The following is a 115,343-nucleotide window of genomic DNA, read 5'->3' on the forward strand; positions in this document are numbered from 1 at the left end:
CAAGCACGAAAAGTGCATCAGCTTTTACCCAGCCTCCTTGTAATGCCTGCACAAAAGCACGCTCACCTAAACAATGGCTATAGGGAGGATCGGCAAAAACTACATCAAATGGAAGCATTGTGCCAATATTGCCAAGTTTGGTAGCATCACGACGCAAGATGCGCCCAATTGACTGTAATTCAAGAGCTTCAAGATTTTTTTGTATCAGTCCACGCCCTTCAACAGAGTTCTCAACAAAAACAGCCGCTTTTGCCCCACGCGATAGAGCCTCTATACCCAAAGCACCAGTGCCAGCAAAAAGATCAAGAATGCGTTTGTTGGTCCAAAATTGTTGTTCTCGGCTTGCAAGAATATTGAAAAGGCTTTCACGCGTACGATCACTCGTTGGACGAATGGAATGCCCCGCAGGTGCAAACAAAACACGCCCAGCAAACTTACCGCCGACGACCCGCACGAGGTCCTCCAAATCGTTTCGCTGTTTTTTCATGACCGCTATGTGTTCTAGATTTCTTCACAGCTCCATCAAATGATTTAGCTCTTTGCCTATTCTCCAAAAGACGTTCATCATGGCTGACTTTCATAACCTTTCCTTCTTTCTTTAAAAAGCCATCCTTCTTGCTAGGAAAACGCGTCTTACCATAAGAAGTTTTGCCCTGTTTTTGATCAAAACCAACGTCCTTCTTTTTCCATAACTTTTCTTCTAACTGTTTTGCATTATCTCTATAGAAAGATCTCTTACCAGACACATCACTTTTATGAGCATGAGGAGTATCCTCACTGTGAAAAGATTTTCTACGTGCACTCTGAGGACGAGCACCAGGAGCCATCCAAACATTAGAACGGCGAGAACGAGGCAAAAAACGCTCTGTTTTTCCCTCCTCGCTCTTCTCTTTGCCCATAAATTTTTTATCTAGCTTTGTGGTCAATCGTGTTCGACCCCGTTCAGCAGAACCATCTCCCTGTCTGCGCCGTACATCTCCACCACTTGAAGAAATCCAACTATCACTTGCAACAGAAAGATCTTTATGACTTCGTTTTTCCGCAAAAACTGCGGCATTTGAAAAAGGCTTGAGAATAGGAGCATCAAAATCTGCATTGGCTTGCATAATTAAACGCTCCCCCAATTGATCCCGTAGCATCCGACCTTTTATCTCACGAACTGCTCCTTCTTCTAAGTCAGAGAGTTGAAATGGACCATAAGATACACGAATTAAACGATTAACCGATAATCCTAACGCGCCTAAAACATTCTTTATTTCACGATTTTTTCCTTCACGCAAAGCTACAGAAATCCAAATATTTGATCCTTGTTCACGTTCAAGCGACGCTTCAATTGAACCATAAAAAATACCATCAATCGCAATGCCATTTTTAAGATTATCAAGCGCACTCTGTTTCACTCTTCCATGAGCACGAACGCGATACTTTCGTACCCACCCCGTTAAAGGAAGCTCTAATACACGTGCTAAACCACCGTCATTGGTTAGCAACAAAAGCCCTTCTGTATTAATATCAAGTCTACCTACAGAAAGAACACGAGGCATTTCTTTCGGCAAATTGCTAAATACTGTCGGCCTCTCTTCAGGATCACGGTGTGTCGTGACAAGCCCTGCCGGCTTGTGGTAAAGCCATAACCGCGTTCTTTCCATAGGAGGTAAAGGCTTGCCATCAACTTTAATAACATCAGAGCGCGTAACATTCAAAGCAGGCGTCGTCACAACTGTACCATTGACAACAATACGACCTGCAAGAATCATCATTTCTGCATCACGACGCGATGCAACACCAGCACGTGCTAATCTCTTAGCAATCCGCTCACTCTCACTGTTTTCATTCATTTGCTTTTCACACCAATCTCTTCTAATACGTTCAGCAAATTATCCACACGCACCATACTGCTTATCCTGAAAAAGGGGAGTAACATAATCGTTTATCACTTTCTATCCTTTAGCTGCATAATCTACCCATTTACTTGCAAGTTGGTTTTAAACAGTTTTAAAAGCAATCATATCCCCTTCGTTAAAAAGGTAAGAGCTCACTTACTTCACAACACGCCTCTCTATGAATATGAAGATACCTTTTGGCTCTCTACACTTGAAATGGAAAGAACAGTATGAGTTTGACACCCATGGAAATAGCCCTGTTAGAAGCACAATGGGCAGCAAAAAAAGATGAAGTTCCTGTAGGTGCTGTCATCACCCGCGGCAAAGTCATTATTGCACGCTCTGGAAACTCCATAAAAGCCGCATGTGATCCTACAGGACACGCAGAAATCCGCGTTATCCGTATGGCTTGCGAAGCATTCAAAAGCGAAAGACTTCCTGATTGTGACCTTTATGTAACGCTTGAACCTTGTGCGATGTGTGCTGCAGCCATTTCATTTGCACGCATAAGACGTCTCTATTATGCAACCAGTGATCCAAAAGGAGGTGCTATTGAACATGGAGCACGTCTTTATCAGCAACCAACTTGCCATCACAGTCCTGAGGTCTATTCTGGTTTCAAAGAAAAAGAAGCCGCGCAATTGCTTAAAGGTTTTTTTGCTCAAAAGCGGCGTCAAAAATGATTCCTTTTCTTAATCTATAACACTGATCTTTAACAAAATGAGTTCTCTTTTAAAAGGTTACCGGATCTTGTTATCGGATCGCATTTTCTAAGCGCTTTTTCTTTCACGCCCTTTTAAAGCTTCATTTTTTACCCTTTTGACCAATAGGCGCAAGCTTTGCCGGTTGACGATAACTTAAAGGAGGCTCAGTGAGATATCGACGATACTGTGCACTTCCAATTTGTGCTCTTTTACGACGCAAATACTCATGTCGTTGCTTGGCATTCAGCTGTGAAACACTGTTTGAATCATCAATATCACCATTCATTGAGGATACTTTTGGGGGAAGAACAGAAACTCTCTTACCACCAATATGTTGATTCAATGTTGCTTTTCCATTGAAAGAGCTCTCTTGTGCTACATCTTGCTGCGGTAGCGGTAAAATTCCAAGCGCACTAGAGTTTGGTATAACGAGCTTTGGACGAAGTTTCATAACAAGCTGGCTCTTGTTGTTTGTTGGTGTTAACGAGGTAATATTTGCAACATCTTCAAAAAATTGTAAAGAAGCTGCCTTACCTGTACCATAGGTGGGAGCAGAGCATCCCGTTAAGATAAGGTACACACCCAAAATGCTTATTGAAAATATTTTTACTTCACGTTTTTTCACTGCTTATCCATTTTTTAAGTATATGGTTGATAGATATTTTGCCCGATTTATTGGAGATCAATCCCACACACAAACTCACCCCCCAAAGATAAAACAACGGGCTCTTTCACTACCATAAAATGTCATCGGCATCAATCATAGAATTCAAACGGCAGTATCGCTGTTTTTCAGCTTGCATTTTTTCCCTTTAATCGAAAGTTTTTTAAATCTTTCCAAGCAGCTGTAATTCCCGTAAAGCAGCAGCATCACGAGCAGAGACATCAGGATAAGCTGGATCACTTCCAACATCTTGTGTATATCTCCATGACCGCGCACATTTTGTACCCAAAGCCTTCCCTGGATATACACCAACGCCTTCAACATCACTGAGAATAAAAGCATCCGAAGGTGGAACATCCGGAGTAATTGTTAGAGCACTGGTGATACAAATTTCCGCCATATCCAAATTTTCTAACGCCTCCCTTAAAATAGGATTAGAAATAAAAACAACAGGCGCTGCTTCTAAAGATGATCCAATACGCTTATTAGCGCGTTCAAGCTCTAAAGCACCCGTCACAACTTTACGAACCTGACGGACCTTTTTCCAACGTTCAGCCAAAGATTCGTCATGCCACTCCCCTGGTACAGGGCGAAACTGCTCCAAATGCACAGATTGACTTTCTGGGTAACGTTCTAACCACGCTTCTTCCATGGTAAAAGGCAACATGGGAGCGAGCCATATGACCATTCTCTCAAAAATTTCACGAATAACTTGTAAAGAAGCCTTACGTTTTTTTGATGAAGGCGCATCACAATAAAGAGAATCTTTGCGAATATCAAAATAAAATGCTGATAATTCAGTAATGGAAAAATCTAATAATGCCCGCATAATCTTTTTAAAATCAAAATCATCATAAGCTTGATTAATCAACTGATCGAGTTCAAAAAGTCGATGCAAGATCAATTTTTCCAGATCTGGCAATGCGCAATAAGATATTTTTTCTCCTTCATCATGTGCTAAAGTTCCAAGCATCCAACGAATTGCATTCCGTAATTTACGATAGGAGTCGACATTTGTCTGCAGAATTTGTTTGCCCAAGCGCTGATCTTCCCAATAATCGGTTGTCATAACCCAAAGGCGAAAAATATCGGCGCCAAATTTTTTAATAACTTCTTGCGGAACAACTGTATTTCCCAAAGATTTAGACATTTTCTTGCCATTTTCATCCAAAGTAAAACCGTGTGTGACCACCGTTTTATAAGGGGAACAAGCCCGGGTACCACAACTTTCCAAAAGAGAAGACTGGAACCATCCGCGATGCTGATCAGACCCTTCAAAATAAACATCAGCAGGCCATTTTAAATCATCTTGATCCTCTAATACAAAACTATGGCTCGCTCCAGAATCAAACCAAACATCAAGAATATCAAGGACCTGAACCCAATCCTCATGCGTACGTTCACCTAAAAAACGTTCACGTGCTCCTTCAGCAAACCATGCATCCGCCCCTTCTACTTCAAAAGCCCGCAAAATACGCTCATTCACACGCTCATCTTTAAGAATAGCGCCATCCTCATTAGCAAAAATACAAATCGGAACCCCCCAAGCACGCTGGCGAGAAAGGACCCAATCAGGGCGATCTGCTATCATAGAAGCTAAACGATTTTGGCCAGAAGAAGGCACAAAACGCGTCATCGAAACAGCTTTTAAAGCCCGACTGCGTAACGTTGAACCATCTCCAAGATCTTTATCCATTGCGACAAACCATTGGGGTGTATTACGGAAAATAACTGGTTTCTTCGAACGCCAACTATGAGGGTAAGAATGTTTTAAACGACCCCGTGCAAACAACCGGTCCGCTTGTATTAAAGCGTTAATAACCTCTTTATTGGCATTACCCATTTTTCCATTATCATCAATAACACGTACAGCACCCCCCTCACGATCCGGTCCAAAACCAGGAGCATCCTTCGTATAAAAGCCAGCATCATCAACAGGAAACGGTATAGATGAATCAATACCAGCCTGCTCCAATAGTGGCTTATAAATATTCCAAATTTCAAAATCCTCACTTCCATGGCTGGGCGCTGTATGAACGAACCCCGTACCAGCACTTTCTGTTACATGTGAACCATCAAGCATTGCAATTTTATTATTGTAACCTCCAGCTAATCCTTTGAGTGGATGAGAAAGAACAAGAGTTTTCAGCTCTTCAGCAGAAATAACACGCGAGCGCTTCAAAACAAGTTTTGCCTTTTCTGCACAACTCATAACCAGAGCATCAGCAAAGAGAAGTTTTTCTCCAACTTGAGGACCAAAATCATTTTCCGCACTCTTGACTTCGTAAACACTGTAAGAAATCTGAGAAGAATAACTCACCGCACGATTGGCTGGAATTGTCCAAGGAGTGGTTGTCCAAATCACAACATAAGCATCATATAAATCCTTAGAATCCGATTGAAGAATAGGAAACTTCACCCAGATAGCATCTGATTCATGATCATGATATTCAATCTCTGCCTCAGCCAAAGCCGTACGCTCCACAACAGACCACATGACAGGCTTTGAGCCACGATAAATCTGATCTGATAGAGCAAATTTCATCAATTCACTGGCGATGCGTGCCTCTGCACGAAAAGCCATGGTCGTGTAAGGACGGTTAAAATCCCCAACAACACCAAGGCGTTTAAATTCTTCACTTTGAACAGTTACCCAACGTTGTGCAAATTCACGACATTCTTGACGAAATTCGTTAAGAGGGACATCGTCCTTATTTTTCCCTTGCGCACGATATTTTTCTTCAATCTTCCATTCAATCGGAAGCCCATGGCAATCCCAACCCGGTACATAATTTGCATTAAAACCACGCATCTGAAATGAACGGACAACCACATCCTTTAAAACTTTGTTTAAAGCATGCCCTATATGGATATGGCCATTTGCATAAGGTGGCCCATCATGAAGAGTATAAAGCGGGCGATCTTTTGCTTGTTGGCGCAATTGGTTATAAAGTCCCTTCTTTTCCCATCGGGCCATCAGTTCAAGTTCTTTTTGTGGCAAACCCGCACGCATCGGAAAATTTGTTTGTGGGAGATAAAGAGTTTTCGAATAATCTACCGTTTCATTTTTCACCGTCATCGTGAAATATTCCTGTCTACTTTTACGATCTCACTTTTGCATAACTTCCCTGAACCCTGCAACTCTGGTTTTTTATCTATGAGGAAAGCCGAGCTAATCATTCGTATTAGGCAGCGATCAAGAAGATATATCATCACATTTTACGGGCTTTATCATGAAACTATCAAGAAAGGAAACCCCAAAATGATCCTCTTAAAAAAACAAAGGCTCTACCACTGGCAGAGCCTCTTAAAAATTTGATTTTACAACAAATTAGAACTTGTAAGCGACACCAACACGGAAATCATTGGTTTTATAGTTAATTTCAAGTTTTTCCTTTGCAAATTTCTTTTTACCAAAGTCGGAATAACGGTATTCGGCACGAAGCAAAACATTATCGGTCATTGCAAAGTCAACACCACCACCAAGAGTATAACCAATCATTGTCTTTTTTTCATCTGTTAAGGTCTTAGAAGGACCAACTCTCTCACCGTCTTTTTTAAACGATATTGATACAGTATCTTCAAGCTGCGTATAAGCAATACCACCAGCAACATAAGGCATAAAGCGATTAACAGCAAAACCGATACGCACCCGTGTTGCACCAGCCCAATTCTGCTTTAAAGTATGACTTAAAGTTTCAATACCACCCTCTTGATCGAGACCAAGATTAGAGATCTCCTTCTTCACTTGCTCTATACCATATAAATCACTAGCGCTGTTCTCCGCAGTTTTTTGAGCACCGTGTCCAGCCATATTCTGTGCACCATGAGGACTAGAAGCGTGCGGATTAATAGCAGTACCATGTGGATTAACGCCCATATTATGCGGATTAGCTGTATTTCCAGAACCATGATGTGCACTATGCCCACCATATCCACCAGAGTGACTGTGTCCATGAGAACTTGCACTAGCCGCTGACCTTGCTGGTGCGGCGGCGGCTTTTGCTGGTGTTGATGCTGCTGGTGTTGATGCTGCTGGTGTTGATGCTGCTGGTGTTGATGCTGCTGGTGTTGATGCTGTTGTCGTTGTTGCTGCTGGCTTTGTTGCTGCTGGCTTTGGTGTTGATTCTGTTGCTTTTACTTCTACTTCTGCTGCTCTGCGAGATCTTGATACTAAATTGTCTACTGCAGCATTATCAGAGGCACCTATGGTAATTGTCTTTGTGTGCTTCTGACCAGATAAAGTTAAATCTGTATCGATACTAAAAATGAAGTCATCGCCAAGATCAATATTAGCACCTGCGTAAACACCACCTTCAAAACCAGAAAGTTTAGGTGATAGATCTTTACCCAATGGTACAGTTTTATCCTTACCAACAATACTCATATCAGCTTTACTCGAAAAACCACCAGCTTGGACACCGGCATAAAAACCCGTCCACGTAAAATTAGGAGCTTTAATAACTGGCGAAGAAGCTGATACTGATTGACGGGGAATTCCCACATCAGCTGCTTGGGCTGTAGAGGCTGAAATCAAAGCAAAAATAGATACTGTTATTAAACGTTTCGTATTCATAAAATATCTCCAAATATCCAAAACGTTTTATATATAGAGAGACAACTTTAAAATATCTGTAGTAAAAATGTCACAGTCACAAAAAAATAGAGGATTTGTTAAAAACAGAGCTTATTATAGTTTTACATTTAATCATGATTTATAAGTAGAACCAATGTGCAAAGTCGTATTATCAATCGCTGCAAAATCAACTCCTCCATTAAGGAATATAGCTAACCATCCTCTTTCTCTTATGAGATAAGGTAATATTGACAACTGCTGTAGATTTATTTGCTAAATTATTTCTATTGAAATCAAATAGATACCTTACAGCTACGTATAGGTAATATCATCAGCTAATATAAGGCTTCATACAATCAGCAGCTATAAATCCAATAAGTAGTTCATGTAACGTTAGATTATTCTCTTTAAAAAATCTATCATAAAAGTAACAGAGTTATAAAAATAAAGTTTCCGTCAAAAATGGAACCTCTTTATAATTTAGATATGTGTTAACTGACACTCAATGAGAATTTGTAAGCGACACCGATATGGAAATTATTGGTTTTGTAAATAACTTCTTTACCATCCTTATCGAATTTCTTTTTACCAAAACCTGAGTAATGATATTCCGCACGGAATAGAATATTATCCGTCATCGCAAAATCAATACCACCGATATAACCAACGAATATCTTTATTTTATCAAACATATTACCAGAGATTGTTTTACCTGATTTATTTTCACTGATTTTTTTGTTCCTGAAATCCAATCAATGCACTGCATCTGTGAATAGGCAACACCACCAGTAACATAAGGCATAATGCGATTAACGACTGCAAAACGGATACGTACGCGCGATTAGCACCGGATCATTTTTCTTATTAAAGTAAAACCATACATTCTCGTATCATCCGCTACAAATTTTTCTGTCTCATCTCGTTTAACGCCGGCATCTTTAAGATCTTTATTAAGTTCTAAAACATCATCAGCATCAAGAATCTTTGAAACAAAGCTTTTTTGTCTTCACTGTTAGCTCAAACAGAATCAATTTCAATGCCTAGAATCAGACAGTTTCCAAGACCTATATTAGAACCTGCATAAATACCTTTCATGAAACCTGAAAGCTTAGGTACCACATTTTTGTTGAAAAGTCTCTTTTTTGTGTCCGAATCCGTTATCTGAACTTTACTTAAAAACTACCAATCTGACCCTACGTAGAAACCTGTCCAAGAAAAGGTCGGAGCAATAATAACTGACGCACCTTTATCAAGAACGACAACATCAGAAGGCCTATGCTTCAGAAGCTGAAATCAAAGTGATGACAGAGGTTGTTATAAAGGCTTTATATTCATAAATTTTGCTCTTTTTTTCTGTGCGTAATTTTACATGCCAATACAAAAAAATGTAGTAAAAATAATACAATGATAAAAAATTAAAAATAGAGCTTGTCAAGCATTCCGTTTGGCATAAGAGCTTGTAAATTAGATTTATATAAATCCATTGATATCAATATTAAATTATTATTTGTTATTTATGATTTTTATCCAAATTAATATTTAATAATATCTTGCAATAATAAAATAATATTTAATTATGTGACAATATAACAACAAAAAAACAGAAGCCCCGCATTTAACGGAGCTTCTTAATAATTTTATTTTATACGAATAATTTCGTTTTTAAGAAATTAGAATTTGTAAGCAACACCAACACGGAAGTCATTGGTTTTGTAGTTAAATTCTACTCCATCCTTAACGAATTGCTTTTTACCGAAATCGGAGTAACGATATTCCGCACGCAACAGAACATTATCGGTCATAGCAAAATCAACACCACCGCCAACGGTAAAACCAACGAACGTCTTTGTTTTATCAGTTTCCTTTTTATCTGATCCCGAAACAGTAACAATACCTTGCATTTGTGCATAAGCAATACCACCAGCAATATAAGGCATAATACGATCAGCAGCAGCAAAACCAATACGTACTCGCGTAGCACCAGACCATTTTTCTTTCAAAGTAAAACTGTGCTTAGGCGCACCATCCCCTACTGCTATTGTAGCAATGCTGAAAGACTTCTGGCTTCCAGTATCTGTGCCTTGGGCTTGGCTTCCAGTATCTGTGCCTTGGGCTTGGCTTCCAGCATCTGTGCCTTGGGTTTGGCCTCCAGAACCTCCACCTTGGGTTTGGCCTCCAGAACCTCCACCTTGGTTCCCGCTTTCATTCAAGACACTGATCACTTTTGTTTCTCCCCGATCAGCCCAAACTGCATCGGTTTCAACACCTAGAATTAGACCACTTCCAAGATCTATGTTGGAACCTGCATAAATACCCCCCATAAAACCAGAAGGCTGAGGTGTCTCATCTTTGCTGAAAAGTTTATTTTTTGTCTCAGGATCAGTTATCTTAACTTTACTCGAAAAATTTCCGACTTGACCACCAATATAGAAACCTGTCCAAGAAAAAGTAGGGGCAACAATAGCCGCTGGCGCTACTTCATGAGGAACAACAACATCAGCAGCCTGTGCCGCAGAAGCTGAAATCAAAGCGATAACAGAAGTCGTCATTAAAGATTTTATATTCATAACATTTTGCTCCTAATTCATTTATAGGGCAATGTTAAACACTTACACAAAGAAAATCTGTAGTAAAAATAACACAGTTATACAAAATAGAGGCTCCCTTCGTAACGGAGCCTCTTAGCAATTTCGTTTCATACGAAAACTTGTAAGTTATACACATATATAATATATTGATATTAAAGATAAATTACTGTCTAATTCTCACGAATTTCTCTTAAAAAAAATCAACGCGCAATGCTTTTTCTCCTGCGGAATAACATGTGTATTGTGATAATAAAACAACAAAAAGGCTAAAGATGCTATACTAAAAAACCTCTTAGTAATTTAACTTATGATATATTAAAATTTATAAGCAACACCAACGCGGAAATCATTGGTTTTGTAAGAAGTTTCATATTTATCGTTTGAGAATTTCTTTTTACCAAAATCGGAGTAACGATATTCTGCCCGAACGATGACATTATTGGTCATTGCCAAATCAACGCCAGCACCAAGGGTGTAACCAACAAATGCCTTTGTTTCATCAGAGAGGTTACCAGAAACTATCACTTTGCCTGTCTCTTTTTTTGTTATTGATACCGATGCAATATCTTGAAGCTGTGTATAAGCAATACCACCAGCAACATAAGGCATGATACGTTCAGCTGCAAAACCAATCCGTACACGTGTAGCACCAGCCCATTTTTCTTTAAAAGTGAAACTGCTTGCACGTTTGTCACCAGCTTGGAGGTCATTTTCACCAACGGTAATTCCTGCTTCTTTTAGAATCTTCTTAATATATGGTATATGCCCTTCAGCAATATCGTATACTTTCCCAGTTTTGGTATCATTTTTATCAGTCCAAATGATATCTGTATCAACACCTAAAATCAGCCCATTGCCAAGGTCAATATTAGAACCCGCATAAAGCCCGCCCATAAAACCGGATAGCTTAGGCAAAAAGTCATCACTCACTGGAACAGTTTTTCCTTTACTAAGGATATCCATCTTCGTTTTACTAGAAAAACCACCAATCTGACCACCAATGTAAAAACCTGTCCAAGAAAAAGTTGGAGCAACAATAACTGGTGCAACGGGTGTAGGGCTAGGGGGAATAACAACATCTGCCGCTTGGGCCACTGAAACAAAAGTAAAAGCAGAAGCTGTTATCAACCATTTCATATTCATAATTTTTTCTCCATAGCTGAATATTTGAACACCCAATTTCATATAGAGCTACAACTATAGATATCTGTAGTAAAAATGATACACTTATAAAAAAACAATCCTCGTACTCCTCTCTCAAAGTCGTTTCATTGTAATAAGTGAGGATCTTGTAAACTATAGCAAAGCAGAAATGATTATCCTCCTGTCAAATTTTATGCTGTTCTTCGTGTTTCACAAAATTTGAACGCCTCAACAAAAATGCTCTCGCGCATTTCAAAATATTTCCATCATCTCACACCCCCCCCTCTTAAAGGCTACATTTCTAAGCCCAAACAACACCACAAACGATATAAAACACCATGCAAACTCTCTATAAACTCCTCGATCCCGATTTTTAGCAAACGCCCATCCCAAATGGATCTCTGTAGGAATCTGTCATCTTTGAAGTAAAAATTTATTGTTTATTTTGCTGATTAGACTTTTTCTAAAGAAACTTTTTCAGAGCGAGTAGGCAATTTACGCAATCTTGTATAAAGCTTGCTCTCTGTCTCTCTCTTTAGATAAGCTTTTAACTATTTATCCGTAAGCATCTCCCTTCTGAAATCGGAAAAAGGAGATATAAACTGCCAACTCTTTAGAAAAAAGTTCACTAAAGCACTTGCACCTAACTTCTTTTAAAGAACCAGCAATTTCGCAAAAAACACCCACCGCTGACTTATGAAAAAAGAAGTTATTCAAATTTCTGTGATCAATATAATGAAATTGGAAATCAAGATTAAAAACTCATTTAAAATAGGATCTTATATATTTTCAAATTATCACTCTGCCAAACTTCACAGTTATAATTCTCAAAGAGTGGGTGGATACAAATTCGCATCTCCATCACTGTTTCATTTGTAAGGTGCAAGTTACTGAGATCAAGCCACCCACACCTTACATGAGCGATAGCTTCAACTCCTGCAACACCTAGACAAAAGCCAAAAGCGCAAATAAGCAAATGTACAAAACTAACTCTCAGCTTGCAAAAACATCCCGATTCTCTAAACATCAACACTGAACACGAGTAAAATCACACCTCCTGATACTCTTGCTTTGCTTACTAAAAACTCATCCCGCTTCTCGAAGACAGACTTGGCCTTCCTCCTCCTCGCCCTCTCCCACCTCTTGAACCTCTTCTTTGATTCGAAGAGGCTACAGTTACCAACTCAACCGCTTTCTCTTGGTTATTATCAAGACAAGCAAATTCCGCTTGCGAAATTCCACCCAAAGATTTGTTCCTATGTGCATCAGCAAGAAAACTTTTAGAAGAAGAAACTCCGTCTAACAACTTTTGAGTAACCACAAGACCTACCGTAGCTGCTTGAGCTACAGAAATTGAAAAAAAAGTAGCAGAAGCTGTAATAAAATATCTCAAATTCATCATTCTATCTCCATTATAATATCCATAATGTATTTTAATTAGTGCCCCTACTTCAAATTTCCATAGAAAAAATGATATGCTTATAAATAAAAATATATATTCATTAAAAAACAGAGACTTATAGCAGTTTAATTTTAAAATAAATGGAATTTTTTTAAGTTATTTTAACGCAGAAATCACTTTTTTAACCAATAAAAACACACTGCATCATCAATTATAAAATACTAAATAGATATTTATTAAAACATTTTGAACAAAAATATTTTTCCCCCGTATGCCTTTCAATACGATTTTAAAAGCATTCCTAGGAGAAAAGCCTATGTAACATTATTATTGACATTTTCTGCACGCTCTAAAACTGCCTATTTCTTTTTTTTAAAACAAAAATCATGACAAACACAATAAAAGCGCCTTTATGAAGAGGCGCTTTTATTGTGTAATAATGAAAGAGTACTCACTCCATAAGAATAGGTTCATAAGCGCAATCATCAAAACAGATAAGAAAACCGAAAAAGCAAACGTACATTTCTCCATAGCAATTTGCTTTTTAGATCACTCTATTTCGAGTTTGAAAACAAGTTTTTAAATTCAGCTATGCGCAAAAATATCAACCTCCGACCATCCTAAAAGATCGAGATTCGCTCTCATGGGCAAAAATTGAAAACATGCCTTTGCAATATTTTCGCGCTCTTCACGCTTTAAGCGTTCTTCAAATATATCCTTTAAACGGTGCAAATATAAAACATCTGATGCAGCATATTCAACTTGTGCACGTGATAAAGTTTCTGCTGCCCAATCCGAAGACTGTTGCTGTTTAGAAATATTCACATTCAATAGTTCACCACAAATTTCCTTTAACCCATGACGATCCGTATAAGTACGCGTGAGTTTTGAAGCAATCTTTGTACAGAAAACGACATCTGGCATAACACCAAATGTATGCGCTAAAATAGCAAGATCAAAACGCCCAAAGTGGAATATTTTAGTAATCGCCCTATCTGAAAGCAATTTCACCAAATTGGGAGCACTCTTCTGTCCTTTAGCAATCTGTATAATATCAGCAGTACCATCCCCAGAAGAAAGCTGAACAACACACAAACGATCACGGTACGGTTGTAATCCCAAAGTTTCAGTATCCACTGCAACAGCATCAATTTTATAATTGTCTAAATTTGGTAAATCACCTTGATGAACACGGATTTCCGTCATCTATCCTCCTTTTTTGCTAAAGTGGCAAGAATACGTGCCCAAGACCGCTGCCCCTTATGAAACGATTTTAAATTATATTTTTCATTAGGTGAATGAATGCGATCATCAGCTAGTGCAAAACCAACCAAAACAGTTTCCATACCAAGAACTGACTGAAAATCTGCAACAATTGGAATCGAGCCACCCATGGCTGTCAATACAGTAGGAATTTCCCACTCTTGTGATAAAGCATCCTTTGCCGCCTTGATAAAAGATGAATCATGGAAAAGCTGAAGTGCTGGAGAAGAACCGTGATTCTTAAATTCAACCTTACAATCAGCAGGAATCGCACTGCACACATAATCACGCAACGCTTGGCGTATTTTCTCTGGATCTTGCTTATGGACTAGACGACACGATACTTTTGCACTCGCTTGAGAAGCAATAACCGTTTTCATCCCTTTCCCTTCATAGCCCCCACTAATACCATTAATTTCCATGGTAGGACGTGCCCAGACAAGCTCTAAAATGCTCCGCCCTTTTTCACCAGCTGGAACGGAAAGACCTATAGGACCAAGAAAATTTTCAGCAGTACAATTAAGCGCATTCCATGATTGTAAAATATCTGAAGGTGTTTCCTCTACTCCATCATAAAAACCAGAAAGCGTCACCTTATTATTTTCGTCATGAAGTCCTGCCAAAACTTTAGTTAAAATACGAATGGGATTGGCAGCTACTCCCCCAAAATAACCAGAATGCAAATCACGATTTGCTGCTGTGATAATAATCTCTTCCGCCATAATTCCCCGAAGAGAAAGAGCTATAGAGGGCGTATCAGCATCCCACATAGATGTATCACAAACCAATGCGCAATCAGCCTTAAGTTCATCCTTATTTGCTTTTAAAAAAGGAACAAGAGAAGGAGACGCACATTCTTCCTCACCTTCACATAAAATAGTCACTTTAACAGGAAGTTGCCCTGTCTCTTTCTTAAATGCACGGCACGCTTCAATAAATGTCATCAACTGACCTTTGTCATCTGAAGCGCCACGTGCACAAATGACTTTCTCTCCCTCTCTCTCTTTTAAAGAAGGTGTAAATGGATCATCTTCCCATAAACTCAACGGATCAACAGGTTGAACGTCATAATGTCCGTAAAATAACACATGTAAACAATCATCTGAAGGTCCTGGATGATGCCCAACAACCATTGGATGACCAGGTGTATCGCGCCGTGAAGCCTCAAAGCCAATGCTTTTTAAATCCTCCACTAACCAATCAGCAGCTTTACGACACTCATCCTTATAAGCAGAGTCTGTAGAAATCGATTGAAAACGTAAAAGAGAAAAAAGGCGTTCAAGGCTTTTCTCTATATTCTCATCAAGATGTGTTAGCACTTTATTCAGCATAAAAAAAACCTCTCAAGCCTTGTATAATTATAAATATAAATTTATAACTCTAAGCTTCTTATAAGATTTTGCAAGACATCTTATTCATTTTTGACACTGTGAGCAGTAAAAACTTGAACGTCCAGATTGCAAAATACGTATAATAGGGTTTCCACATTGCAAACATTGCTTACCTTCTCGTCCATAAACTGAAAAAGAATGTTGAAAATAACCAAGTGAACCATCTGTACGCATATAATCACGTAAAGTAGAACCACCAGAAGAAATCGCCTCAATAATTACATTCCGTATATTCTGTGCTAAGGAATCTGCTAATTCGCGTGCATATTTAGTCTTCAGTGCTAACGTAAATGCACCACGCTGTGGAGACAAACGACTACGCCAGAGCGCTTCGCAAACATAAATATTCCCAAGACCAGCAACAATAGACTGATCAAGCAAAACTCCTTTAAGAGATATTTTCTTATTAACAAAAGCGTCCTGTAAATAACTCCCAGAAAACGCATTACTTATAGGCTCAAGTCCTAGCTTCTTTAAAAGTGGATGCTCATAAAGACTTCTGGTATCTACTAAAAGCATAAACCCAAAACGACGAGTATCATTATAGGTAAGATAATAAACTTTACCATCCTTTGCTTGAACATTCATAACAACGTGATCATGTTTAACAAATTTACCCATAGTAGAAGATTTTTCTCTTAAAAAATCATCTTCTATGCGCCATGATCCCGACATTCCTAAATGGCTTAAAATCGTTTCATTCTGCGAAAGATGAAATAATAAATATTTCGCGCGCCGACCAAGTTCCATGATCGTTCTGCCCATAAGCCGCTCAGAAAACGCCTCTGGGAAAGGAAAACGCAAATCTCTTCGATTAAGCGTAACAGAGAGTATTTTCGCACCAGTCACAACAGGCTCAAGCCCACGACGAACCGTCTCTACTTCAGGAAGTTCAGGCATATATCTTCTTAAAATAATTACGCGTTTTCCAAAAATCCTATTGAAAAAATACTACTATTAAACCCATTCACCCCTACGAAATACAGGAATTCTCTTCTCCTCTTGCGTAATGCCATCTATGTCGATTTCACCTGATCCAATCATCCAGTCAATATGAATCACACTTTTATTACCACCACGCGCTGCTATTTCCTCTGGCGTCAATGATGCTCCATTTAAAAAGCATTTGGAATAACATTGCCCCAAAGCAATATGACATGCAGCATTTTCATCAAATAATGTATTATAAAAAAGCAGATCGCTCTTTGAAATCGGTGAAGAGTGCGGAACAAGAGCAACTTCACCCAATCGACTAGCCCCCTCATCACTTTGCAAAACCTGTTGCAAAACCTCCTGCCCCTTTGAAGCCCGTGCCTCAACAATACGCCCTGCTTCAAAACGGACCTCAATATTATTGATCAGTGTTCCTTGATAAGAAAGTGGTTTTGTCGAACGAACAAAACCTTCAACCTTATGGGCATGAGGAGTGGTAAAAACTTCTTCTGTTGGAATATTCGGATTACAGACAACACCATTTTGAGCAACTGATGCACCACCCTGCCATTCATGATCATCGGCCAAACCAACTATTAAATCAGTCCCTGGACCTTTAAAATGTAAAGCAGAAAAACGTTGTTCATTAAGCCAAGATGACCTTTGCTTCAAAGTTGCATTATGGGTACCCCATGCGTGAACTGGATCTTCTCCTGTAACACGTGAAGCAGCAAAAATTGCATCAGCTAATTTCTTAATCGCTTCATTGATGGGCAACTCAGGAAAAATTGCTGCAGCCCATCCTGCTGTTGGATAAGCAACTATCGACCAATTCATAGCAAAATTCGATATTTCTTTAAGAGCAGGTTGATAAGCCATTGAAGTCGCTTTACTCAAACGCGCAACCTTATTAAAATCCTGATTAGAAAGGAGTGAAGGATCATCACCAACAATAGCTAAACGTGCAGCCCCATTTTTAAAAGCTTGCGCCATTCCCTCATAAAGCCAAGAAGGCGCACAATCAAAACTAGCATTCTGCGCATTTTCAAAACGCGTAAGCGATAACATATCATCACTAAAAAGTGGTGTAATCACACCAGCACCAGCCTTATAAGCATGATATGCAATACGCCGAACAAGAGGTAACGCGGAAACTGGCGCAGTCAAAACAAGATCTTGCCCCTCTTGTAGATTCAACCCAACTTTTACCGTAATTTCGGCAAGACGATTAAGCTTTTCAGACGAAATTGTTTCATGAATATCAAAGTACATTACCAATATCCTTCCTTTGATTGTGAAAAAACTACCGGCTTCTGTACCGTTCTTCTAACATTGCAACAACCGCATTTAACTGATCTGATGAGAGCAGATTATAAGCCACAGCGGGTTTGTTTTCCTCTTTCTTAACTGTATAATAAGGTGCATAAGTGGGAATAGGAACCTTATCAAGCTGTACCACAACAAACGGCGTAGTCTGTGTTTTGTCCGCCTTTGCTAGCTCTATAGAAGAAGATGCATTTTGTCTTTCCTCTACTTTTATTTCCTTACTTGCTAAGTTTGTATTCTTGCTTGCTAAGCTTGTATTTATGAAACTTGGCACATTGCCAGAACGTTCTTGGGCAAAAGCGTAAGCGACATCATAGGGACGATCATTATGAGGAACCTGAAGAGATCCATCACGTGAGCGCTTTTCATAAAAGGCATTCCCTCCTGCAACGCGAACATAGTACATATTCTTATAAGGAAAAGATAAACCAGCGGTATGAAAAAACTTAGCGTTTTTGACTTTCTTATCCCGTTCACCGCGTAAAACAGCATCAGCTGCCTCTCTAACACGTGCAACAGATGCCGGCTCTGTCATAGGACGCGTTAAAACACCGGGAGCAAACTGTTTGTACTGACCAACAACACCACAAATCGTTTTTGGATAAGCACTTGAATTAACACGATTCATAACAACCGTGCCAACGGCAATCATTCCTTCACGGCTAGTACGATTTGATTCGAAATACATTGCACGCATAAGGCATTGGCGCTCGGTCAATGGATACATGACTGTTTTTGCTTTCCTCTTATCATCAACTTTTCCAGTACTCAAATGATCTGAAGCACATCCCACAATAACAAATGGTGCTAGAAAACAACTAACAAAAACAGTCCAAATTTTTTTTTCATTTTATACAACACATCCCCATATCTTCAAAATTTGAATGAGTTTTAAATGTATCTTCAAAGAAAGTATACGGCTAATTGTTACCACTTAGTAAAATTTTAATACAAGAAGTAATTAAAAGGCATTTATGCAAAATAAAAAATAAAAAAACCTTAATTTACAAATTGAAAACTTTGTTATTAATCGACAAATGTAGCAACGTCATATCAATCCTTACACCATTAATTGCAATAAAATAATATGCCTGCCAAAAACTCTCCAAAAATTTTACATCAGAGAAAGATTGGAGCCCCCAAACCGTCTCCATCAATACCTTAAGTAACCAACACAAATAATTTCCACTCCCTTCGAGTACAAATTTAAAGACACGGACCAGAAAAAAGCATCCTCCAGTTAAAACATAAAAACGTTACCACCCTATATCCAACTCCATTAAATTAAGAATTAAAAATCCGTACCATGACCTTTAAAAAAACCTTCTTGCTTGCCCATAATGCGTATATCACATCCCTACCCTGCTCTTCTCAAAAATACCTAATGTTTCTTAAAAAATCATTTTATGCATCATTATTAAAGATCCATTTGCATAGTTTCTTAAACAGTATTTTAATAGCACCAATTGATATACTCTCTCTAAAAATACCAAGAGACACACAATGAAATTTCTCATGAAAATTTTGCCTCCACCATATAGGGCAATCAAAAAGACACAATATCATAAGCTGTGTTGAACGGCGTAAAAAAACAACAATAACTAAAAAATTTGTGAAAGTATTCAGGGGACTTTTTTAATAGGCAATTGAATAAGATCTTTTAGAAAATAGCCCAACTTTAGGAATATTCCCACTCTCAAAAACTAAAGGCTGATTTCCTATTTCAACAAAAAAAGAGGCTGATAAATATTTCAACCTTGTTCATATGACACTCATAAAGACATCTGGATTGATCTCCTGTTTTACAGGCTTGCGCCTTGGTGATGCTATTCGCATTAGCTGAAAAAATGTCAAAGATAACATTATTCATCTCAAAACAGAGAAAAGTAAATTCCAAACAGATGTTTTTCTTCCTATTTTAGCGGAATTAGCAGAAACTCTTAAAACTGGTCCTATCGGAGATGAAACGTTCATTTGCGCCAGAGAAGGCAGAAAAAGAGCAAAAGCAAGCTTTTGACGCATTTCATAGTAATAGTACCTCTAGCAAAGCAAGCATTAAAAAATCAGCGCATAGATTAAGAAAATTGGCAGCAACACGTGCTGCAAATTCAGGAACAAAGATAATACAAATTAAAACGCTTTTTGGCTAGACAGATGATCATATGGCATCTCTTTACACGAAGAATGCAGATCGTAAAAAACTTGCATTGGAATCGATAAAAAAGCTTCAAAAAAATGAAGGATGGAAGCAACAGCTTCAAAACTCAAAACACTTTGAAGATAAGAGAATAGCACTATACAACCTTATTAAGATGAGCAACAATCTTAAAAGACTTACCCAGCAATAAAAAAGCTCTAAAAAATTAAAGACAAAGAAAAAAATACATAACGGAATCAAAAAACAATTACCTCTAAGATAATTTATTGACTTCATTTTTATTTATTTCATGATTAATTGTTCTGTGAGAAGAAATTTTAATTTATTTCCTTCTCATCTACACCAACTTTATAAGTAAGATCATCACGAGGACGATCAAAAGACATGTGGGAACCTGTTATGATATAGTGCAGTGTTTCAGCAATATTGGTGACATGGTCTCCAATTCTTTCAATATTTTTTATACAAAAAAGCAAATGCGTACAAACCGTAATATTGCGCGCATCTTCCATCATATAAGTTAAAAGTTCACGAAAAAGAGAAGTATACAAAGCATCAATTTTACCATCACGCTCGCGGACGGCATCAACATGATCCAATAAACGACTCGTGTAAGCATTCAATACTTCCTTTAACTGATTGAGCGCCAAAGTTGTAATTGTTTCAAGCCCACAGTAAAAGGCTTTAGGTTGACGTATTTCTGAAAGTGCAACTGTCCGCTTAGCAATGTTTTTCGCCATATCCCCAATCCGTTCAAGATCAGAAGACATGCGAATAGCACCAACAATTTCACGCAGATCAACAGCCATCGGTTGGCGTTTGCAAATAATCGTAATCGCTTTTTCATCAATGTCGCGTTCTGCTTCATCTAAAAACAAATCATCGGCAATAACTGTAGCAGCAAGCTGAAGATCATTACACACTATCGACGCAACAGAACGTTCAATCATTTTTTCCGCGTGACCACCCATTTGTGTAATCTTGGCTTCCAAATATTTGAGTTCTGCATCATAAGCACGAACAGTATGTTTCATAGACATATCCTATACTCCTCAATTCACCTATCCAAAACGCCCCGTAATATAATCTTGTGTACGTTGCTCTTTTGGTGAGGTGAACATCATTTCAGTTGCCCCAACTTCTACCAAATGCCCTAAATGAAACATGGCTGTATATTGAGAAACACGCGCTGCCTGTTGCATTGAATGTGTCACAATGACAATTGTATAATCCTTTCGTAACGCATCGATAAGTTCTTCAATACGGGCCGTTGCAATTGGATCAAGAGCCGAACAAGGCTCATCCATCAAAATAACTTCAGGACTAACCGCAATAGCACGTGCAATACACAAGCGCTGTTGCTGCCCTCCCGACAAACCGGTTGCTGCCTCATGAAGACGATCTTTTACTTCTTCAAATAAACCTGCCTGCCTTAAACTTTTTTCAACCACATCATGTAATTCAGCACGAGATTTGACTAAACCGTGAATGCGCGGACCATAGGCAACATTCTCAAAAATAGATTTTGGAAAAGGGCTCGGCTTTTGAAAAACCATACCAACACGGGCTCGCAATTCTACAACATCAATGCGCGAGTCATAAATATTTTCTCCATCTAAAGTAATAAGTCCCGTTATTTTAGCGCCTTCAATCGTATCATTCATACGATTAAAACAACGTAAAAAAGTTGACTTTCCGCAACCTGAAGGACCTATCAAAGCCGTGACCTGATGTTCAGGAATATCAAGAGTAATACCATGAAGAGCTTCTTTGCTTCCATAAAAAACCTTCACATCTTGACCACGCATTTTAATCTTCATTACAAAATTCACCTTATTTTAAAATACACACATTATCGAATTTCCTACTTTATAAAAGTTACTGGCGGCGTTCAAATCGTCGACGTAACAAAACCGCAGAAATATTCATAACAGAAAGAAACATCATTAATACGATAATAGCACCCGACGTTTTTTCAACAAAAGCGCGTTCTGCTTCCCCTGCCCACATAAAAATTTGCACAGGCAAAGCTGTTGCAGGATCCATAGGTGTAGATGGAATATTTACAACAAAAGCAACCATTCCTATCAAAAGCAAAGGCGCAGTTTCACCTAGCGCTTGCGCTACACCAATAATCGTACCAGTCAAAATACCAGGAGCCGCTAAAGGAAGAACATGATGAAAAACTACTTGTGTTTTCGATGCACCCAATCCTAAGGCTGCTGCACGAATAGAAAAAGGAATAGCACGCAAAGCAGAGCGTGTTGCAATAATAATTGTTGGGAGCGTCATAAGAGTTAATACAAGGCCACCAACAAAAGAGGCTGAACGTGGTAATCCAAAAAAATTCACAAAAACTGCAAGTCCTAAAAGACCAAAAACAATCGAAGGAACAGCGGCAAGATTATTGATATTAACCTCTATAAAATCTGTAAATTTATTTTTACGTGCATATTCTTCCAAATAAAGAGCCGTTGCTATCCCTATTGGAAGTGAAAGCACTAAAACGATAACTATCATATAAAGAGAGCCGATGATCGCAACACCTAATCCTGCAGTCTCAGGACGACTTGAAGCACCAAATGTAAAAAAACCAAAATTAAATGTTTTATAAAGCGTACCATCATGTGCTAAACGTCTCATCCATTCTACTTGGCGATTAGAAATTTTGCGTTTTTTTTCTGCTACATGCAAATCAATCTGTCCTTTATAAGCAGAATCAATATCCGCTGCTGCCAACACTTTGATTTTTTGCGTTGTACCAATCAGTTGTGGATTCTTTGTCACCATTTCCCGCAATTGAACACGTACACTATTTGAAAACATACGGTTAATATCCCGCAATGATGCATGATCATTTTGATCTATATCAAGCTTTCTTGCCAAAGCATTGCGTACAAGAAGAGGATAATTAGCTGTTATAAGTACCTGTGGATTTGCCAAACGCTGACCACTTGGATCAATGACCTTCTCATCCAAATAAATCGATAATGTCATTTCACTTTGAAAAAAAGCTGTATATCCCTGACTAATAACAGACCATAAAAGTGCAAATAAAAAAAACAGACCAATAAAAATGGCAATCAAACCATACGCACGGAAACGACGCTCTGCCCAATATCGGCGTTTGAGGCCAATATTGCGACGAGACAAAGAAAAATCTTCATTCATTCATATTGTTCCCGATATTTACGTACGATATAAAGAGCAAGAATATTCATCAAAAGAGTCATAATAAAGAGTGTCATTCCCAAAGCAAAAGCAACAAGCGTTTGGGGGGAATTAAACTCAAAATCACCCGTCAATTGATTCACAATCTTAACCGTCATCGTAGTCATTGCTTCGAAGGGATTAAGTGTTAAGTTAGCCGCAACACCCGCCGCTAAAACTACAATCATCGTCTCTCCAATTGCGCGTGATGCTGTCAACAAAATTGCTCCCATAATCCCCGGAAGCGCTGCAGGTATAACAACTTTTTTAATCGTTTCAGATTGCGTTGCACCTAAACCATAAGATCCCTCCCGTAAAATACGCGGAACAGCCGTAATAACATCATCCGATAAAGAGGAAACAAAAGGTATCAACATAATTCCCATCACAACTCCAGCGGTCAAAACACTTTGTGCCATAATAAAACCAACACCACCAGAAAGAGAAACAGAGAGATCCCGTAAGAATGGTCCGACAACCTTCAAAGCAAAAAAACCATAAACAATGGTTGGAATACCCGCAAGAACTTCTAACAGTGGCTTTACTATTGATCGTAATCGAGCCGAAGCATATTCAGCCATATAAAGAGCTGAAAATAATCCTATTGGCACAGCAAAAAGCATTGCTACAAATGCAATATAAAGTGTGCCCGCAAGCAACGGTATTAAACCAAATTGCCCCACTTCACTCTCCGAACCACTCGCTGAAAAACGTGGATCCCAAACCGTTCCCAAAAAGAAGTTTGAAAAGGGTACAGACTGAAAGAAACTCACCGTTTGAAAGAACATAGAAAGTGCAATAGCAGCTGTCGTCAAAACCGCAACGATAGATGCGCAAACCAATCCAATAACAATCAAACACTCAACTTTATTGCGCGCACGCTGATGTGGAGAAATTTGCATAATTCCACAGATAAAACCACAAGATGCAATGACAAAAAGGACACAATGACCAATAAACTTTAACTTTTCAGAAGAATTAACCAATGACTGTGCTATCCTTAACACAGCATCTGATGCTTTATGAGGAAAAACAAATCCTTTTGCTAATAACCATGCTCGCACTTCTTCATACGAGGCGCTGATAAGATCGCCTTCAAAGTGATGAAGTCTTTTGACCAGATTTCGAATAGTCTCCACAATAAGATCATGATTAACAAGACTTGTTACATGTTTACTGTATGCCTCAACCTCTCGAAAGGTGCTATACTCTAAATAAATTGCGCTGCCACCATCCCAAAAAATTAAAAAAACAAGAGCTGGAAGAACAGTTATCAAAAAGGTCCACCAGCTGTAATAACAGGCACGAGAATGCATCTTGACTTGTGTGTATTCAAGAGTGCGGGCTCGCATATAAGAAATACAAAAGCCAACACACCCAAGAATGAATAACAAAAAAATAATGAAGGAAATGCGCATATTGTCTTTCAAGTGTTATAAAAAAGTCGCACAAAAAACTCCTACACCAGTAAATACAGAAAATTATTTCAAATTCATCACTCTACCAGCAGAAAAAGCAGAACGCTGCGCTTGGCGCTCTTTTTCAGAAGCAACAACCAAGCCATATTCAGCTAGTGGACCATTGGGACCAATCATTTGATCAGAAAGAAAAAAGTCTACATATTCCCGCAAACCTGGAACAATACCTAAATGCGCTTTCTTAACATAGAAGAAAAGTGGACGAGAAACTGGATATTGGCCATTAGAGATTGTTTCAACAGTCGGCGTAAAACCACTCATATCTGCAACCTTTAGTCTATCAGCATTATTCTGATAAAAAGACAAACCAAAAACACCAACCCCTGTTTTATTAGAAGTGAGACGCGCAAATGTTTCAGAATAATCACCATCAATATCAATGGCTTTACCATCCTTGCGCACTGCAACACAAGCAGCGTGTATTGCCTTATCATCCATCCCCAAAGACTTCATCGCGTCCACTGCACCACTCTCCTTACAGCCGGCAGCTAACAGTTTTTCTTCAAAAACTTCACGCGTTCCATGCTTTTCTCCAGGAATATAAGCTGCTATCGTCCAATCAGGAAGAGTACTATTAACTGTACTCCATTTTGAAACGTCATTGGGCTCCAATTTTCCGTCTTTTATAATCCGAGCAGCAAGCGCCCTATAAACATCCACTGGCTGTAATTTCCAATCAGGACCATTTATATCTGTTGCAAAAACAATGCCATCATATCCAATGCGTATCTCTTCAACATCTTTTACACCAGCATCGAAACAAGACTGTAATTCACTGGGCTTCATTGCACGCGAAGCATTCACGATATCAATTGCATTCCCCCCAATGCCACGGCAAAATTCTTTAATACCAGCCCCTGTTCCACCCGATTCAATAACAGGAACCTTAAATTGTGGATAAATTTCTCCAAATGCTTCAGCAACAATTTTTTGATACGGTAAAACGGTAGACGAACCAGTCATCTGAATTTGTTCGCGTGCATTTCCAACATTCACTGAAAACAAAACCGCAAAAACCACTCCCACTCCAACGGATAATAATCTGATCATCCATAAACTCCCTCGCATGTGTATCAAGACCTCTTGTTCGTACTCTATGGTCATCTGAATTCTAATGCACATTAGCAGCATAACAAACATAAAAAAACAATATTCATAATTTTTCTGATAAAATCATCTTTTAGCTTTTGTCGCAAAAAAATTTAATTTGAACGCTTTAACTCAATGACATCCCAAAAAAGATGCGCAATATCCGTGCCACCAAAACGCTTAATTTCACGAATTCCAGTAGGAGATGTTACATTGATTTCTGTTATATAATCTCCAATGACATCAATCCCTACAAGAAGAAGACCACGTTCCTTTAAATCTGAACCAATGCGTTCACAAATTTCATAATCACGTTTTGTTAAATCAATATTTTCTGCACGCCCTCCAACATGCATATTAGAGCGCATATCTGTTTGTGCAGCAATTCGATTAATTGCTCCAACAGGCACACCATCAAGTAAAATAATCCGTTTATCCCCTTTTCGCACATCATCCAAATAGCGCTGAACAATAAAAGGTTCACGATAAATTTTTGCAAAAATTTCCAGCAGCGATGCTAAATTACGATCATCCTGTTTCAAATGAAAAACACCTGCCCCCCCATTGCCGTAAAGTGGTTTGACAATAATGTCCCCAAAGGTAGCCCTAAAAGCCGTTATTTCTTCAATGTCTTTCGTAATTAATGTTTCCGGCATTAAATCAGGAAATTCGGTGACAAAAATCTTTTCTGGACTATTACGCACCCATGCCGGATCATTCACAACTAATGTTTTGGGATGAACACGTTCTAATAAATGAGTCGTGGTGATATAATTGAGATCAAAGGGAGGATCTTGGCGTAAAAGAATTACATCCATATCCATCAACTTCGTGCGGATAGGCTGCCCCAATTGGTAATGATTCCCCTCTTTATCATGTACTGTCAATGCTTCTAGTTTTACAATCACACAACCATCGCGCATAGATAAACGATCTGGTGTATAATGAAAGAGAGTGTGTCCACGTTCCTGTGCTGCTAAAGCAAGGGCAAATGTTGTATCTCCTTGAATTTTAAGTGTTGAAATATGATCCATTTGAATGGCAACCTTCATGAATAAAACCTCCCTATAACTGAAAGCGGACTAGTCTATGCGCCATAAACTTAGTAAACCATAAAAGAACTATGACAAGAGAAAGCCTATGATACAAGAAGCTAATACAAAATTAAGCAGTGAAGAAATCGAACGCTATGCACGCCACATCATTTTGCCTGAAATTGGTGGTGTGGGACAACAAAAGCTCAAAGCTGCACGTGTTCTGGTTATTGGTGCTGGCGGTCTTGGTGCTCCTGTTCTTACATATTTGGCTGCCGCTGGGGTTGGCACCCTTGGAATTGTTGATGACGACATCGTTTCGCTTTCCAATTTACAACGTCAAGTGATTCATAACACAAACACACTTAACCAATGTAAAACCGACAGTGCTAAAGCCACTCTAAACGCAATAAATCCTCATGTTACGGTTGAAAAACATACCCTACGCTTAGAGAAAAGTAATGTGGATACACTGCTCAACGCCTACCACATCATTGTTGATGGGAGTGATAATTTTGCCACACGCTATCTTCTTGCTGATCATGCAGCCCAATGTGCTAAACCATTAATAAGCGGTGCTGTAAGGCGTTTTGAGGGCTCATTGACGGTGCTTATGCCTTATAAAGACAATAATCCTCATTATCGTGATTTATTCCCAAATCCACCAGCTCCCAGCACTTTCCCAACATGTTCTGAAACTGGGATTATCGGCATTTTACCCGGAGTTATCGGAACACTCCAAGCAATGGAAGCCATTAAACTTATCACAAACATCGGTGAACCCTTAGTGGGAAAAATTCTCCTCTATAATGGATTGTCAGCGCAATTTAAGGTCATTACTTATAAACGATCAGATTCCAGTGCGAATGCAGCAGCCATCAAGCTTTGTGTGTAAGAATTTTGGGGACAAGAAAAAATACGATCAGCAGAGCCATGTTCAACCATTTCTCCATTGCGCATAACAATTACTTCATGTGCAAGCGCTTTGACAACTTTTAAATCATGACTAATAAAAAGATAACCCAAATGATATTTTTTTTGCAAATGACGTAAAAGATTAATAATCTGTGCCTGTACACTTACATCAAGAGAAGACGTTGGTTCATCAAGCACAATAAAGCGAGGTTTGAGGATGATTGCACGTGCAAGAGCAATCCGCTGTCTTTGTCCACCGGAAAACTCATGAGGATAACGATGACGCGTAGAGGGTTCGAGATCAACCTCATGTAACGCTTCAATCACACGATCATTGCGTTCAGAATAAGAAAGCTGTGGTTCATGAACTGATAACCCTTCAGCAACAATTTCATTCACAGACATACGCGGAGAAAGTGAACCAAAAGGATCTTGAAAAACAATCTGAATATGACGGCGCAAAGGACGCATTTTCTTAAAAGTAAAATTGCTAATGTCCATATCATCAAAAATAATCTGTCCCTTGGAAGATAACATCCGTATCAGTGCAAGTCCTAATGTTGTTTTTCCTGAACCCGATTCCCCCACAACACCAAGTGTTTGACCAACATGAATCGTAACATCTACATCCTGCACGGCTTTTACATACCCCTTTGTGCGCCGCAAGAGACCCTTTTTAATCGGAAACCAGACACGAACTTTCTTACCTTGCATTAAAATGGGCGCATTTTTGTTCGCTTGAAGAGGATGTCCTTTAGGTTCTGCTGCTAACAATTGCTTTGTATAGGACTTTTGAGGATTTGCGAACAATTGATCGGTTGGACCACTTTCAACAATTTTTCCTTTTCTCATCACATAAACGCGATCCGCAATACGACGTACAACAGCTAAATTATGAGTAATAAAAAGCATCGACATATTGTTTTGCTTTTTAAGTTGTATCAAAAGATTAAGAATGCGCGCTTGAACAGTAACATCAAGTGCCGTTGTTGGCTCATCAGCAATCAATAACCGTGGACTATTAGCAAGCGCCATTGCAATCATCACACGTTGCCGTTGTCCACCTGATAATTCATGAGGAAAGGACTCTAAACGTTTCTGTGGTTCATGAATTCCTACTTTTGTTAGCAAATCAATAATATGCGCACGCAGTGATTGATTTGTCACATCTGCATGCATTCTAAGAACTTCACCGATTTGGCGTTCTACATTATGTAAAGGATTAAGAGCGGTCATTGGCTCCTGAAAAATCATAGCAATATCTTTACCACGAATTTTTCGTAAATCTTCTTCTTTCTGCTTTAATAAATTCTCATTATTAAAGAGAATTTCTCCCGATTGATAAAGCGTTTTCAAAAAAGGTAATAATTGCAAAATAGACAGTGCTGTTACCGACTTTCCAGAACCAGATTCTCCCACCAGAGCAACTGTCTCCCCTTCTTTAATTTCAAAAGCAACTTGTTCAAGAATATATCTTTGTTCTTGCCCTTGGTACAAAGCAACAGAAAGATCACGAACTGAAAGCAAATTTGTCATTGTAATGTCTTTCGTGGATCAAAAGCGTCGCGCGCTGCTTCACCAATAAACGCCAACAACGACAACATAACAGCAATAACAACAAACCCTGTAATACCAATCCAAGGAGCGTTCAAATTAGTGGTAGCTTGACGCATCAATTCACCTAAAGACGCATAACCAGGAGGAAGACCAAATCCCAAATAATCAAGTGATGTAAGTAATGAAACACCTGATGTTAATAAAAAAGGCATATAGGTCAAAGCTGCAACCATCGCATTAGGTAATAAGTGCCGCATCATAATGGTGCTATTAGGCACCCCTAAAGCACGTGCGGCATCAACATAGGTAAAATTACGCGCACGCAAAAATTCTGCTCGCACGACACCAACCAATGTCACCCATTGAAAAAGCAGCATAACCCCCAATAACACCCAAAAGCCCTGCGCCAAGACTGCAGCCATGATAATAACTAGATAAAGTGAAGGTACTGAAGACCATATTTCAATCAAGCGCTGAAAGATTAAATCAACCCAACCACCAAAATATCCCTGAATAGCCCCTGCTGTTACACCAATGATAGTGGAAACAACCGTTAAAAGAATACTAAAAACTATCGATACTCTAAAACCGTATAAAACGCGGGCGAAAATATCACGTGTCAGATCATCTGTTCCAAGCCAATTCCACCGACTTATCGTACATTCTGGATCAGCGCTTCCCTGCGCATAATTGATACAACGTTCCTCTTTACTTTGAAGCCAAAAAGGGGGAGCCAATGCTACCGTTCTATTCCCCACAACTGTTTTGTAAGAATAATGCACCAGTGGCCACAGTGCCCAACCATGCTGAGCAATTTCATTTTGAATAAAAGGATCGCGAAAATCTGCTACAGCTAAATCTCCACCAAATTTTTCATCAGGATACTCAAAAAAAACAGGAAAAAGCAGTTCCCCTTTATAAGAAGCAATAATGGGACGATCATTGGCAATGAACTCTGCCGAAAAAGAACAAAAACATAAAAATAAAAAGAGCCATAAAGACCACCAACCGCGGCGATTTTGTTTAAAATTGCGCCAACGACGTACATTCAGTGGAGAAAAAAAAGGCTCTTTCTGCAACTTAAAACTTTGCGGACATTCACCTTTTGTCTCTTGCATCACAAATCCTTTTTATCAAAATTAATACGCGGATCAATGAACATATAAACGATATCAGAAATGAGACTCACAGTCAGACCAATGAGCGAAAAAATATAAAGAGAAGCGAATACAACAGAATAATCACGATTGACAATAGACGTATAACTTAAAAGTCCCATACCATTCAATGAATAGAGCATTTCAATCAACAAAGACCCGCTAAAAAATGATGCCATAAAAGTTGCAGGAAAACTAGCAATCACAATTAAAATTGCATTACGAAAAACATGTCCATAAAGAACTGAGCGTTCGCTCAAACCTTTAGCGCGTGCTGTAACAACATATTGTTGACGAATTTCTTCCAAAAAGCAATTTTTTGTTAGCAAGGTCGTTGTTGCAAACGAAGAAATGATCATTGCTGTTAATGGTAGAACCAAATGATAAAGGTAATCTAATATTTTACCACCAAAGGATAATTGGTCAAAATTATCAGATGTTAAATGGCCTAATGGGAACCAATTAAAAAAAGACCCTCCAGCGAAAAAAACCATTAAAAAAATACCAAAGAGAAAATTCGGAATAGCATAGCCAATAATGATAAGTGCACTTGTCCATACATCAAAAGGTGCACCCTCTTTTAGAGCTTTCTGAATACCTAATGGTATAGAAATAGAGTATGAAATCAACAATTGCCAAAACCCAAGCGAAAGAGAAACAGGTAAAGCACTCTTAATCAGTTCAATAACTGAACGTCCTTGTGTATAAGAATCGCCAAACTCAAAACGTAGATAACGACCAAGCATTGTTAAATAACGTTCCAAAGGCGGTTTATCAAATCCAAATTGCTTTTCAAGTTTAGCAATAAATTCTGGATCTAATCCTTGTGCACCACGATATTTAAAAATTCCAGAAGAAGACGATTCAACCTCTGCACCGTCCAAAACAACCTCAGAAGAAAGACCAAGATCACTCCCCCCACCCACTCGCCCTATAGCATCACCGCCTGTTCCTTGTAACTGAGCAATAATATTTTCAATAGGTCCTCCTGGCGTAAATTGAATAATAACAAAGGTTACTGTTAAAATACCAATCAGTGTCGGTATAAGCAGAAAAAGACGCCGGAGAATATAGACTACCATTTTTTATTTTCACTTTCCGATATAGCCAACCTAGTCAATTTAAAATAATGATATACTTTTTTTTGATAAATCTATGAAACTCAAATTACAAACAAAAAAACCATTGCGCCTCTTCAAAAAATAGGCGCGTCTAGCGTGGTTCAGCCTGGTTCGTCTTCTTTCTTATCCATCGGCAAGGGAACAGGATTATCGGATAAACCCCGTAAATAAAGCAAAAGATCGGCACGATCTTGGTCATTTTTGATACCACGAAAAGACATAATTGTTCCTGGAAATGCTTCACGTGGTGATTGCAAGTAACGATCTAAAGTTACAAAATCCCATCTCTTATCAGAATTTGCACGCAATACACGTGAATAAGCAAAATCTGTTTTAGCTGCTAAAGGACGGTCAACTATCCCCCAAAGTGCTGGACCAACACGACTAGCATCATGACGCCCCGCGGTATGACAGAGAACACATTGCCGAAAAATCTTACGCCCATTCTCAAGATTGCCTTGTTGAAGACGATCGTTTAGTGATAAAGAAGTATCAGGCGTCTTTTGCTTTTCTTTGAGCTTGTCATTTTTTATAACTTTAGAAGGCTGAACCAATGTAGAATTATCATAAATCATGTCGCTTAGTGTGGAAATTCCCACCAAGATAACCAGTAAGAATAAGCAAGAAAAAACAAAATAGGCAATTGTTGAGCGATTCATAAGAATTCAGATATCTCTATTATCATTCCCGCTTTCAGTTTAAGCTTTTTCCATATAATACATAATAATAAATAGCATTATAAATACATCATACACGGCATTTGGAACTTTTCAATGGCTCTTAAACCAATTATTCTCATTCCTGCCCGTATAGGTTCAACCCGTCTTCCTCAAAAAGCTCTGGCAGAAATCGTTGGAAAACCAATGATTGTTCATGTTGTGGAACAAGCAAAAAAAGCTGCGTTAGGACGTACTATTGTTGCAACAGATCATAATGATATTGCCAAAGCCGTTACAGCTTATGGACATGAATGTATCATGACATGCAGTGATCATAAATCTGGATCTGATCGCATTTATGAAGCTTTAAGCCATATTGATCCTGAACGACGCTACAATGCCATTTTCAATGTACAAGGTGACCTGCCAACAATAACACCCCATGCAATCATCAGTGCTTTACGCCCTCTAGAAAATAGCTTAACTGATATTGCAACTTTGGGTGCACAAATCATTGAAGAAGATGAAAAAACAGATCCGAATGTCGTCAAAATTATTGGCACACCGCTTTCTCACAATCGCTTTCGTGCTCTTTATTTTACCCGCGCGACAGCCCCTTATGGGGATGGTCCTCTTTACCATCATATTGGAATATATGCCTATCGACGCGAAGCGCTTGAGAAATTTGTAGCGCTGAAATCCTCTCCACTCGAGCAACGTGAAAAACTTGAACAATTACGCGCATTAGAGCATAATATGCGTATTGATGTAGAGATCATTGATACAATTCCCTTAGGGGTCGATACGCAACGTGATCTTGAGAGGGTACGCAAGATTTTAGCATGAAGACACTAAAAAAAACCAATAAGATCTCGTTTCAAGGAGAATATGGCGCTAATTCCCATATTGCTTGTTCTAATATGTTTCCTAATATGGAAGCCATACCCTCAACAACTTTTGAAGACGCGCTTAACTTTGTGGAAAATGGACAAGCTGATCTTGCTATGATTCCTATTGAAAATACTCTTGCTGGTCGCGTTGCCGATATTCATCACCTTTTACCACACTCATCTCTCTATATTATTGATGAATATTTTTTGCCTATTCATTTTCAACTCATGGTGTTACCCGGCGTTACACATAAAGAAATTGAAACAGTTCACAGCCATGCGCACGCTCTTGCACAATGCCGTAAAATCATCCGTAATAATGGTTGGAAACCTATTACTTCTGCTGATACAGCTGGAGCTGCAAAATTTGTTAAAAAAAACGGAAATCGTTCACAAGCCGCCTTAGCACCTCTGATCGCAGCAGAACTTTATGGACTTGATATTCTTGAAAGAAATGTTGAAGATAGCCCTCATAATATTACCCGTTTTGTTATCCTCTCACGTTCCCGACGGCATGTGCCCAAACCCCAAAACGGCGAAAAAATTATCACGAGCCTTCTTTTTCGAGTCCGCAATGTCCCAGCTGCACTTTATAAAGCTATGGGAGGATTTGCTACAAACGGGATCAATATGACAAAATTAGAAAGCTACCAAATTGGTGGCAATTTCAATGCAACACAATTTTTTGTCGACATCGAAGGACACCCTAAAGATCCCATGATGCAACTAGCACTAGATGAACTGTCTTTCTTTTCTGCTGAATTGCGCATTATTGGCGTTTATCCTGCTAAAAGTGATTGGAGATCACACATATAAAAGTCAATTAAATTGCACAATTTCTCACGGACATTGAAGGACATCCTGAAGATCTCTCATGATACAATATTCCTTGGAAGAAAAGTCTTTCTTTTCTGCTAAACCCCTTTTCATTATGAATACTGAAGAAGAAAATAAGCGGCAGCATCCCTTATCAAAATGTTCAAAGTGTCCCTATAACATTCTTGCAAAAAATGGACATCAATCCAGCCAAAACGAAACCAATACTAAAGAAACAACCTATGCACCAAAAACAAACAGTTTCTATGACCATTCATATCCCTCATAAGAGATAATTCCCTGAAAACACAAACGATACTTCTAGGATAGTTTATCGCAAAATGGAATAATTGTAAGAGTTTTTTTTAAGCTAAAAGAGTAGTTTAGCTTTGCATTTCTGAGTTAAATTCAATCTTTCATATTTATAAAAACTGATTTATAATGAATGAGTATTTTAGGATAAGAGGGGAAAATATAATGAAAAAAATTTTTACTCAAGGATTAATCGCTGCAAATATTCTTGCGTACTCCACTGTTGTATTTGCTGGATTTAGTGAAAAAAAATGGAATTTTGCTCTAAATGAAAGTGTTACTATTGAAGCAAGTGATACAGTACGTCAAGGCGTTGAATATGCTTGCAAGGCCTTCAAACCAAAAAAAGTGTCATTTACTTTATCGTATTCTACTCCTTCTGACTTAGATAAATTAAAAATCGTAGCTGACGATGAAAAGAAAATAACGCATGATAAAGAAAATAAGGTATTTACACTTAACGGTGTAAAATCTCTTGATTTAAGCTTCCCTTCGTCAGGACATTATACTTTTAAAAATATTACGAAGAAAAAAGTTATTGGAATAAATTGTGATACAGGAGATTATGATTAATAATCTTTCTAAGAGCTCTTAAGTTCGAAGAGGTCTATCCCATTACTTGGTAGACCTTTTTTGCGATCAGGCGTAGTGAATTTTCAAAACTTAAGATTCTATAAGTTCGAATTTTTAATCTTTGTCCCAAAAAATCAAAGTATTTATTAAAGTAAAATATTAAAAGTTTTTTTGAACAAATTGGATTTTCTCGTATTTTCGTTACAAAAGCCAATTCTCTTTATAAAAACACTCTCTCCAACTTTGGAGTTGGCTCTTTTCATAATTTTTACAGACTTCCCACCCTCTATCAATCATACACACAAACAGAAAAATAACAAAAAGCTCCATTTAAAATCTTTAAGTTTGTTCCATATCTGACCAAAGTAGAATGTAAAACCAGCTATATCCTACATTCTAAGAGTAAAATGAATACAGCAGTAGTCACGAGCAATCTTAGCTTCCTTTTTAGTCATGCAAAAACTCACAATCAAACTGCGTTTCAGACTACATTTATGTAAGCTTAATCAAAGTAAGATTACTCTTTTTTCTCTCACTGTTAAAGAATGCATTCATTATTTAAAGCGATGAAATACTGATACGAATTCAATAGCGCTATTAAAAAACAATCTTTTTTGCCCTATTTTTTAACTTCAATTCATTGAAGGTTCTTCTTATACTTTTATACTCTCTTTTGCTGTTTCAAATTTTCCGTAATTCGCTTAGAAAATCTATAAAATACGCCTTCTGTCACTCAACCCCTCATCTTAGCCAACAAGAATTTTCTCTATTCAAAACCATTGTATCAAAAAAAGTGCATGCTCTCTTTATACGCAATCACTGTGGAATAGCTGTTTGCATAAATCTTGATCAATAATCGCAAGCATATTTGTAATGTGTAATATACAAATTAATCTCAAAGGAAAAATTTTTAATCGTTCTCTCGATATTCTTCATTTCCTAGCTTGATTTTTCACTTTAAATCGACAATATAAATGTGGGAGGTTGGTGGTGGACGTACTGCTCGCCAACCGGGTCAGGTCTGGAAAGAAGCAGCCCTAACGAGTTCTGGTACGGGTCATCGTACCGACCTCCTATTTTAACTCGGTGAGTTATGTTTTTGTTGTTTTTCAGTTTCTCTTTTCAATTTTCAGAGTCACTTTTGTGTATAATTAAAGAGATTGTGGTTGTCTTTAAGCCTATTTTTTCACTCCTTAAAAAATAAATTGATTGAGGAAAAATCCTTTTATATTAGAGTAAAGTACTAGTTTACCTTGCGTGTTATTGATAAGTGTCCCACAAACGCTTTAAAGTTGGAATCATTGATGAAAAATATGTCAGTAGAAACAACCTATCGCGTTCTTGCTCGTAAATATCGACCTCAAAATTTCTCCGACCTCATTGGTCAAGAAGCGATGGTGCGCACTCTCACAAATGCTTTTGAAACAGGACGCATTGCACAAGCATGGATGCTCACTGGAATTCGCGGAGTGGGAAAAACCACAACAGCACGTATTTTAGCACGTGCACTCAATTATAAAACCAAAGATATTGACCAGCCAACAACTGTATTGAATACACTTGGTGAACATTGCACGCAAATCATTGAAGGACGCCATATTGATGTCATCGAGATGGATGCTGCTTCCCATACGGGTATTGATGATATTCGTGAAATTATTGAACAAATACGTTACCGTCCTGTTTCTGCACGCTATAAGGTTTATATTATTGATGAAGTGCACATGCTTTCAACACAGGCATTTAACGGCTTATTGAAAACGCTTGAAGAACCACCACCGCATGTAAAATTTATTTTTGCAACAACAGAGATTCGTAAAGTTCCTATTACGATCCTTTCACGTTGCCAGCGTTTTGACTTACGGCGTATTGAATCGACAGCTTTGAGTGCGCATTTGCGCCAAATTGCTCATCATGAAAATGTGGAAGTGGAAGAGCAAGCACTCTCCATGATTGCACGCGCTGCAGAAGGCTCCGCACGGGATGCACTCTCTATTTTTGATCAAGCAATTGCTCATAGCAATGGAAAAATCAGTGCTGTTGCAGTACGCACCATGTTAGGCTTAGCTGATCAAGCTCGTATTATTGATCTCTTTGAATTCATCATGAAAGGCAACATTGTCAATGCACTCCATGAATTACGTAGCCAATATGATGCCGGTGCTGATCCCCTTACCATATTGACAGAATTAGCCGATTTCAACCATCTGGTCACACGTTTACGTTTCACACCAGAGATAGTGGAAGATCTCTCGCTTACTGAAGATGAGCGTTTGAGAAGCTTAGATTTTTCAAAAAAACTCTCTATTCCTGTTTTATCCCGAAACTGGCAAATGTTACTGAAAGGTTTACAGGAAGTGAATCAAACCGCGCGCCCACTTCAAGCTGCTGAAATGTTATTGATTCGCCTTACTCATGTTACAGATCTGCCAACCCTTGATGAAGCTTTAAAAAAAATCACACAAGAAAAAACACCTCTCACAATCGTTTCCAATTCTCCTCATCAAGAGTCCACAAGTGCGAATAAGACAACGAAAATAGAAGCTGCAAACGCCTATCCTCCTTCACAAGTTGCAAACACATCATCACACCAGCCAGATTGCAAAACATCCCTGGCAAACCAATTAGACTGTTCATTACAATCAGAAAATTCCCTCAAAGTTCAAAGCCTCGAAAGCTCTCACTCCTCTGAAGTCACAGAAACTCTTGAAACTTCTCAATCTTTTGCACCTCTTCAAAATAGTGCAAATTTACCGCATTCCTCCACGCACACAACAGAGCAAATCACTGAACCAAAAACTATAGTGATTAATTCTTTGCACGATATTGTTAAATTAGCTGAACAGTATAATGAGATCCCTTTTAAACTTCTTGTGACAGAATTTGTGCACCCTGTTTCTTTTGAACCAGGACATATCACTTTAAGAATTGCTGAAAATGCTCCCCATTCTCTTGGGCGTGATATAAAAAAAATGCTGTCTCAGTGGACGGAAAAACGATGGACTATAACCTTTGTTAATGAAGGAGGAGGACCAACCCTACAAGAAGAAAGTATAGCTGTTCAAAGGACGCTTTTTTCCAATGCAGAAGCAGATCCTGATATTGCAAAAATCCTCTCTCATTTTCCAGAAGCAAAAATTGTCGATATTCGCCTCAATAAACAAGAAAACGATCTTGATTTACTCTCTAATAGCTTTAAAAATGCCGATACCTTTAAAGATGAAAATGATATCAATGATGAATAAGGATACCTCTTCCTATGCGTGATATGATGAATATGATGAAAAAAGCCAAAGAAATGCAGGAAAAAATGCAGAAAATTCAAGCGGAAATGGCTGATCTGCAAGTGACGGGAACTGCTGGTGGTGGACTTGTTAGCATCACCCTAAACGGTAAAAATACCATAACAGCAATCAACATTGATTCTTCATTACTCAAACCTGAAGAAATTGAAATCCTTGAAGATCTGATTATGGCTGCTTATAATGAAGCGAGAGCAAAGATTGAAATTGCTATGGAAGAAAAAACTAAAAGCATGACAGCAGGTCTGCCACTTCCACCCGGTTTCAAACTCCCGTTCTCGTGAGCCAAATTTTACTGAATCCTTTGGAACCAGAGTATGTCTAAACATATTGCAGGACCTGAGATTGAGCGTCTCATTCAGCTTTTAGCGCGGATACCAGGTCTTGGTCCGCGTTCAGCACGTCGTGCTGCACTTCATCTTATCAAAAAAAGGGAAACATTGCTGGAACCTTTAGGAACAGCAATACAAGCAGCTGTACAAAAGGTCTGTATTTGTTCTATTTGTGGAAATGTCGATACAATTGATCCTTGTTCGATTTGTACAGATCCACGCCGTGATGATGCAACAATTATTGTTGTTGAAGATATTGCTGATCTGTGGGCTTTGGAGCGCGCAAAAACTTTAGCAGCACGTTATCATGTCTTAGGTGGAAGACTCTCTCCTTTAGATGGAATAGGTCCTGACGAACTTAACATCGCTCCTTTAATACAGCGCGTTGTAGAAAACCAAATTACAGAAATTATTCTCGCTGTCAACGCAACTGTCGAAGGACAAACAACAGCGCATTATATCACTGATCAGCTTTCCAATTTTTCAGTTAAAGTTACCCGACTTGCTCATGGTGTGCCTGTAGGAGGCGAACTTGATTATCTTGATGATGGAACTTTAGCAGCAGCCTTACAAGCAAGAACAAATCTTTAATTTTTTTCTCTTACCTTATCTTTTTTCATTTATTATTATTTCTTTATTTATGGGGGAAAACATTAAAATGATAAAAAAAAATCTTGCACTTTTAAACGACTTTGCTCCTGGTGTCTTAGCATGTTTACTCATATCAGCGTTAGCTTATGGTTTAGAAGTCATAGAAAAACAGCTTTTCACGCAAGCATGGCTTGAAAGCCTTGTTTTGGCAATTCTCTTAGGATCCATTATCGGTAGTTGTTTTCCTTTGCCAAAATATTTTCAAAAAGGTATAATTTTTTGTGCAAAAACGCTTCTTGAAATTGCTATTGTTCTTCTGGGCGCAAGCATTAGCGTTAATGCAGTTCTTTCAGCCGGTTGGAATTTACTTGCGAGTATCATATTTGTCATATTTGTCACACTTATCCTCAGCTTTACCATCGGCAAACTTTTCGGACTTTCTTCGCATTTAGCAATGCTCGTCGCTTGCGGAAATGCCATTTGTGGCAATTCCGCAATTGTCGCTGTTGCACCTGTCATTAAAGCAAAACATGAAGAGGTGGCGGCATCCATTGCTTTTACTGCTCTTTTAGGGGTTCTTATTATTTTACTTCTCCCTTTTTTACATCCATTTCTGAATTTATCATTTAGCCAATATGGTGTACTTTCCGGCATGGTTGTTTATGCTGTACCACAGGTTTTAGCAGCAACAGCATCTGTCTCTTTTGTGAGTGTTCAAATTGCAACAGTTGTTAAACTGGTGCGCGTTCTCATGTTAGGTCCTCTTATTTTTGCTCTGTCAATCCTCTATCATCGATCAACACAAACACGATTGCGCCTACACACTCTCGTCCCATGGTTCATCATTGGTTTTATTTTTATGATGCTTATCCGCTCAAGTGGTCTTATCCCTGAAAGGACTCTCATCCCCATTAGATTTATCGCTCAATTATTCACTGTCATTTCAATGGCAGCATTAGGTTTGAACGTTGATATCCGATCCTTAAAAAAAGCAGGATGGCGTGTCATTCTCGCTTCAACCTGCTCCATACTTATCCTCGGTGCTTGCAGTCTTCTCATGATACAATTGAATGATTTAAACCATATAACTTTTTGAAACATGTGTTTTTAAATATTTTTGCTTTTTTCAATTCAGCTTGAAGCAGCTCTTTTATCAAAACAGGTTAAAATTGCAAAACTCTCTTTATCATTTTTACAAATTATATAAAAAATCAAATCACTTTAAACTTAGGTGCAAAAGTAGAAAGCTGTAAAACTGCTTATTCAAACGGCTTTTCAGCAGACAATTGCTTGCAATTAAACAGTGTAATACAAAAATACAGCATTCATTATAAAAACAATGCCGCTTTTTTATTTGATTGGCTCTCACAAAAGTATGTTTTTACAAAAGGCTTACGAAATATGCTCTTGACTTAGGAAATAAACAAAGGGGATTTCATAGTTTCTTTCTTTCACATTGCTTTTACTCACTCTGTATTGTAACAGGGTAGAATGAGGAAAAATCAACACTCACCACATCTTATAAGACAAGATATTGCTGCTTATTTTCCCTAGCAACCTTCTTTAAATATTGCAAAACGCACCCAAAAATAAAAAAGATGAAAAAACACTGTAGGGGTCTTTTGTTTATCATATTATTTAACTAAAATATTTCTATGCTTATCCTTGCTCTAGACACTGCTTCAATTTATTGCGCTGTTGCGCTCACTCGTCAGAAATCTGTCATTGCTCACATCAGCGAGCGTATGAATAAAGGACATGCCGAAAAACTTATTGGATACATCGCACAAGTCACCAATCAAGCGAATACGACTCTTGATCAAGTTGATCGCATTGCTGTCAATATTGGTCCTGGATCATTTACCGGTGTGCGTGTAGGTGTTTCAACAGCACGTGCTTTGTCATTAGCGCTCGAAATACCAGCTGTTGGGGTAAGTGCACTTGAAGCATTAGCCGTGCAAGCAAGCAATAAAAATTCTGGATTAGCAATCACCGTTGTTATTGAAGCTGGTAGAGACATGTTCTACCATCAAAACTTCAGTGAAGATCTCATCCCTTTGGGAGCACCAGGATTAAAAACAATTGAAAATATCATTGAAGATTTACCGCAACAAACGAGATTAATTGGTCCAGCAGCTGATATTATTGCTCTGCATATTAAAAACAAAAAAGTAAACAAAGACATCGTATTCGATCAAAACTTATGCAAAGCAGCTGATCTTGTAAGCTATGCTTACCTTGCTGAAAGTAAAAAACCTCAAGACCGCCCTTGTCCACTCTATTTACGGAGTGCTGACGCAAAACAACAAACTGGTTTTGCTTTACCACGAAAAAAATAATGTCTAAATTTTTATTGAAAAAAAAGCGTTTTTGGATTGCTCCACTACAAGCTAATGATAGTGCTCATCTTCATCAAATTCATCAGCATTGTTTTGTTCCTGCTTGGGAAAAACAGACTTTTGATCATTTCTTAACAGATCAATCTATCTTCGGGTACAAAACCTCTCTTATCGGAAAACCTGATGAAATTTTAGGCTTTTGCCTTTGCCGTCTCATTCTTGATGAAGCCGAAATCATCACAATTGCTGTTCACCCTGATTTTCGTCGACAAGGAATTGGCACCTTGCTTATTGATAGCACGCTTCGCCATCTCCACAACGAGCGCGCTCTAAAACTCTTCTTAGAGGTAGAAGAAACCAATCTTTCTGCTTTGAACCTTTATCAAGGTTTCGAATTTCAAAAAATTGCTAAACGCTTTGCCTATTACCCATCAAAAAATAGCCGCACAGATGCAATCGTTATGCAAAAAACTCTTAAGCAAATAGATTGAGATTTGCATAAAAAACATTTAGAAATGCGTTATGAATAAAGAAAATCCTAAAAATATCCCTCCTGTTGCTCCTAAAAGGGTTTTTATTAAAACCTATGGATGTCAAATGAATGTTTATGACAGCCAACGGATGACTGATAGTCTTAGTTCACAGGGTTATGTCGCGACACAAACACCAGATGACGCTGACCTTATTCTTGTTAATACCTGTCATATCCGTGAAAAAGCAGCAGAAAAGCTCTATTCAGATCTTGGTCGCTTGCGTGTCATGCGTCAAGAACGTACACCTGACAACCCCTTGATGGTTGGTGTGACTGGGTGTGTTGCACAAGCAGAGGGAAGTGAAATTTTGCGCCGTGCACCAACAGTGGATCTTGTCATTGGACCGCAAATGTATCACCGTTTGCCGGATTTATTAGAACAAACCAAACAGGGCAAAAAAATTGTCGCAACAGACTATGCTGTTGAAGATAAATTTGCTCATTTACCACCTCATAATAAACGTGCTGTAAGAAAACGCGGCGTTAGTGCATTTTTAACAGTACAGGAAGGCTGTGATAAATTTTGTACTTTCTGTGTTGTTCCCTACACACGCGGTGCCGAAATATCACGATCTGTGGAGCAAATTACCGAGGAAGCCCGCCAACTTATTGAAGCTGGTGTTAAAGAAATTACGCTACTGGGACAAAATGTGAATGGTTGGCATGGACAAAATGCACATGGTAAAACTTGGCGGCTTGGTGATCTCCTTTATCATCTTGCAAAACTGGATGGTTTAAAGCGTTTGCGGTATACAACTAGCCACCCACGAGATATGGATGACAGTCTGATTGCCGCACACCGAGACCTTGACATATTGATGCCTTACCTGCATCTGCCTGTACAATCGGGTTCAGATCGCATTTTAAAAGCGATGAACCGTCAGCACAAAAGTATTCATTATCTCCAGCTTATCGAAAAAATTCGCAACGCACGACCTGATATTGCTTTTTCAGGCGATTTTATTGTAGGATTTCCAGGAGAAACAGATAAAGACTTTGAAGAAACTATTAAACTTATTAAACAAGTGAAATACAGTTCAGCTTACTCTTTTAAATATTCACCTCGACCTGGAACAGTTGGTGCAACAATGAAAAATCATGTTGAGGAAACTGTAAAAGATGCCAGGCTTCAACATTTACAAGTCCTTCTCCTAGAGCAGCAAAATGCATTTTTGCGTTCTAAAATTGGTCAAAAAACAGATGTTCTTATCGAAAAAGCTGGTCGTCACTCGGGACAAATGGTAGGGCGTTCACCTTGGCTTTTACCTGTTGTCGTCGATACACAAGCCTCTACAGGCAGCGTAATCCAAATTCATATTAAAAATACAAGTTCAAATAGTTTTGTTGGTGAAATGGCAAATGTATAAGCAGATCTCTCATGCCTTGTTTACAATGGATTTTTATAAAGCTCTTTTATTTTTGAAAATGATGATTACATCTAAAGTTTGCACTCTATGAAAAAGAGACTGTCTTTTATACAGTTTATCTAAAAAGTGTGCAATATTTGCTAAATATGGGAGAATAGGTTGAAAGGTTCAACCCAAAAAGTAAAACGCATTAAAGAGAAAATAAGGACTTGTTCTGAAAATACCGTTATCTCGGAAAAAGAAAGCACATCAAATAGTGATCATGTTGTGCTCATTTTTGAAAATAATAAATATGCGAAAGCAGTATTCGGTAAATTCGATGAAAATCTGACTTATATCGAGCAAAAACTTGGAATTAGTTTTCATCCACGTGGCAATGAAGTTTTAATCCATGGAAAAACAACGGCCTCAAAGCAGGCACAATCTGTATTACAGCAGCTTTATGAACGCGTTAAAACACATCAAGAACTTACTTTAGCGGATATAGAAGGAGCGATTGCCATGGCAAATTTGCCACATAACCAGCAGGAATCGCTAACAAAAACACAAGCAACAGCAAAACGTATACCCGCACGGTTAAGTACCCATAAAAAAACAATCCATGCCAGAACTCCAACACAAGATGCTTATATCCATGCAATGGAATCCACTGAACTTGTTTTTGGAATAGGACCAGCAGGAACAGGCAAAACATATCTCGCTGTTGCTCATGCTGCAATGCTTTTAGAGCGTGGCATCATTGAACGTATTGTTCTCTCACGTCCGGCCGTTGAAGCTGGAGAACATCTCGGCTTTCTTCCTGGTGACCTCAAAGAAAAAGTCGATCCGTATTTACGTCCGCTTTATGACGCCCTTTATGATATGATGCCCGTTGAAAAAGTAGAACGCATTCTCGCGTCTGGTGTCATAGAAATTGCTCCTCTTGCCTTTATGCGTGGGCGCACACTTGCTCATGCCGCTATCATTCTAGATGAAGCGCAAAATACCACACCCATGCAAATGAAAATGTTTCTCACCCGTCTTGGAGAAGGTGCACGTATGATCGTTACCGGTGATGTGAGCCAAATTGATTTGCCAACAGGACAAAAATCCGGTTTAATCGAAGCAATTCGTATTCTTTCAAATGTAGAAAATATTACAATTATTCGTTTTGATGAAAAAGATGTTGTACGCCATCCCCTTGTTGCCGCTATCGTTCGTGCTTATGATCGGGATTCTCGAGCACAAAACAAAAAAATGCCTCTCTCATACTCCTCAGCAAAGAAGTGAATTTAATTTGTTATGATTACAATTGATATCATTGTTGAGAGCGCCGAGTGGAATGACGAGAAAATGCTTTATAACATCACAGAAAAAGCATTAAAAACGACAATGCATCATCTTTCATTGGAAAATGTTGTAAGCGAGATCAGCTTGCTTTTTACGGATGACAAACATATGGCACAAATCAATGCACAATGGCGTGGCAAAAATAAACCCACCAATGTGTTATCCTTTCCTGCTTTTCCACTTAAAGCCGGAGATTCTCCTGGACCCATGCTTGGTGATATCATTATTGCACGAGAAACTGTCGTTCTTGAAGCAGAGAAAGAAAAAAAATCATTTCAGGACCACTTAACGCATATGATTGTCCATGGTATTCTTCATCTGCTTGGCTATAATCATGAAACAAATGAAGAAGCCCATCACATGGAAGAACTCGAAAGAAAAATTCTTCAAAAGCTTTCCATTAAGGATCCCTATGCTGAATTATCCTAATAAAAATGATAAAAATTAATTTTTAAAGTCAATATCACCATCATACAATTTAAAGTACCCTATGCCTCTCTTATAGAAAAAAGTTTAAAAGATCTCAAAACCATGGCAAACAAAGTGAATGCACAAAATAACAATCAAACCTCTTCTCCTATTGAAGAACATCCCCCTCAACAAGCGAATCATACAGAAAAATACTCTCTGATGAATCATTTGTTTTCGTTCTTACGTGGCCGCAATTCTACATCACTGCGCAATGATCTTACTGTTGCACTCACTGCTGACAATGAAAAGGATACAACACTCTTCTCACCTGAAGAACGTACTATGCTGCATAATATTTTATGCTTGCGTGAAGCACGCGTTGATGATGTTATGATTCCACGCTCTGAAATCGAGGCATTGGACATAAATACCTCTCTTGGAGAAGCCCTCAAATGTTTTGCAAAAATTGGACATTCTCGCATACCTGTTTATGCTGAAACCTTAGATGATCCACGGGGAATGATTCATATCCGCGATATTCTTAATTACATAACGCACTTTATTAGCAAATCAGCTCAAACAGAACAAACATCCGATTCACTGCAATTAAACCATACGGATTTGCATACCCCTATCGGCGAACTCAATCTTATTCGAACAGTTCTCTTCGTTCCTAGCTCTATGCTTGCAAGCACATTACTCACACGGATGCAAACCACAAGGACACAAATGGCTTTGGTCATTGATGAACATGGTGGGACAGATGGTTTAGTTTCTATGGAAGATATTGTCGAATTGGTCGTTGGTGATATCGAAGATGAACATGATCATGTTGAAAATGCTATCGTGCGTGAACACAATAATAAATGGCTTGTTGACGCGAGAACCGAACTAGAAGATGTAGAAAAAGCTCTTGGTCCTGATTTCATCGTAGGAGAATATGGTGACGAAGTCGATACCATTGGTGGTTTGATTGTCTCTATTCTTGACCGCATTCCCGCAAAAGGTGAAGTTGTCGAGGCAGTTCCAGGTTATCGATTCCGTATTCTGGAAGCTGATAAACGCCGAATTAAACGCTTGCGTATTTTTCGTATTCCGGAGAATGAAAATTTTAAACAAAATGTCATCTCCGAAAAGTAGCTTCGTGTTTTTAAACAGTGTCAAGGTGTTTTTATTTTCCCTTACGAGTTGGAAACAAAAAGGGGTATTGTTTTTATGTGGTGCATTGACATCTTTTGCACTTCCACCCTTTTATTTAACACCTCTCTGTTTTTTAACTTTTCCCATCTTCATTGTTTTACTTGATAAAATCAGCACTCTTCAAAATAATAAAAAACGCCTTCTCACCTATGCTTTAAGCTGTGGAACTTTTGGTTTTGGTTATTTTATTTGTGGATTTTGGTGGCTATGCAATGCTTTGTTGACAGATCCCATTGCTTTTGGATGGGCTGTACCATTTGCTATTTTCTGCCCTCCTCTCTACCTTTCTCTTTATTGGTTTTTCGCTGGTTTTATTGTCGGTTTCTTATGGACAAAAGGAATAGCACGCTTTTTTGTTTTGGCTTTTGCACTCGGACTAGCAGAATGGTTGCGTTCTATCTTGTTTACAGGCTTTCCGTGGAATGCCCTTGGTTACACAGCTATGCCAACCCCTATGCTTATGCAATCCGATGCAATCTTCGGACTTTATGGAATGAATATTCTTGCCGTTTTTGCCTACAGTTTACCTGCTGTTTTATTAACAGATGAAAAAAAGAAAACCGCCCTTTCTGTTTGCTTAGCGTTGATATTAACCCACTGTGGTTTTGGATTTTACCGTTTCAGTACCGCCCCGAACATAACTGATTATCAAAAAAGTAGTTATTGGGTACGCATTGTACAGCCCTCTATAGAACAAAACATAAAATTGAGCAATATTGAGCGAGACGCCATCTTTGCAGCTCACATGAATCTAAGCACCACATCCCCCTTGAAACAGACTCCTGAACCCAACTTTATTATCTGGCCCGAAGCATCCATTCCTTACATTCTTTATGAAAACTCTCCTCTTACAATGCGTATTGCCTCTTTTCTCAAGCCTAAACAATGGGCTATTATTGGTGCTATACGTGCTCGTAACGATCCTCTCACTGCAAAAACACAATATTTTAATACAATTGCCGTCATTAATTCTACAGGAAATATTTTAAACACTTCTGATAAACTTCATCTGGTTCCTTTTGGCGAATATCTGCCCTATCAGAATTTATTCAAAAAAATAGGATTGCATGCCCTTGCTGATACTATTGGTGGATATAGTGCTGCAGATGTACGCAAAACTGTTACGATGCCGAATGGATTTTCTTACCTTCCGCTGATTTGTTATGAAGCAATATTTCCTAATGAAATGGATTTTAAAGGCTCTCCTCCTCAAGCAATCATTAATGTTACAAATGATGCATGGTTTGGCGTAACACCAGGACCATACCAACATCTTCAACAAGCGCAGCTTCGTGCAGTTGAACTGGGAATCCCTCTTATACGAGCAGCCAATAATGGAATATCAGCTGTCATTGATTCTTATGGACGAATCGTTGTAGCTCTCCAACAAAATGCCGTTGGCATTATTGATTCACCTATTCCATCACCGATTACCCCCATAGGAAGCAATGAATACAGAATATTCTCTACTTTCATCTTATTTATTCTTATGCTATTGTGCAGGCTCGGTTTTGGTTCTACAAAACAGCTTGAATGATCGAATGCCCATGTTGCGGTACTGTGTCATGTGTACCATGAAAGTTGGGAAAAACTATTACATATTGTTCTATTGTATGATAAATCAACCTCACATAAATCTGGTGTTGATTTGGAAGTAAAGTGCTGGAAATTTAAAGAGTTGCATTATGACTGAGACTAGAAAAAAACCCGATCCTATAGATGTCTATGTCGGAACCCGTATTCGTTTACGTCGTAATATTTTAGGACTCACCCAAGAAAAATTGGGTGAAAAACTGGGCATCACTTTCCAACAAATCCAGAAATATGAAAAAGGGACCAATCGTATTGGTGCAAGCCGTCTTCAAGCGATTGCGGAAATTATGGATGTGCCTGTTTCTTACTTTTTTGATAAAGGCGTTACTACACAACAGGTAGAAGGTTTTGCTGAAAGCGATAACAATTTTATGGACTTTTGTTCTAGCAGTGAAGGCATCCAACTCATGCGTGCTTTCACGAATATATCCGATGCTAAAGTACGTCGGAAAATCATTGATTTAGCAAAAGCACTTTCTGAAGAAGAAGATCTTACAAATAAGCTATAAAATAAAAATCATATCCCTCTCACTTACCTTATTAATCAGCATTGACGATTTGTCATGGGATTGGCAAATAAGGATAACTTTAATATAGAGTGTTGATTTTCTTTTTAAGGAGTTCCTATGCCGCATCAAGATTATCTTTTTACAAGTGAATCAGTATCGGAGGGACATCCTGACAAAATTTGTGATCGTATTTCCGATGAAATCGTTGATATGATCTATAAAGAAGCGCAAAAAACTAATACGGATCCATGGCTAGTACGTGTCGCTTGCGAAACTCTCGTCAGTGTCAACCGTGTTGTTATTGCTGGTGAGGTACGTGTTCCTGATACACTCTTAAAAAGAGATAAAAATAAAAAGTTTATTTATGATGAAAATGGTTTACCATGCATTAATCCTGCGCGGTTTCGTGCGATAGCACGTCGTGCTATTCGCGCAATTGGTTATGAACAAGTAGGCTTCCACTGGAAAACCGTTAAAATTGATGTTCTTTTGCGCCCACAATCCACTGACATTGCACGGGGAGTTGATAATGCTACGGATCGGAATGGCGAAGAAGGAGCAGGCGATCAAGGCATCATGTTCGGATATGCTTGCCGTGAAACACCAGATCTCATGCCCGCACCCATTTATTATGCCCATAAAATTCTCAAACTTCTTGCCGAAGCGCGCCATAAAGGAGAAGGAGAAACTGGAAAATTAGGGCCAGATGCCAAAAGTCAAATTACAATACGGTATAAGAATGGAAAGCCTATAGAAGTGACGTCCATTGTTCTTTCTACACAGCATTTAGATGAAAGTTGGGATTCCCATAAAGTTCGCACAGTGGTTGAGCCTTATATTCGTAAAGCTTTGCATGATATTGCTATTTCTGATCAGTGCAGTTGGTATATTAACCCAACAGGAAAGTTTGTTATCGGTGGCCCCCAAAGTGATGCTGGACTGACAGGGCGTAAGATTATCGTTGATACTTATGGAGGTGCTGCTCCCCATGGTGGAGGAGCTTTTTCAGGTAAAGATACAACAAAAGTTGATCGTTCTGCAGCTTATGCTGCTCGCTATCTGGCTAAAAATATTGTTGCAGCTGATTTAGCAGAACGGTGCACTATTCAACTCTCCTATGCAATTGGCGTTTCACAACCCTTATCTATTTATCTTAATCTCCATGGAACAGGAAAAGTCGATGAAAATATTATCGAAGCAGCAATCCGGAAAATAATGGATCTTTCACCGACAGGCATCCGGAAACATTTAGATCTCAACAAACCAATTTATACAAAAACAGCTACTTATGGTCATTTTGGACGCAAACCAAAGCGTGATGGTTCATTTTCATGGGAAAAAACCGATCTGATTAAAACACTTCAAACAATGATTAAAATACCATGATTGATCATCATATACGTACAGGTAAAGCCTTTTTTGGTCGCCGAAAAGGAAAACGGCTACGAGAGAGTCAGCTTGTGCGTATAAAAGAGCTTTTCCCGACTCTTAATATTAGTTTAAATAATTCTGCACCTCTAAACTTAACATCCTTATTTTCTAGAGAAGTAGAAGAGGTTCGGCTTGAAATTGGCTTTGGTGGAGGCGAACATTTGCTCCATGAAATGAAACATTTTCCACAAACCGGTTTTATTGGTATCGAGCCCTTCATCAATGGCATGGCAAAAATGTTGATGTCTCTTGAACAACATCAACAGCATCAAAATCAACTTCGCCTTTATAATGATGATGCCACATGCCTTCTTGATTGGCTTCCAAATGCATCACTTGATGGAATAGACCTCTTCTATCCTGATCCATGGCCTAAAAAAAAGCATTGGAAACGACGCTTTATCAACATGAAAAACCTCAATCGTTTTGCTCGCATTCTTAAAACAGGTAAGAAATTTCGCTTTGCCAGCGATATAGACAGTTATGTAAACTGGACCCTCTACCATTGTTTACAACATCATAGTTTTGAATGGGAAGCAGACAGTTCTCAGGATTGGAAAACACCTTATCCGCTATGGTCTGGTACTCGTTATGAAACAAAAGCTTTACGGGAAGGACGAACACCTACCTATCTTACCTTTATCAAGAAATAAATGATAAAACACTTTTTTATAAACAACTTGAAAAGTTTTTAATTTAAGAGTATCAATAAATAAATTCTTGGTCTTATGATGAAGAGTGGGCCGGTTGGACCCGCTTTTTTTTATGTCATAAAATCAATGGAGCTTGATTTGGATAAAGTGTATGAGCAAAACCGAAGAAATAAGCAATCTTGATGAACCGCGTTTGTTTGAGGAAAATGGCGTTGAAGCGCATGTCGCTGCTCTTATCATACCATTGCTTAAGCCTTTAGGTTTTCGTTTGGTTCGTGTAAAGCTTCTTGGGCTCAATGGTTTAACGCTTCAGATTATGGTAGAACGCGCTGATGGCTCCATGACCGTAGAGGATTGTGAGACTGTTAGTCGAACTGTCTCACCCCTTCTTGATGTAGAAAATGTTATTGAACGCAAATATCATTTAGAAATTTCATCTCCTGGAATTGATCGTCCACTGGTAAGAAAATCTGATTTCTTTTATTGGCAAGGTTATATTGCGAAAATTGAAACCAAAATAACACTTGATGGGCGTCGAAAATTTCGTGGAACACTTACAAATATTACGCAAGATGGATTTACTTTAAACACCGATAAAGTTGCTTATGGAGAATCCTTATCCATTTCTATTGCTTTTGATGACATCATCGATGCACATTTGGTGCTTACAGATGAACTTATTCGCGATGCATTGAAAAAAAACAAAGATTTAAGCCAACAATTCATTTCGGAAAATAATCAGAACATCTTAAAACAGGAAAGAAATTACAAGAATTAATATCACTGGGATCAATGCCCATCGTGTAGTACAAAGAAGGAGAAAATCGATGGCTACAAGCGCTAACAGGCTTGAGATTCTGCAAATCGCAGATGCTGTTGCACGTGAAAAGTCGATTGACCGTGAAATTGTCATTTCTGCGATGGCCGATGCTATTCAGAAAGCGGCGCGTTCTCGTTATGGTCAAGAAACCAATATCCGTGCTGAGATCAATTCAAAAACAGGTGAGATTAAATTACAGCGTCTCCTTAAAATTGTTGATGTCATCGAAGACTATACGAATGAAATTACTTTATCTGATGCTCTCAAACGTCAAGCCGATGCTAAAGTTGGTGATTTTTTTGCCGATCTTTTGCCCCCCATGGATTTTGGACGTATTGCCGCACAATCTGCTAAACAAGTTATTGTACAAAAAGTACGCGATGCAGAGCGTGAACAACAATACGAAGAATTCAAAAATAAAATTGGTGAAATTATTTCCGGAACAGTAAAACGTGTCGAATATGGCAATGTTATCGTTGACCTGGGACGCGGTGAAGCTATTGTGCGCCGTGATGAGTTAATTCCGCGTGAATCCTTCCGCTATGGAGATCGTATTCGTGCTTTTGTTCATGATGTCCATCGCGAACCACGCGGTCCACAAATTTTCCTTTCACGTACACACCCACAATTTATGGTAAAACTTTTTACCATGGAAGTGCCAGAAATTTATGATGGTATTATAGAAATTAAATCCGTTGCTCGCGATCCAGGTTCACGTGCTAAAATTGCGGTTGTCTCACGCGATGGTTCAATTGATCCGGTTGGAGCATGTGTTGGAATGCGAGGAAGTCGTGTACAGGCTGTTGTGGCAGAATTACAAGGCGAAAAAATTGATATTATTCCTTGGTCACCTGATGCTGCAACATTTATCGTCAATGCACTGCAACCCGCTGAAGTTTCTAAAGTCGTCCTTGATGAAGAAGCAGAACGTATTGAAGTTATTGTCCCTGATGAGCAGCTCAGCCTTGCCATTGGTCGGCGTGGACAAAATGTTCGTTTAGCCTCACAACTGACAGGATGGAATATTGATATCTTAACGGAGCAAGAAGAATCTGAAAACCGTCAAAAAGAATTTACCGAACGCAGCAAGTTGTTTATGCAATGTTTAGATGTTGACGAAATGATCGGACAGGTTATGGCATCAGAAGGCTTTTCTTCCATTGAGGAAATCGCTTATATTGCTCTTGAAGAAATCGCTTCTATTGATGGTTTTGATCAGGAAACTGCTGTTGAAATCCAAAGTCGTGCACGGGAGTATCTAGAGCGTAAAGAAAAAGAACTTGATGAAAAGCGTAAAGAGCTCGGTGTCTGTGATGAATTGCGAATGCTTCCTGGAATGACAAGTGCTATGCTGGTTGCTATTGGTAAAGATGGTGTCAAAACTATGGAAGATTTCGCAGGCTATGCAGTCGACGATTTGGCTGGCTGGAGAGAACGTAAAGAAGGTCAAATACAGAATTTTTCTGGTATCCTGACCCCATTTGATATTACACGGGCTGATGCCGAAGCTATGGTTTTAGCTGCACGTGTGCAAGCAGGCTGGATAAGCCAAGCTGACCTTATTACAGAAAATCCTGCAGAAAATGAAAATTTTGCAGAAAACGAAAAATAGATAATTTAAATGTGGATACACTTTAAATGAATGAACGAACCTGTATTGTGACAAGAGAAAATGCTTCAGCAAAAGCGCTAATCCGTTTTGTTATTGGTCCCAATAATCAAATTGTTCCTGATCTTAAATCAAATTTACCTGGACGTGGTGTCTGGGTCTCTTCCCGTCGCTCTGCCATTGAAGAAGCAATTAAACAAAAAGCTTTTAACAAAAGTTTTAAAACAGATGTTGAGGTCGCTTCAAATCTTGCAGATATTGTGGATATGCTTTTACTCAAAGCTGCCCTTGGAAGTCTTTCTATAGCGCGAAAAGCAGGCGCCGTTGTTATGGGAGCAACCAAAGTTGATACAGCTATTCGCTCTGGTAAAGTTATTTTCGTCCTTCATGCCAAAGAAGCTACAGAAAATGGGAAACTGAAAATTTTACAAGCCATCCACACAATACAGCAAAAAACAAATCAGAACATACAAACTATCTCTTTATTTACAAGTGATGAAATGCGTGTGGCTTTTGGAGCTCATCCTGTAATGCATGCCGCCTTATTGAACATGAAGGTTGCAGAAGGATTTCTTAAAACGATACACAAACTGATCGCTTATCGTGATGACAAAAACAGCAAGCCTGGTGAGATGACGGCAAAAGTCGTGAAGGAAGTACAATGAGTGAAAAGAATAACGACAAAATGACAGTCAAGAAGACACTGACCTTAAAGAGGTCTGTCTTGGAAACAAGCACGGTCAAACAAAATTTTAGCCATGGCCGTACAAAGGCTGTCGTCGTCGAAACCAAGCGGCGTAAAATTGCCCGAACTGATGAAAAAGCTGAAACAACACAACCAATTACGAAACCACATGTGGCAACCCAACGTTCTAAACCACAATTCGAAGATGCTAAACCGAGTGAACCTGTAACCAAAAGTAATCTCTCATCAGCTGAAATAGAAGCAAGACTTCGCGCGTTAGAGGAAGCACATATTCAAGAAAGAATAATACGTGAAAAGGCTGAAGAAGAAGCAAAACGTGCCAAAGAGCGTGAAGAAAGTTTGCAGCAAGCTATTCAAGAACCAGAAATAGATGAAATACCTCAAGAGGAAGAACCTACGATACAAACACAAGCTCCATCTCTTCCCACTCCTCAACCCCAAATAGAACCGATAGATATCCCTGTCGTGCCTAAAAATACAGCTGTGATTGAAAAACGCAAAGCAGATGAAACCAAAGAAGATGATAGACATAGCCGACGTACTAACCTTGCTAAGTCAGAAGTGCGTGCACCCAAAGTTGTAAAAGGGGCTGATGAAAGACGTCGTGGAAAACTTACCCTTAATAGTGCATTGGATGAAGAAGGAAGTGCACGTGGGCGCTCCATGGCTGCAATGCGCCGCAGACAAGAAAAATTTAAACGTGCCCAAAATCAAGAACCAAAAGAAAAAATTTCTCGTGAGGTTGTTCTTCCTGAAACCATTACCATTCAAGAACTCGCACAACGTATGACTGAACGCTCCGTTGATGTGATTAAGTTTCTGATGAAACAAGGACAAATGATGAAACCTGGTGATGTGATTGATGCAGATGTTGCCGAGCTCATCGCCGTTGAATTCGGCCACACTGTTAAACGTGTTTTAGAATCTGACGTGGAAGAAGGTATCTTTAATATCACTGATAATCCTCAAAAAATGCAGCCACGTCCACCTGTTGTAACAATTATGGGCCATGTTGATCACGGAAAAACTTCTCTTCTTGATGCTATCCGAAAAGCGAATGTTGTTTCAGGTGAAGCAGGGGGAATTACACAGCATATTGGTGCTTACCAAGTGGAGCAAAACGAGCAAAAAATTACCTTTATTGATACACCTGGACATGCCGCTTTCACAGCTATGCGTGCTCGTGGAGCTCGTGTTACGGATATTGCCGTTCTGGTTGTTGCTGCTGATGATAGTGTCATGCCGCAAACAATTGAATCAATCAATCATGCGAAAGCTGCTGGTGTCCCCATTATTGTTGCTATTAACAAAATTGATAAACCAGCTGCGAATGCACAAAAAGTGCGTACAGAGCTTTTGCAACACGAAGTGTTTGTTGAAACAATGGGCGGAGAGACTTTGGAGGTCGAAGTTTCCGCTAAAACTGGCCAAAATCTTGATAAACTTCTCGAAGCTATTCTTCTTCAAGCTGAAATTCTTGATTTGAAAGCTGATCCTCAACGGACCGCTGAGGGCGTTGTCATTGAAGCCAAACTGGATCGAGGACGTGGATCTGTTGCAACAGTGCTTGTTCAAAAAGGAACATTGCATCCTTCTGATATTATTGTTGCTGGCAATGAATGGGGGCGTGTACGTGCTTTGATTGACGACCATGGTCGTCATGTCAAAGAAGCCGTTCCCTCTACACCCATCGAAATTTTAGGTATGCAAGGAACCCCACAAGCTGGAGACCGTTTTGCTGTTGTTACTCATGAAGCAAAAGCACGCGAAATTGCTGAATACCGTCAACGATTAGCGCGTGATAAAGCTGTTGCCCGCCAAACTGGTTCTCGGGGTTCTCTTGAACAGATGATGAGTAAATTACAAACCACGGGCGTTAAAGAATTTCCCCTTATTATTAAAGGGGATGTGCAAGGGTCAATTGAAGCAATTGCTTCAGCATTAGAAAAACTAGGAAATGAAGAAGTGCGTGCACGCATTATGCATTCTGGTGCTGGAGGGATCACGGAAAGTGATATTTCTCTTGCTGAAGCTTCTCATTCGGCTGTGATTGGTTTTAATGTTCGAGCTAATAAACAAGCACGTGACTTCGCTAAAACACAGGGAATCGAAATTCGTTATTATAACATCATCTACGATCTTGTTGATGATATCAAAGCTGCTATGTCAGGATTACTGTCACCAGAACAGCGTGAGACTTTCCTTGGAAATGCTGAAATTCTGGAAGTCTTTAATATTACAAAAATCGGTAAAGTTGCTGGATGCCTTGTCACTGAAGGTAAAATAGAACGGGGAGCGGGTGTTCGCCTTATCCGCGATAATATTGTTATTCACGAAGGAAAACTTAAAACTCTCAAACGCTTTAAGGATGAAGTCAATGAAGTACAAAGTGGTCAAGAATGTGGAATAGCATTCGAAAACTATGAAGACATACGCGCTGGAGACATCATTGAAACCTTCCGCATCGAACATATTAATCGCACATTATAAAATAATCCAATGGCTTTACTCTTTGTAAAATGAGAAAAGTTATCCGGTTTACATGGAGTGCCTCTATTCTTTCTTATGCTTTAGTGAGTCAAAGAAAGAGGAATTTTAACGAGGTAAAACTTCGATGAAAAATGCAGAGCCATCACAACGGCAACTCAGAGTAGGAGAACAAGTGCGCCATGCGGTAGCTCACGTACTGCAACAAGGTATTTTACTTGATGATCTCTTGAAAAATATGGTGATTTCTGTCGTTGAAGTGCGCATGTCGCCAGATTTGAAAATTGCTATCTGCTTTGTTTCTCCACTCAGTACTGTTCATAACGCTTCTCGTGATGATGTTGTGAATGCCCTTAATAAACATAGCCGTTTTATCCGTGGAGAAATAAGTCGTTCGTTGCGACAAATGAGATACATGCCTGAACTGCGTTTTCGACTTGATAACAGTTTTGATAATTTTTCAAAAATAAATGCTCTGCTGCGCTCTCCTGAAGTCGCACGGGATCTTCACCATAGTGATGAATTTGAGGACTAAAAACATGGTACGGCAACGCAAAAAAAAAGGTCGTTCTGTTTCTGGATGGGTCATATTTGATAAACCAAAAGGCATGAAGTCAACGGAAGCTGTCTCAAAAATCAAACAGCTCTTTCATGCTCAAAAAGCAGGACATGCAGGAACACTTGATCCTCTCGCTTCTGGTCTTCTACCAATTGCATTGGGTGAAGCAACAAAAACTGTTCCCTACATCATGCAAGGCACAAAAACTTACCGTTTTCAAATCGCTTGGGGTGAGGAACGCTCAACAGATGATCTAGAAGGTGAAATAACGCACACATCTCTCAAACGTCCAACACGAGAAGAGATACTTGCGCTTCTTCCTCAATATACAGGTGTTATTTTGCAAACACCGCCACAATTTTCGGCAATTAAAATTGCCGGTAATCGGGCCTATGATTTAGCACGTGAAGGTAAAAACGTTGAAATTCCACCACGTCAAGTGGAAATAGAAACTTTCAAATTAATAGAAATGAAAACCAAAGAGCATTCTCTCTTTGAAGTCACTTGTGGAAAAGGAACCTATGTGCGCTCCTTAGCACGCGATATAGGACGTGCTCTCGGTTGTTATGCGCATATTGCTGATTTAAGACGTATTGCAGTCGCACCTTTTTGTGAAGATGATCTCATCACATGGGATGAACTCAAAACGGTCGCACTCGATAAAAATACAACAAATGAAAAGAATGCTCCTTTTGAAAGAAATTTCATAAAACTTGACGAACTCTTAATTGAAACGAGTGCTGCACTGAAATGTCTCTCCCATTATACTCTTAGCCAAGCTCAAGCACAAAAAGTTATGAAAGGCAATTCTGTGCTCCTATGTCATCACGATCTAACTCTTGATGAAGATGAAGTTTGTGTCCTGTACAAAAACCAACTTCTTGCTATAGGCGCTCTTGAAAAAAGCCAATTTAAACCAAAACGTCTTTTCACAATTTAATCCGTTCTTTCTCAAAACCATCTCATTTCTTGATGGAAAGATGTTTTTCATAATTAATGAAAGAGAAAAAAGCTTTTTTATTGGTTCTAAACTTACCTTTTTACGATAATGCATATTAGGACCTAAAATCTATGATATGTTCACAATTCCGCCCCTCGCTTTTAAAATAAAGTACCGTCTTTGACGTTTTAAATCATCTCTTTGATGATGTAGATATTACATGCAATATGCTCTCTTGGTAAAAAGATTTTGTAGAATAAAAATTTCGGTTTTAGCTTAAACAAATTGTAACACTGATAACCTCTCCAACTGTTTGTTCAATAAAAAACTGTCCGTCAACCAAAAGCATAAAGTGCTCATTAAAATTCTAAAACTTTTGCTGTTTTGTTCATTCTAACAAATTTATTTATAAAAATAGTATTATACATACTTAATATTTTTAAAAATGTTCTAGCTCTCTTACCATCAAGGTAACTGATCAGCAGAGGACTTTAAATGCATCTCATTGACATGCGGTATCGTTTGCCGCTCAATCATGCGGTGTACTCTTATACCGTTAGGAGCACGATTTAAGCGACGCAAGAGTTTATTGACCTCTGCATCTGCTTTTATGCGACGGTGATTATGACGCAAATAATCTACCCATGTCGGCATATGATAGGCTTCCGTCCAATATTGGGGCCTTTCAAGATCGCGTAAGAGAACCCATTGGCGCGCACCATCACGTAAACGAATATGGCGACGACGTGTCATCACTTTGAGAAATTCTTCGAGATCATTTTCATGAATTTGATAATCAATCATAATCATGATCGGACCACTCCTTGCTTTTAGATCGAGTAAAAGCTCTGGTTCTCTAAAATGATCAAGCGGATCTAGATCTATCTGAGGAATTTCCTGAATTCTAAACTTTATCCCCGCAAGTGCTCCAAAAATCAAGAAAAGAGAACAAATACTCAAAGCAATTGTTGGAGAATAACCATCAGCTAAAACGCCCCAAATTGCGCTTCCAATAGCCATCCCACCATAAGATGCTGTTTGATAAAGTGCTAAAACACGTGCAACAACCCAACGGGGTGTAGAAAGCTGTACAGATGTATTGAAGAGTGATAACGCCAAAACCCAACATAAGCCTGCAGGAAATAAGGCAATATGGCTTACAATCAGTGAACGGCTCATTGCTAAAAAAAAGCAGGAAAAAGCAAAACCAATAAACGCACTTGCAATAATTGTCTCTAAACGAAAATAATTCCGTACAGATGCGTTAATAATACCAGCTGTCATAGCTCCAAGACCAAAACAACCGAGTAATGTCCCATAAAGAAATGCGCTTCCCCCAAGAATTTTATGCACAACAATTGGCAAAAGTGCCAAAATCGAAATCGCTCCAATCCCAAAAAGGAACGCTCTGACCATAATACTGAGAAGATTAGGTGACATTGCAACATAACGCAAACCATCTGAGACAGCTCCTAAAAGCCTTTCTCGCGGTAATCTGTTGTTTTCATAAATCGGTTTCCAGGAAAATAAAGCACCAATTAAAGGAATGTAACTGATTGCATTGAACAAAAAAGCTGCAGCTGCACCTAACGTGGCAATGATAGCACCCCCAATAGCAGGACCTACACTACGCATCAAATTAAAACCAACGCTGTTTAAACTCACAGCAGCAGGAATATTCTCCCTGCTCACAATGTCCCCTATGGTTGCTTGCCAAGAGGGATTATAAAAGGCAGTTCCACACCCTATCAAAAATGTAAAACATAATAAAAGCCAAGGTGTTAGAAAGCCCATAGAGGATAAAAAAGCTAAAATCATTGATATAATCATCATCATAATCTGTGCATACAACATAATTTGACGACGATTAAAATTATCCGCTAAGGCCCCTGCCATCAAAGAAAATATAACAAGGGGTAATGTTGTAGCACTTTGAACAAGCCCGACCATGGAATGCGAAGAACTAATCAATGCCATTAACCACCCCGCTCCTACAGCCTGTATGAGTCCCCCTAAATTAGAAATGAGAGTGGATGACCACAAATTTCGAAATACCGAATTACGAAAAAGTTCAAATGTTGAAATACTCTGCATCTTTTGCCTCCAAATCGGTATTCTATCGCTTTTTTTTACAATATACACTCTGTTAAGCAGAAATCTTTGTCTCAAAAGATGCATAATTCTTTAAAAATTTTTCATAAAATAATATTAAAAGCAATCTTTCAAACCAAAAGCCTTTATTTAAAAAGGTCTTTAAGTTCTTTTGAAGGACTAGTATTTTGACCTTCTTTCCTATATAAACATCACGATAAATAAGAAGTCTTTGACTCTTCTTGTTTTCTCACAGACCCTTGCTGGACGACATCTCGGCTATGGGTGGCTTTTGTTTGTTTTTTTGAAAGGATAAGACGATGTCGATTACAGCTGAACGTAAAAAAACTATTATCGCGGAATATGCTAATAAAGTCGGTGATACAGGATCACCAGAAGTGCAGGTTGCTGTACTTTCTGAACGTATTGCTAATTTGACTAATCATTTTAAATCTCACAAAAAGGATAATCATTCTCGTCGTGGTCTTTTGAAAATGGTGTCTCAACGCCGTCGCTTACTTGATTACCTTAAAGGAATTGACCAAAACCGTTATCAGACACTTATAAAGAAGTTAGGTTTGCGCCGCTAAAAGAAAAATGGGTGGGTGGATTTTTGTAGAAAAACCACCCATTTTTTAAGCTTGCTGCTTTTTGTTAAAAGCTTTAAAAAATTGATGAATAACTTCATGGGGCAGGATTGCTAGTTGCTTCGCGTTTTAAATTGTGATCTATTCCTCTCTTCTCGCCAAAAGACAGAAGTGTCTTGTTGTCCTGCCCATAGCTTTTAAAATACGCTACTCAAAACCAGAATGTGAACACTGGTCATTAAGGATAAAAAATGTTCAAAACACACAAGATAGAAATTGAATGGGCCGGTCGGCCACTCACCCTTGAGACAGGAAAAATAGCGCGTCAAGCTGATGGTGCAGTCATTGCTACCTACGGTGAAACTATTGTCTTAGCAACCGTTGTATCAGCAAAAAATCCAAAACCAGATCAGGACTTTTTCCCACTCACCGTTAATTATCAAGAAAAATCCTATGCCGTTGGTAGAATCCCCGGTGGTTATTTAAAACGTGAAAGCCGACCAAGTGAAAATGAGACTTTGATTTCACGTTTGATTGATCGTCCAATTCGCCCCCTCTTCGCTGACGGTTATAAAAATGATACGCAAGTCATCGTTTCTGTTATACAGCATGATCTCGAAAATAATCCCGATATTCTCGCAATGATTGCCTCTTCTGCTGCATTAACTCTGTCAGGTGTTCCTTTTATGGGCCCCATTGCTGGAGCGCGTGTTGGCTACTGTAACGGACAATATATTCTCAATCCCCATATCGATGAAATGCCCGAATCAAAGCTTGATCTGGTTGTTGCAGGAACAGAAAGTGCTGTATTAATGGTTGAATCAGAAGCACAGGAATTGCCTGAAGATATCATGTTGGGTGCTGTTATGTTTGGACACAGAAGCTTGCAACCTGTTCTTGATGCCATCATCCAACTTGCTGAAGTTGCCGCAAAAGATCCACGTGATTTTATTCCTGAAGACCTCTCTGATCTCGAAACAGCTATGCTGGAAATGGCAGAACAGGATATAAGAAAAGCTTATACAATTACCGATAAACAGGAACGTTATGCCGCAATTGATATCCTTAAAACAGAAGTTATCAATAAATTTATGCCAGAAACAGAAGAAGATTGTCAATTTAGCGTAGATCAAATTGCAACCGTTTTCAAAAAGTTGCAAGCAAAAATCGTTCGCTCCAATATTCTTGATACGAAAAAGCGTATTGATGGGCGCGACCTTGCAACAGTCCGTCCCATCCAATCAGAAGTTGGTCTTCTACCCCGAACACATGGATCAGCACTCTTTACCCGTGGAGAAACACAAGCCATTGTTATTGCAACACTAGGAACTGGTGAAGATGAACAATATGTTGATTCCCTAACGGGTATGTATAAGGAAACATTTCTTCTCCATTATAATTTTCCACCATTTTCAGTAGGGGAAACAGGGCGTCTTGGTTCTCCTGGTCGCCGCGAAATTGGGCATGGTAAACTGGCGTGGCGTGCCATTCATCCTATGTTGCCAACCAAAGAATCCTTTCCCTATACTATTCGTGCTGTTTCAGAAATCACTGAATCGAATGGATCCTCTTCCATGGCAACTGTTTGCGGAACTTCACTTGCTCTCATGGATGCCGGTGTTCCTCTGGCACGCCCCGTTGCAGGTATTGCCATGGGCTTAATTAAAGAAGGTGAACGCTTTGCTGTGCTCTCTGATATTTTAGGAGATGAAGATCATCTTGGAGATATGGATTTTAAAGTAGCCGGAACAGAAAATGGTATTACCGCCTTGCAAATGGATATCAAAATTGATGGTATTACCGAAGAGATTATGAAAATCGCTCTTGAACAAGCCAAAGGTGGACGAATCCATATTCTTAACGAAATGGCCAGAGCTTTAACCAGCGCACGTGCTGAACTCAGCGAATTTTCTCCACGCATTGAAGTTATGAACATTGCCATTGACAAAATTCGCGATGTGATTGGTTCTGGCGGAAAAGTTATTCGAGAAATCGTTGAACAAACTGGAGCAAAAATCAATATTGAAGATGATGGAACTATTAGAATTGCTTCTACCGATGCTAAAACCATTGAAGCTGCAAAACGCTGGATCCATTCGATTGTTGATGAACCTGAAATCGGTGTTATTTATCAAGGAACAGTTGTAAAAACTGCAGAATTCGGTGCATTTGTAAACTTCTTTGGCTCACGCGATGGGCTCGTGCATATCTCTCAACTGACAACAGAACGAGTCACAAAAACAACAGATGTTGTTAAAGAAGGCGATAAAGTTTGGGTTAAATTGATGGGTTTTGATGAACGTGGTAAAGTTCGTTTATCAATGAAAATTGTCGATCAAAAGACCGGTAAAGAAATTATTGGTGGAGATTCAATAAAAGCAGAACAAGAAAAATGCGCAGAAGAAACAAATAAATCTGAAAACAAGCGCCGTCGTAAGAAAAAAGAAGAGTAAACTTCTCTTTTTTTCATGAAATTAAATGCCATCCCAAATTGGAATGGCATTTTTCTTTAAAAGAGCCGCATGTGTTATTATTTTTACCTTTTGAAAAGTATGCTCTCCCCTCCCCTGATCCAAGCCAATCTTGGTTAAGTTTCGGTTTAACGGAAATCCCCGCTCCAGAATGGACAAAAAACTTAGAAATTATAACACCTTGGCGACCAGATTTTTTAAAATTTGCTCATACTCAATTTCGCTGTTCTCCTCAAATCAATCAAACTTGCACCCATGATGGTGCACTTTTGCAATTAAACAAATATCGTGGTTTTAACCAAAATTGTTTTCTTGATTTATTAGAATGTGTTAAACCTGGCGGATGGATCATTATCGGTGGAAATAAAACGAGTGGTGCTGATTCAATGATGAAATGGGTCAAAAAAATTGTGCCCATTACCAATAAATTGTCCAAAAATCATGGTCTTGTCTTCTGGATACAAGTTCCAGAACAAATAGAGAGAGAGAATATTGCACAGTTGCGTTCACCACCGCTTACTTTTGAAAATAAATTTCAAACTACTCCTGGCATGTTCTCGCACGGTCGTATTGATCTAGGATCTACTGTGCTTGCTTCGCATATGTGCAAAATTATTTCTGGAAAAACTGCTGATTTTGGTGCTGGTTGGGGCTTCCTTTCTCACGCTGCCCTTGAAAAAAGTGAAAAACTCACTGCTCTTGATCTTTATGAAGCGGACTACAACGCTTTGAGGGCAGCCAAACAGCACCTAAAGCACATAAAAACTTCTCTTCCAATCCATTTCTATTGGCATGACCTTGTGCATGAGCCAATCAAAAATCTGTATGATACAATCATTTCAAACCCACCGTTTCACACACAACAAACTACAGATGTTTCATTAGGACAGCATTTTATTATCAATGCTGCAAAATATCTAAAACCCGGTGGTAATTTTCTTCTTGTTGCTAATCGCCACCTGCCTTATGAAACAGTGCTAAAAAGGCTTTTTCGCACAGTAGTGATACATGAAAAAGCCCATGGCTTTAAAGTTATTGAAGCACGCCGGTAGATAAAAACAAGCGTTTACTTTAAAGAATAAAACGGGAAAGATCGACATCCGCGGCAAGATCACCTATAGATTTTTTGACATAAGCAGCATCAACTTTAAATGAGGTTCCGGCTTTATCAGGTGCAGTAAAAGAAATCTCATCCAAAACACGCTCCATCACCGTTTGCAAACGCCGTGCCCCTATGTTTTCAATCCTTGCGTTTAAATCTACAGCAATATCTGCTAAAGCGTCAATCGCATCATCGGTAATTTCTAAATGAACCTCTTCCGTTGCCATTAAAGCGATATATTGCTTAATCAGACTGGCTTCAGGTTCGGTGAGAATACGTCGTAAATCTTCCCTTGTTAAAGGATTTAGCTCCACGCGAATAGGTAAACGACCTTGGAGTTCTGGCAATAAATCAGATGGCTTGGATACATGAAAAGCACCTGATGCAATAAAAAGGATATGATCTGTTTTGATTTGCCCATATTTTGTGGCAATTGTTGTTCCTTCCACCAAAGGCAAAAGATCCCGTTGAACGCCCTCACGCGAAACAGTAGCACTTGCACCACCATCCCTGGTTGCAATTTTATCAATCTCATCGATAAAAACAATTCCGTCATTTTCAGCAACACGAAGCGCTTCTTGAATAATTTGATCCTGATCAAGAAGTTTCTCGGATTCATCATCCATAAGTGGCTTAAAAGCATCTTTTACTGTCGTTTTGCGAATCTTTGTACGACTCCCCATTTTGCCAAAAATCTCTGACAAATTCATAATTCCCATCTGTGCACCAGGCATACCAGGAATATCAAAGGTTGAAGTACTATTACTGTTATTATCAGCGACTTCAATTTCAATCTCTTTGTCATCCAATTCACCGTCGCGTAATTTTTTACGAAAACTCTCACGAGTAGCGGGACTGGCTGTCTTACCAACAAGGGCATCTAAGACACGCTCTTCAGCATTCATGTGAGCCTTTACTTTCACTTCATCGCGTTTTTTTTCACGCACAAGAGAAATGGCAATCTCAACAAGATCGCGAATAATTTGCTCAACATCACGCCCAACGTAACCCACTTCAGTGAATTTCGTTGCCTCTACTTTCACGAAAGGTGCTCCAGCAAGTTTTGCTAATCGACGTGCTATACCCGTTTTACCAACACCTGTTGGTCCTATCATCAAAATATTTTTGGGCATAACTTCATCACGCATCGGACCATCAAGTTGTTGTCGACGCCAGCGATTGCGCAGTGCAATAGCCACAGAACGTTTTGCATCATTTTGGCCAATAATAAAACGATCAAGTTCAGAAACAGTCTCTCGAGGGGAAAATACAACACACATTCAAATAGCTTTCTCTAAAGAAGATAATTCTGCATCCAATGTTTCAATTGTAAAATGATCATTGGTGTAAACACAAATTTTAGCGGCAATATCCATAGCTTTACGAGCAATGGTTGCTGCATCTAAATCCATATCCATGAGAGCGCGAGCAGCCGAAAGCGCAAAATTGCCTCCAGAACCAATTGCCATAATCCCGTCTTCTGGTTCTAAAACATCACCAAGCCCTGTTAAAGCTAACGTTATTTTCTTATCAGCCACGAGCATCATTGCTTCAAGACGACGCAAATAGCGATCTGTTCGCCAGTCTTTTGCAAGTTCTACACAGGCACGCATCAGTTGATCCGGATATTGCTCAAGCTTCGTTTCTAATCTTTCCAGCAATGTGAAAGCATCCGCTGTCGCACCTGCAAAACCAGCAATAACTGCTCCACTCTTCCCAAGACGACGCACTTTGCGTGCATTGCCTTTCATAATTGTCTGCCCAAGAGAGACTTGACCATCACCGGCCATTACGACTTTGCCACCTTTTCGTACAGTAATAATAGTTGTACCATACATTATGTTTGGCTTATGTTCTGCCATAAGGAAACTCCTTAATATTGACTTCTCTTCATTAAATGTAAAATCTCATCACTCTTGTCTTTTAGTTAAGAACATATAAAGCAAAACACAATGATTCAGAAAAACTCAATTTATTGGAATAAAAAAAAGATATCATTGTTGTCAATGCAAATTGTTGCTAAATAAATTTATAGAAATAATCTGCGCCTTTTAGAGGAAAAATCATGAAAAAAATAGCCATAGGGACATTAGGCGGAACAATTGCAATGGCTGCTGACAATTTTGGCAGAATGCAACCAACTTTAACTTCAGATATACTCATCAAAAGTGTTCCTGATTTAGATAGCGTTGCTGATATCCATGCTCAAACATTAATGCAAATACCAAGTGGATCTTTATCTTTCAAAAATCTTTTTGAAATTATAGAATGGGCAACTCAACAAATCAAAGCAGGTGCAGAAGGTATTGTTTTAACTCAAGGTACCGATACAATTGAAGAGACAGCTTTTTTTCTTTCCCTCTATTGGAATAAAGCCGAACCACTTATTGTAACTGGTGCTATGCGTCTGCCTCATGAAGCAGGTGCTGATGGACCAGCTAATATTTTGGCTGCAACACGCGTCGCCGCTCATCCAAAAAGTCGAAATAAAGGTGTTTTAGTTGTCATCAACGATACCATTCATTCCCCTTATTGGGTCCAGAAAAACCATACCGTTAAAATTGAGACATTTCAGTCAGGTCTGTCCGGTATTCTAGGTATTCTTTTGGAAGGAAAACTGGTTTATTTCACTGATCAAAAATTTTTCCCAACAACATTTGATCTTCCCAAAAGCTATAATCACCAAGTTGCACTGCTATACTCTTCTTTATCTTCTGATACACAGTTAATGAAATTTTGCCTCGAAAGTGGGCATTATGCTGGACTTGTCATTGCCGGTTTTGGATCAGGGCACTGTAGTTTTGAAGAAGCAGATATTGTACGGCAATACACACAAAAAATGCCAATCATTATCGCTAGCCGTATCCATACTGGCCCTACAACCCGCAAAACTTATGGCTATAAAGGTTCAGAAGTCGATATGATTGCTTCGGGCGCCCTCATGTCTGGTTATTTATCAGCAGTAAAAGCACGTTTACTTTTATGGGCTTTTTTGGCACAAGGACTCTCCTTGGAACAAATTAATGCACATTGGAATGACTGGACTATAAGTTAAAAACTCTCTCTCATCTTAAATTAAAGAAGAGAGCATGAAAATAAAATTTACTTGAGTACAAAACAACCTCACACTTTATTGTTAATCAATAACTGTAGCAAAAAGATCTCGACTGATACAAATGATTGATACGATCCTCCCAAAAATTGATCAGAAAGATAATTTGGTCAAATCAACTTCTGATCAATATTCACCTTATCGTGTTTTTACTGCACAAGAATGGTCTCAGTTTCGTGCGGATACACCGCTTACTTTGACCTTTGATGAAATTAAACGTTTACGCTCCATTGATGATCCCATTGATCTTGAAGAAGTACAACGCATTTATCTTTCTTTATCACGTCTGCTCTCATGCCATGTTGAAGCCGTACAGGAACTTTTTCATAAGCGTCAACAATTTTTACATCAAGAAGGAACGAAGATCACTCCTTTTATCATCGGAATTGCTGGCTCTGTTGCGGTAGGAAAATCAACCACCGCTCGTATTCTTCAAGAGCTTTTGAAACGTTGGGCTTCTAATCTTAAAGTTGATTTGATTACAACGGATGGTTTTCTTTATTCTAACACTGTTTTAGAGCAAAAAAATCGTATGAATCGTAAAGGTTTTCCAGATTCTTATGATATTAAGAAGTTACTTTGCTTTCTTTCTGCCATAAAAGCCGGTATTGGGAATGTGCGTGCTCCACTTTATTCGCATATGACCTATGATGTTCTAGAAAATCAAACAATTACCATCGATCGTCCCGATATCTTAATTGTTGAAGGGATTAATGTGTTACAAGTCAGTGACCTCCCTAAAGATGGCAAAATTATTCCTTTTGTTTCAGACTTTTTTGATTTTTCAATCTATGTAGATGCTGAAACAGAAGTTATTCGACACTGGTATTTGGAACGTTTTAAACGTTTGCGTAAAACAGCTTTTCAAGATCCTAAGTGCTATTTTCATCGTTATGCACTGATGGATGAAGAAGAATCTCTAAAAATTGCTGAAGATATCTGGCAAACAATCAATTTGAAAAATTTACAAGAAAATATATTGCCAACACGACCACGGTCTAATCTCATTCTACGCAAAGGAAAAAATCATTTGGTTGAATATGTGGCACTTCGACGACTATAAAGGTTTCTCAATATGCATTTATATCCTATTCATTTCACCTCAGAACGTGTTGATAACAGCTGTCCCATATTTTTGGTAAATCAAAAGAATCTGGTTGATTTATCACTTGATGCGTCAACAACAGCATGGATCAAAGTTAATGATTTTACTGGTAAAGCAGGGCAAATACTCTTCATTCCTCACGAAACAGGGCATTTAAAACAAGTTCTTTTTGGACTTGGCAATGGTGATGAACCTTTTATCACAGGGCTTCTCGCTAAAAACCTTCCTGCTGGACGTTGGTATCTAGAAGGGACTGCCTCTGATGAAATCAATAGCTATCTTGGATTGGCATTCGGAAGTTATCAATTTAACCGCTATCGTCAAAACTCTCCCGCAAAATCCTTATCATTTTACGTTAACGATGCTGTTGATCTTGATGAGCTTCAGCGAATTTATGAAACTGTTTTTTTTGTTCGTGATCTTATCAATATTCCAGCCAATGATATGACCCCTGATATCCTTGAGAAAGAAGCACGCAAACTGGGAAAAACCTATGGTGCTCAAGTCCAAAGCATTTGTGGAGATGAACTTTTAACACATAATTTTCCAATGATTCATGCCGTAGGGCGCGCTAGCAATATTGCACCAAGACTCATTGAACTCCACTGGGGACAGGAAAATCACCCTAAAATAACGTTGGTTGGCAAAGGCGTAACCTTCGATACTGGAGGACTTGATATTAAATCAGCCAATAACATGTTACTCATGAAAAAAGACATGGGAGGAGCTGCACATGTTTTGGGATTGGCTAAGCTTATCATGGACGCGAAACTACCCTTTCGTCTGCGTGTTTTAATCCCCGCTGTTGAAAATGCAATTTCTGCGAATGCTTACAGACCAGGCGATATTCTCAAAAGTCGTAAAGGTTTAAATGTTGAAGTTGGAAATACAGATGCAGAAGGGCGGCTTGTCCTTGCTGATGCGCTTGCCTATGGTGATGAAGAAAGTCCACAATTCATGCTTTGCATGGCAACTTTAACAGGAGCAGCGCGTATAGCGTTAGGACCAGAGTTGCCCGCATTTTATTGTAATGATTCAATATGGGCGCAACAAATTGCTCAATCTGCGCATTCTGTCTCCGATCCTCTTTGGCAAATGCCACTCTGGAAACCTTATCAGGAGATGTTATCATCCCCAATCGCTGATCTTAACAATATCACTGGTAATAATTTTGCTGGCTCCATAGTTGCGGCTTTATTTCTGAAATCTTTTGTTGAAAAAACCAAACATTTTGCGCATTTTGATCTTTATGGGTGGACTCCAAAAGAAAAACCAGGCGCTCCTGCTGGCGGTTCGGCGCAAGCTATCCGTGCTCTTTATAACCTCTTTAAAAATTAAGCTTGACGCAAAATGTCCACAAAGATGGACAATTCTAAATCTTTAGAATGATTGCTTATCACTTTGAATTCGCTCTGTGCTTTCTTTGAGAATGAAAAATTCTATAAAAATTAGTTTTCATGAATCTGTTTAAAGGTAAAAAACAAAAGAGAAGGTAAAAAGATGCTCTCTAAAGATCCAAGATTATATGCATTCAGAGATGATCTGGCAGATAAGCGTTTCGAAACAGAGATTATCGCTCAACGTTTTGTTCAAGGTGAAAAAAAACGCGTCAATACAGCTGTCGCGGGACTGTTTAAAGAAAATAACAAAAAAAGCGAAAGACAAACAGAATGCTTATTAGGTGAAGAACTTCTCATCTTTGAACAAGGAGAGACTATGTCGTGGGGGCAATCCTTGAAAGATGGTTATGTTGGTTATATTGATACAACAGTTCTTTGTACATCAACAATAAAACAGACGCATATCGTTTCAGTACCACGTACTTTTCAATATTTACAAGCTGACTTGCGTGGACCAATGGAATACCCTTTATCCATGGGAAGCAAAGTCACTGTTGTGGATGAAACTGAAGTGCGTGGCACAATGTATTCTATCCTTGAAAATGGAAGAGCAATTATTACACGCCATCTTAGTCCTATTGGGTGCGTGTATGAAGACTATGTTACAGTTGCCGAAACTCTTATCCATACACCTTACCTATGGGGAGGTGTCAGCGGTTTTGGAATTGATTGCTCAGGTCTCGTTCAACTTTCCGTGATGATGACAGGCAAAATGGTTTTGCGTGATACTGATATGCAACAAAAGACCATAGGAAGCCCCCTCACAGACGGTGATAAACTACAGCGAGGTGATTTAATTTTTTGGGATGGGCATGTTGCCATTATGAGTGATGATGAAAATATCATCCACGCAAACGGCTACTCTATGGATGTTATGATTGAGCCATTGGAAGAAGCAATAACACGTATCGCTAAAAAACACCAATATCCAGTAGAAAAACGTAGACCAATTCAAGAATTGTAATATGCGCTCTTCTATAAGCATGATGGATAAATACCGCCTGCGATTGGATTCTTCTGTGAAGACATTGTGAATCCTTAAAAATAATAAAGCTGACTACGGCTCGCTGTTGATCTCAAGATGAATAAAAAACTCCTTTCACGAAGTTATTTATTGTCGATAGGATGTATCATTTGATCTTTTTTGCACATTATATTCACCATTCATTCAAAAAATTTTCTCAAGATTTACGCGTTTTTTTAGATCTTATGAAAATGAGTTAACACAATTACTGAAGAGCTTTGATGAAAACACTGCATGGAAAGATGGTTATGTTGGTTATATTGATACAACAGTTCTTTGTACATCAACGATAAAACAAATACATATTGTTTCAGTGCCACGTACTTTTCAATTTATATCAAAATATTGGTTTTAAAAATAAATCACCATTACGTATATTAAATTAAATCTTTGATATGCCATATTTCATTTTCTCAAAAATTTTTACTTTGAATCAGATAAAATTGTCCAATCAATGATTAATAAAAGGGTTATAAATCAACGAGGGAGAAGCATCATTCATTTTAGAAGGATATGAATTATAAAAATATTGCTTGGCTTCATAGCTTTTAAAAAATGGAAATTGCATAGTGTCTTATGTTTTTGTCACATTCTTTCATAAGATCACGCCCTTCACGAAGAACAAAATGCCATTGGATTGTTCATTCACACGCCTGTTTTAAAGAAACATCCGTCAAAGCCCCTAAGCCCCATTTCACTACGGCACCCTTGAATAGTATAATGTAAAATCATTGTATACTACCCTCTTTACGCTTATGAAAGAGCAAGATGGCAGCATCATACTTCTTTTTCCAACACCTCGTGTTGGCTCCAACCCTTGGCACCTGAAGTGATTTATAAGGAGAATTTTTACTTCTTTCTTTAAGTGCTTTTTACCCATAAAACCTCGCTTGTGGTATACAAGGAAAGAGTTTCTTTGATTGAATATGAAAAAGTTTATGATGGAAAAAACTTACAAGTCCGAGATTCTTATTCAAGTTCAAAAATGATGATTTATCCTTAAAAATCAATATTTTTCCTTCATTTTCAAACTCTGTTTTTCAAGTTTATAAGCTCACCACTTTATAAACCTATCTCAATCACTTTATTGATCACTCATAGTAAAATTTTTCTGATCCAGAGTCAGAGTGTTTGAAATAATAAATATGACACTAAAAATCTGATTTAATATATGTAATAATAATTCGTGTTATAAATCGATTTCTTATCAAACAAATGCAGTATGATGATTAAGCTCTTGATCACATCAAAAAGAAAAATCCCCAATGACATTGACAATGACCTCTCTTCGATAAGAGTTCTCTCGAATCTTCCCTATCGTTAGCGTTTTATAAGATAAATACCCCTTTATTTAGAAGAATTATTGCCCTCTCATAAAATCATTCAAAAAGGAAATTTTTCAATACCTTAACCAATGGCTTATCAGCTTCAGGCATAGGATATTTATCAAGATCGCCAATAAAAATCCATTTTAAATTTTGCCCTTCTCTTCCCTTTGCAACACCTTCATAATGGGAGCAACGATACAACGGCATCAAAAGATGAAATGTTTCATAGCTATGACTTGCAAATGTTAAGGGGAGCAAATTATCTGCTTGAACATGAATACCAAGTTCTTCTTCTAATTCACGAATTAATGAAGCTTCTGGAGTTTCGCCTTTCTCAACCTTTCCACCAGGAAACTCCCATAAACCAGCCAGTGATTTTCCTTGGGGACGCTGTGTCAACAAAACATGATTATTTTGATCTAACAATGCGCATGCAACAACAATAAGAAGTGAACTTTTTATAGGCATACCACTCTCCACCCAAGATAATAAAGATAACTGTCTCTTCTCTCATTCCCTCCCTACCCACTAGTTTAAGATGAAAGAGTTAAAATACTTAAGCAGTCTACGAAAAGACATACAGATATCCAATGTCAAATTTATGGTGCACCAATTAACTTCTGTAATCACCATTGATCATAACGTATTCCTTCGTTAAATCGCAAGACCAAACAGTGGCTTTACCACTGCCCAAGCCAATATCAACACGAATTGTAATGTGTTTCCCTTGCATATAAGCGCCTATTTCCTCTTCACAATATTCAGGATCACGTTCGCCATTGATCGCCAAACGATGTTCACCAAACCAAATCGTCAACAAATCACGGTCTACTTCAACACCTGCCTTACCAACTGCCATAACCACTCGTCCCCAATTAGCGTCTTCACCGGCAATAGCCGTTTTTACAAGTGGTGAATTTGCAATTGAAAAAGCAATAGTCTTCGCAGCACTGTCTGTGGTAGCACCCATTACATGAACTTCAATTAAATGACGTGCCCCTTCACCATCACAAACAACTTGTAGCGCAAGCTCATGTAAAAGCGTTCGCAACTGCTTTGAGAATATCTCATAGCGTGGATCAGTTTTACTTGTAAGGCTTGGGAAATTTCCTTTTGCTTTTCCTGTCGCAAACATCATGAGGGTATCTGATGTTGAGGTGTCACTATCCACAGTGATCGAATTGAAAGTTTCCTGAACTGCCTCTGATAACATGGATTGGAGTATATCCGAAGAAATTCCAGCATCACTCACCACAAAAGAGAGCATCGTTGCCATATCTGGTGCAATCATACCAGCACCTTTTGCAATAGCATTCATGGTAATAGTTTCTCCACCACAAAAAAATCTGCGTGTAGCAAGCTTTGGAAATGTATCAGTGGTCATAATAGCTTTTGCAGCCTCCAACCAATTTCCTTCTTTTGCTGTCTTAACCATATTTGGTAAAAGATTTACAATACTCGATGCCTCCATCGGCTCACCAATAACACCTGTAGAAGCTATAAAGATCTCATTTTCTTTAACCTTTAAAGCATTCGCTGCAGCACAGACTACCGCGTCTACTGTTTGCTTTCCTTTACGCCCCGTAAAGGCATTTGCGTTGCCAGAATTAACCACAACACCTCGAGCAACTCCATGAGGAAGTGATACACGACAATGTTCTACAGGAGCAGATGGACATTTTGAGCGCGTAAAAACACCTGCTACACTTGCTGGCTGATCAAATACAATAAAAAGAAGATCGGTACGATCTTTATATTTAATCCCAGCCTTAGCCGTTGCTATCCGCGCACCAGATATGGGTGGAAGCTCCTGTATATTTTGCGGAGATAAAGGAGATATTTCTAAAGGCACACTCTACTTTCCATAAAAATAGATGAAATAACTGCCGGTAAATGACCTAATAACAAACATCTGCTAGGCTTTTTGAACAAAACCAATCTCTCAAATCGCCTAGCTTCAAAGATGCTATTCTGCTGCATCTTCTTCATCAGATGTATTATCGGGAAGCGGCGCCTCATTTTGACTGAGTGATTGCATGAGTTTTGTAACATGAGGATCAGGGTATTTCACATCTACCTTTTTACGCAAATCAGCAATGAGTTTTTGGTAACGCTCTTTTATCAGCTGTGTACGCAACATCTCTTTCACATCATCAAAGACAGGAGGTTGTTTCACACGGCGATCTTCTATCTTGATAATATGCCAACCAAATGGGCTTTCAACAGGCTTTTTTGTGTATTCGCCAACTTTCAAACTAAACGCAGCATCTTCAAAAGGCTTGACCATTTGACCATGACTAAAATAACCAAGATCGCCACCAACAGCTGCTGAACCATCTGTTGAATTCTTTTTTGCAATCGCTTCAAAACTTTCCCCCTTATTTAAACGTTTAATGATAGCTTCCGCTTCTTTTCTTGTTTTGACCAAAATATGACGTGCTTTAATTTCATCCTCTTTGGGTAAAGCAGCCACTTCCTTTTTGTAAAGTGCCTCCAAATCAGCATCTGAAATCTGATCAACAACCGTCTGTTTAAAATAAAGCTGCTGAAGAACGTTGTCACGCATAACTGCCATACGTTTATTGTAAGCTTCGCTCTTATCGAGACCTTCTTCAATTGCCGCTTTCGCAAGTGCTTGCATATCTAGGTAAGCTTTTAAAACTGTTATACGGCGTTGTTCATCAGAAAAACGCGCTAAATTAGGATTTATTTCAAGCGCTAAATCATCCAATTGCCCTGCTGTCACTTCCTTCCCATCAATAACTGCCATAACATGAGAGGGAGCAACCGTTTTTTCAGAAGCTTTCTCCAAAGTCTTTAAATCACTCGGCGCAGACTTCACACCTTCTTGAGCCATCACACCCAAATTCGTGTTTACCAATAAAGTTGATGTCAAAAACAGCGTGATAAAATTAAATTTCATAAATATACTCCTTAAGAATGAACGCATGTTCAAGATCCCAATTTTTTTCATCTATAACATTTTAATCTCTAAACAGAGAGAAATAAACTGATAATTTTGTTAAAAAAAACATAAACTTTTTTCTTTCTCAATCTCTGCTTCCCCACTTCATAATACCCCAAAAACATATAGAAAATATCATATTATACCATAAATTACTCTGTAATATGCCCATTAAACAGCATTACTAAAGTTGACATAGTGCACTTATCTCCTTATCTCTACTCCAATAATCGAAGTGAAAAATTGCGCACTAACAAGTATAGTGGTACTATCTGTGCTTGATTTTATTAAATACTTTACGAGATTTAGAGTATGGGGATAACATATGGAATATCCAATGAGAGTGGTAATAAATAAAAGAGAGGGCCAGGGATGGTCGGTTTAGGTGTCTTAGCACGTAAATTTTTTGGTTCAGCTCATGAACGACGCCTCAAGGCTCTTCGCAAAAAAGCCGAACAAATTAATGCTTTGGAAGAACAATTCCAGAAATTAAACGATACGCAACTCTGCAAAAAAACCGATGAATTTCGTCAACGTCTCGTGGCAGGGGAAACCGTTGATTTGCTCTTACCAGAAGCTTTTGCAACTGTCCGCGAAGCAGCAAAACGTGTTTATAATATGCGCCCTTTTGATGTACAGCTCATTGGTGGAATGGTGCTTCATGATTGCGGCATTGCTGAAATGCGCACCGGTGAAGGAAAAACATTAATGGCAACCCTGCCAATTTATCTCAATGCATTGGAAGGAAAAGGCGTCCATGTCGTGACAGTCAACGATTATCTTGCCAATCGTGATGCTGAAACAATGGGGAAAATCTTCGGTTTTCTAGGACTTACAACAGGTGTGATTTTGCATGATCTTGATAGTGATGCCCGCCGAGCTGCCTATGCATGTGATATCACCTACGCCACAAATAATGAATTGGGCTTTGATTATCTGCGCGATAATATGGCTTTCGATCGTAGTCAAATGGTCCAACGTGGGCATCATTATGCAATCGTCGATGAAGTTGATTCGATCCTCATTGATGAAGCGCGTACTCCCCTTATTATTTCTGGCCCGTTAGAAGATCGAACCGATTTCTATAACCTTATTGATACATTTATTCCTGTCTTAACCCCAGAAGACTACGAAATAGACGAAAAACAAAAAACAACAACCTTTACCGAAGTTGGTACTGAAAAAATCGAGAAAATGCTTGAACAGGCAGGGCATCTTAAAGGTGAGAGTCTCTATGATATAGAAAATGTCGCTATAGTCCATCATATCAATAATGCTCTAAAAGCCCATAAGCTCTTTGTCCGTGACAAGGATTACATCGTCCGCAATGATGAAATTGTTATCATTGACGAATTCACAGGTCGTATGATGCCAGGGCGGCGTTACTCCGAGGGACTTCATCAAGCATTAGAAGCCAAAGAGCACGTTGCTATTCAACCAGAAAATCAGACTCTTGCTTCCATTACTTTTCAAAATTATTTCCGTATGTACAAAAAACTGTCTGGTATGACAGGGACTGCCATAACAGAAGCAGAAGAATTTAGTAATATTTACGGTCTTGAAGTTATCGAAGTTCCTACAAATTTACCAGTACAGCGCCGTGATGAAGATGATGAAATCTATCGAACAGCAGAAGAGAAATATCGTGCTATTGTGCGTGATATTCGTCAAGCCCATGAAAAAGGACAGCCTATTCTTGTTGGAACAACTTCTATTGAAAAATCAGAACAATTGGCAGAACGTTTGCGAAAAGAAGGTATTGCCAACTTTAGAGTTCTCAATGCCCGCTATCATGAGCAAGAAGCCTATATTATTGCACAGGCAGGCGTTCCTGGAGCCTTAACTATCGCAACCAACATGGCTGGTCGCGGCACTGATATACAGCTTGGTGGGAATGTCGAAATGCGCATTCGACAAGAATTACAGGATATGCCGGAAGGACCAGAACGGACTGCAAAAATTGAAGAAATTAAAAAAGATGTCAAGCAACTCAAAGAAAAAGCATTAACTGCTGGTGGTCTTTATGTTATTGCGACTGAACGCCACGAAAGTCGCCGTATTGATAACCAGCTACGTGGACGTTCGGGTCGCCAAGGTGATCCCGGTCGCTCAAAATTCTTTCTTTCTCTTCAAGATGATCTCATGCGAATCTTCGGTTCCAACCGTATGGATGGCATGTTACAAAAGCTTGGATTAAAAGAAGACGAAGCCATTATTCATCCATGGATTAATAAAGCTATCGAAAAAGCGCAAAAAAAAGTTGAAGCGAGAAATTTCGAAATTCGTAAAAATTTATTAAAATATGACGATGTGATGAATGATCAGCGCAAAGTTATTTTTGAGCAGCGCATGGAAGTCATGAACTCAAAAGATTTGACTGAAATGATTCTCGAGATGCGCAATGAAGTGATTGAAGATCTCGTCGAGACCTACATTCCCTCTGGAACATATTGCGAAAAATGGGATGTTAAAGCTCTACAAGAGGAACTTCACCAGCTCTTTAATCTTGAACTGCCAATCGAAACATGGGCAAAAGAAGACGGAATTGCTGAAGAACAAATCTTAGAGCGTATATCAGATGCTGTCACCAAACTTGAAAATGAACGTACTGAACGCTACTCTCCAGAAGTTATCGCTTATTTTCATAAGGCTGTATTACTTGAAACCATTGATACATTATGGCGCGAACACTTAGTACATTTAGATCATCTCCGTTCCGTTGTCGGTTTTCGTGGTTATGCGCAACGTGATCCTCTCAACGAATATAAGACCGAATCATTTGAGCTCTTTCAAGCTATGCTCAGAAATTTACGCAGAATTGTTACTTCTAAACTCATGCGTTTCGAGATCATTCAACAGCCCATCGAACAACTGATATCTGAACAAACGGATGGTGATGACTCTCTCTTGAACACTCAAAGTGAAAAAAATAGTTCTACCTTGTGGGCACAATCACAAGAAAATAAATTCGTTAATCCGAAAGATCGTAATCCTAAAGATTCAACCACATGGGGAAAAGTGGGGCGAAATGAACGTTGTCCTTGTGGTTCAGAAAAAAAATACAAACATTGTCATGGTGCTTTCGTCTGAAAAGTATAATAGCTAATATAACAGTTATTAAGATGCATAAAAAGCGAAATTATGAGCAAGAATTGCAATTGCGCGCTGCAGGTTTAAGAGTTACACGTCAAAGACGTATTATTCTTGATATTTTGATGGACACAAAAGATCATCCTAATGCGTTTGAAATTTTTCAGCGCGCTAACAAAATAGATTCCAGCATTTCGCTCTCAACTGTCTATCGAACCATGAAGATATTAGAAGGAAACGGAACAATTCATCGCCATAGTTTTAGTGGTGGGCCCTCTCGTTTTGAGCAAGCAGGCGGGCAGCACCATGATCATCTCATTGATTTAGAAACAGGGCAAGTTATCGAATTTCATTCTGATGTCATTGAAAAGTTGCAAGAAGAAATTGCTAAGTCCCTTGGCTATGATATTATTCATCACCGCCTTGAACTTTATGGGAAAAAACGTAACTTTTAGAGTGATCGTTGCTCAGCTGTCATCAAAAAGTTGTTTTTGCAAACAGAATTTTGCACAAGTTCTCTTTAAAAGTCTGCAGTTTCCATTGGCAAGAAAGCTTTTCTCCTTTATTACCCTTTTTTATAGGATGCTATAAAATATTCTATCACTCATATTACAATAAAAGTATTATAATAAATGAGGCCAAATATTATCATGGTTTCTTTGCCACAAGATCGTATGAGACAACTTGAAAAGCGCTTTGAAATAATTGAAAGCCAAATGGCTAAAAACCCAAGTGCTGAAACTTATGTAAAATTAGCTTCTGAATATGCTGAATTGCAACCGATTGTTATTTCCATAAGAGCATTAAATACTCTTTACAGAGAGATTACAGATCTAGAAACTATCATCAGTGATAAACTGACAGATATAGAGATGCGTAATCTTGCCCAAGAAGAGCTCCCATTATTATCTCAAAAAATGGAACAACTTGAGCAAGAGCTTCAGATTCTTCTTTTGCCCAAAGACGTTGCTGATGAAAAAAGCGCCATTGTTGAAATTCGAGCCGGGACAGGTGGATCAGAAGCAGCACTTTTCGCCGGTGACCTTTTTCGCATGTATGAACGATATGCTGCTTCTCACAACTGGAAAGTAGAAGTTGTTTCGCTTCATGAAGGAGAGGTTGGTGGATACAAAGAAATTATTGCTACCATTTCAGGAAGGGGTGTCTTTTCTAAACTCAAATTTGAATCAGGTGTTCATCGTGTGCAACGTATTCCTGAAACAGAAACCGGTGGACGCATCCATACATCTGCTGCTACGGTTGCTGTGCTACCAGAAGCTGAAGAAATTGATATTGAAATTCGTCCAGAAGATATTCGTATCGATACAATGCGTGCCTCTGGAGCAGGAGGACAGCATGTCAATACAACGGATTCTGCTGTTCGTATCACACATATTCCAACTGGAATTATGGTTGTACAAGCAGAAAAATCACAACACCAAAATCGCGCACGAGCATTGCAAATTTTACGCGCACGCTTATTTGATATCGAACGACAAAAAGCGGAAAATGAACGCTCAGCATCCCGTAAAAACCAAGTTGGTTCTGGTGATCGTTCAGAACGTATTCGTACCTATAACTTCCCACAAGGACGCGTCACAGATCATCGTATTAATCTCACTCTTTATAAGCTTGATCGCATTTTAGAAGGAGATCTTGATGAACTTATTCATGCACTCATATCTGACCATCAAACAACTCTCCTTATGGAAATGGATCATCATGGATGAACAAGCATTCTCTCAACAATATCATCCGACAAACGCAAGAAAAATTGCGCTCTCAAGGAATTTCTGAAGCCAATCTTGAGGCAAAAATACTGGTCGAATGGATAACACATACCAATACATCTGATAGGATTCTGCAACCAAATCTCTGCCTATCTTTTGAACAAAGGGCACACTTAGAAAAAGCTATTCAACGACGTATTGCGGGTGAACCTGTCTACCGTATTATCGGAAAACGAGAGTTTTATGGTATATCTTTTGCACTCTCTCAAGAAACATTAGAACCACGTTCCGATACAGAAACGCTGGTGGATCTTGTTTTACCATTCCTCAAAAAACAGGGTGAAAAATCAAAAAAAATAACACTGCTTGATATGGGAACAGGAAGTGGTGCTCTTGCCATCACAATTCTCAAGCATATTCCACACTCCTATGCAGTGGCTGTCGATATTTCTGAAAACGCTCTTAAAACAGCTACAAAAAATGCAAAAAGTGCGAAAGTTATCAATCGCTTTACAACTCTTCTGAGCGATTGGTTTGATTCTGTTACAGGTCGATTCGATCTCATTATTTCTAATCCACCCTATATTCCAGAAACAGATATCACAAAGCTTGCAAAGGAAGTACGTCTACATGATCCCTTGCGCGCATTGATTGGTGGAAAAGATGGTCTTGATTTTTATCGAAAGCTTTCTGACAAAGCAGCAAACTACTTAACAGAAAAAGGTTCTGTCGCTGTCGAAATCGGCTACTCTCAAGAAAAAGAAGTCTGCGACTTATTTGAAAAAAAGGACTTCAAATGTTTAGAAATGCGCAAAGACTTAAACGGTATACCCCGCGCCCTTCTCTTTGTATGTAACCGTTAAAATTCCCAATCGTCATCCGTGGTTGCAACTGCCTTGCCAATAACATAGGAAGAGCCAGCCCCTGAAAAAAAATCATGATTCTCATCAGAATTCGGTGATAAAGCGGCTAAAATAGCAGGATTCACACGACAAACCTCAGGTGGGAAAAGAGCTTCAAAACCTAAATTCATTAAAGCCTTGTTTGCATTATAATGAAGAAAAATTTTAACATCCTCCGTCAATCCAAGTGCGTCATAAAGATCTTCCGTATATTTACATTCAATATTATAAAGGTCGAAGAGCAAGTTAAAAGCAAAATCCTTAACTTCCTGCTTTTTGGCGTCATCAAGCTTTGCAAAACCTAATTGAAATTTATAGCCTATATAATAACCATGGACTGCTTCATCACGAATGATAAGCCGAATGAGATCAGCTGTATTGGTCAATTTAGCGCGGCTGGCCCAATACATGGGTAAATAAAAACCAGAATAAAATAAAAAGCTTTCAAGTAAAGTTGAAGCAATTTTCTTCTTGAGTGGATCATTTCCTTCATAACGCTCAAGCACTAATCTGGCTTTTTTTTGCAAATGCGTATTTTCCTCTGACCATCTAAAAGCATCATCGACTTCTACAGTCGAACACAATGTTGAAAAAATAGAAGAATAAGAACGTGCATGAACCGCTTCCATGAACGCAATGTTCGTTAACACTGCCTCCTCATGCTCTGTTATCGCATCAGCCATAAGTGAAATGGCGCCTACAGTATTTTGAATCGTATCCAGAAGTGTTAACCCTGTAAAAACACGAATGGTTAACTTGCGTTCTTCCTCCGTTAAACTCGCCCATGAAGGAATATCATTAGAAAGCGGAACCTTTTCAGGTAACCAAAAATTTCCCGTTAGACGATTCCAAACTTCAAGATCTTTCTCATCATGCAATCTATTCCAATTGACAGCGCAAACAACAGGATTTTTAGTTGTAATCTTTGTCATATGAACCTCTCCTATAGACTACATGAAACGCAGCCATCCACTTCTGTTCCACTTAACGCTACTTGCCGCAACCGTACATAATAAATACTCTTTATCCCCTTTTTCCAGGCATAAATTTGTGCGCGGTTAATATCACGGGTAGTGGCCGTATCAGGAAAAAATAACGTTAACGAAAGACCTTGGTCAACATGCTGTGTAGCAGCGGCATAGGTATCAATGATTTTTTCAGGACCAATCTCATAAGCATCTTGGTAGAAATTCAAATTTGTATTATCCATATAAGGAGCAGGATAATAAACGCGTCCAATTTTTCCTTCTTTACGAATCTCAATCTTTGAAGCAATCGGATGAATAGAAGAGGTTGCATGATTAATATAGGAAATAGACCCCGTGGGCGGCACTGCCTGAAGATTGCGATTATAAAGCCCGTATCCAATAACTGATTCCTTCAGTTCCTGCCAATCTTTTTGGTCCGGTATCATAATGTTATTCCGTGCAAAGATCTCTTGTACAAGCGGAAATTGTGGTTTCCATTCCTGCTCAATATATTTAGCAAAAAAACTGCCATCTGCGTAAGCTGACTTTTCAAACCCTGCAAACACTTTTTGACGTTCGCGCGCGATCAAATTGGAAACACGTATTGCGTGATATGCTACGGTATAAAAATAGATATTTGTGAAATCAATTGCTTCTGGAGATCCATAATAGATCTGTTCACGTGCTAAAAAACCATGCAAATTCATTTGTCCCAAACCAATTGCATGACTTTCAGCATTGCCTTTCGCAATCGAAGGAACACAAGCAATATCACTCATATCAGAAACAGCAGTCAGAGCACGAACAGCAGCTTCCACTGTTCGCCCAAAATCATCACTTTCCATTGCTTTTGCAATATTCATGGAACCAAGATTACAAGAGATATCACTGCCAACTGTGCGATAAGTTAAATCTGTTTCTAGTTCACTCGCCTCACTCACTTGCAAAATCTCTGAACACAAATTGCTCATACTGATACGTCCAGCGATTGGATTGGCTCGGTTGGCAGTATCCTCAAACAAGATATAAGGATAACCTGATTCGAATTGTATTTCTGCTAATGTCTGGAAAAAGACACGTGCACTTATTTTCTTTTTACGAATTTTCGCATTATCAACAAAGGATCGATAATGCTCTGTCAAAGAAATATCGCTAAAGGGTTTGCCCATAACACGCTCAATATCATAAGGTGAGAATAGATACATATCCTCATTATTACGCGCAAGCTCAAAAGTAATATCAGGAATAATCACACCAAGCGAAAGCGTTTTAATTCGAACCTTTTCATCAGCATTCTCACGCTTTGTGTCCAAAAATTTCATAATATCTAAATGATGGGCATGCAAATAAACAGCACCAGCACCCTGCCGTGCACCAAGTTGATTGGCATAAGAGAAAGAATCCTCCAAAAGTTTCATCACCGGTAAAACACCTGAAGACTGATTTTCTATTTGCTTGATCGGTGCCCTTGCTTCCCGCAAATTTGTCAAACAAAGCGCTACTCCTCCACCGCGCTTTGAAAGTTGTAGAGCTGAATTAACTGAACGCCCTATCGATTCCATATTGTCTTCAACCCGCAACAAAAAACACGAGACCAATTCGCCTCGTTGTTTTTTTCCCGCATTCAAAAATGTCGGTGTTGCAGGTTGAAACCGTCCTGTAATAATTTCATCTACAAAACTCTCAGCAAGAGCCTTATTGCCTTGCGCTAAATATAAAGCGACCAAGCAGATACGATCTTCATAACGCTCAAGATAGCGCTTTCCATCAAAAGTCTTCAATGTATAACTGGTATAATACTTAAATGCACCTAAAAAAGTAGGAAAGCGAAACTTAAACGCATAAGCACGCTTAAAAAGCTTTTTGATAAAAGAAAAATCATAAAGCTCAAACAAAGCTTTTTCATAATAACCTTCTTCTATTAAGTAATCTATTTTTTCCTTAAGATTATGAAAAAAAACCGTGTTTTGATTAACATGCTGGAGAAAATACTGTCGCGCAGCAAGCCGATCCATATCAAACTGGATATGACCATTTTCATCATAAAGATTAAGCATTGCATTCAGCGCATGATAATCCGAGATTTGATCCGATTTCTGCGACTGTTCTATACCAACTGTTTCCAAAATCTTTCCAATCCCTTCTTTACATAAAGAACATCTTCATCAGTTCCACGCAGCTCAAAACGATACAAACAAGGCACAAAACATTTTTCAGCAATAATCTTGCTCGCTAAACTATAATAGCGACCGAAATTACGATTCCCACCACCAATGACACCCCGAATCAATTTGCGATTTTCACTCTCATTGAGAAAATGAACAACTGCTTTTGGTACAGCCATTCTCCCTTCACCGTCTGCATAAGTAGGAACAACCAACACATAAGGCTCATCAACTAGCACCGACGGCTTTTTTTTATCAATTTTGAAGAGTCGTTGACCAAGCTGAGAAACAAAATACTCAGTATTACCCGTTGCACTAGAATAATAAACGACAAGTCCCATTAAACACAAAGACCACTAATCATATCTGGTCTAAAACCAGACCAATGATTTTCACCACAAACAACTACAGGAACCTGACGATACCCCAAGGATTGAACAAAACTATATGCTTGTTCATCCCGAGAAATGTCAACGACACGATAATGAATGCCCTTAGCATCAAAAGCGCGGCGTGTAGCGTCACACTGGACGCAAAATGGTTTGCTGTAAATAGTAACCGGCATTTTTTTCAACTTTCAAAATTCCAAAAAATTAAATCCCAAAAAAATTAACTCTATAAAGAGTTAATTTTGACGATTTTATAGATACTCAAGAATAACAAAAAATAGCAATCATACACAAATATGTGCAGCCATATTCTCGTTCAAACAATAGATAATTTTCTGAACGTAACAGAAATCCTCATCAAATAACTTCAAAATTGTAACGAGAATAAATGATCATCTTACAACCCAAATGGTAAAATCGCCCAGTTATAAAATAATTTTCTGCTTGCATTATAATACCCTCCTGCTGCCTAAACCACAAACGACCCCTAAAACGTTTTCAGCAGTCGCTCCTCAACACTTTAATTTTACTCTGTTTATGATAAAATTAACTCACAAACACAAAACGGAATTACCCCTCAAGAGACACTTCAGCAGAAATACTGCCCTTCTCTTGATCAATGAACTTTTCGCTATCACAGTATGGAAATAACTTAGATGCCAAACGAAACACACTGTACCCTCACTTGTGCCTATTTAGAATCACTAATCATTTTTGATACTATATATAGTATACACACACTCTCTTTCGTCAAGGAAAATTCAAATATTATTTTTAATTTTCCACGATCTTACCGCTAAAATAATTTGCTCCCCAAACGCATGTAATAATATAACATTTTGTTGACAAATGTTATATTATTACATATCTCTCATAAATAAATTAAGAAGAATGGTATGAATGATGAGTCTGCGTTTTGATGATGCAACATTAGGCTATGGAAATAGGATAGCAATAAAAAAAATTTCAGCACAGTTAGCAACTGGATCATTGGTAGCCATAATGGGTGATAATGGTGCTGGAAAATCTACACTATTGAAAGCCATTGCAGGATTGATTAAACCTCTCAAAGGGACAATTATAAAACCAAAAAGAAGCCGGATTGCTTATCTTGCCCAGCAATGTAATACAGATCGAACGTTTCCCATTGATGTGAGAGCGCTCGTAAAAACGGGACTGTGGCCTTTTTGTGGATTATGGAAAAACCAACGTCTTTATTCCTGTAAAATTCAGAAAGCACTTGAAATGGTTGGGCTTATAGCTGTTGCTAACCATTCACTTGATACGCTTTCAAGTGGACAATTGCAACGCGCTCTTTTTGCACGTATTATTATACAAGATGCCGATATCATCTTACTTGATGAACCTTTCAATGGTGTAGATCGTAAGACTCAAAAAGACCTTCTCGCGTTGATTGCACATTGGCAAAAACAAGGAAAAACAGTTCTTACAGCACTCCATGACCCCCTCACTGTGCAAGAATACTTCCCCCAAATGATTCACATTAATAAACAAAACGCCTTTTATGGAAAAACGACACAATTTTTCCCTGAAACCATTCACCACGCTATTTCACCTGTTATCTCAAACTCTCTTCGTATCAGCACACTCAAACAGCCTCTCTCCTTCAACGATTCTTGTTCTGTTGGATTATAATACGTGTACGCATTTTTTCTTGCTCCTTTTGTTGATTTCTACTTTATGCAAAATGCCCTTATCGGTTCAATCCTCTTGTCTATCAGCGCCTGTCCTGTTGGTGTATTTTTGATGCTGCGTGGAATGAGTTTAGTAGGAGATGCTGTATCTCACGCTATTCTTCCTGGTGTTGCAATTGCTTTTCTCTTTTGTGGATTCTCACTCATATCTATGACAATTGGCGGCATCCTAGTTGGCATTATCGTTGCTTTAGCAACCGCCTTGATTTCACGAAATAGCTTTCAAAAAGAAGATGCATCAATGACCGTTTTTTATCTTATTGCACTCGCAACAGGTGTCATTATTGTTTCACTGAAAGACTCAAAAATTGATCTGCTTCATCTCTTATTTGGCTCAGTGCTCGCAATTGATACACAAGGCCTACTCCTGATCACCACTATCATGGTAATCACAGCGTGCAGCCTTTGCATTTTTTGGCGCGCACTCTTAGTGGAAAGCTTTGATCCTCTCTTTTTTAAATCACTCTCTCCGCTGAGTAAATATGTTCATGTATCATTGCTCGGACTTGTTGTATTGAATCTGGTAGGCGGTTTCCAATCACTGGGAACATTACTTTCTGTCGGCATTATGATGATCCCAGCTATTACGGCCCGTTTTTGGCTTTCGCGTCTTGGTCCTATCTGCATACTTTCCATCCTTTTGGGAATCATTGCAAGTATATGTGGTCTACTGCTTTCTTTTCATCTCTCACTTCCCTCTGGCCCAGCTATCATCATTGCTGCGGGTTTTCTTTATCTTGTTTCATGCTTCATAAGTCCACGCGGCTTTATTGTGTCACGGTTTCCTCATTTCTTTTATACTTCCCTTCCTACCTTAAGGAAATAATGTGCCTAAACTTATTGAAAAATCTGTTCTGCTTGGAACTCTCTTATTGCTTGTACTTTTTCCGTTTTCTACTTCTGCGCAGAATAAAATTAGAGCTATCGCGAGCTTTTCTATTCTTGCAGATTTAGTAAAAAATGTAGGGGGTGATCATATTTCTATGACCACTTTCGTTGGTCCCAATGCAAATACCCATACTTATGAGCCTACCCCCCGTGATGCCCAAGCACTTAGAAATGCTCATATTATTTTCATCAACGGACTTCATTTAGAAGGTTTCATTGATCGTCTCATCACAGCAAGCGGCACAAAGGCAATGCTTGTTGAAGTGAGTGCTAACATTCCTCCCCTCGAAATAAAAAACCAAGAGCAAAGTGCCAAACACCACCACAGCGATGTCGATCCACATGCTTGGCAAACTATTCCTAATGTTGAAATCTATATCAAAAATATTACAATCGCTTTTTGTAAAATCGATCAACAATCCTGTGCAAGCTACAGAAAAAACGCCGAATCTTACATGCAAAAGCTTAAAGAGAAACAAGAAATACTGAAAACAAAGATTGCCACCATCCCAAAAGATAAGCGTATTATTATCACATCTCATGACGCCTTTGGTTATTTTGCTCAAGAATATGGCTTCACTATCCTTGCACCCCAAGGGGCTTCTACAGAAGCTGAAGCAACCGCAGCTGATGTTGCCAAACTTATCAAACAGATTAAAGCCAATAATGCAGCTGCACTGTTTGTTGAAAATATATCCAATCCCCGTCTCATAAAACAGATTTCAAAAGAAACTGGCTTAAAAATCGGTGGAACATTGTATTCCGATGCATTATCGAACAAAAATGGTCCCGCTGCCACCTATCTCGATATGATGGAACATAATGTTAAAACTATCATTGATGCGATAATAAAGCACTAAGGTACGTCATTACATTATAAAAACAATATATTGATTTATAAAGATAATTCACTGTTTCATCGATTGAATGCGTGCTCGAATAGCCTAAAACTTTCTTATCTTAAATTTTTGCATTCAGAATCAGAAAAAACATTCGCTTGCATTTCACAAGCAACGTTGGCGTATAGATAAAAACAACTTAAGATAAAGAATAAAATACTCCTTATGGACAGTCTCAATGCAAAATCGGAAGCATGTAAATAGAATGATGGTATCAATTTGCCCCTTTATAAGCGTAAAGATGGAGTTTCAATAGATCTTATGTACTCTTCACACTAACCGTGAAATGGGCTTGAAAACAGTGAGAGATGTTTTTTAAAAGCAAGCGCGTGAATAAGCAATACCATGGCATTCTGTTTTGCGTGAGGAAACTCGCACTATCAAGAATGCGATAAGCAAAAATGTAAGAAGTTGGGTAATTTCTATTCCTTTAAAGATATTATTGTGGATGCTTTTGAAAATCGTAAAGCTAAATTAAAATAGGGTGAGAAAGATGAAAATTGTTTTTTATCTTTACAGCTTCATCTTCTTCCCCAATGTGGCTGTTTAAACGTTTGAGAGATTCCCAAACAGAAATAGTCAGACTCTTAATCTGACATAGGAAAACTTAAACTGTATGTAAGGCACTGAAACGCCTTATATATTTGCTTCAAACATGCGGCTGCATTAGAATTGGATGCTGTGTGACACGTAAACTAAAAGCATGGGCTTTGTTTTGTGGGACGTAAACAATTTTTCTCGAGGTTAGCATTTAAAAGTTACAACATAAATATTCTAAAATTAAACAGCACTTTCCTAAAAAAAACGTCAACCAGAATATCACAACTTCTCCGGCTGAATAATCGTTATTGTTTGTAAAGTTGAACTTCCTTTTTTACTCTTCTCATTTGAATCATTTCCATTTTTTACCAGATTGTTAGAATGATCTTTTCAAAACATTAAGAGCTATCACAAAGGGAAAACTGCCTATTTTAAACAAATTCGTTTGACCTTTTTGTGGTTCATGTTTAAATGGGTCAAAATGTTTTTGAAATAAAACTGTCACAAAATGTCCACATGTAATACTATAAAGTTTGGGAAAATCCGTGCTCCATCACTTCAGAAAGGGTGAATCATGAAACGTTTTTATCTTTCTATAGCAGCATTTGCTGTTGCTATCAGCGTGACAACAGCGGGTTTTGCGCAAACAAAAATCAGCTTTTGGCATTCTATGAGTGGCGAGCTAGGAAAACAAACTGAAAGTCTTATTAATGACTTTAATGCCAGTCAATCTGAGTATAAAGTTATTCCTTCATTTCGTGGTGAATATGAAGAAGGTATGATTTCGCTCATTTCGGCATTCCGTGGAAAACAACAGCCGGTTCTCGCTCAAATCTATGAAGTTGGTACGGGAACTATGATGGCTGCAAAAGATGCAATTTATCCCATTTATCAACTGATGAAAGACACCAAACAAGAATTCGATTCTGCAGATTATTTGCCTGCTATCAGTGGTTATTACTCTGATGTTCAAGGACGAATGCTTTCTATGCCTTTTAATGCTTCAACACCAATCCTCTATTATAATAAAGATATCTTTAAAAAAGCAGGACTTGATCCAGAAAAACCACCAAAAACGTGGCAAGATGTGGAAAATTTCTCCAAAAAAATTCTTGAAACTAAAGCAGCAAGCTGTGGTTTTACAATGGCTTATGCATCTCAATGGATTGGCATAGAAAATTTTTCGGCATTACACAATATTCCTTTTGGAACGAAAGAAAATGGCTTTAGCGGACTTGATTCACAGCTTACCCTTAATGGGCCTTTACAAGTGCGTATGTGGACCGACCTTAAAAAATGGTCTGATCAAGGCATTTTTCGCTATGGTGGCCCTGCTGGTGCATTAGATGCAACACCAATGTTTATGACACAAAATTGCGCAATCTTTATGCAATCTTCAGGATCGCGTGCCGGAATTCTTTCTGAAGCGCAATTTAATGTTGGATTTGGTATGCTTCCTTACTATGGTGATGTGGAAGGTGCACCTCAAAATTCAATTATTGGAGGAGCTTCCATTTGGGCTTTGAAAGGCCATACTCCTAAAGAATATGCAGGTGCAGCCGCTTTTCTTAAATTCCTCTCAAAACCCGGTAATCAAGCTAAGTGGCACCAGATAACAGGTTACCTTCCAACGACAAAAGCTGCTTACGAACTTAGTAAAAAACAAGATTATTACAACAAAAACATCGGAGCAGATATTGCTATTAAACAGATTACTCTCAACCCACCAACCGTTAACTCAAAGGGAATCAGATTTGGTAATTTACCGCAAATTCGTTCCATACTCGATCAAGAGCTAGAATCTGTGCTCAGTGGCTCAAAAACACCCAAAGATGGATTAGATGAAACCGTTGAACGTGGAAATAAACTTCTCCGTGAATTCGAAAAAGCCAATCATTAAAGTTTCATTATTGTTGTTACAGATCAAAAACTCAACAAAAAAGTTGAGTTTTTTTAATTCTTTTTTGCCCACTTTTCTAAAGTCTCTCTGTTTAAAGAGCTCTACGAATGCAAGACAAACAAGCATATTTCAAAAATAGTCTCCTCCCTTACTGGTTACTTTTTCCTCAGCTCCTTGTGACTTTTTTGTTTTTCTTTTGGCCTGCTCTCCAAGCGATAAAATCGTCTTTTGAGCGTGAAGATCCTTTTGGCTTTAATACAACTTTTATTGGTTTTGAAAATTATGTGACAATTCTCTCTGATCTTGCTTATCTCAAATCACTTCTCATAACCGCAATCTTTGCCATTTCAGTTACTGCTACTTCAATGACGATAGCTCTTCTTTTGGCTGTCTGTGTTGATCGTGTTATCCGTGCAAAAAAGGCTTATACAACACTTTTACTCTGGCCCTATGCTGTTGCTCCAGTATTAGCAGGCATATTATGGTTGTTTATCTTTCATCCAACCATTGGTGTTGTCCCTTTTCTTCTCGAGAAAATAGGCATTATATGGAATCATCGTATTAATGGTACTCAAGCAATGATTATTATTGTGATTGCAGCAAGTTGGAAACAAATCTCCTATAATTTTCTCTTTTTTCTTGCTGGTCTCCAATCTGTCCCACGCTCTCAAATAGAAGCAGCAGCTATTGATGGTGCTGGACCTTTTAAAAGATTTTGGACCGTGGTTTTCCCGCAAATTTCACCGACAACCTTTTTTCTTCTTATCGTTAACATCCAGTATGTTATGTTTGATACATTTGGCATTATTGATAACATAACCTCTGGAGGTCCTGCGCGTGCAACAAGTACCCTCGTCTACAAAGTGTATGATGATGGTTTTAAAAATCAAATAATTGGTGCATCAGCAGCGCAATCAACGACATTAATGTTAATGGTTATTGTCTTAACGTTTATTCAGTTCCGCTGGATTGAGCGCCGCGTACAATATTAGGAAGAAAATCATGGTTGAAAACCGCCCTGTTTTGAAATTTCTAACCCATACTACCCTTATTGTTGGCATCTTCATTATTTGCTTTCCGGTTTATGTTGCTATCATTGCTTCAACCCATAGCTCAGCAGCATTTAGTTCAGGAACACTTCCTCTTTTACCGGGAGACTATGCCCTAGAAAACTATAAGACAATCTTTGGTGATGGACTTGCGCAGCTTGGTTTACCCAATCTCTGGCCACTCTTAATGAACTCCCTCATTATGGCAGTTGGTATTAGTATTGGAAAAATTATTATTTCACTCTTTTCTGCTTATGCAATTGTCTACATGCGCTTCCCTTTTCGCAAAACTGCGTTTGCTCTTATCTTTGTCACACTGATGCTTCCCGTCGAAGTGCGTATTATCCCAACATATACAGTCGTCGCACAATTAGGCATGATAAACACCTATGGCGGAATGATTATTCCACTCATTGCATCGGCAACTGCTACATTTTTATTTCGTCAGTTTTTTTTAACAGTTCCTGACGAACTCTTAGAAGCTGCTCGTGTTGATGGTGCAGGACCATTTAAATTTTTTAAAGATATTCTTCTTCCCCTTAGTAAAAGCAATATTGCCGCTTTATTTATCATTATGTTCATCTATGGATGGATACAATATCTTTGGCCTCTTATAGTGACAACTGATGAAAATCATCAAACTATTCTTATTATTCTCAAACAACTCATTGTAGAATCACTGCAACATGACCCTCAATGGAATATACTCATGGCAGTTTCAGTTGTGGCCATGGTACCACCTGTTTTAGTCGTTATTTTCATGCAACGGCTTTTTATCAAAGGACTTATTGAAACGGAGAAATGACTGTGGCCATAATCCAGTTATCCAATATAAAAAAACAATATGAAAACGGTATTCTAGTCATTGATGATTTAAACTTAACTGTTGCTGATAAGGAACTGCTTGTTCTTGTTGGTCCTTCAGGATGCGGAAAATCAACTCTATTACGCATCATTGCAGGACTCGAGCAAGTCACTTCAGGCGAACTGTATATTGATAATGAGCGTATCAATGATCGTGAACCTGCTGATCGTGACATCGCTATGGTTTTTCAAAATTACGCGCTTTATCCCCATATGACAGTTCGTGGGAATTTAGAATATGGTCTTAAAAATCGTAAAACACCTAAAGACGAAATCAATAAGCGTATCACACATGCTGCAAAGCTGTTGCAAATAGAGCCATTTCTGGATCGTAAACCCAGACAATTATCAGGAGGACAACGACAGCGTGTCGCAATGGGGCGTGTCATTGTTCGTCAACCACGGGTTTTTCTCTTTGATGAACCTCTTTCAAATCTTGATGCAAAACTGCGTGCGCAAATGTGTATTGAGATTAAAACTCTCCAGCGTTCCTTGGGAACAACCAGCCTCTATGTTACGCATGATCAACTCGAAGCAATGACACTGGCAGATAGAATAATTGTCATGAATAAAGGAGCTATCGAGCAAATTGGAACGCCAATGGAAATTTACGATTATCCAGAAACAACATTTGTTGCTGATTTTATTGGCTCTCCCCCTATGAATTTTCTTGATCGCAACATTCTAGAACAACACTTAGGTCATTCATTGTCTTATAGTGAAGAAACTGATCTTTTAGCATTCAGACCTGAAGTCATCTTGTTAGGCGAATATCCAGATCAAGGACCTGTCTTTCACACACAAATTGAACTTATTAAGCCTGTCGGAACAGGATGCCATGTTTTAACGCGTTGGAATAGCAATATTTTTACCATTGAAATAAAAGAGCGCTTAACACATGACTATGGTCAAAAACTAAGCTTTACTGTTCCTCATCAGAATTTTCACAGCTTCAACAAAAGCACCGGAAAACGCACACGTAAGAATTAAATAAAGTAAAAATTTTGATATTATAAGCACTATCAGGAAATAATCTGCGCTCTCGTTTCCTATCAACCCTATTTTGTTAAGAGGTGGTGTATTATAAAGTGCGTACTTTTATTTTTCTGCACGTAATTGTAAAGCGAGATCAGGTTGATCTGTTGTGATATAATGGACAGGCATATTAAGCCAATGCGACAGTCGAGGTCTTCCGTTAATTGTCCATACCCCCACAGTAAAGCCAGCTTCAAGCGCAGACTCAATAAAGTCTTGTGAAACAAGAGAGCCATCTAGACTCAGATCAGAATAGCCTAATTGTTTCCATTCAGAGAAATGCTGGCACATATCACCTTCAAAACGATCAATACATGGACCACATGTTATTCCTGCTTCAATAAAGGGACGAAGGCTTCTAGGATCAAAACTGATTGCAGAGACCCGTTCTGCTAAATTTCGGTTTTTTATCAACGCAAGTGCTTTTTCAGATAAAAGCCTCTCACGCTCAACTTCACCACATGTTTTTATTTCAAGATGAAGCGCAACGTTGGTTGCTTCCAAAAGTTCAAGCACCTCTTCTAATAACGGTGGAGCTTCAGTACTTCCTTTCACATGAAGTTGTTTGCGTGTTTCATTATCAATATTGTGAATATAGTCTTTTTTTCCAACCAGTTGTTCTAAATAAAAATCGTGAAAGACAACCACTTCACCACTTTTAAGAAGATGAACGTCGCATTCAATCTCATCAACTCCCAACGCAATAGCATTACGAAATGCTGAGAGGGTATTTTCGGGACAAAGGTTAGCTCCCCCACGATGCGCAACAATTTTTTTCTTAAACATGCAAAATTTCACACTTTTCAAAGTTAAACGATACTGGCTCATACACAATGAGATTATGATTTTGAAGAACGAACTCCGGATACACAACAACTTCTTCAGAAAGCTTGTTCGTTTATGTTCACTCTTGCGAAAGTTAAAATCTCAACAAAACTTCCCTGTTAAATGCTTATATTGCATTTCAATCATTCCCATTCAATAGTGCCAGGAGGCTTTGATGTTACATCATAAACAACACGATTAATACCTTTCACTTCGTTAATAATACGTGCTGCTGTTTTGCTTAAAAACTCCATATCATAGGGATAAAAATCAGCGGTCATTCCATCTACAGAGGTTACAGCACGAAGAGCACAAACAAATTCATAAGTGCGCCCATCTCCCATAACGCCCACAGTCTGCACAGGAAGAAGAACAGCAAATGCTTGCCAAATTTCGTTATAAAGACCGGCTTTACGGATTTCATCAAGGTAAATAGCATCCGCTTCACGTAGAATTTCTAATTTTTCACGTGTCACTACACCTGGACACCGAATTGCAAGACCAGGACCTGGAAAAGGATGACGACCTATAAACTGCTCTGGCAATCCTAACTCTCTCCCTAGAGAGCGAACTTCATCTTTAAATAGCTCACGCAATGGCTCTACGAGCTTCAAGTTCATCCGCTCTGGTAATCCCCCTACATTATGATGGCTTTTAATTGTTACCGATTGACCAATAGCTGAGACACTCTCAATGACATCTGGATAAAGTGTGCCCTGCGCTAAAAATTGTGCACCACCTATTTTTTTTGTCTCTTCTTCAAAAACTTCAATGAAAAGGCGACCTATCGTTTTGCGCTTTTTCTCTGGATCTGTTTCACCTTCTAAAGCATTGAGAAACATATTGGCAGCGTTAACATGAATAAGTTCTATATTATAATGATCTCGGAATAATGTAAGAACTTCTTGAGACTCATTTTTGCGCATCAACCCATGGTCTACCAAAATACATATCAGCTGATCTCCTATTGCTTCATGGAGGAGCACTGCAACAACAGAGGAATCCACACCACCTGAAAGACCACAGATAACACGACTTTTCCCTACTTGTTGCCGTATCCTAGCAATTGCCTGCTCACGATAAGAAGCCATTGACCAATGACCTTTAAGACCAGCAATTTTAAGAACAAAATTCTGCAAAAGTTTTGCACCATCTGACGTATGGACAACTTCAGGATGAAACTGCACTGCGTAGAGGCGTCTTTTCTCATCAGCAATAGCAGCATAGGGAGCGCCTTTTGATGTTCCTATGACACGAAATCCCTCTGGTAAAGCCGTCACACGATCACCATGACTCATCCAGACTTGATAACAAGAGCCTTTTTCCCAAACACCCTCAAAAAGTGCACTGTTTTCCTGTACCTCTAAAAAAGCTCTTCCAAATTCGCGTTCCTGCCCTGATGCAACTTTCCCCCCAAGCTGAACACACATGACTTGTTCACCATAACAAATACCAAGAACTGGAACACCCATTGTAAAAATTTCTCTTGGAGCACGCGGTGAACCCTCATCTATAACGGAATAAGGGCTGCCTGATAAAATAACAGCTTTCGGTCTTATCCTTTGTATGCCTTCTAAAGCTAATTGAAAAGGAACAATTTCACAATAAACACCCATTGCTCTTACCCGCCGTGCGATAAGTTGTGTGACTTGTGAACCAAAATCGATAATAAGAACAGTGTCTGGATGTGATATGCTCATAGAAAACCAATCAATAATTGTAAAAGATAGCTCGTGAGATTTATTCTTCAATTTTTCTCTTTTACAAGCCTATTTACTTAAGAAAAAGCTCATTCTCATAAAATTTAAGATAAAAAATGCGAAAAGATATCTCAATGTTTTTTTTGCAACACAGATAAAAAGAAACCGTCTGTTTTTGTTGTTGCCGGCGATAAAGTCAGCCCATAATTAGAAAAAGTTGGTTGTACCGGTGAAGAACCAAAATGTTGCTGCCAAAGTGCCCGCATATCTATTGGATAAAAATTACAATGCTGTTGAAGAAAACGAGCTATTTGTTCCTCATTTTCATCCATAAAAAGAGAGCACGTAATATAGACTAAGCGCCCATTGGGCTTAAGATAGTCTATAGCCTCATGCAAAATAGTTCTCTGTTCCCTTTGGCGCTGTCGCACCTGTTCTAACGTTAAACGCCATTTCGTATCTGGACGCCGCCGCCATGTTCCTGCACCACTACAGGGTGCATCTAGAAGAACTCTATCCATGCGACCGACTAAGGACTGCAATTCTTTTTTCTGCGCTCGCGGCTGTACATTACGAACACCAGCGCGTCGAAGACGATCAAAAATAGGAGCTAAACGGGCTTTATCAGAATCATAAGCATAAATTTGCCCTCGATTCTTCATACTGGCAGCTAAAGCTAATGTTTTTCCACCAGCACCAGCACAATAGTCCAATACTTGCATACTTTCTTTTGCTTCTACAAGGTGAGCAACAATCTGAGACCCCAAATCCTGTATTTCAAAATGCCCCTTTTGAAAAGCTGGTTCAACTTGAACATTGGGATGACGTCCAAATTTTTCAATCGGTGCAATTCTTAAGGCTTGCCGAAACCATGACAGGGATTGAACTTTGTTTTTTGCTAATTCCTGAAAAACCTTTTCTGGCGTTGCCTTCAAACTATTGACGCGTAAATCTAAAGAAGGGCGCGTTGCTAATGCAGCAGCTTCAACAACCCAATTTTTGCCAAATAAAGGACGCAAATGTGCCTGACACCATTGGGGAATATCACCACGAATATAGTCTGGCGCATCAACTAATTGCCGCTCTTGCCATGATTGACGCTGTCTCACCCCTAATAACTGTGGTGCAAATCGATCCCCTTCTAATTCACCGTCAATTTGTTCAAGTGTCATTTTTCCAGTATCTAATAAAGTTGCAAAAACACTATCCCGAATATCATCACTCTCCATACGCCATTGTAAAGAATAACGCCGTCTTAAAACATCATAAACGATTGTACCAATTGCTGCGCGATCACCTGCGCCAGCAAAACGATGACAAATCCCCCAATCTTTTAAAGCTTCCCCTATTGGACGATGCCGAATTTCTATCTCTTTTAAAACATCTATTGCTGCCTGCAAACGCCCACCTAATCGCATTCATGTCTCCGATTGAATTTCTATAAAAATCTAAAAAAATTTAAGAAAAGAACAACATTATCTCTCTTACTGCCATGGAAATCTTTCCAAAACTCCCTCAAACTTGCATTGCATATTGCATGATTCTGATGACACCCTTTGATAGCAGTAAAACTTTTCCTCTCATGTGCTATCCGTTCACATTCCTCTCATCTTAAAATACATATACTCTAGCTTGAGCTCGATACTCCAAAAAAATGTATCCTTAAACCTGCTTCCAATAGAAGTACGCAAAAATCATCATCCCCCTCATTTCTTTATAAATTAAATTTTTAGAACTCTCTATAAAACAGTACATAACATCTAATATCTACTCTCTTGAAAATGCTCTCTTTCTGAAAATGAAGTAAAACACTTTTACCAAAATTAGCACAGTCATTTTATTTCTGATAAAATATTAACTTTTTACAAAATGCTTGGAACCACTATTTGGCATAGCCGTTTTTACTGTACTGGCCTTAAGCCAGAGAATTTAAAAGGAGAAAATAATGAACACTTACAATAATGGGAAAACAACTTCATCTAAAAGCCGTCACAATACAATGCCCTCAAACACTGGAAAGAAATCCATCCAAAGTGATCAGGCTAACACTCGCCAACGCGCGTCAAAATCAGAGCGGAAGACAACAAAAAGTTAATTCCCTTAATTTTACATAACCTACGGAAAGAATTGGAATGTTATCCTCCAATTCCTTCCCTTTATGCTTTTGAGATTATTGTACCAAATCACAAGAGAAAAAAAGATCTTTTCCGTATTGTTTTTCTAAAAGGTCTTTTCTTTGATGCCTTTGAAAAATGACTCTAAGCTTTTACACATTAAACAGGTCTGCGATAATTGGGACTTTCTCGTGTAATCGCAACATCATGTGTATGACTTTCATGGAGTCCAGCATTCGTAATACGAACAAATGTCGCTTTTTCTCGAAACTCCGCTAGATTTTTTGCTCCAACATATCCCATCGAAGCACGCAACCCACCAGCCAGCTGATGCAAAACCGACGCTATCGGCCCTTTATAAGCAACTTGACCCTCAACGCCCTCAGGCACCAATTTAAGCTCATCACAAACTTCATCTTGAAAATAACGATCTGCTGATCCCCTCGCCATAGCGCCAACCGATCCCATACCGCGATAGGCTTTAAAAGACCTTCCTTGATAAAGATAAACTTCACCAGGGCTTTCTTCTGTACCCGCTAAAAGAGAGCCGATCATAGCAGAACAGGCACCGCCCGCCAAAGCTTTAGCAAAATCACCCGAAGCTTTGATCCCACCATCAGCAATGATAGGTATACCTACTTTATCAGCAACCTCTGCAGCACTCATAATGGCTGCAAGTTGCGGAACACCAACCCCTGCAACAATGCGTGTTGTACAAATAGAACCAGGTCCAATACCAACTTTTACAGCATCTGCACCACTATCAATCAAAGCTTGTGTTGCTTGTGGAGTTGCTACATTCCCAGCAATAACAGCGGGAGAAAACGCCATTTTTTTGACACGTTCAACTGTTTCTAATACACGCTGTGAATGTCCGTGCGCTGTATCAATGACCAGCACATCCACTCCTGCATCAATTAATCGTTCAGCCCGTTCAACGCCATCATTGCCGACACTCATTGCAGCGGCAACACGCAAACGCCCTTGCGAATCCTTGGCAGCGTTTGGATTTAATTGTGCTTTTTCAATATCCTTCACTGTTATCAAGCCAACACAGCGATTGTGTTCATCTACAACCAATAATTTTTCAATACGGTGATGGTGTAAAAGGTACTTTGCTTCATTAAGTTGGACATTTTCACGCACTGTGATTAAATTTTCATGCGTCATTAATTCATAAATTTTTTGTTTTAAATCTGATGCAAAACGTACATCTCTATTCGTCAAGATACCAACAAGCCGTCCAGCAGTCTCACCTTTAGTACCATTTTCAACAACCGGAATACCCGAGATACCGTGAGAGCGCATTAAGGCTTTTGCCTCTTCAAGTGTTGCATCTGGACCAATCGTTACCGGATTAACAACCATACCAGATTCAAACTTTTTTACTTGACGGACTTCTTCAGCCTGCTCTGTAGGAGACATATTACGATGGATAACGCCAAGACCACCAGCTTGAGCCATAGCAATTGCCAAACGCGATTCTGTCACAGTATCCATTGCCGCAGAAAGCAACGGCAAATTGAGCTTAATATCGGCTGCAATACGAGTGCTAAGATCTACTTGACTAGGCATGACAAGAGAATGACCCGGCTGTAAAAGCACATCATCAAACGTTAACGCCAGTTCACCTGTCCCCGTTTCAACAATCTTTGCCATAGCCAAATTTCCTTTATATAATAAAAAAACCTTTATATAACAAAAAACCATCAGTAGTTTTAAAATACAACTGCGGCTCTCATAAATTGTGGATTGGCACAGAATTATGCCATGCTAGAAAAAAAATGAAAAGAAAAAGAAAAATAATTTTCCGATTATAGTTTATAAGATTTACAATTGTGATTCAATCGGCAACCAACCTATTATTTTCGCAAATGCACGACGCCAAAAATTGCTCTCTGGCTCATAATCAATGCTACACTGTTTTTCGTTTTCAATAAAATCCCAATAAATGCGATTATTGTCATTAAGACGGAGATGATAACTCATTTCACCCGTCGTTTCTTCAGCAAAAAGCAAATCTAACCTCGTTGTAATCGGGGCACATTCAAAAAGAATACCCATTTCTGTATTCAACGCAGCTGATCTCGGATCAAAGTTTAAAGACCCAATAAAAGCGGTTTTACGGTCAACTAAAAAAGCTTTGGTATGTAAACTAGACTTACTTGATCGAAATAGTCGTAACCCATGCATATTTCCATCTGGTTTTAACTCATAGAGCTTAACACCACTTTTTAATAACGCTTTACGATACGGTACATAACCACCATGCACAAGCGCCACATCAGTAGCTGCTAAGGAATTCGTAAGAATTTTGACATCAACACCTTTTGAAACCAAATTGCTAAAATGCTGCGTACCTAACTTACCAGGAACAAAATAAGGTGATGTAATCTGAACCGTTTTTTGGGCATCTTTAATAACCTTTAAGAGTACTTTCATGAGCCAATTTTCTGCTTTTTTGCGTAATGCCTTTTCCGGAGGATCAGAAAGAACAACAACTTTATCTGCCAAAAACAATCGCTTTCCTGTATGAATAAAACAGTCAAAATTAATATGCTTTTTGACATAATCTAGATAAACTTTTGCAGACTTAGAATGACGAAATTGTCGTAATTTTTCTTTCCAATAGCCAAGGTCACTTGCACTTTTAGGAATAACCAAAGTATGAATTGGTAAAACGACAGCGCTATTCCAAAAATCATCAAAGATATTTTCTACCTTTTTAACCGAAGGACCAATTAACATCAGATCTAAGTCTCGAAAATGTGATTCTTTACCAGCATCAAAATAAGAATCTGCAAGATTGCGTCCCCCTACAAAAGCCACACGGCCATCAACAATAAAAGCCTTATTATGCATTCGGCGTGTTACAGTAATTGCCCGTAATATAATCTCTAAACCACGGCGTAACCCACCCTTACGCGATCGCCCTGGGTTAAACATTCTCACTTCAATATGAGGATGTTTATCTAGCGCCATATAAGCTGGATCACGCGCCTGAGCGTTAATATCATCTAAAAGAAGCCGCACGCGAACACCACGATCAGCTGCCTCCACAATTTCACTTAATAATAAGCGCCCCGTTAAATCATCGTCCCAAATATAATACATGAGATCAAGACTACGCCCAGCCTGTGCTGCTCCTACCGCACGAACACAAAACGCATCCAAGTTGCTGATGATGAGTGAAAGGGCGTCTTTCTCAACTCCCAACCCATCAGTTTCCTCCGCTAATTGATTGATTATACGGTCAAACTTGGTTTCATTTTTCTGAACAGTCAGCGCATAAGAACACTCTCCCCGAGCATTTTCAATAAAACGTCCATAAGTGTAAATTGCTAACATAGACGCAATAAAAAAAAATGTGATAAAACTGATAACAATCTGTAAAAGAGTCAAAGAAAATCAACTTTCCATTTTTAAGCCATCGCACTACTCTAGAGAGAAACCCAAAACAACTAAGATCAGTGATTCTACCTTAATCGTGCCAAAGGTAGAATGTCATTTCTTGATTAAGAGAATATAAACCCAACGCCAATGATTCTAGAATTTTAGCTTCAATGCAAAAAAACGTGAAGGATATCCTTATCATCTTAAAGTCAAACTGAGCTGAAGTCATGAAAATTGAAAACAATTTGATCAAATAAAATCTACACTCATCGCGTTTACAAAATTATCCTCAATCCTAAGCTCTGCAATACATGACATTCCTTTTAAAAGCTTAAACTGCTCTGCTGCTTTCATCAAAAGCTTCTGCATTTCTTCTGAAAACGCATACTCATTATGAATAGAAATTCATCATGGATTTCACTTCCGTTCTTGATTGTTTATTGCTCTCAACCCCTCTATTTTTCGATAAAGGGTAGAACGCCCTATACGAAGACGGCGTGCAATCTCACTCATACGTCCATTATAATGTTTAAATGCTTTTTCAATAATATCGCGTTCCATCTCAGCAAAAGTACGAACATGTCCGTCAACATCCAAAAACCTTACCGATTCTTGCTCTTGATTCTCTTGTATATTACTTTCAATAATATTTGGAACACTCATTAATGAATTTCCCATTAATTGTGGGAAATCTCGAACAGTTAACAATGGCCCATCACTAAGCAAAATCGCACGAAATAAAAAATTTTCAAGTTCGTTCCGATTACCAGGCCAATCATATTGCATAAGCAATGAAAGAGCCGAACCTGCTAAACCATGTACATGCGATCGCCCTGTTTCTGTAATAATGCGATCAACCAAACGTTGTGTAAGATCTGGAAAATCATCCCTTAATTCTCGTAAAGCAGGAACACTTATAGATAATTGGGAAAACTGTTCAAACAAACTTTGCAAAAAAAAGCCTTCTTTAACAAGATCAGAAAGCCGTGACGTTGAAATTGCAATAATCCGAAAAGAAAAAGCTTTTTCCTTCGTCGCCTTTTCTCTTTCCTTCAAGTAATTAGTGAAACGCTTTTGCTGTATAGGCTCGAGTCGATCAACATCACAAAGGCACAGTGTCCCCTTTTCAAGAAAAGAAACCAGTGGTAAAAATTCTTCAAACCACTGGCGATTTTCTTCTTTTGGATTAGCGATAGCTCGACATTGGAAGCGAATAAAATCTCCCTCTGACAACAAACCCTCATGATGAATAATGCGTGCTAATGTTTCGCGCCCCGTTCCACATTCTCCCTCTATCAAAAGATTCTGTAAAGAAAACGCAGCTCTCTTCGATTGCTCTAAAACTATCTGCATTGCACTACTTTTTATGGAGAGGTCAGAAAATCGTAAATGATTTTCATTTTTTCGCCGAATATAATGAACCTCACGCTCCAGTGCAGAAATGAGAGCAAGAGTATCTAACGTGACTCTCAACCTTAGCAAGGTCACTGGATGAATCCAATAATCAATAGCTCCAGCGGTTAAAGCTTTCTGGAGTAATTCCTGATTTTCTTGTTGTGCTATCACAACAATAGGAACAGTAACACCCGCAACTCTGATCATTTTAATCAAATCACCCACACTCAAATCGCTCATGACAACATCAAGGAGTGCAAGCACAATATTTTTACGTCTGTGTAAAAGATCGATCGTACGGAGGCCATTTTCTGCTTCAATAACACGGTAACCAAAACCGCGCAGCATAGCAGAAAGCTCTAAACGCCTCCCATAATCTTCACTCGCAACAAGAATGGGACCAACCATAATTTTAATAATCTCCTTTGAGACTACTAAGCAGCTTAATGTAAGAATCGTTGTAAACCATAAGAAATATTTCACCTCTTGTGTTTCACATGTGAATTTCACCAAGCGGGTAATTAAATACAACATTACGGCATTTTTTTCCATTTTTTTGCTTTTTCATTGATTTTCATCAAATTTTTCATATTGACTCATGGAGTAATTTAACAATCTTATAGAAATAAAAGAGCAGAATAACACAAATAGAGTGAAAAAAATGAAGCATACTTGCCGTATTTTATGTCTTATAATCACCGCTTTGGGATTAGGTTCCTGTGGCTTTTCGCAATATTATGGCCAAAATATGCCAACTGGAATTGATGGAAAATGGCTTGATGAAAACGGCATTATTTCTTCTTTCCACAATGGTGTTTTTGAAACGCGAGCAGCAGATACAGAAGAAAAACTATCAGAAGGTACCTATAATTATATCAGTGCTCAACATATAGAAATTGAAATACGCTCCATTCTTCGTGGAACAATATCTAAAGTTAGTTGTATGATATCGCATAACGCAACACAACTTCTCTGTACATCACAGACAGGAACACAATTTTTTCTTAAGCGAACATTTTAATTAAAATAAACCAAGTCAAAGCTTCTATGAGAAATATGGAAAGCATCCTTATAACAGGGGGGGGAACAAATCTCCCCCTTTAGGGAGATTTCTTTGAAAATACGAAAAATATTCCTCTTTTTCCAAAAATATTTCAATAAAGCTGTTGTATAGAAAAGGTTTTGTTATTTTGGAATCTTGCACAAAACAAAATTTTATCGGATGTGTTTTTTTTACTTAAACAGCACCAATACGTAAAAGATCGTGAAAATGGACAATTCCTAACGGCTTCTTATCTTCAACCACAAAAAAAGCTCCAATATGGTGATCATTAATAAAAGCTGTTGCAGCACCAACCAGTGTATTCGGCTCGACAATCTTAGGATCCTTGGTCATCACCTCATCAACAGTAAATTTTGATAAATTAAAATGCATGTTGCGTGCAAGATCACCATCCGTCACAATTCCAATTAATTCACCTTCTTGATTCACAACGCCAACACAGCCAAAATGTTTTTCAACCAAAACATTCATAGCTTCAGTCATGGTTGTACCTTGCACAACTAAAGGAATACTTTCGCCTCTATGCATAATATCACGCACATATTTAAGACTTGCACCAAGAGAACCACCAGGATGATAAATTTTAAAATCCTTTGCAGTAAAATCACGCATTTCTAAAAGAGCAACAGCTAATGCATCTCCCATCGCCAATTGCATAATTGTTGAAGTTGTAGGTGCAAGTCCATGGGGACAAGCTTCTTCTATCTTTGGCAATAAGAGTACAATATCTGCTTGCCGCGCTAATACAGAACGCTCCCCCGATGTCATGGCAATTAGTGGTGTGCGAAAACGCGCTGCATGATTTATAATGCCACTTAATTCCAAGGTTTCGCCTGACCATGACAGGGCAAGAATAACATTGTCAGATCCAATCATACCAAGGTCACCATGATTGGCTTCTGCAGCATGGACAAAAAAGGCAGGTGTTCCAGTCGAAGCTAAGGTTGCAGCAATTTTTGCACCTATATGACCACTCTTGCCAAGACCAGTAATGACCACGTGACCATTAGCATTTCTGATGGTTTGAACAGCAGCTTGAAAAGCAGAAGAAAGATTTCCAAGCAAAGCTGCTTCAAGGACTTTAAGCCCCTGTGTTTCACTGGCAATTGTTTTTAGCGCCGATGTAACAGCGCTTTGTAAGACTAACATATGGGAAGACTGTATTGTCATGATTAAATTTGATAAATGAATTTCATGAGAAACCTATATCATTTTTCCATTTTAATGATTTCTAGTAAATTTTTCAATGAGGCAGAAACTTGGCTGTGCATATCAGGGTGTGCTAAAGAAAATGCAACGTTAGCTTCAATAAAACCAGCTTTAGAACCACAATCAAATGTGCGCCCCTCTAACTGAAAACCAAAAAAATCTTGTTCATTTGAAAGCTGCTCCATCGCATCTGTTAACTGAATTTCATTTCCTGCTCCTCGCTCTTGAAGGGAGAGAATCTTAAAAATTTCTGGCTGCAAGATATAACGCCCATTGATGTATAAATTCGATGGTGCTGTTCCTTTTGTTGGTTTTTCTACCATTTTTGTAATTTCAAAACCATTTGCAATCGATTTGCCTTTTCCAACAATACCATATTTATGTGCTTCTCTAGGAGAACACTCCTGAACCGCAATAATATTACCCCCAGCGGTTTTCTCGTAAAGATTGATCATCTCAGAAAGGCAATTCTTTTTAGCCTGTATCAGCATATCCGGTAACAATAAAGCAAAAGGTTCCTCCCCAACTAACTCACGTGCGCACCAAAGCGCATGTCCTAGCCCTAAAGGCTGCTGTTGCCTCGTGAAAGAAGTTGTCCCCGGTGGAGGTTGTAAAGCTTGTAAATGATCAAGTTCTTCTCTTTTGCCACGTTCAGCAAGTGTTGTATATAATTCAACTTGCGCATCAAAATAATCCTCGATAACTGCTTTGTTGCGCCCAGTCACAAAAATAAAATGCTCAAGACCTGCTTCACGTGCTTCATCTACGACATATTGAATAACGGGCTTATCAACAATGGGGAGCATTTCTTTAGGAATTGTTTTTGTTGCAGGAAGAAAACGCGTACCAAGACCCGCTACGGGAAATACTGCTTTCCGAATTTTACGCACTCTCATTCTCCCGATTTATCTTATAACTTCATGATTTCATTTAGCTAGGTTTTTACTAAATGGTAAAAAAGATATCATATTGTTTTAATTGCCATTATAATGGACAGGAAAAAGATGCAAGAGTATGATAGTTTATTGAGAGTATTCCTTTAAAACAAATAATCTATTTTAGCCTTTTTTATTCGCTTGATAACATCATTCATAAAGCCAAATACACAAATGAAGTCCTTGTACATCAAAATACTTGAATATTGAGGGGAGTTTAAAATGCAAAAAACAGAATCTAAAATTTTCTCTTCTTCAGAAAAATCAATAAATCCGAGAACTCTTACCCTTGGTTTAGCAGCTCTTTTCTCTGCTTTTTTAATGTTTTTTGCACCACTTTCATACGCTAATGGTAGTTTTCAACAGTGGATTAAAGAATTTAAAAAAGTCGCTCTCGCCAATAATATTTTACCCTCTACATTTGAGATGGCTTTTAAAGGCATCAACACAATTGATCCAGAAGTTTTAAAAAAAGCCGCATACCAACCAGAATTTGTTGATCCTTCATGGAACTATTTTGACAATCGTGTTCACACCATTGCAATTGTGGAAGGACAAAGCCAAACTCAAAAATGGCAAAAGTGGCTTCCTCAAATTGAGAAACGTTTTGGCGTTGACCGTAATATCCTTCTAGCTATTTGGTCAATGGAAAGCAATTATGGAAAAGTTTTAGCAAATAAAAATGCGATGCGTGATACCATTCGCTCACTAGCAACTTTAGCCTATGCTGATCAAAAACGCGCAAAATACGCACACGCGCAACTCATTGCTGCCATGACAATCCTTCAAAGCGGTGAAATTACACGTGCGCAACTTACTGGCTCTTGGGCTGGTGCAATGGGACATACGCAATTTATTCCAAGCAGTTATCTCGCTTATGCCATTGATATGGATGGAGATGGACGACGTGATATTTGGACCTCTGTTCCAGATGCCCTCGCAACCGCTGCTAATCTTCTCTATAGGAATGGTTGGCAGTCTAAACTTCCTTGGGGTATAGAAGTTAAATTGCCGCAAGGAAAAAAACTCCCTGAAGATTGGCATTCCTTTGAAAAATGGACAAAGCTGGGTTTAAAACAGGCAAATGGACAACCTTTACCTTCATCCTCTGAACACGCAATATTGAAATATCCAGATGGACCAGAAGGACCTATATTTTTGGTAACAAAAAATTTCTTCGTTCTTAAACGTTATAATAATGCAGATCGTTATGCTTTCGCTGTTGCCCTTCTCGCTAACCGTATTGCTGGACATCCTGGATTGGTTCAAGACTGGCAACGACCATTTCAACCTCTTACTTTCCATGAATGCAAAGAACTGCAATCTCGCTTAGCAGAACTTGGCTATTATAAAGGAGAAGTCGATGGCAAAATCGGTACAGCCTCTCGAGAAGCACTGAAAGCTTTTCAGCTGCGCCACGGCTTAACGGCAAATGGATATCCAACACCTGAAGTTCTCTTTCTTCTTCGAAAACGGTAAAACGATAATTTGGAGTAAAATGTTTGTTCCATTTCCGCCTGATATACTTCATTTTCCTGCTTTTCTCTCTCTTTGCTGTGAGTGTCATACAACCCTCTCCAAGTAAAGCGACGAACTTCTTTAAATGGTTGTTGGAACATAACAAACAAGAGCAAAAAACACCGCAAATTATAGAACAAAAAATAGACAAACCACAAAAGACTATAAGACAAAAAAATACACATAAGCTAAAAAAAGAGACTGCAAAGCGTATTCTCGTCATAGGTGACTTTGTCGCTTCTGCTGTTGCTGATGCACTCAAAAATCTTTTTACTGATAATAACGATATCATCATTATAAATAATACGATACCGAATTCTGGTTTGATCCAAACTGATCACATTTCTTGGAAAAGCAATCTTTCTGAACTCATTGATAAAAATAAACCTGACGTTATTATCATAGTCATCGGTGCAAATGATAATCAACCAATCACAACACCTTACGGCACATTTAGTGTGCTTGAGCCAGAATGGCTAAACATTTATAAACAAAGAATCACCGAAACTGCTGAAAGCCTTCACACTTTGCAGAAACCATGGATATGGATAGGACAACCTGCTTTTGGAAATGATCATTTGACACAAAAAATGAAAATTTTTAATGAATTCTATAGGAAAAAAACAGAAGAGGCAGGAGGATATTTCCTCGATATTTGGAGTGGCTTTACTGATGAGCAAGGTCAATTTTCTTTTTCAGGCTATGATGTTCATGGAAAAATAGTCAAATTACGCACCAATAACGGCATTCACTTTACCTTCGAGGGAAAGAAAAAGCTTGCTTTTTATTTAGAAAGCCCATTGAAAAATATTTTAAATTTTGATCCATCTTCTCATAAAAATAGAGATCTCACTCATACGAATAATCGACAATTTATTACACAAGAGCCCGATAATATTGTGCGGAAACCGCCAATGAGCCTCGATGCTATAGCACAACAAAATACCAGCCTACTCAACAAAACCAATCAAAGTTTCATCAAAAAATTATGGTTGCCGCCAAATGGTCACCAGAAAGATCGCGCTGATAATTTTTCTCTCCCCTGATATCTTGAAAAAAACAGAGAGACTTATTTTCTTAACAAACCAAAATCTCAATACAACAAAAAAATCTCTCTTTTATAGTGTGATAAAATAAAGGTTGGCGTAAATCTTAGCGGTTAGTTAAGAATATAGCGGTATGGCTTACACCATACCGTTTCACTTTTATAGTCCACGCTTTTTAATCATTGCTTCTGGTGAAGGCAACCGTCCTCGAAAAGCTTTATAGAGCTCCTCTGGATCACGACTTCCTCCGGCAGAATAGATAAAACTTTTTAACCGATCAGCGAGTTGTGAATTAAAAACATCACCTGTTTCTTCAAAAGCCTGAAAAGCATCGGCATCTAGCACTTCTGACCACAAATACGAATAATACCCAGCTGCATAACCATCACTTGAAAATATATGTGTAAAATGTGGAGGACGATGACGCATAATAATTGTATCAGGCATTTGCAACTTTTCTAATTCCTGATGCTCAAACATTGTTGAGTCAGTTATCGTTTCTCTTTGATGAAAAGCCATATCCACTAAAGCCGATGAGATAAATTCTACTGCAGAAAAACCAGCATTAAATGTCTGTGCTGATACAATTTTATCCATCAATGCTTGCGGCATAGGAAGGCCGGTTTTTGCATGCGTAGCATAAGATTTTAAAATCTCTGGTACGGTTAACCAATGTTCGTAAAGTTGAGAAGGAAGTTCAACAAAATCACGCGAAACCGATGTGCCTGCTACAGATGGCCACGTTACATCAGAAAGCAAACCATGCAATGCATGCCCAAATTCGTGGAAAAGTGTGTGTGCATCCTCAAGTGATAAAAGAGCAATCTCTCCTTTGGGTGGCTTGGCAAAATTACAAATATTGTAAATAATAGGCTGTTGTCCGCCATCTAATTTATGCTGCGATTGTAGATTATTCATCCACGCTCCAGATCGCTTTGAGGAGCGCGCAAAATAATCACCAATAAAATGCCCAAGTAAGCTTCCATCAGATTTCTTTACTTCCCATAAACGTGCATCAGGATGCCAAAGTGCAACAGCATTTTTTTCTTCAAATGAAATCCCAAAAAGCTTTTTTGCTACAGCAAAAGCCGCTTCAATCATGCGATCAAGCTGAAAATAATGTTTCATTTCGGCTTCGTCGAAAGAAAATTTTTCAGCACGAAGTTTTTCAGCATAATAACGCCAATCGCAAGCCGCTAAAGATTCATTGCTGCCCTGATTATTTGCAAAATTTTGCAATTCTATCTGTTCACTCGCAGCCTTAGCTCTTGCACGTTCCCATACAGGCGTGAGCAACCCCATAACTGCATCAACACTTTTGGCCATAGTATTATCGAGTTTTAAATCTGCAAAAGATTTATATCCTAATAATTTAGCCTTTTCATCTCGAAGTGCAACAATCTCTAAAAGAATGGCGCGATTATCATTCTCGTTATTATTTTCACCGCGTTTAGACCAAGCTTGAAATGCTTTTTCACGCAAATCACGACGATGAGAACATTTTAAAAAGGGTTCAACAATTGAGCGTGCCAATGTTAAGGCATAAGCGCCCTGATGACCCCTTTCGGATGCAATTTCTTTCATTGAAGCAATGAGATCATCCGGCAAACCAGACAAATCTGTTTGTTCTAAAAATAAAACCCATTCAGCTTCATCTTTTAAGACATTCTGACCAAAAGTCGCATTTAAAAAAGCAAGCTTTTCATTAATTTCAACGAGCCTCTCCTTCCCTTTTTCATCAAGTTTTGCACCATTACAAACGAACTTTTTCCACCATAATTCAAGGACACGCGTTGTTTCATTATCATACATGCCTTGCTGCGACTGCTGATAAAGAACGTCTATTTTTGCAAATATCCGTGAATCCATCATAATTTGCGAAGAATAACGAGAAAGTTTTACGACAAATTCTTGTTCTAACTCCTGAATCAATGCATTGCTATGCGCACCTGAACGCAAGAAAAATATCGAACATACACGGCTAAGTGCTTTTCCAGAAAGTTCAAAAGATTGCAAAAAATTCTCAAGCGTTGGAGGCTCTTGCACCATTGCAATCGTCTCGATTTCTTCTTCTGCTTCTTTAAGCGCCTGTTCAAAAGCGGGCTTAAAATCTTCATCACTTATTGAAAAAAAATCAGGAAGCCCTGAAAATCCCTTCCAGTCCAGCACTGCTGCTTTTGTCATAATATTTTCTCTCTTCATTATAAATTGAGCGGGGTAGTAACAATTCTCTTTACGACACACATTGATAATACTATAAAATTATTTAATGTGCTTCGAAAGTGCCTTTCAAGCTTCTATATTGTAAGAAAAGAAGTAAAGGATTTTTTATCATGAGGAGATAAACAAAAATAAATGTCCCTACAGACTTGATTGATGAAATTGTTTATAACCACAATCTATCCTTGACTTTATTTTAAATATTAACAATTGGAAAGACAATTAGTAGGGGCTTTTGCTTAAATCTCTCATAACTTTTGTTCTATCCTCTCTATGACCTGAATTTATAATTCTCCAATCCTTCGGAAGGTACTTTATTATGACCGAAATTAAAACGACCTTCGACTTCAAAAATTCTTCTCCTGAAGTTCTCGCCGAAGAATTAAAAAATCATCATTTTGCTGACTCGATTGATATCATCAATGATCTTGATATCATGGAACGCGTCGCTATTCTTAGCCTTTTACCTCTTGATTATACCATTGAACTTTTTGACAAACCAGAACTTGAACAACCAGCAGCTATTCTCGAACTTCTCCCTATAAACCGATCTGTTGAAATTCTTGATGGCATGTCTGCCGATGCCGCTGCCGATGTCTTTCAAGAAATGGATACAGAAACTCGCACACGACTTTATGCATTGCTTAAACCCCTAACGCGCGCTGAACTCAAAAAACTGACCAGTTATCCTGATCATACAGCCGGTGCATTGATGACAACAGAGTTTATAGCTGTCCCCGCAAACTGGACCGTAAAAAAAACTCTCAATCACATTCGTGATGTTGAACGAACACGTGAAACAGTTTACACAAGCTATGTTATCGACCCTAAAACAGGTGCTCTTCTCAAAGCTGTTTCACTGCGTAACCTTATCCTTGCTTCACCTGATGATCAAATTCTAAACGTTTCTACACACGACACACCTATCACAATATCTCCCTTCACACATCATGAAGACATTGCTCGTCTTTTCCAGCGCCATGACCTTCTTTCTGTACCGGTTATTGATGAGGGAAACCACGTCATTGGTATTGTGACAGTCGATGACGTCCTAGATACAATGGTTGATGAAATGAGTGAAGATGCTTACAAATTTGGAGGTATGGAAGCTCTCAATAAACCTTATATGCAGATAAATTTTTTAGGGATGATGAAAAAACGTGGCGGCTGGCTTGCTTTACTTTTTGTTGGCGAAATGTTGACAGCCAGCGCTATGCAATATTTCGAAGCAGAGCTTGAAAAAGCTATTATCCTTACACTTTTCATTCCTCTCATTATGAGTTCAGGAGGCAACTCTGGCTCACAGGCAACATCCCTTATTATTCGTGCATTAGCTCTGCGTGAACTCACGCTCAAAGACTGGTGGAAAGTTATTATTCGTGAAATTCCAGCAGGGCTATCTCTTGGTATTTTACTCGGAATCATTGGAGTTATGCGCATTTTTCTCTGGCAACAGCTTGGTATTTATGACTATGGAAAACATTGGATGGCTGTTTGTGTAACTGTAGGAGCCGCTTTGGTCGGAATCGTTACATTTGGTTCCTTATCTGGCTCCATGCTCCCTTTTATTCTTAAACGCTTGGGATTTGATCCAGCAAGCGCTTCAGCTCCCCTTGTTGCAACTTTAGTCGATGTTATGGGGATTATAATCTATTTTTCTGTTGCCTCTATCATCTTATCTGGAACTCTCCTCTAATACGAGAAGAAAAAACGCATTTCATGCACCTTAAAATCTCTCCTGTCGAGAAAAAATTGATTTTGTAACACTATAAAACAGCCTTACACATCTTAAAGCAGGGTTTTTGATACTGTCATTTTGTTATTACAAATGCCTTCTTAATTTTCTATTTTCAATACAGGCATTAAATACTCATTTGTGAGTATGACAATCCGTAGTTATATTTTTAGATTGCATAAGGAATTTTTTCTCAGTTGTAATTTTTCTTACGTTCTTTCTTTAGTTCTTTATTCTTTTTACAAATATTTTTCTGTGTAACTGTGGCAGAAAGTATCAATGGATTTGCCTTTTTGATAGTTAAGCGTTTTTAGATGTTTGTTAGTTTAATTCATACGCCTGATTAGATTTTTAAATTAGGTGTTTATTTTTCTCAGAGAGATTGGCAAGTTTTTAATTGAGAAAAATTATTTGACACCTAACTCAATTGATAACTCGAACGATTATGTATGGAGGAACACAATAATTAAGCGTCTTTCTCTATTAACCATCGTTTGCAAGACTTCCAATACCAACTCATTCAACAATGCATCCTATTCTTTTCTCACTTTCGAGTCAGAAAATAACTGTAAAACATTTGTTTTAAGAAGGTGTATTGCATATTTTCAAGTCATACAGCTTGTATTGAAGCTATACACAATAACCTTTTCTTGATAGAGATATAAGGCATTATAAAATCTGTTCCTTTTTCACCAGTTTTTTAGCTTCATAGGTTCATTGGCGTTTTGCAAATTTACAACCCAGATTTTGGTTGTTAAATCGCCTTTTCTGTATTTTTTATGCTTCTAAAGCTTTATTAAGTGGAGTAGCTTGATCTATTTTCTTATCGAAAAATTCAACTTTGCTCAATTTCACAATGATAAATTTATCTTGTTTTATAATTAAGAAAATTATTTATCTCAATCTGCAACTAAAAGATTTAAATACATATGTAGTTTATTAAAGTCATCTGTATTTAAAGAATTTAAATTCATTTTTTGCAATCAGTATCCTGAACTTTTATTCATCAATAAGCAAAAAATGTTCAACAACAAATCAGTAAAATCAATAAAGGAATAGACTATCAAATTCGTTCTAAAACGGATTTTTACCCGCACTTCACTCCTCTTATGACATGTACATAAATGATTTTTTCTTCATAATAAGATCAAGAGAGGTATAAATAAAAGTTGAGCTCTTCTAACGCAAAAGAGAAAACGATGCTTATCTCATTTATAAATCACTGTCTTGCCAATACAGAGATGTGCAGTGATTTTTGATGTTCATTGACAAGCAAAAGCTAAAGCATACGCTTTTATTCTAAAAGAGCAAAAAGTGTATTATTTTTTTCTGCACACATCCCTCCCATTGAAACACTTAACACATGCAAAAGTTTTCTAAAAAACTTATTCAAGCCAATAAAGCATCAAAAGCTTTTGCCAACACTTTTTTATAAAAATATTTCCTCCTCTTCCAAAATTATCAAAAAACATGTACAAGGCTTTATAATAGTAAGGTAAAAGGCGCAAAAGCTTTGCCTCAAATGGAATTTCATTAAACGAAAAGAAGAAGATTTATGCAATTGCGTAACATTGCCATTATTGCCCACGTTGACCATGGAAAAACAACACTGGTAGACGAACTCCTCAAGCAATCAGGAAACTTCCGTGAGAATCAGCGTACCAGCGAACGTATGATGGATTCAAACGATATTGAAAAAGAGCGGGGAATTACAATTCTAGCGAAAGTGACATCCGTTGTTTGGAAGGATACTCGTATTAATATTGTCGATACACCAGGCCATGCAGACTTTGGTGGAGAAGTTGAACGTATCCTAAATATGGTAGATGGAGCAATTGTGCTTGTTGATGCTGCCGAAGGTCCAATGCCGCAAACAAAATTTGTCGTTGGCAAAGCACTGAAAGTAGGATTGCGCCCTATTGTGGCTATTAATAAAATTGACCGTGCTGATGCGCGCGCTGATGAAGTCATCAATGAGGTTTTTGATCTTTTCGCCGCTCTTGATGCAAGTGATGAACAACTTGATTTCCCCATTCTCTATGGATCTGGACGCGATGGATGGATGACTGAAAACCCCGAAGGACCGAAAGATCAGGGTCTCAGTCCCTTGTTTGATCTTGTAACACGCCATGTTCCTGCGCCTCATGTAGCAGAAGGACCATTCCGCATGATCGGAACTATCCTTGAAGCAGATCCCTTTTTGGGGCGAATTATTACAGGACGCATTCATTCAGGCTCTATAAAACCCAATCAAAGTGTCAAGGTTCTTGGACAAGATGGAAAAATTTTAGAGACTGGGCGTATTTCAAAAATTTTAGCATTTCGTGGGCTAGAACGGCAACCCATTGAAGAAAGTGTTGCTGGTGACATTGTCGCAATTGCAGGTCTCCAAAAAGGCACTGTTGCTGATACTTTCTGTGATCCTGCTGTCAATGAACCTCTTACCGCTCAACCAATTGATCCTCCTACTGTGACTATGAGCTTTCTTGTCAATGATAGCCCTCTTGCCGGAACTGAAGGAGATAAAGTAACAAGTCGTGTTATCCGTGACCGTCTGTTAAAAGAAGCAGAAGGTAATGTAGCCCTTAAAATTGAAGAATCAGCTGATAAGGATTCTTTCTATGTTTCAGGACGAGGAGAGTTGCAACTGGCAGTCCTCATCGAAAATATGCGTCGTGAAGGATTTGAGCTTAGTGTTTCACGTCCACGTGTTGTTATGCAAAAAGATGAAAATGGAACAACTCTTGAACCAATTGAGGAAGTTGTCATCGATGTTGATGAGGAATATTCTGGAACGGTCGTTCAAAAAATGTCCGAACGTAAAGCTGAAATGGTTGAACTGCGTCCCTCCGGAGGCAATCGTGTACGCTTGGTCTTTTACGCACCAACGCGAGGTCTGATCGGCTACCAATCTGAACTTTTAACTGACACACGTGGTACAGCAATTATGAATCGCCTTTTCCATGCCTATGAACCTTATAAAGGAGACATTGGTGGTCGTGTTAATGGTGTTATGATTTCAAATGATAATGGTGAATCCGTCGCTTATGCTCTTTTTAACCTTGAAGATCGTGGACCTATGATAATCGATGCTGGAGTTAAAGTCTATCAAGGCATGATTATTGGTATACATTCACGCGATAACGACTTAGAAGTCAATGTTTTAAAAGCAAAAAAGCTAACCAATATGCGCGCTTCTGGAAAAGATGAAGCCGTAAAATTAACCCCTCCTGTTAAAATGACATTAGAACGCGCTCTATCGTGGATACAAGATGATGAACTTGTAGAAGTCACCCCTAAAAATATTCGTCTACGCAAA

Annotated in this window: 89 protein-coding genes, 1 other RNA gene and 4 pseudogenes (1 of these 94 only partly in view); 51 read left to right on the forward strand and 43 right to left on the reverse strand. The window is 38.6% G+C overall.

All coding sequences use genetic code 11. The features are described 5' to 3' along the window. Together rsmD and BN200_RS01485 are read right to left on the reverse strand one after the other, a co-directional pair. Positions 1-454 (reverse strand): 16S rRNA (guanine(966)-N(2))-methyltransferase RsmD (rsmD, locus tag BN200_RS01480; RefSeq protein ID WP_019220636.1); only part of this gene is annotated, 454 nt, incomplete at its 3' end. Continuing rightward, positions 435-1,838, reverse strand: a complete 1,404-nt coding sequence (locus BN200_RS01485; RefSeq protein ID WP_019220637.1) for a pseudouridine synthase — start codon at positions 1,836-1,838, stop codon at positions 435-437. The genes BN200_RS01485 and rsmD, both read right to left, overlap by 20 nt. 275 nt (positions 1,839-2,113) lie before the next feature. Here BN200_RS01485 and BN200_RS01490 point away from each other — a divergent pair, with 275 nt between their 5' ends. After that, positions 2,114-2,566 carry a nucleoside deaminase gene (locus tag BN200_RS01490; RefSeq protein WP_019220638.1) on the forward strand — a complete coding sequence of 151 codons (453 nt, stop codon included), beginning with the start codon at positions 2,114-2,116 and terminating at the stop codon, positions 2,564-2,566. A gap of 121 nt (positions 2,567-2,687) precedes the next feature. Here BN200_RS01490 and BN200_RS01495 read toward each other — a convergent pair whose 3' ends face one another. The 12 genes and pseudogenes from BN200_RS01495 to BN200_RS01550 all read right to left on the reverse strand — a co-directional run bounded on the left by BN200_RS01495 (position 2,688) and on the right by BN200_RS01550 (position 18,645). Beyond that, a complete protein-coding gene (locus BN200_RS01495) occupies positions 2,688-3,212 on the reverse strand; it encodes a hypothetical protein (RefSeq protein ID WP_019220639.1) in 525 nt (174 codons plus the stop codon). 202 nt (positions 3,213-3,414) lie between these two features. Beyond that, on the reverse strand, positions 3,415-6,330 hold the full coding sequence (gene ileS / locus BN200_RS01500) for an isoleucine--tRNA ligase (protein WP_019220640.1): 2,916 nt from the start codon (positions 6,328-6,330) through the stop codon (positions 3,415-3,417). A 252-nt stretch (positions 6,331-6,582) separates the two neighbouring features. Then, the gene (locus BN200_RS01505; RefSeq protein ID WP_019220641.1) at positions 6,583-7,827 is read right to left on the reverse strand and encodes an outer membrane protein; all 1,245 of its coding nucleotides are present in this window, start codon (positions 7,825-7,827) and stop codon (positions 6,583-6,585) included. Between the two features lie 491 nt (positions 7,828-8,318). Beyond that, a pseudogene (locus tag BN200_RS10040) lies at positions 8,319-9,166 on the reverse strand (outer membrane beta-barrel protein). 331 nt (positions 9,167-9,497) lie between these two features. Then, positions 9,498-10,394, reverse strand: coding sequence for a porin (locus BN200_RS01515; RefSeq protein ID WP_019220644.1), 897 nt, complete (start codon positions 10,392-10,394; stop codon positions 9,498-9,500). Positions 10,395-10,730: 336 nt separating this feature from the next. Next, complete coding sequence (locus BN200_RS01520; protein ID WP_019220645.1) at positions 10,731-11,558, reverse strand: outer membrane protein; 828 nt, start codon at positions 11,556-11,558, stop codon at positions 10,731-10,733. 1,078 nt (positions 11,559-12,636) lie between these two features. Then, a complete protein-coding gene (locus BN200_RS01525) occupies positions 12,637-12,960 on the reverse strand; it encodes a hypothetical protein (protein WP_341871738.1) in 324 nt (107 codons plus the stop codon). A 585-nt stretch (positions 12,961-13,545) separates the two neighbouring features. Further along, positions 13,546-14,166: a ribonuclease D gene (locus BN200_RS01530; RefSeq protein WP_019220647.1), complete on the reverse strand. Its 621-nt coding sequence runs from the start codon at positions 14,164-14,166 to the stop codon at positions 13,546-13,548. Further along, positions 14,163-15,554 (reverse strand): M20/M25/M40 family metallo-hydrolase, encoded by a 1,392-nt coding sequence (locus BN200_RS01535; protein WP_019220648.1) that lies wholly within the window; start codon positions 15,552-15,554, stop codon positions 14,163-14,165. The genes BN200_RS01530 and BN200_RS01535 overlap by 4 nt, the downstream gene beginning before the upstream one ends. Positions 15,555-15,638: 84 nt before the next feature. Further along, entirely contained in the window at positions 15,639-16,514 is an 876-nt protein-coding gene (mutM, locus tag BN200_RS01540) for a bifunctional DNA-formamidopyrimidine glycosylase/DNA-(apurinic or apyrimidinic site) lyase (protein WP_019220649.1), read from the reverse strand. A gap of 57 nt (positions 16,515-16,571) precedes the next feature. Continuing rightward, complete coding sequence (locus BN200_RS01545) at positions 16,572-17,819, reverse strand: aminopeptidase (protein ID WP_019220650.1); 1,248 nt, start codon at positions 17,817-17,819, stop codon at positions 16,572-16,574. 31 nt (positions 17,820-17,850) lie between these two features. Then, positions 17,851-18,645: a cell wall hydrolase gene (locus tag BN200_RS01550; protein ID WP_244426846.1), complete on the reverse strand. Its 795-nt coding sequence runs from the start codon at positions 18,643-18,645 to the stop codon at positions 17,851-17,853. 1,189 nt (positions 18,646-19,834) lie between these two features. Here BN200_RS01550 and BN200_RS09325 point away from each other — a divergent pair. Further along, positions 19,835-20,023, forward strand: coding sequence for a hypothetical protein (locus BN200_RS09325; RefSeq protein ID WP_195886747.1), 189 nt, complete (start codon positions 19,835-19,837; stop codon positions 20,021-20,023). 325 nt (positions 20,024-20,348) lie between these two features. On the opposite strand, the gene phoU is transcribed toward BN200_RS09325, so the two are convergent. The 6 genes from phoU to gshB form a co-directional block, all read right to left on the reverse strand. Next, positions 20,349-21,071 (reverse strand): phosphate signaling complex protein PhoU, encoded by a 723-nt coding sequence (gene phoU, locus BN200_RS01560; RefSeq protein WP_019220653.1) that lies wholly within the window; start codon positions 21,069-21,071, stop codon positions 20,349-20,351. A 21-nt stretch (positions 21,072-21,092) separates the two neighbouring features. Further along, complete coding sequence (gene pstB / locus BN200_RS01565; protein WP_019220654.1) at positions 21,093-21,851, reverse strand: phosphate ABC transporter ATP-binding protein PstB; 759 nt, start codon at positions 21,849-21,851, stop codon at positions 21,093-21,095. 58 nt (positions 21,852-21,909) lie between these two features. Continuing rightward, positions 21,910-23,202, reverse strand: coding sequence for a phosphate ABC transporter permease PstA (gene pstA, locus BN200_RS01570; protein WP_019220655.1), 1,293 nt, complete (start codon positions 23,200-23,202; stop codon positions 21,910-21,912). Then, positions 23,199-24,659, reverse strand: coding sequence for a phosphate ABC transporter permease subunit PstC (gene pstC, locus BN200_RS01575; RefSeq protein WP_034988844.1), 1,461 nt, complete (start codon positions 24,657-24,659; stop codon positions 23,199-23,201). Before pstC ends, pstA begins: the two co-directional genes overlap by 4 nt. Before the next feature lie 63 nt (positions 24,660-24,722). Beyond that, on the reverse strand, positions 24,723-25,769 hold the full coding sequence (locus BN200_RS01580) for a substrate-binding domain-containing protein (protein WP_019220657.1): 1,047 nt from the start codon (positions 25,767-25,769) through the stop codon (positions 24,723-24,725). Between the two features lie 152 nt (positions 25,770-25,921). Then, positions 25,922-26,860 (reverse strand): glutathione synthase, encoded by a 939-nt coding sequence (gene gshB, locus BN200_RS01585; RefSeq protein WP_019220658.1) that lies wholly within the window; start codon positions 26,858-26,860, stop codon positions 25,922-25,924. 88 nt (positions 26,861-26,948) lie between these two features. Between gshB and BN200_RS01590 the strand changes: the two genes are divergently transcribed. Continuing rightward, the gene (locus BN200_RS01590) at positions 26,949-27,737 is read left to right on the forward strand and encodes a molybdopterin-synthase adenylyltransferase MoeB (protein WP_019220659.1); all 789 of its coding nucleotides are present in this window, start codon (positions 26,949-26,951) and stop codon (positions 27,735-27,737) included. Here the strand turns inward: BN200_RS01590 and BN200_RS01595 are convergent. The 4 genes from BN200_RS01595 to BN200_RS01610 all read right to left on the reverse strand — a co-directional run bounded on the left by BN200_RS01595 (position 27,683) and on the right by BN200_RS01610 (position 32,251). Next, positions 27,683-29,293 (reverse strand): ABC transporter ATP-binding protein, encoded by a 1,611-nt coding sequence (locus tag BN200_RS01595; RefSeq protein WP_019220660.1) that lies wholly within the window; start codon positions 29,291-29,293, stop codon positions 27,683-27,685. The two genes, BN200_RS01590 and BN200_RS01595, sit on opposite strands and share 55 nt — an antisense overlap. Next, a complete protein-coding gene (locus BN200_RS01600; RefSeq protein WP_019220661.1) occupies positions 29,290-30,432 on the reverse strand; it encodes an ABC transporter permease in 1,143 nt (380 codons plus the stop codon). The genes BN200_RS01595 and BN200_RS01600 overlap by 4 nt, the downstream gene beginning before the upstream one ends. Then, on the reverse strand, positions 30,432-31,553 hold the full coding sequence (locus tag BN200_RS01605; RefSeq protein WP_019220662.1) for a microcin C ABC transporter permease YejB: 1,122 nt from the start codon (positions 31,551-31,553) through the stop codon (positions 30,432-30,434). The genes BN200_RS01600 and BN200_RS01605 overlap by 1 nt, the downstream gene beginning before the upstream one ends. 140 nt (positions 31,554-31,693) lie before the next feature. Continuing rightward, the gene (locus BN200_RS01610; protein WP_019220663.1) at positions 31,694-32,251 is read right to left on the reverse strand and encodes a c-type cytochrome; all 558 of its coding nucleotides are present in this window, start codon (positions 32,249-32,251) and stop codon (positions 31,694-31,696) included. 114 nt (positions 32,252-32,365) lie between these two features. On the opposite strand from BN200_RS01610, the gene BN200_RS01615 reads away from it, so the two are divergent. The 24 genes and pseudogenes from BN200_RS01615 to truB all read left to right on the forward strand — a co-directional run bounded on the left by BN200_RS01615 (position 32,366) and on the right by truB (position 57,552). Next, on the forward strand, positions 32,366-33,097 hold the full coding sequence (locus tag BN200_RS01615) for a 3-deoxy-manno-octulosonate cytidylyltransferase (RefSeq protein WP_019220664.1): 732 nt from the start codon (positions 32,366-32,368) through the stop codon (positions 33,095-33,097). Then, positions 33,094-33,957 (forward strand): prephenate dehydratase, encoded by an 864-nt coding sequence (locus tag BN200_RS01620; protein WP_019220665.1) that lies wholly within the window; start codon positions 33,094-33,096, stop codon positions 33,955-33,957. The genes BN200_RS01615 and BN200_RS01620 overlap by 4 nt, the downstream gene beginning before the upstream one ends. Positions 33,958-34,434: 477 nt before the next feature. After that, on the forward strand, positions 34,435-34,842 hold the full coding sequence (locus BN200_RS01630) for a hypothetical protein (protein ID WP_019220667.1): 408 nt from the start codon (positions 34,435-34,437) through the stop codon (positions 34,840-34,842). Positions 34,843-35,821: 979 nt separating this feature from the next. Next, positions 35,822-35,919: signal recognition particle sRNA small type (gene ffs / locus BN200_RS08615), an RNA gene on the forward strand. Positions 35,920-36,143: 224 nt separating this feature from the next. Beyond that, positions 36,144-38,087 carry a DNA polymerase III subunit gamma/tau gene (locus BN200_RS01635; RefSeq protein WP_280109553.1) on the forward strand — a complete coding sequence of 648 codons (1,944 nt, stop codon included), beginning with the start codon at positions 36,144-36,146 and terminating at the stop codon, positions 38,085-38,087. Between the two features lie 14 nt (positions 38,088-38,101). Beyond that, positions 38,102-38,428, forward strand: coding sequence for a YbaB/EbfC family nucleoid-associated protein (locus BN200_RS01640; protein ID WP_019220669.1), 327 nt, complete (start codon positions 38,102-38,104; stop codon positions 38,426-38,428). Between the two features lie 33 nt (positions 38,429-38,461). Beyond that, positions 38,462-39,067, forward strand: a complete 606-nt coding sequence (recR, locus tag BN200_RS01645) for a recombination mediator RecR (protein WP_019220670.1) — start codon at positions 38,462-38,464, stop codon at positions 39,065-39,067. 67 nt (positions 39,068-39,134) lie between these two features. Beyond that, positions 39,135-40,163, forward strand: coding sequence for a YeiH family protein (locus BN200_RS01650; RefSeq protein ID WP_019220671.1), 1,029 nt, complete (start codon positions 39,135-39,137; stop codon positions 40,161-40,163). A 559-nt stretch (positions 40,164-40,722) separates the two neighbouring features. Further along, the gene (gene tsaB / locus BN200_RS01655) at positions 40,723-41,406 is read left to right on the forward strand and encodes a tRNA (adenosine(37)-N6)-threonylcarbamoyltransferase complex dimerization subunit type 1 TsaB (RefSeq protein WP_019220672.1); all 684 of its coding nucleotides are present in this window, start codon (positions 40,723-40,725) and stop codon (positions 41,404-41,406) included. After that, entirely contained in the window at positions 41,406-41,897 is a 492-nt protein-coding gene (gene rimI / locus BN200_RS01660; RefSeq protein WP_019220673.1) for a ribosomal protein S18-alanine N-acetyltransferase, read from the forward strand. The genes tsaB and rimI overlap by 1 nt, the downstream gene beginning before the upstream one ends. A 31-nt stretch (positions 41,898-41,928) precedes the next feature. After that, entirely contained in the window at positions 41,929-43,305 is a 1,377-nt protein-coding gene (gene miaB / locus BN200_RS01665) for a tRNA (N6-isopentenyl adenosine(37)-C2)-methylthiotransferase MiaB (RefSeq protein WP_019220674.1), read from the forward strand. A 159-nt stretch (positions 43,306-43,464) separates the two neighbouring features. After that, positions 43,465-44,574, forward strand: coding sequence for a PhoH family protein (locus BN200_RS01670; RefSeq protein WP_019220675.1), 1,110 nt, complete (start codon positions 43,465-43,467; stop codon positions 44,572-44,574). A 12-nt stretch (positions 44,575-44,586) separates the two neighbouring features. Further along, positions 44,587-45,063 carry an rRNA maturation RNase YbeY gene (ybeY, locus tag BN200_RS01675; RefSeq protein WP_019220676.1) on the forward strand — a complete coding sequence of 159 codons (477 nt, stop codon included), beginning with the start codon at positions 44,587-44,589 and terminating at the stop codon, positions 45,061-45,063. Between the two features lie 102 nt (positions 45,064-45,165). Further along, entirely contained in the window at positions 45,166-46,185 is a 1,020-nt protein-coding gene (locus tag BN200_RS01680; RefSeq protein WP_019220677.1) for a hemolysin family protein, read from the forward strand. Next, positions 46,148-47,782: an apolipoprotein N-acyltransferase gene (lnt, locus tag BN200_RS01685; protein ID WP_019220678.1), complete on the forward strand. Its 1,635-nt coding sequence runs from the start codon at positions 46,148-46,150 to the stop codon at positions 47,780-47,782. The genes BN200_RS01680 and lnt overlap by 38 nt, the downstream gene beginning before the upstream one ends. Positions 47,783-47,930: 148 nt before the next feature. After that, positions 47,931-48,347 carry a helix-turn-helix domain-containing protein gene (locus BN200_RS01690; protein WP_019220679.1) on the forward strand — a complete coding sequence of 139 codons (417 nt, stop codon included), beginning with the start codon at positions 47,931-47,933 and terminating at the stop codon, positions 48,345-48,347. A 117-nt stretch (positions 48,348-48,464) separates the two neighbouring features. Then, positions 48,465-49,733, forward strand: a complete 1,269-nt coding sequence (gene metK / locus BN200_RS01695) for a methionine adenosyltransferase (protein WP_019220680.1) — start codon at positions 48,465-48,467, stop codon at positions 49,731-49,733. Then, on the forward strand, positions 49,730-50,431 hold the full coding sequence (locus BN200_RS01700) for a tRNA (guanine(46)-N(7))-methyltransferase TrmB (protein WP_019220681.1): 702 nt from the start codon (positions 49,730-49,732) through the stop codon (positions 50,429-50,431). The genes metK and BN200_RS01700 overlap by 4 nt, the downstream gene beginning before the upstream one ends. 151 nt (positions 50,432-50,582) lie before the next feature. Continuing rightward, complete coding sequence (gene rimP / locus BN200_RS01705) at positions 50,583-51,209, forward strand: ribosome maturation factor RimP (RefSeq protein WP_019220682.1); 627 nt, start codon at positions 50,583-50,585, stop codon at positions 51,207-51,209. A 49-nt stretch (positions 51,210-51,258) separates the two neighbouring features. Beyond that, positions 51,259-52,889 (forward strand): annotated as a pseudogene (nusA, locus tag BN200_RS01710) (transcription termination factor NusA). Then, a complete protein-coding gene (locus BN200_RS01715; protein ID WP_019220684.1) occupies positions 52,890-53,525 on the forward strand; it encodes an RNA-binding protein in 636 nt (211 codons plus the stop codon). It begins immediately after the preceding pseudogene. Then, positions 53,522-56,056, forward strand: coding sequence for a translation initiation factor IF-2 (gene infB / locus BN200_RS01720; RefSeq protein ID WP_019220685.1), 2,535 nt, complete (start codon positions 53,522-53,524; stop codon positions 56,054-56,056). Before BN200_RS01715 ends, infB begins: the two co-directional genes overlap by 4 nt. A 124-nt stretch (positions 56,057-56,180) precedes the next feature. Continuing rightward, on the forward strand, positions 56,181-56,588 hold the full coding sequence (gene rbfA / locus BN200_RS01725) for a 30S ribosome-binding factor RbfA (RefSeq protein ID WP_019220686.1): 408 nt from the start codon (positions 56,181-56,183) through the stop codon (positions 56,586-56,588). A gap of 4 nt (positions 56,589-56,592) precedes the next feature. Continuing rightward, positions 56,593-57,552 (forward strand): tRNA pseudouridine(55) synthase TruB, encoded by a 960-nt coding sequence (truB, locus tag BN200_RS01730; RefSeq protein ID WP_034988573.1) that lies wholly within the window; start codon positions 56,593-56,595, stop codon positions 57,550-57,552. A gap of 465 nt (positions 57,553-58,017) precedes the next feature. On the opposite strand, the gene BN200_RS01735 is transcribed toward truB, so the two are convergent. After that, a complete protein-coding gene (locus tag BN200_RS01735) occupies positions 58,018-59,646 on the reverse strand; it encodes an MFS transporter (RefSeq protein ID WP_019220688.1) in 1,629 nt (542 codons plus the stop codon). A gap of 317 nt (positions 59,647-59,963) precedes the next feature. Between BN200_RS01735 and rpsO the strand changes: the two genes are divergently transcribed. The 3 genes from rpsO to BN200_RS01750 all read left to right on the forward strand — a co-directional run bounded on the left by rpsO (position 59,964) and on the right by BN200_RS01750 (position 63,753). Further along, the gene (rpsO, locus tag BN200_RS01740; RefSeq protein WP_019220689.1) at positions 59,964-60,233 is read left to right on the forward strand and encodes a 30S ribosomal protein S15; all 270 of its coding nucleotides are present in this window, start codon (positions 59,964-59,966) and stop codon (positions 60,231-60,233) included. A 248-nt stretch (positions 60,234-60,481) separates the two neighbouring features. Further along, the gene (gene pnp / locus BN200_RS01745) at positions 60,482-62,683 is read left to right on the forward strand and encodes a polyribonucleotide nucleotidyltransferase (protein WP_019220690.1); all 2,202 of its coding nucleotides are present in this window, start codon (positions 60,482-60,484) and stop codon (positions 62,681-62,683) included. A 71-nt stretch (positions 62,684-62,754) separates the two neighbouring features. After that, a complete protein-coding gene (locus tag BN200_RS01750; RefSeq protein WP_019220691.1) occupies positions 62,755-63,753 on the forward strand; it encodes a class I SAM-dependent methyltransferase in 999 nt (332 codons plus the stop codon). 19 nt (positions 63,754-63,772) lie between these two features. Here BN200_RS01750 and hslU read toward each other — a convergent pair whose 3' ends face one another. Continuing rightward, on the reverse strand, positions 63,773-65,083 hold the full coding sequence (gene hslU, locus BN200_RS01755; RefSeq protein ID WP_019220692.1) for an ATP-dependent protease ATPase subunit HslU: 1,311 nt from the start codon (positions 65,081-65,083) through the stop codon (positions 63,773-63,775). Further along, positions 65,084-65,665: an ATP-dependent protease subunit HslV gene (hslV, locus tag BN200_RS01760; protein WP_019220693.1), complete on the reverse strand. Its 582-nt coding sequence runs from the start codon at positions 65,663-65,665 to the stop codon at positions 65,084-65,086. A 203-nt stretch (positions 65,666-65,868) separates the two neighbouring features. On the opposite strand from hslV, the gene BN200_RS01765 reads away from it, so the two are divergent. From BN200_RS01765 to BN200_RS09545, 5 genes and pseudogenes are all read left to right on the forward strand, one after another. After that, positions 65,869-66,858 carry an asparaginase gene (locus tag BN200_RS01765; RefSeq protein ID WP_019220694.1) on the forward strand — a complete coding sequence of 330 codons (990 nt, stop codon included), beginning with the start codon at positions 65,869-65,871 and terminating at the stop codon, positions 66,856-66,858. 121 nt (positions 66,859-66,979) lie between these two features. Further along, positions 66,980-67,978, forward strand: coding sequence for a type I pantothenate kinase (coaA, locus tag BN200_RS01770; RefSeq protein WP_019220695.1), 999 nt, complete (start codon positions 66,980-66,982; stop codon positions 67,976-67,978). 12 nt (positions 67,979-67,990) lie between these two features. After that, the gene (locus BN200_RS01775; RefSeq protein ID WP_019220696.1) at positions 67,991-69,358 is read left to right on the forward strand and encodes a leucyl aminopeptidase family protein; all 1,368 of its coding nucleotides are present in this window, start codon (positions 67,991-67,993) and stop codon (positions 69,356-69,358) included. 162 nt (positions 69,359-69,520) lie between these two features. Beyond that, positions 69,521-70,384: a C40 family peptidase gene (locus BN200_RS01780; RefSeq protein WP_019220697.1), complete on the forward strand. Its 864-nt coding sequence runs from the start codon at positions 69,521-69,523 to the stop codon at positions 70,382-70,384. Positions 70,385-70,652: 268 nt separating this feature from the next. After that, a pseudogene (locus BN200_RS09545) lies at positions 70,653-70,781 on the forward strand (peptidoglycan endopeptidase); the annotation flags it as partial. A 1,042-nt stretch (positions 70,782-71,823) separates the two neighbouring features. Here BN200_RS09545 and mutT read toward each other — a convergent pair. The 3 genes from mutT to BN200_RS01795 form a co-directional block, all read right to left on the reverse strand. Then, complete coding sequence (gene mutT, locus BN200_RS01785) at positions 71,824-72,240, reverse strand: 8-oxo-dGTP diphosphatase MutT (RefSeq protein ID WP_019220700.1); 417 nt, start codon at positions 72,238-72,240, stop codon at positions 71,824-71,826. Between the two features lie 145 nt (positions 72,241-72,385). Then, positions 72,386-73,624, reverse strand: coding sequence for a bifunctional glutamate N-acetyltransferase/amino-acid acetyltransferase ArgJ (argJ, locus tag BN200_RS01790; protein ID WP_019220701.1), 1,239 nt, complete (start codon positions 73,622-73,624; stop codon positions 72,386-72,388). Positions 73,625-73,738: 114 nt separating this feature from the next. Then, a complete protein-coding gene (locus tag BN200_RS01795; RefSeq protein WP_019220702.1) occupies positions 73,739-74,695 on the reverse strand; it encodes a peptidylprolyl isomerase in 957 nt (318 codons plus the stop codon). 414 nt (positions 74,696-75,109) lie between these two features. Between BN200_RS01795 and secA the strand changes: the two genes are divergently transcribed. The 4 genes and pseudogenes from secA (at position 75,110) to prmC (ending at position 80,420) form a co-directional block, all read left to right on the forward strand. Then, a complete protein-coding gene (secA, locus tag BN200_RS01800) occupies positions 75,110-77,827 on the forward strand; it encodes a preprotein translocase subunit SecA (RefSeq protein ID WP_019220703.1) in 2,718 nt (905 codons plus the stop codon). Then, positions 77,766-78,282 (forward strand): annotated as a pseudogene (locus tag BN200_RS01805) (Fur family transcriptional regulator). The gene secA and the pseudogene BN200_RS01805 overlap by 62 nt, the downstream one beginning before the upstream one ends. A 195-nt stretch (positions 78,283-78,477) precedes the next feature. Continuing rightward, the gene (prfA, locus tag BN200_RS01810; protein ID WP_034988579.1) at positions 78,478-79,557 is read left to right on the forward strand and encodes a peptide chain release factor 1; all 1,080 of its coding nucleotides are present in this window, start codon (positions 78,478-78,480) and stop codon (positions 79,555-79,557) included. Further along, on the forward strand, positions 79,554-80,420 hold the full coding sequence (gene prmC / locus BN200_RS01815; protein WP_019220706.1) for a peptide chain release factor N(5)-glutamine methyltransferase: 867 nt from the start codon (positions 79,554-79,556) through the stop codon (positions 80,418-80,420). Before prfA ends, prmC begins: the two co-directional genes overlap by 4 nt. Here prmC and nrdF read toward each other — a convergent pair. Genes nrdF through nrdH form a run of 4 tightly spaced genes read right to left on the reverse strand, consistent with a single transcriptional unit; the run spans position 80,417 to position 84,157 of the window. Beyond that, positions 80,417-81,391, reverse strand: a complete 975-nt coding sequence (nrdF, locus tag BN200_RS01820; RefSeq protein WP_019220707.1) for a class 1b ribonucleoside-diphosphate reductase subunit beta — start codon at positions 81,389-81,391, stop codon at positions 80,417-80,419. The two genes, prmC and nrdF, sit on opposite strands and share 4 nt — an antisense overlap. Positions 81,392-81,402: 11 nt before the next feature. Further along, complete coding sequence (gene nrdE / locus BN200_RS01825) at positions 81,403-83,553, reverse strand: class 1b ribonucleoside-diphosphate reductase subunit alpha (RefSeq protein WP_019220708.1); 2,151 nt, start codon at positions 83,551-83,553, stop codon at positions 81,403-81,405. Further along, a complete protein-coding gene (nrdI, locus tag BN200_RS01830) occupies positions 83,535-83,933 on the reverse strand; it encodes a class Ib ribonucleoside-diphosphate reductase assembly flavoprotein NrdI (protein WP_019220709.1) in 399 nt (132 codons plus the stop codon). Before nrdI ends, nrdE begins: the two co-directional genes overlap by 19 nt. Beyond that, positions 83,933-84,157, reverse strand: a complete 225-nt coding sequence (nrdH, locus tag BN200_RS01835; protein WP_034988592.1) for a glutaredoxin-like protein NrdH — start codon at positions 84,155-84,157, stop codon at positions 83,933-83,935. The genes nrdI and nrdH overlap by 1 nt, the downstream gene beginning before the upstream one ends. A gap of 727 nt (positions 84,158-84,884) precedes the next feature. Between nrdH and BN200_RS01840 the strand changes: the two genes are divergently transcribed. The 7 genes from BN200_RS01840 to BN200_RS01870 all read left to right on the forward strand — a co-directional run bounded on the left by BN200_RS01840 (position 84,885) and on the right by BN200_RS01870 (position 92,826). Then, on the forward strand, positions 84,885-85,637 hold the full coding sequence (locus tag BN200_RS01840) for an ABC transporter ATP-binding protein (RefSeq protein WP_034988846.1): 753 nt from the start codon (positions 84,885-84,887) through the stop codon (positions 85,635-85,637). 3 nt (positions 85,638-85,640) lie between these two features. After that, complete coding sequence (locus BN200_RS01845; RefSeq protein ID WP_019220713.1) at positions 85,641-86,522, forward strand: metal ABC transporter permease; 882 nt, start codon at positions 85,641-85,643, stop codon at positions 86,520-86,522. 1 nt (position 86,523) lies between these two features. Continuing rightward, positions 86,524-87,444 (forward strand): metal ABC transporter solute-binding protein, Zn/Mn family, encoded by a 921-nt coding sequence (locus BN200_RS01850; RefSeq protein WP_019220714.1) that lies wholly within the window; start codon positions 86,524-86,526, stop codon positions 87,442-87,444. 1,153 nt (positions 87,445-88,597) lie between these two features. Beyond that, positions 88,598-89,923: a sn-glycerol-3-phosphate ABC transporter substrate-binding protein UgpB gene (gene ugpB / locus BN200_RS01855; RefSeq protein WP_019220715.1), complete on the forward strand. Its 1,326-nt coding sequence runs from the start codon at positions 88,598-88,600 to the stop codon at positions 89,921-89,923. A 107-nt stretch (positions 89,924-90,030) separates the two neighbouring features. After that, entirely contained in the window at positions 90,031-90,915 is an 885-nt protein-coding gene (gene ugpA / locus BN200_RS01860) for a sn-glycerol-3-phosphate ABC transporter permease UgpA (protein ID WP_019220716.1), read from the forward strand. A 10-nt stretch (positions 90,916-90,925) separates the two neighbouring features. Then, positions 90,926-91,777: a sn-glycerol-3-phosphate ABC transporter permease UgpE gene (ugpE, locus tag BN200_RS01865; RefSeq protein WP_019220717.1), complete on the forward strand. Its 852-nt coding sequence runs from the start codon at positions 90,926-90,928 to the stop codon at positions 91,775-91,777. A 2-nt stretch (positions 91,778-91,779) separates the two neighbouring features. Next, positions 91,780-92,826: a sn-glycerol-3-phosphate import ATP-binding protein UgpC gene (locus tag BN200_RS01870; RefSeq protein WP_034988848.1), complete on the forward strand. Its 1,047-nt coding sequence runs from the start codon at positions 91,780-91,782 to the stop codon at positions 92,824-92,826. A 108-nt stretch (positions 92,827-92,934) separates the two neighbouring features. Here BN200_RS01870 and BN200_RS01875 read toward each other — a convergent pair whose 3' ends face one another. The 6 genes from BN200_RS01875 to BN200_RS01900 form a co-directional block, all read right to left on the reverse strand. Next, positions 92,935-93,657 carry a glycerophosphodiester phosphodiesterase gene (locus BN200_RS01875; protein ID WP_019220719.1) on the reverse strand — a complete coding sequence of 241 codons (723 nt, stop codon included), beginning with the start codon at positions 93,655-93,657 and terminating at the stop codon, positions 92,935-92,937. Between the two features lie 182 nt (positions 93,658-93,839). Further along, entirely contained in the window at positions 93,840-95,396 is a 1,557-nt protein-coding gene (guaA, locus tag BN200_RS01880; protein WP_034988850.1) for a glutamine-hydrolyzing GMP synthase, read from the reverse strand. A 131-nt stretch (positions 95,397-95,527) separates the two neighbouring features. Continuing rightward, positions 95,528-96,814, reverse strand: a complete 1,287-nt coding sequence (locus tag BN200_RS01885) for an RsmB/NOP family class I SAM-dependent RNA methyltransferase (RefSeq protein WP_019220721.1) — start codon at positions 96,812-96,814, stop codon at positions 95,528-95,530. A gap of 855 nt (positions 96,815-97,669) precedes the next feature. Then, entirely contained in the window at positions 97,670-99,169 is a 1,500-nt protein-coding gene (guaB, locus tag BN200_RS01890) for an IMP dehydrogenase (protein WP_019220724.1), read from the reverse strand. 171 nt (positions 99,170-99,340) lie between these two features. Next, positions 99,341-100,912, reverse strand: coding sequence for a phospholipase D family protein (locus BN200_RS01895; RefSeq protein WP_019220725.1), 1,572 nt, complete (start codon positions 100,910-100,912; stop codon positions 99,341-99,343). 408 nt (positions 100,913-101,320) lie between these two features. Further along, positions 101,321-102,706, reverse strand: coding sequence for a sigma-54-dependent transcriptional regulator (locus BN200_RS01900; RefSeq protein ID WP_019220727.1), 1,386 nt, complete (start codon positions 102,704-102,706; stop codon positions 101,321-101,323). 253 nt (positions 102,707-102,959) lie between these two features. On the opposite strand from BN200_RS01900, the gene omp10 reads away from it, so the two are divergent. Beyond that, positions 102,960-103,319: an outer membrane lipoprotein Omp10 gene (gene omp10 / locus BN200_RS01905; protein ID WP_019220728.1), complete on the forward strand. Its 360-nt coding sequence runs from the start codon at positions 102,960-102,962 to the stop codon at positions 103,317-103,319. A gap of 216 nt (positions 103,320-103,535) precedes the next feature. On the opposite strand, the gene BN200_RS01910 is transcribed toward omp10, so the two are convergent. Beyond that, positions 103,536-104,531, reverse strand: coding sequence for a KpsF/GutQ family sugar-phosphate isomerase (locus tag BN200_RS01910; protein ID WP_034988609.1), 996 nt, complete (start codon positions 104,529-104,531; stop codon positions 103,536-103,538). 38 nt (positions 104,532-104,569) lie between these two features. Further along, positions 104,570-105,460, reverse strand: coding sequence for a UTP--glucose-1-phosphate uridylyltransferase GalU (gene galU / locus BN200_RS01915; RefSeq protein WP_019220730.1), 891 nt, complete (start codon positions 105,458-105,460; stop codon positions 104,570-104,572). A 267-nt stretch (positions 105,461-105,727) separates the two neighbouring features. Here galU and BN200_RS01920 point away from each other — a divergent pair, with 267 nt between their 5' ends. Continuing rightward, positions 105,728-106,984 carry a lytic murein transglycosylase gene (locus BN200_RS01920; RefSeq protein ID WP_019220731.1) on the forward strand — a complete coding sequence of 419 codons (1,257 nt, stop codon included), beginning with the start codon at positions 105,728-105,730 and terminating at the stop codon, positions 106,982-106,984. Between the two features lie 23 nt (positions 106,985-107,007). After that, the gene (locus BN200_RS01925) at positions 107,008-108,069 is read left to right on the forward strand and encodes an SGNH/GDSL hydrolase family protein (RefSeq protein WP_195886749.1); all 1,062 of its coding nucleotides are present in this window, start codon (positions 107,008-107,010) and stop codon (positions 108,067-108,069) included. Positions 108,070-108,228: 159 nt separating this feature from the next. On the opposite strand, the gene BN200_RS01930 is transcribed toward BN200_RS01925, so the two are convergent. Further along, complete coding sequence (locus tag BN200_RS01930) at positions 108,229-110,253, reverse strand: M3 family metallopeptidase (protein WP_034988855.1); 2,025 nt, start codon at positions 110,251-110,253, stop codon at positions 108,229-108,231. A 355-nt stretch (positions 110,254-110,608) separates the two neighbouring features. On the opposite strand from BN200_RS01930, the gene mgtE reads away from it, so the two are divergent. Together mgtE and typA are read left to right on the forward strand one after the other, a co-directional pair. Continuing rightward, positions 110,609-111,985 (forward strand): magnesium transporter, encoded by a 1,377-nt coding sequence (gene mgtE / locus BN200_RS01935; RefSeq protein ID WP_019220734.1) that lies wholly within the window; start codon positions 110,609-110,611, stop codon positions 111,983-111,985. Between the two features lie 1,594 nt (positions 111,986-113,579). Continuing rightward, positions 113,580-115,343, forward strand: the 5' portion of a protein-coding gene (gene typA / locus BN200_RS01940; RefSeq protein WP_019220735.1) for a translational GTPase TypA. It continues 63 nt past the right edge of the window; only the first 1,764 of its 1,827 coding nucleotides appear in the window; the start codon lies at positions 113,580-113,582; its stop codon lies beyond the right edge, outside the window.

The sequence above is a fragment of the Bartonella senegalensis OS02 genome, from assembly GCF_000312545.1.
GTDB lineage: Bacteria > Pseudomonadota > Alphaproteobacteria > Rhizobiales > Rhizobiaceae > Bartonella > Bartonella senegalensis.

Bases quoted from the DNA above. Each gene is read 5' to 3' on its own strand.
- BN200_RS01485 (WP_019220637.1), bottom strand. From the start codon at position 1,838: ATGAATGAAAACAGTGAGAGTGAGCGGATTGCTAAGAGATTAGCACGT.
- BN200_RS01490 (WP_019220638.1), top strand. From the start codon at position 2,114: ATGAGTTTGACACCCATGGAAATAGCCCTGTTAGAAGCACAATGGGCA.
- ileS (WP_019220640.1), bottom strand. From the start codon at position 6,330: ATGACGGTGAAAAATGAAACGGTAGATTATTCGAAAACTCTTTATCTC.
- BN200_RS01505 (WP_019220641.1), bottom strand. From the start codon at position 7,827: ATGAATACGAAACGTTTAATAACAGTATCTATTTTTGCTTTGATTTCA.
- BN200_RS01515 (WP_019220644.1), bottom strand. From the start codon at position 10,394: ATGAATATAAAATCTTTAATGACGACTTCTGTTATCGCTTTGATTTCA.
- BN200_RS01520 (WP_019220645.1), bottom strand. From the start codon at position 11,558: ATGAATATGAAATGGTTGATAACAGCTTCTGCTTTTACTTTTGTTTCA.
- BN200_RS01525 (WP_341871738.1), bottom strand. From the start codon at position 12,960: ATGATGAATTTGAGATATTTTATTACAGCTTCTGCTACTTTTTTTTCA.
- BN200_RS01530 (WP_019220647.1), bottom strand. From the start codon at position 14,166: ATGACGGAAATCCGTGTTCATCAAGGTGATTTACCAAATTTAGACAAT.
- BN200_RS01535 (WP_019220648.1), bottom strand. From the start codon at position 15,554: ATGCTGAATAAAGTGCTAACACATCTTGATGAGAATATAGAGAAAAGC.
- mutM (WP_019220649.1), bottom strand. From the start codon at position 16,514: ATGCCTGAACTTCCTGAAGTAGAGACGGTTCGTCGTGGGCTTGAGCCT.
- BN200_RS01545 (WP_019220650.1), bottom strand. From the start codon at position 17,819: ATGTACTTTGATATTCATGAAACAATTTCGTCTGAAAAGCTTAATCGT.
- BN200_RS09325 (WP_195886747.1), top strand. From the start codon at position 19,835: ATGAAACGTTCATTTGCGCCAGAGAAGGCAGAAAAAGAGCAAAAGCAA.
- phoU (WP_019220653.1), bottom strand. From the start codon at position 21,071: ATGTCTATGAAACATACTGTTCGTGCTTATGATGCAGAACTCAAATAT.
- pstB (WP_019220654.1), bottom strand. From the start codon at position 21,851: ATGAAGATTAAAATGCGTGGTCAAGATGTGAAGGTTTTTTATGGAAGC.
- pstA (WP_019220655.1), bottom strand. From the start codon at position 23,202: ATGAATGAAGATTTTTCTTTGTCTCGTCGCAATATTGGCCTCAAACGC.
- pstC (WP_034988844.1), bottom strand. From the start codon at position 24,659: ATGCGCATTTCCTTCATTATTTTTTTGTTATTCATTCTTGGGTGTGTT.
- BN200_RS01580 (WP_019220657.1), bottom strand. From the start codon at position 25,769: ATGATCAGATTATTATCCGTTGGAGTGGGAGTGGTTTTTGCGGTTTTG.
- gshB (WP_019220658.1), bottom strand. From the start codon at position 26,860: ATGAAGGTTGCCATTCAAATGGATCATATTTCAACACTTAAAATTCAA.
- BN200_RS01590 (WP_019220659.1), top strand. From the start codon at position 26,949: ATGATACAAGAAGCTAATACAAAATTAAGCAGTGAAGAAATCGAACGC.
- BN200_RS01595 (WP_019220660.1), bottom strand. From the start codon at position 29,293: ATGACAAATTTGCTTTCAGTTCGTGATCTTTCTGTTGCTTTGTACCAA.
- BN200_RS01600 (WP_019220661.1), bottom strand. From the start codon at position 30,432: ATGCAAGAGACAAAAGGTGAATGTCCGCAAAGTTTTAAGTTGCAGAAA.
- BN200_RS01605 (WP_019220662.1), bottom strand. From the start codon at position 31,553: ATGGTAGTCTATATTCTCCGGCGTCTTTTTCTGCTTATACCGACACTG.
- BN200_RS01610 (WP_019220663.1), bottom strand. From the start codon at position 32,251: ATGAATCGCTCAACAATTGCCTATTTTGTTTTTTCTTGCTTATTCTTA.
- BN200_RS01615 (WP_019220664.1), top strand. From the start codon at position 32,366: ATGGCTCTTAAACCAATTATTCTCATTCCTGCCCGTATAGGTTCAACC.
- BN200_RS01620 (WP_019220665.1), top strand. From the start codon at position 33,094: ATGAAGACACTAAAAAAAACCAATAAGATCTCGTTTCAAGGAGAATAT.
- BN200_RS01630 (WP_019220667.1), top strand. From the start codon at position 34,435: ATGAAAAAAATTTTTACTCAAGGATTAATCGCTGCAAATATTCTTGCG.
- BN200_RS01640 (WP_019220669.1), top strand. From the start codon at position 38,102: ATGCGTGATATGATGAATATGATGAAAAAAGCCAAAGAAATGCAGGAA.
- recR (WP_019220670.1), top strand. From the start codon at position 38,462: ATGTCTAAACATATTGCAGGACCTGAGATTGAGCGTCTCATTCAGCTT.
- BN200_RS01650 (WP_019220671.1), top strand. From the start codon at position 39,135: ATGATAAAAAAAAATCTTGCACTTTTAAACGACTTTGCTCCTGGTGTC.
- tsaB (WP_019220672.1), top strand. From the start codon at position 40,723: ATGCTTATCCTTGCTCTAGACACTGCTTCAATTTATTGCGCTGTTGCG.
- rimI (WP_019220673.1), top strand. From the start codon at position 41,406: ATGTCTAAATTTTTATTGAAAAAAAAGCGTTTTTGGATTGCTCCACTA.
- miaB (WP_019220674.1), top strand. From the start codon at position 41,929: ATGAATAAAGAAAATCCTAAAAATATCCCTCCTGTTGCTCCTAAAAGG.
- ybeY (WP_019220676.1), top strand. From the start codon at position 44,587: ATGATTACAATTGATATCATTGTTGAGAGCGCCGAGTGGAATGACGAG.
- BN200_RS01680 (WP_019220677.1), top strand. From the start codon at position 45,166: ATGGCAAACAAAGTGAATGCACAAAATAACAATCAAACCTCTTCTCCT.
- lnt (WP_019220678.1), top strand. From the start codon at position 46,148: ATGAAAATTTTAAACAAAATGTCATCTCCGAAAAGTAGCTTCGTGTTT.
- BN200_RS01690 (WP_019220679.1), top strand. From the start codon at position 47,931: ATGACTGAGACTAGAAAAAAACCCGATCCTATAGATGTCTATGTCGGA.
- metK (WP_019220680.1), top strand. From the start codon at position 48,465: ATGCCGCATCAAGATTATCTTTTTACAAGTGAATCAGTATCGGAGGGA.
- BN200_RS01700 (WP_019220681.1), top strand. From the start codon at position 49,730: ATGATTGATCATCATATACGTACAGGTAAAGCCTTTTTTGGTCGCCGA.
- rimP (WP_019220682.1), top strand. From the start codon at position 50,583: ATGAGCAAAACCGAAGAAATAAGCAATCTTGATGAACCGCGTTTGTTT.
- BN200_RS01715 (WP_019220684.1), top strand. From the start codon at position 52,890: ATGAATGAACGAACCTGTATTGTGACAAGAGAAAATGCTTCAGCAAAA.
- infB (WP_019220685.1), top strand. From the start codon at position 53,522: ATGAGTGAAAAGAATAACGACAAAATGACAGTCAAGAAGACACTGACC.
- rbfA (WP_019220686.1), top strand. From the start codon at position 56,181: ATGAAAAATGCAGAGCCATCACAACGGCAACTCAGAGTAGGAGAACAA.
- truB (WP_034988573.1), top strand. From the start codon at position 56,593: ATGGTACGGCAACGCAAAAAAAAAGGTCGTTCTGTTTCTGGATGGGTC.
- BN200_RS01735 (WP_019220688.1), bottom strand. From the start codon at position 59,646: ATGCAGAGTATTTCAACATTTGAACTTTTTCGTAATTCGGTATTTCGA.
- rpsO (WP_019220689.1), top strand. From the start codon at position 59,964: ATGTCGATTACAGCTGAACGTAAAAAAACTATTATCGCGGAATATGCT.
- pnp (WP_019220690.1), top strand. From the start codon at position 60,482: ATGTTCAAAACACACAAGATAGAAATTGAATGGGCCGGTCGGCCACTC.
- hslU (WP_019220692.1), bottom strand. From the start codon at position 65,083: ATGTGTGTTGTATTTTCCCCTCGAGAGACTGTTTCTGAACTTGATCGT.
- hslV (WP_019220693.1), bottom strand. From the start codon at position 65,665: ATGGCAGAACATAAGCCAAACATAATGTATGGTACAACTATTATTACT.
- BN200_RS01765 (WP_019220694.1), top strand. From the start codon at position 65,869: ATGAAAAAAATAGCCATAGGGACATTAGGCGGAACAATTGCAATGGCT.
- coaA (WP_019220695.1), top strand. From the start codon at position 66,980: ATGATTGATACGATCCTCCCAAAAATTGATCAGAAAGATAATTTGGTC.
- BN200_RS01775 (WP_019220696.1), top strand. From the start codon at position 67,991: ATGCATTTATATCCTATTCATTTCACCTCAGAACGTGTTGATAACAGC.
- BN200_RS01780 (WP_019220697.1), top strand. From the start codon at position 69,521: ATGCTCTCTAAAGATCCAAGATTATATGCATTCAGAGATGATCTGGCA.
- mutT (WP_019220700.1), bottom strand. From the start codon at position 72,240: ATGCCTATAAAAAGTTCACTTCTTATTGTTGTTGCATGCGCATTGTTA.
- BN200_RS01795 (WP_019220702.1), bottom strand. From the start codon at position 74,695: ATGAAATTTAATTTTATCACGCTGTTTTTGACATCAACTTTATTGGTA.
- secA (WP_019220703.1), top strand. From the start codon at position 75,110: ATGGTCGGTTTAGGTGTCTTAGCACGTAAATTTTTTGGTTCAGCTCAT.
- prfA (WP_034988579.1), top strand. From the start codon at position 78,478: ATGGTTTCTTTGCCACAAGATCGTATGAGACAACTTGAAAAGCGCTTT.
- prmC (WP_019220706.1), top strand. From the start codon at position 79,554: ATGAACAAGCATTCTCTCAACAATATCATCCGACAAACGCAAGAAAAA.
- nrdF (WP_019220707.1), bottom strand. From the start codon at position 81,391: ATGACAAAGATTACAACTAAAAATCCTGTTGTTTGCGCTGTCAATTGG.
- nrdI (WP_019220709.1), bottom strand. From the start codon at position 83,933: ATGGGACTTGTCGTTTATTATTCTAGTGCAACGGGTAATACTGAGTAT.
- nrdH (WP_034988592.1), bottom strand. From the start codon at position 84,157: ATGCCGGTTACTATTTACAGCAAACCATTTTGCGTCCAGTGTGACGCT.
- BN200_RS01840 (WP_034988846.1), top strand. From the start codon at position 84,885: ATGAGTCTGCGTTTTGATGATGCAACATTAGGCTATGGAAATAGGATA.
- ugpB (WP_019220715.1), top strand. From the start codon at position 88,598: ATGAAACGTTTTTATCTTTCTATAGCAGCATTTGCTGTTGCTATCAGC.
- ugpA (WP_019220716.1), top strand. From the start codon at position 90,031: ATGCAAGACAAACAAGCATATTTCAAAAATAGTCTCCTCCCTTACTGG.
- ugpE (WP_019220717.1), top strand. From the start codon at position 90,926: ATGGTTGAAAACCGCCCTGTTTTGAAATTTCTAACCCATACTACCCTT.
- BN200_RS01875 (WP_019220719.1), bottom strand. From the start codon at position 93,657: ATGTTTAAGAAAAAAATTGTTGCGCATCGTGGGGGAGCTAACCTTTGT.
- guaA (WP_034988850.1), bottom strand. From the start codon at position 95,396: ATGAGCATATCACATCCAGACACTGTTCTTATTATCGATTTTGGTTCA.
- BN200_RS01885 (WP_019220721.1), bottom strand. From the start codon at position 96,814: ATGCGATTAGGTGGGCGTTTGCAGGCAGCAATAGATGTTTTAAAAGAG.
- guaB (WP_019220724.1), bottom strand. From the start codon at position 99,169: ATGGCAAAGATTGTTGAAACGGGGACAGGTGAACTGGCGTTAACGTTT.
- BN200_RS01900 (WP_019220727.1), bottom strand. From the start codon at position 102,706: ATGGTTGGTCCCATTCTTGTTGCGAGTGAAGATTATGGGAGGCGTTTA.
- omp10 (WP_019220728.1), top strand. From the start codon at position 102,960: ATGAAGCATACTTGCCGTATTTTATGTCTTATAATCACCGCTTTGGGA.
- BN200_RS01910 (WP_034988609.1), bottom strand. From the start codon at position 104,531: ATGACAATACAGTCTTCCCATATGTTAGTCTTACAAAGCGCTGTTACA.
- BN200_RS01920 (WP_019220731.1), top strand. From the start codon at position 105,728: ATGCAAAAAACAGAATCTAAAATTTTCTCTTCTTCAGAAAAATCAATA.
- BN200_RS01930 (WP_034988855.1), bottom strand. From the start codon at position 110,253: ATGACAAAAGCAGCAGTGCTGGACTGGAAGGGATTTTCAGGGCTTCCT.
- mgtE (WP_019220734.1), top strand. From the start codon at position 110,609: ATGACCGAAATTAAAACGACCTTCGACTTCAAAAATTCTTCTCCTGAA.